Below are 85,390 nucleotides of genomic sequence, written 5' to 3'. Positions count from 1 at the left end.
GCAGCAAAGTAAATCGAAGCAGGGCAAGGGATTACGTGACATTTACGATTTTTTTAATGCTTAAGAACCTGGCTATGTGCATCAGATAAAGAATGAACAAAGTAAAGAGGCGATTTCAGATTTTCATAAGCTGAGAGTAAAAATCAGGCTCCGGCTTAACCCTAAAGAGGGTCATAAGTACGATCAAAAACTTCTCAGCCTTCTTAGTACGTTTAAAGACTTTATCAATTCAGCTAATAATGTACCGAGTAATATTGACGATAAAATTGAAAGTTTCGAAATAACAATGCAGAAATTGATAAAAAAAGAATGGGACAAGTCAAAAAAGGAAGCGGAAAGCGGTAATCTCGGTGCATCAGACAAAACACATAACCAATCAATGCAGCCGACCGCTAACGCGGCGGCTGATTGAGGCGTTATGCATTAAGGAGTAGCGATGAAGTTTGAAACAGGTGACAGTGTAGACTCCGATCACTGTACTGCATTGACACATGAAATGTTCAGGTGTCATGACGAGTTTCAGCGGTTCACGCACTACGCCACGATCATGGTCATGAAGGGGCGTACCCGTGAAGTGTCTTATAGAGCCTACAACGCGTACTCAAGCTTCGTTCACCATCTCTACGAATTTATCCTAGGTTGCAATGCTAGGGATTCTGGAAACACGAAAATTACCAACAAAAAGGGTGAGGACCGTACACTCATAATAGATAGCTACATCATGCATCACGCACAACGTGTCATGGATCAATATCGTGATGCCATCAAAGATAGTAGGGCCCCAGACTGGGTGAATGATGTTAGCTTCTATGACGTAAAAGTGCCTAAGGAATTTGCAAAAGATTTTCGAGAATACCGAAACAAAGTATGTGGGCATGTCGCCTATGAGCGCTCATCTAAGCTTAGCCTCACGCAGTTCTATGATAGGTACCATAAATATCTTTACTACCTGTACCGAGACTCACTTGGTTGGTGGGGGCCAAAAGCTGGTGAATTTCCAGATTTGAAAGAGATCACCGACTTCTGCGTCTGGATAGAGGAAGAACATGCATAACCAGTGCAGGCACGGCGACGCTCTTTCCATTGCGCCTTCGGCGGCATTGCAAGGGCGCGCGTGCTGCAGGCGTTATGCATCTTGATGACTAATAGAGTCTCTTACTGAACTCGGAATTAGAATGGATCTTCCAAAAAAAGAGTTATTAAAATTTTGTTGGCCCTCTGATTACTCCATCTCAAACCTTGAGAATGGAACGATTTTTTGTCAGCACTACTCGGCTTACAATGATCCCTTTGAATTCTGGAGCAATATCTATGAGGGAATTCCTGACGCTGAAAAGGAACCTGAAAGATTTGCTGCCGCATTGGCGGCGTGGGGTATGTCGGGAACATCCCCCGATGATGAGGACCTGATTGCATATTTTGATGAATGTCAGAACTATCAACCACCGTTCAAAGAAATGAGAAACGAGGTGCGTATCGCGTGTTTTGGCTCCCAACGAGAAAATCTTCTCATGTGGTCACATTACGCCGATGGGCTTCGTGGATTTTGCATCGTGTTCGACGAGGATGCTGTAGTAAAGTCAGAGCCAGAAGCGTATCTACTCGATGTAGAATACACTGACGCGCCTCCTACCGTAGATAGCCTTGTGTATGCCATTGCGCACGATCAAGAGGGGTATCACCAAGTAGCTATTGAGGAAACCGAAACGCGTATTAAACATTTAGGGAAGGCGGATGAAAAAGAGTGGATTCCTATTTACGAAAAGGCTGGGGCAGCAGCGGTCGCAAAAATGCGCGAGATTTGGCAGTACGTCTTTGCAGTTAAACCTTCTGAATGGAGCTATGAGCGTGAGCGACGATTACTGGTGCCCACACGATATTGTGATAAAGAGCCGATAATGCGGTCATTTTCCACCGATGCTATAAAGGAAATTATATTGGGCGAGCGAATGAACGACGATTTTCGAGAAAAGTTACTCGCTGTGCTTAATAAAAATTACCCTGGGGTTCCTATCCGAACGGCTCATAGAGCGCACAATCTTTACACAATTAATATTTGCTAATGAAAATGCGCATAACAAGGCCAAGCAGCATAGCCCCTACGGGGCTGGACCTCGCTACGCTCGGCCGTTGTTGGCAGCGTTAGAGGTCTCTCGGAAATAGAGTATTAATATGGATTTTTTTACTACAACAATCGAATTTATAAAAGACATTAATTGGGCAATATCCCTTTTCTCTGCGATACCTTTAGCTATCGCAGCAAACCTACTTACCCCAAAAGTAGCAAATTGGCTTGGTTCACGATCCGACGAAAAAACTAAATCGCGTATTTCTCAACTTGAAAGCGAGCTGAACGAAATACATGATTTAAGTACAAATCCCACAAAATTGAGCTATCTCAATTTTATAGCCCTATTTAGGGTTTTAGCTTTAATGGCAATGGGCAGCGCGGCAGATTTCCTTGGATTTATCGGTCTTCCATTAGGTGCGGTATTTTACTTATCCGCAATTGTACAGGCCTCAAAGCATGTGCAAATATTGAGGCGCTGCCAGGATTTCGTAAAATATGAAAGTGAAACAACAGGTACTATTGAGCAGTTACTGAAAAAAACCGCTAACAACCAAAGCAAGGCGGACGCATAAATGCGCCGGTTCTGTGGGCGTTAGTGATAGGTTAGCGTGAGTAACAAGATCTTGGAGACGATATGAACCGATGGAAAGAAGCGTTTGATAAACACCCAATACATGAAACTATCACTTGGCTTGATAACGCGGCTAGCTCGAATGTTGAAAACCTTTCTGTAGGAGAGGTTGAAGAGCAACGTCGTCTTAAGAAAATAGTCGATCGGTATCGGTCTGCTTTGGAATCGGTTGATCCCGAAATAGTACCAGTAAATCAGTTGGATTCACTAAATTCTCAGCTACGCCATCAAAATGTTGCAAACCAAATTAATGCCTATATTCAAAATAGGAAAACACCACACTTAGTAGCAATAAATGATCATGTATCCAAACAACTTACCCAATTATCGTTAATCCAATCTCTTTCTGATAGCTCTGAAACGAAAGAAAAAACTTCGTATATAGATAGCGTGGTTGATAGCACAATTAATGGATTAGCAGCTAAAAAAGAGACCATTGAGGCTCAGTTGAAGGATGTGCTCTTGTCAATGGACGAGCAAGATAAGAAGCTCGTAGCACTATCAGAAGAAATTAACAAAAAACAAGCCGAGTTAACACAGCTATCATCAGACTGGCAGAAGCAATTCTCTACTGCTCAGGATTCTAGAGCCCAAGAGTTTAGTAAGTGGAGGGATGATTTCTCTTCCGAAAAAAATAAGGAAGTTAAAGAGATTGTTGGTAACTATAATGTTTTTTTAAAAGAAAGTTCCGAACAACTAAATAGTAAGCTAAATGCGATCATTGAAGACTCAAGTTCAAAACACAAATCCATACTAGACCTTTATGAGCTGACTGCAGGAGATAGTGTAGGGGCGGCATATATTCAAAGTGCGGACAATGAAAAAGAGCAAGCAAATCAATGGAGAAGGGTGTCAGTTGGTTTTATCGTAACTACAGTGCTATGGTTGACGTTTTCATTTTTCTATAATTCAGTTGGGGGAAATAAATATATATCCACTCCTGATGCTGCTGTCTCACAAGATGCTAAAGCCGATCAAGAATCAAATAGTGAAGGTTTAAATTATATTCATCCTGAAATAAATATCTCTGATAGCAATACTTTTCCTTGGCGTACTATGCTCGTTGCATTTTCAATATCTGGCGTTCTGCTATGGGGATCAGCTTACTCCGCACAGCAATCCACCAAGCATAGGAACAGCGAAAAGCGTGCCAGATGGTTTGCGTTGGAGGTAAAAGCTTTTGATCCGTTTATAAGCTCTTTGGAGACGCAACAACAGCAGGAGCTCAAGAGACAATTAGCGGAGCGTATGTTTGGCCAGAATTCAACGTCGGAAGAGGACCCTAAGGTACTAGACGAACATGCTTTGCGCACTGTTACCGATGCTTTTGAGAAGGTGCTGTCAAAGTTCTCGAAATGATCACTAACAAGTGGCTATTGTCGGATGTACCTACGCTACGCTCCGGTACGTCGCAAAACCGGACGTTACATTTCTCTGGAACTGAGATGGTCATGGCTAACCGCCTTCGTGTTGGAAGCTGCCAGCTTTCATGCGGTTGCTCGCTGGTCTTGCCAACAGGCAACTCAGTTGCACCAGGGAGGATGAAGGGATCTGCTCCGCCGACCATCACATGACAGGGACGTCATGTGCTGAGCGCCGCAGGGATGCGGGTTAGCGAGTCGGGGGGAGCGGATTCCTTTGTCCGACCTTGCACGGTAGCCAATCAAAACGATCAAACCCGAGATCCTGACGTGCGTCAGTATGACGACAAAAAGCACCGAATATGGTCTGCCAGCTTTCGCTGGCAGTTCTATTTCTACGGGATAAAAACCATCCTGCTCCGCAGGCCCGCCAGCTAAAGCGGCGGCTACAAAAGACGGGGTGTTCTTTTGCTCATCCTTTCCAATTTTTACTGCTGATCAGCTTGTCGGTGACCTGATTTACTGCCTTTTTGGTGCGTTCTACTATGTCGTCGATTTCGTCTCGTGTGACCACCAGGGGTGGGGCGAAGCCCAGAATGTCGCCGTGGGGCATGGCGCGGGCGATCAGGCCTTGCTCCAGACAGGCGGCGGCTATTTGTGGGCCTACCTTAAGCGCCGGGTCAAAGTGCTGGCGTTCGGCCTTGTTGCTGGAAAACTCCAGCGCGTGCAACAAGCCGATGCCGCGGCTTTCGCCTACCAAAGGATGATCGGCAAAGGTCTCGTTCATGCGTTGCTGCAAATAGGCACCGGTATTGCGGGCGTTTTCGGTAAGGTTCTCGCGGGCGATAATATCCAGGTTACACAAGGCGGCGGCCGCGCCCATAGGGTGGCCGGAATAGGTGTAACCGTGACCGATGGCGCCCCATTCATCCGTGCCTTGCTCCAGCATCTTCCATACCTTATCACCGACGATGACCCCGGATAATGGCTGATAGGCCGAGGTTAAGCCCTTGGCGATGGTCATCAAATCGGGTTTCATATCGTAGTGCAAAGAGCCGAAGTCTGAACCCAGGCGGCCGAAGCCACACACCACTTCATCGGCAATCAACAGAATGTCGTACTTGTCGAGCACCTGCTTGATTTCGGCCCAGTAGCCTTCGGGGGGCGGCACTATGCCACCGGTGCCCAGTACCGGCTCGCCGATCATGGCGGCGACCGTGTCGGGCCCTTCGGCCAGGATCATCTTTTCCAGCTCCTCGGCACAGTAGCGGGAGAATTCACGCTCGCTCATGCCGTGCTCGGGCCGCCGGTAATACACGGGCGCCACCGTGTGCTTGATGCGCTCCAGCGGCAGGTCGAAGTGGGCATGAAAGGCATCCAGTCCGGTGAGGGAACCGGCGGCGATGGTAGAGCCGTGGTAGCCGCGGTCGCGGGAGATGATTTTCTTCTTCTCGGGCAGGCCGCGCACGTTGTTGTAGTACCACACCAGTTTCATCTGGGTTTCGTTGGCATCGCTGCCCGACATGCCGTAATACACCTTGCTCATGCCGGTGGGGGCCATTTTGATGATGCGATCCGACAGCTCGATTAAAGCCTCATTACTGTGGCCGACATAGGTGTGATAGTAGGCCAGCTTTTTTGCCTGCTCGTAAATGGCCTCGGCCATTTCGAGGCGACCATAGCCGATGTTCACACAATAGAGACCGGCAAAGGCGTCTATCAGCTCGGTACCGGTAGAGTCGGTAATGCGAATGCCCTTGGCGCCGGTAATGATGCGGCCCTTTATTTCCCCATGCGCATATTGCTTGAGGTGGGTAGAGGCATGAAACACATTGTTACGGTCTAGTTCGAGTAACTTGTTGGTATCCAGGGTCATGATGCTCTCCTTAACGGAAATGATAACGAGCTGTACGCCATACGCCGTTAGTCAAAAAAGGCGGTGTTGGTCTTTAACTTACGGCGTACAGCGCAAAACGTACGACTGGTTTTATTGAGTGAGACCACCCAGGCAGTAGTATTTTAGCTGGCTGTATTCGTCGAAGCCGTGGCGGCTGCCTTCTCGGCCCAGGCCGGATTGCTTCACGCCGCCAAAGGGTATGCCGTGGCCGGTCATCTTCACCGAGTTCACCGACACCATGCCAAACTCCAGCCCGTGCAGTAGCTGCCAGATGCTGCGAATATCGTGGCCGTACACATAGGCCGCCAGCCCGTATGCGGTGTCGTTGGCCTGCTCGATCAGGGTGGGAATATCGTCGTAGGGCAAAACCCCGGCGACCGGGCAGAAGTTCTCTTCGCGAAACACCTTCATCTGCGGTGTAATATCCGCCAGCAAAGTGGGCATAAAGAAGTTGGCGCCGGGTGCCTGTTGCTGGTTGCCGGCAATCAGTCGCGCACCTTGGGCCAGGGCGTCGTCGACCAAGGCTTGTGCCTTGTCGACCGCCTGGCGAAAGATCAGCGGCCCCATGGTCACGCCTTCATCTAAGCCATTGCCGACCTTTATCTGCGCCATTTCGGTGGCGAAGGCCTGCAAAAATGCCTCGTATTGGGGGTAGGGTACAAAAATGCGGTTGGCGGCCAGACAGTCCTGGCCTGCGGTTTGAAACTTGGCGGCCACCGCCGCCCGGGCGGCATCGGTCATGTCCATGTCGGGCAGCACAATAAAAGGCGCATTGCCGCCCAGCTCCATCGAGCACTTTTTGACGGTGCTGGCCGCTTGTTCCAGCAGCACTTTTCCTACCCGGGTAGAGCCGGTAAACGACAGGGCACGTACCTTGTCGGATTGGCACAGCACACTGCCAATCTGGCTACCCTTGCCGGTGACCACGTTATAGACGCCGGCGGGAAAGCCGGCGCGCTCAGCCAGCTCGGCCAGGGCGAGGGCGGAAAAGGGCGTTTCGCTGGCGGGCTTGATCAGCACGGTGCAGCCCACCGCCAGCGCCGCCGCCGCTTTACGGGTGATCATGGCATGAGGAAAGTTCCAGGGGGTGATCAATGCCGCCACGCCAATCGGCTCACGCATCGTCGCCAGCCGGGCGTTGGGAATGTGGCTGGGAATGGTATCGCCATAGGCGCGACGCGCTTCTTCGGCAAACCAGCGCACAAAAGAGGCGCCATAGTCTATTTCGCCTCTGGCATCCGCCAGCGACTTGCCTTGCTCCAGCACCATCAGGGTGGCCAGATCTTCCTTGTTTTTCAGGATCAGATCGTGCCAGCGCATCAAGGTGGCGGCACGCTCGTCGGCCATCAAGCTGCGCCAGGGGCCAAAGGCGGCATCGGCGGCAGCGATAGCCAGCTCGACTTGCTCTGGTTCCAGCTGGGTGCAATGACCAATCACATCATCGGTGGCGGGATTAAAGACGGTGATATCCTGCTGGCCATGGACCCACTGTCCATTGATGTACGCCAGCTCGCGCACCAGACGGGGATCGGTGAGATACGGCATGATGGCGTCGGTGACTTTGCTGTTCACCACTGGCTGAAGTTGAAGACTCATAAGCGCACCTTTTTATCCATTTGTGGCGAGAGTGACAGGGCGAGTGACCCGCAAGCAGCTGCTTGATCGCTGCCATACCTTGAGTCTAGTGAGTCGGGGCCAGGTTACTTTTTGTAAGTGCACGTAAAGGTGACGATTTTTTCTGTTTGTACGCGATTAACTGAAGGTTTTTTCTGTTGGAGGAAAGCAGCGCCGAGCACCAAGCGCCCGACCGCCACGGATGGCGAGAGTGCCAATATTGCAGGAGCCTTTGTTGGCCCTGTCATGTGATGGTCGGCTGAGGCTATCCCAGTCGCCTCTTTTTAGACTCCGAGTCTTCTGTAGGCACCACTGACAGACAACTCCAGTGTCAGTAGGAGGGCAAAGGGTGTCTGCTCAGCCGACCATCCGCGCCAGGGATGGCGCGGCTGAGCCTACAGGGAGGTATTCACGGCGAGTCGGAGGAGTAGTGCCCTTTGCCCGACCTTCACCATAAAAACAACAAAACTTGGTGACTAAGCGGTGGGTGCCCGATGCCTGGCTTAGTGGTAAAGAGGCAATGTGGCTGCGCGCCAACAGCGGGATGTTATTCAAACCCTCCTGCTAACGCAGGACCGGCAGCTAAAGCGCCGGACTACAGGGGGTTGTGTGTTTTGTAGAGCCAATTTATTGGACCAAGAACAGCGGCACGGCTTTAAAACGGTCGATTGAAATCGACCCTACAGAGGGCGGTGGTTTTGGCTTGGCGCCGGGCGCTGGGCGCAGCTATTAAGGTATCTCGGATATCTTGGGCGTGGTGGTTTGCTTGATGGTTTTGGTGACTATGTAGGTAAAGTATTTGTCTATGCCCAGCTCGGAGGCGAGCCAGCTGTCTACCAGGCGTTGATATTGATCGATGCCATCACACAACACGCGAATAATGTAATCCACGCCGCCGCCGGTGGCATAACAGTCCACCACCTGCTCGCATTCGGTCATGGCGTGCTCGAAGCGTTGCATGCTGCTGGCGCTGTGGCTATTCAGGCTGACTTCAACCAGCACCGAGGTTTGCTTGCCCAGCAGCTGGCTGTTAATGCGCGCGCCATAGCCTTCTATGATGCCGGCCTGTTCCAGGCGTTTTACCCGCTCCCAGCAGGGGCTGACCGAGAGGTTGATGGCCTCGGCCAGCCCCGTTTTGGTGATGCGGCCCTGCTGCTGCAAAATCTGTAAAATCTGAATGTCGTATCGGTCCAGACGCATAGATGGAGTTACCTTTTTACACGCCTACTGTTTTACAAACAGCTGGCGGGGATAGTTGCTGAGGGTTTCAACCCCGGTCTTGGTGATGACGATGCTTTCCGTGGTTTCCATGCCCCAGTCATCCAGCCAGAGGCCGGGCATAAAGTGAAAGGTCATGCCGGGCTTCAACAGGGTTTGGTCGGTGTTACGCAGGCTCATGGTGCGCTCGCCCCAGTCTGGCGGGTAGCTCAGGCCGATAGGGTAGCCACAGCGCGCCCCTTCGCGGTTAAAGCCGTATTCTGCCAGGGTGGCGTTGAGGGCATCGGCAATGTCGGCGCAGCGATTGCCGGGTTTGGCGGCGGCCAGGCCGGCTTCCAGTCCGGCGTTCAGCGCCTCGTCGGCGCGTAAAAAGTCATCGGTGGGCTGGCCCAGATAAATGGTGCGCGACAACACGCAATGATAGCGACGATGACAGCCCGCCAGCTCCAGAAAGGTGCCTTCATTGCGGTTAATCGGTCGCTCGTCCCAGGTGAGGTGCGGGGCCGAGGCATCGGCTCCCGACGGCAGCATGGGCACTATGGCCGGATAATCCCCGTAATGGCCTTCATGGCCGGTCATGGCCACGCGATAGACTTCGGCCACCAGCAGGTTTTTAGGCAGGCCCGGCTCTATGATGTCGAACGCGGCCCGGTGCATGTTTTCGACGATGCGCGCGGCCAGGCGCATATAACGCAGCTCGGTTTCCGACTTGATGGCGCGGCACCAGTTCACCAGGCCGGTGGCATCGAGCAGTTCGGCATCGGGCAGGTTATCCCGCAGCGAAAAATAGGCCTTGGGGCTGAAATAATAGTTATCCATCTCGACCCCGATATTGCCGTAGGCCCAGTCGCGGGGCTTGAGCTCCTGGTTGGCCAGGTATTCCATGGCGTGCAGCAGCGGGTTCATCACATAGTAGTCGGGGTACCAGCTGATGTTTTCTTCCTGCAAGTATACGGTACGTTTGGCACCGTAAGAGTCCATTTGTCGGCCAAACCAGAGCGGCTCGCCCGTCGGGCCAACCACCACCACCTGGGGAGTATAAAACGACCAGCCATCGTAGCCGGTCAGCCATGCCATGTTGGAGGGGTCGTGCAGGATCAGCGTTTGAATATTATGCCGTGCCATGGCGGTTCTCACCTTGCTCAGGCGCTGGCGATACTCTTTGGTAGAGAAACTGGGAAGCTGTTGGGGCATATCACGCCTCGCTCTGGCCGATGTTCGGATCCGAACGCCGGCTATCTGACCAGGTCCGGAATGATTCAATGTGAGAGTCGTGGGTGGTGCTTGGGTTCATGCTCAAGCGGAAACCATTCTTTCTGTCAGCATAGCAACGAACTGGATCTGTGCTGCACAGTCGCTGCTTATCTCGAAATATTTTTCAAAAAAGGCCGTCGATTAGAACGCGGGCTTCAGCCTCGAAATGTAAATGGATGGTGTCTTCTCTGCTTAAATAAAGACTCAATTGACATGATTGCATGCAAAAACCCATTTTTTTGTTCGCTAAGTATCCGTTTGAGGTGGTAATGGGGTTGCGTAACTGTTTTTTAAATGTAAAATCCCGCCCCTAGCAAAACAGCCAGTTTACTTTGCTACCTAAGTAGTTAATGGCAGTTTAATTGTTTGCCCTTATTGAGGAATAGACCATGCAAGGTTCGCTCTCTACCCGTATCTTCGTCGGCTTGTTTGTCGGCCTGGTGATCGGCAGCATGATTCAGTATCTGTTTACTGATGTTGCCTTCTTAAACGACAACATAGTGGGACTGGCTGAAGGGTTGGGAGGCATGTTTGTGTCGCTCATCAAGCTGATGGTAGTCCCCCTGGTGTATATCTCCATTGTGACCGGTATTTGTGAGCTGCGAGACATCGCCAGCTTCGGTCGCCTGGGCAGCAAGACCTTCGGTCTGTATATCATTAACACCATTCTGTCGATTGCCGCCGCCATTCTGGTTGGGGTGATGTTTCAGCCGGGTATGGGTGCGACCCTGCCGCACGGTGCCTCGACGACCGTTGAGCTGGCCACCACGGAAACGCCCGATATTGGCGCCATGCTGATCGGCATAGTTCCCAGCAACCCGGTGCAGGCGTTTGCCTCCGGCGACATGCTGCAGATTATCTTTATGGCCATTATTACCGGCCTGGCCATTCAGGCCATGGGCAGCGCCGCCGCCCCGGCCATGCGTACCTTCCGGGTGGCCAACCAGGTGATGATGAAGCTGGTGGGCCTGGTGATGACCCTGGCCCCTTACGGTGTGTTCGCGCTGATGATCAGTCTGGGCGCCACGCTGGAAGCCAACACCCTGATGTCGGTTGCCGGCTACGTCGGCATGGTGGTACTGGTGCTGACCTTCTGGATTCTGGTGGTTTACCCGCTGGCGGTCTGGCTGACCACGGGCATCAGACCCAAGGCGTTTCGTCAGGCTACCCGCGAGCAGCTGCTGTTTTCCCTGTCTACCGCCAGCTCCAACGCCACCATTCCGGTCACCATGCGTACCCTGACCGAGAAGCTGGGTGTGTCTCGTGCCATTGCCGGTTTTGGTGTACCACTGGGTGCCACCATTAACATGTCTGGTTCGGCCATCTATATCACCCTGGCCGCCATGTTTGCCGCCAACATTTCCGGCACGCCGATCCCGATGGGTGACCTGCTGACCGTGGGTGTGACCGTGCTGCTGATGTCTGTGGGCGTGGGTGGTGTACCCGGTGGTGCCGTGGTGATGGCCGGTGTCTTGCTGCACCAGATGGGCCTGCCGATTGAAGCCATGGCGATTATCATGGCGGTAGACCGCATCAACGATATGTTCTGTACCGCGTCCAACGTGGTGGGTGACACGGCCGTGAATACCATAGTGGCCAAAATGGAAGGTAACCCGCAACCGGTAGAAGAGGCTGGCTCTATGGCCGAGCCGGTAGTGGACAAGCAAAGCTCGTAAGACAAGCACAGCTTCCAAGATAAAAAACCGCCGCAAGGCGGTTTTTTTTATGGGTGCTGCGCTTGCTGGGGGTGAGGAACAGGAAACACCTTGTCGTAAACCAGGTTGTAAACAAAGGCATAGCAGAGGTAGAAGACCGACATCGCCATGCCCATGGTAAAGGCCTGCCACAGGCTGATGCTTAAATACCAGGCGATCATCGGCAAAAACAGGACCAGCAAGCCGCCTTCAAACAGGAACGCATGGAACACCCGGATCAGGGTCGTTTTATGCACAGTGTTGCGCAGTCTCAACAGGGCATGGTCGAACAACAGGTTATAAACATAGTTCCATACCGTTGCGATAACGGAGCCGACTACCGCCATGATACCCATCTCAAACATGTTATAGCCGAACAGGAGCGTGGCGACGGGGGCAAAAATCAGCAGGCCGATAATTTCAAAGCCCAGGGTGTGGCGAATACGATCACCGGTAGTACGCATTGTGACGTCTCTCTCTTTGCTCTGCACGACAGGGGCGCACAGCGTTTTTTAGTGAGCAGAAAACACCTGGGTGCAGCCTGAGCGAGGCTGCACCCATATGTGGTAGCAGGTGGGTTAGTCTATCAGCGGATAGGGCAGGGGCTGCAGAGTCAGGCGACTGTCATCCTGGCCCTTGATTCTGAAGACGGTGTCGGTGTCGATATCCTTGTTGAGCACCGAGGTTAACAGGCAGTCGCCGTCTTGCTGCCATGCGCTGAGCACGGTACCGGCCCGGCGCCAGTTCTCCCCCAGTTGCATTTCAATATCCTGGTTGATGGCAATGGGCTGGTCACAGTTGCCTGCCAGCACGAACATGGCCTTTTTATTGGCGCCACGGTATTTGGCCCGGGCAACGGTTTCCTGGCCCATGTAACAGCCTTTGGTAAAGCTGATGCCGTCCAGCGCCTGCAGGTTAAGCATTTGCGGAATGTAGTCGCCCTGGTGCTCGGCACTCATGTCCGGCAGGCCGGCATGAATCATCAAGCCTTGCCATTCCCGCTCATCCCCCAGCGGCAGCTCGGGTTGAGGGGCCGCCTTGGGCAGCAGTAACAATGCATGCTCGGCGGCAACAGGGATGACGACACCGCCTTGCCACAGGTTGTCGCCATCCAGTTGCTGGCCGAGCCAGTGAGACAGGCCTTCGCCGGCCAGGCCAAAGACCTGCCAGTCGGCGCTCGCGTCTTCGACTTCTGTTTTGGCAAACACGGCGAATTTTTTCAGTTCGGGCAGCTGGCGCTCAACCAGCGACTGGTTAAGCACCAGCACCAGTTGCTCACCCAGGTTGGCCAGCCAGAAACTGGCCCACAGGCGGCCCTTGCTGTCACAGTGGCCCCCCAGGCTGGCATCGCCCGGCTTGAGCTGGTCGAGATCACAAGTCACCTGGCTTTGCAGATACTTGGCACTGTCGGCACCGGTCAAGCGGATAACGGCTCTATCGGTGAGCGGATAAAGTACGGGAGAAGAAGAAAGAGTCAACACGGGTACTCCCCTTGATTACGGTCAATGAATGAAGTGTGACCTTCATGGTAAAGATGGCCAACACATTTGTCAGCACTCATCGGAGCTTATACTATGAGCTTTGTTTTATTTATTGGATACGTACATGCTCAACTCCTCTGATAAACCGCGTCTTGTTTGGGCTTGCCGTCGTGGCATGCTTGAACTGGACGTTATTTTAGGCCCTTTTGTCGAACACGAGTACGACGGATTGAACGACGAGCATAAAGCGGTGTTCCGGCGCCTGCTGGAATGCGACGATCCGGATCTGTTTGCCTGGTTCATGGGGCATCAGCGCTCTAACGACGCCGGGTTTCAGGCCATGGTGGAATACATTCTTGAGCGTAACCAGATTCGCAATCAACGCTAAGCCTTCCCGGTTCCATGCCTGTTATTTACTGGCGGCGGCAAGTCTGTGGTGGCTGCCTGCCAGTTTATTGTTAAGCGCCGACCGGCTGCTCTGGTTTACCCCCGTCTGGCTGCTGGTGTCCCTGTATTTGTGGCACAACAGCCGTCGTTACCGATTGCGGGGGGAATATAACCAGGGCGTGCTGAGCCTGAACGGGCGCAGCGGAGTGTTATCAACAAAAAGCCGGGCGGGTCCCGGCTTTTTGTTATTGATACTGGACGGCGATATCTGGCCACCGTTCTGGCTGTTTCAGGATGCGGTGCCCGATGACGTCTTTCGCCGATTATCCCAGCGAGTATTGCTGGCCGAAGGGACGAAAGACCACAATAAGTGAAGAGTGAAGGGTAAAGGGTGAGGCGTAAAACACCGAACCTGCTGGCACGGCCTTAACGCGGTCACCGGTTTTGGCCTGACTCCTCACCCCTCACCCCTCACGGTATGTTCACGGTTTCAATATCGTGGGTTTCGGGTTGTCTAGCTGTTCGGGATAATCCAGGGTGTAATGCAGGCCGCGAGACTCTTTGCGTTCCATGGCCGAGCGTACGATCAGGTCTGCCACCTGCACCAGGTTGCGCAATTCAAGCAGGTTGTTGCTGACGCGAAAGTTGGCGTAATACTCCTGAATTTCCTGCTGCAGCAAGTCGATACGGCGCTTGGCCCGCTCCAGTCGCTTGTTTGAACGCACTATGCCCACGTAATCCCACATGAATAACCGCAGCTCGTGCCAGTTGTGATGGATCACCACTTCTTCGTCCGAATTGGCGACCTTGCTTTCATCCCATAGCGGCAAGATTGGGGGCTCTGGGGTCTTGGCCAGCTTGTCCAGCATATCCTGCCCTGCAGCCCGGGCAAATACGATACACTCCAGCAAGGAGTTGGAGGCCATGCGGTTGGCGCCATGCAGGCCGGTGTACGATACCTCACCGATGGCATACAGACCTTCGATATCGGTCTGGCCCTGGTCATCGACCATGACGCCGCCACAGGTATAATGAGCGGCAGGCACCACCGGCATGGGCTGGCGCGTAATATCGATACCCACCTTGAGGCAGCGTTCATAAATGGTGGGAAAGTGCTTCAGTATGAAATCGGCATCCTTGTGGCTGATGTCCAGATACATGCACTCGGCCCCCAAGCGCTTCATCTCGTGGTCGATGGCACGGGCGACTATGTCGCGGGGGGCAAGCTCGCCGCGCTCGTCATAATCGGGCATGAAACGGCTGCCGTCGGGGCGCTTGAGCAGGGCACCTTCACCGCGCAGGGCTTCCGATAGCAGGAAGTTGTTATCATCGGGGTGAAACAGGCTGGTGGGATGAAACTGGTTGAATTCCATGTTGGCGACCCGGCAACCTGCCCGCCAGGCCATGGCGATACCATCGCCCGAGCTGACGTCCGGGTTGGAGGTGTACTGATACACCTTGGACGCGCCGCCGGTGGCCAGGGCAATAAAGCGCGCACGAACGGTTTCTACCCGCTCTTTGTTGCGGTTCCAGACGTAGGCACCCAGTACTCGGTTGCCGGGTAATCCCAGCTTGGCACTGGTGATTAAATCCAGCGCATTCACCCGCTCCAGAATATGAATGTTAGGATGTTGCTGTACGCGCTCGTTCAAGGTCAGTTGCACGGCGCGGCCCGTGGCATCGGCGGCGTGAAAAATACGTCTGTGACTGTGGCCCCCTTCCCGGGTGAGGTGGTAGGCAGGGGTGTTCTGGGTCGACTCTTCGGTATCGAAGGGTACGCCCTGGCCGATCAGCCATTGAATGGCGTCGGGCGCCTGGCGGGCGGTATACTCGACCACGGCTTCGTCGCACAAGCCGGCGCCGGCTATCAGGGTATCGGCAACATGGGACTCGATACTGTCGGTTTCATCGAAAACAGCGGCAATACCACCTTGAGCATAGAAGGTCGAGCCTTCTGCAAGAGGGCCTTTGCTAAGCACGTGAACGTTGGCGTGATCGGCCAGTTTCAATGCCAGTGACAGCCCGGCGGCACCACTGCCAATGATGAGTACGTCGCAGAGGTATTCAACGGGATCCTTCATAAAGTATCATTGGCTCAATATGGATAGTTTTTCTATGTTATCCCAAGCTGGCAGGCGACGCAGCTGGAATCATCTTTCTCGAATAAGTTTAGAACTTTTACTCGCACCCACAGTCTATATAGGGTGCGCTTATTACGGGCCGGTGTATTGATACATCGGATTATTCGGAGGTTACGCGGCTCGCATGAGCGATAATTTAACAGACCAGCAGCTGGTTGAACGAGTACAGCGTGGCGATAAAAACGCGTACAACCTGCTGGTAAAAAAATATCAACATAAAGTGGCGAACCTAGTGTCCCGATACGTGTCCAACCCAGGAGACGTACCCGATGTGACACAAGAAGCTTTCATCAAGGCCTATCGTGCCTTGCCCGGATTTCGGGGTGAAAGTGCCTTTTATACCTGGTTATATCGGATCGCGGTCAACACCGCGAAAAACTATCTGGTGGCGTTACGCAGGAGGCCGCCAGGCCGAGATGTAGAAATTGAAGATGCGGAATATTATGACGGTGGCGCCGGGTTAAGGGATCAGGCGACACCAGAACGACTTATGTTATCGGAAGAGATCAAGCGTGCAGTGTTCGAGACCATAGAGACACTGCCGGAAGATCTTAAAACGGCGATAACCTTGCGAGAGCTGGAAGGGATGAGCTACGAGGATATTGCAAACGTGATGGATTGTCCGGTAGGGACTGTCCGTTCTCGAATTTTTCGGGCACGCGAAGCAATCGACAAGCGAGTCCAGCCGTTACTTCAGGGTTGAACGGGGAATACTGTTATGGCACACGTTATGACGAATAGAGAGCAGATTTCGGCACTGGTAGACGGAGAAATCCAGGACAGGGTCCTGCTTGAGCAATTAAGCAACGACCAGGAACTGGCCGATGCCTTTGGCCGCTATCATCTTTACGGTGATGCGTTGCGCAATGAGTTACCCAGCCAGGTGCAGCTGGATTTGAGCGATCGTATTGCGGTGGCTCTGGCCGACGAACCGGCCATGGTGGCCGCACCGGCCTCGACACAGCCCCTTGATGAGGGCAGCAAGACGGCCAAAGGCGATAATGTCGTGCGGCCGCGCTTTGGTCGGATATCGCCCATGCTGCGTTATATAGGGCAGTTTGCGGTGGCGGCATCCGTGTCGGCGGCGGTGATTGTCGGGGTGCAGCAATATGGCCAGAACGACTTGCAGTCGCCGGTGCTGAATACCATTCCCTTGAATGGCAGCGCGGCACCCGTTAGCCTGAACTATCAGGTCGAACCCCGCCAGTCTGCCGGTGAGTCGGCTGTGTTAGAGCAGCAACGTCGTATTCATGAGTTGTTGATGGATCATGAGTTGCAGCAACGACTGCGCCAAAACGAAAGGTAATTGGTCTTGAGAATACAGGGGCTGCGTGCCGTTATCCTGATTATGGCCTGGGTGTTGCCCGGTGTCGTTATAGCTGAGGAAGACTCGGCAGCAGCCGTGTTGCAACGCATGCAACAGGCATATCAGCAACTTAACTTTGAATTGACGTTAATCGAGTTTAGCCAGGGGCAACTCGAACCCAAGCGCCTGACCCGTGGTCACCTGAATGGGCAGGTACTGACCCACCTCACCCATTTGAATGGCCGGCCCCGTGAGTTTGTGCAGCGTGACGATGAAACCAGCTTTTTTGATGCAAGCCACAGTGGCTATACCCTGAAAAATGCCAGCTTGCCCGGGCTCTTCTATCGCCTGCAGCAGGTGCCGCTGTCTCCCATGCTGGAACAGTACGATGCCGTGCTCGCCGGGCGCAGTCGTGTGCTGGGGCGGGTAGCCCAAGTGGTGCGACTGGTACCCAGGGCGAGCGGTTGTTATGGTTATGTGTTGTGGCTGGATCAGGAGAGCGGCTTGCTCGTCAAGCTGGACACCCTGAATAACGACGCCAGCGTGATGGAGCAGAGCATGGGGGTCGCGCTTAAAATCAGCGAACAACCCAGCCCCCTGATGAAGGAACTGAAAACCGTCTCTTTGCCGCCGGCCATGTCGGTGTCCGATGTGTATCCGGTTCCCCAGCAGCCTTTATCCTGGCAGATAGGCTGGTTGCCCGAAGGTTTCCAGTTGCGCTCCCAGGATACCCACAAGCTACCCATTACCGAACAGCCTGTTGATTACCAGATGTTGTCCAATGGTCTGGTCGATGTATCCGTTTACATGGCCAGGGCGGGCAACAACCCGGAGATGCATCAGCAGCTGATCCGACAGGGCGCCACCCATATGTTCAGTTTGGTGAATCCGAATCAGGTTGAAATTACCGTGGTGGGCGCCGTTCCTGCCGATACGGCTCGCCGGATAGCGGAATCGATAGTCCATAACGGTGCGTCTACATCTGCGCCGTAACAGAACAAGAGTCAGCTCATGATTGAAGAGATAGCCACAGTATCGGCGGTCTATGCCGGCGGGGTGGAAGTGGTCTGTTTTAGCAAGTCGGCCTGCGGCCAGTGCAAGCAAAACAGCCAGTGTGGTACCGGCCTGGTGTCCAAGGCGCTGCCGGGCCGCGATCATAGATTCAGAATAGCAACCGACCTGCCGCTGGCGGTGGATCAGCAGGTGCGTATCGGTATTCCCGAGCTCGGCCTGATCAACAGTGCCCTGCTGGTGTACCTGTTACCCTTGCTGTTCGTCCTGGGCGGGGCCTTGCTGGCCAGTACCGGGTTGGGCATGGGCGATGGCGGCACCCTGGCCGGCGCCACCCTGGGAGGTACGTTGGGCTTTTTGCTGGCGTCACGCTGGGCTAAAGGCAATAATCGGTTACAAACAGAGCCCGTTATTATTGCCCCGGTACTACCGGTCACCAATATCGACTAAGGATTGGCCACGGTAGGGCTAATCCAGTAGAATCCTGCCTTTGACTCTTCGCTTTTCAGACTACGGACTCCTTATTGCATCATGAAGCATATTCGTAACTTTTCCGTCATCGCTCACATAGACCATGGCAAGTCCACCCTGTCCGATCGCCTGATCCAGGTGTGTGGTGGTCTATCGGACCGAGAAATGCAACAGCAAGTGCTCGATTCTATGGATCTGGAGCGCGAGCGAGGCATTACCATTAAAGCCCAGAGTGTGACCCTGAACTACCAGGCCAGCGACGGCCAGCAGTACCAGCTCAACTTTATCGATACGCCGGGGCACGTGGATTTTTCTTATGAGGTCTCTCGTTCTCTGGCAGCCTGTGAAGGTGCCTTGCTGGTCGTGGATGCCGGTCAGGGCGTTGAGGCACAGACTCTGGCCAACTGTTACACCGCGCTGGACATGGAACTGGAAGTGGTGCCGGTACTGAACAAAATCGACTTGCCCCAGGCCGAACCCGAGCGGGTGGCCGAAGAAATTGAAGATATTGTCGGTATTGACGCCATGGACGCGGTGCGCTGCTCGGCGAAAACCGGCCTGGGCGTAGACGCCGTGCTGGAAACCATAGTGCGCCAGATCCCGCCTCCGGTCGGCAACCCCGAAGGGCCCTTGCAGGCGCTGATCATCGACTCCTGGTTTGACCCTTACCTGGGCGTGGTCTCGCTGGTGCGGGTCAAGCACGGCAGCCTGAAGAAGAATGACAAGATCAAGGTGATGAGCACCGGCCAGATCTGGGGCGTGGATCGCATTGGTATTTTCACCCCCAAGCAGACCGATACCGATGGCCTGAATTGCGGTGAAGTAGGCTGGGTGGTCTGTGGTATCAAGGAAATCCACGGTGCCCCGGTTGGCGATACCCTGACCCACGCCAAGCACGGTGCCGAAAACCCACTGCCAGGCTTCAAGAAAGTAAAGCCTCAGGTATATGCGGGCCTGTTCCCCATTTCGGCCGATGACTATGAAGCCTTCCGTGATGCGCTCGACAAGTTATCGCTGAACGATGCTTCCCTGTTCTACGAGCCGGAAACATCCAACGCCCTGGGCTTTGGTTTCCGCTGTGGTTTCCTGGGCATGCTGCACATGGAAATCATTCAGGAACGCCTGGAGCGGGAATACGATCTGGACCTGATCACCACGGCACCGACCGTAGTGTATGAAATTGCCCAGACCAACGGCGAAACCATTTACATCGACAGCCCATCCGGCATGCCGGCGCTGAACAGCATTGAAGAGCTGCGTGAGCCGATTGCCGAATGTAATATTCTGGTACCGCAAGAATACCTGGGTAACGTCATTACCTTGTGTATCGAAAAGCGCGGTGTGCAAAAGAATATGGTGTATCACGGCAACCAGGTAGCACTGAGCTACGACATTCCAATGGCGGAAGTGGTGCTCGATTTCTTCGACCGCCTCAAGTCGTGCAGCCGGGGTTATGCCTCGCTGGATTACGGTTTCAGCCGCTTTGAAACCGCCGACATGGTGCGACTGGATGTCATGATCAACGGTGATCGCGTCGATGCCCTGGCCATTATTACCCATAAAGAAAATGCGGTGTATCGTGGCCGTCAGCTGGTAGACAAGATGCGCGAGCTGATTCCGCGTCAGATGTTCGACATTGCCATTCAGGCGTCGATTGGCAGCCAGATTATCTCGCGCAGCACGGTGAAGGCCTTGCGTAAAGACGTAACCGCCAAGTGTTACGGCGGCGACGTCAGCCGGAAGAAAAAGCTGCTGGCCAAGCAGAAAGAAGGTAAAAAGCGCATGAAGTCACTGGGTCGGGTAGACATACCCCAGGATGCCTTCCTCGCCATTCTTCACGTGGGTAAGGATAAGTAATTATGGCAAGTAACTTTGCCCTGATTCTCGTGCTGGTCACTCTGGTGACCGGCATTATCTGGGCCTGTGACAAATGGTTGTGGGCACCCGCCCGGGCGCGCAAGATTGCCGAAGCACAGCGTGCTCATGGCAACAAGGTCGATGCCGCCGTGGTGGCCCGTGCCGCCAAGGTGCCTGGCTGGATTGAGCAGTCACGCTCCATCTTTCCGGTGATCGCCGTGGTCTTGATACTGCGCTCTTTTATTTACGAGCCGTTTCAGATCCCGTCCGGATCCATGATGCCGACCTTGCTGGTAGGGGATTTCATTCTGGTAGAAAAATTTGCCTATGGACTGAAAGAACCGGTGGGCAATACCAGGCTGATTGCGACGGGAAAACCCGATCGGGGTGATGTGGTGGTATTCAAATACCCGGAAGATACCCGTATCGACTACATCAAGCGCGTTATCGGCCTGCCCGGCGATCGAATTGTCTATCAGAACAAGCAGCTGTTTATCAAACCCGCCTGTGAGGGAGACAACTGCCCCGACTTTGCTCCCGTTGAATTGAGCTTTATGCAAAAAGGTGAATTCACCCAGATGGGAAGTGAGCTGGAACGCTACCGTGAAAGCCTGGCCGAGCAGACGCATGATATCTTGCGCAACCCCATGTTACCGGACCGGGTGACCATGTATTACCGCCAGCCGGAGACGGCGCTAAACGAGTGGGTGGTGCCAGAGGGGCATTACTTTACGATGGGCGACAATAGAGACAACAGTACCGATAGCCGGTTCTGGGGGTTTGTGCCTGAAGAGTATCTGGTGGGCAAGGCAGTAGCTATCTGGATTAGCTTTGAATTTGAACGTAACGCCGACAGCTGGTTGCCTGCCTGGGTACCCAGTAATGTCCGCTTCAGCCGCATAGGCGCAATTCATTAATGAAAAAACTGAACATTTTACAAAAGAAACTGGGATACACATTTAAGGACGAATCCATGTTGGTGCGTGCACTCACGCACCGCAGTGCCGGTTCGCGCCATAACGAGCGACTGGAATTTCTGGGTGACTCGCTGCTGAGCATGGTGATAGCCGATGCGCTTTTTCACCGCTTTCCCAAGGTGAACGAAGGGGATATGTCTCGCATGCGCGCCACCCTGGTGCGGGAAAAGACCCTGGCCGAACTGGCTCGGGAATTTGAACTGGGTGAGTACCTTATTCTGGGCCCGGGAGAGCTGAAAAGTGGCGGCTTTCGGCGTGAGTCGATTCTGGCCGATGCGGTAGAGGCACTGATTGGTGCCGTGTATCTGGATGCCGGTATCGAGCGCATGCAAACCATGCTGTTGGCCTGGTACGAAGAGCGTCTGAATGGCATTCAGCCGGGCATAGAGCAAAAAGATCCCAAAACCCGGTTGCAGGAGTTGTTGCAAGGCAAGCGCAAGCCCCTGCCAACTTACACCGTAGTGAATGTGATCGGCGAAGCCCACAATCAAAAATTTACCGTGCATTGCCAGATTGATGGCCTGCCAGAACCGATTATTGGTCTCGGCACCAGCCGCCGCAAGGCCGAGCAATCTGCCGCCGAACATGCCCTGGAAGTATTGCTATGACAGCTGAAGAACAAACTTATTGTGGCTTTATAGCCATTGTTGGCCGCCCGAACGTCGGCAAATCGACCTTGCTTAACCAGTTGCTGGGGCAGAAGGTCAGTATTACCTCACGCAAGCCGCAAACCACCCGTCACCGCATCATGGGCATCGATACCGACGGCGCCTATCAGGCTATTTATGTGGACACCCCCGGGCTGCACATCGAAGAAAAGCGGGCCATCAACCGTTTGATGAACCGCGCCGCGTCCAGCTCGCTGGGCGATGTGGAAATGGTGGTGTTCATGGTGGAAGGCACCAAGTGGACAGACGACGACGAAATGGTGTTGAACAAGCTGCGCCGCATGGACTGCCCCGTGGTGTTGGCGATCAATAAAATTGACAACGTTGACAGCAAAGAAGAGCTGTTGCCGCACATGCAGTGGCTGGCTGCCAAGATGGACTTTGCCGACATAGTGCCGGTGTCGGCAGAAAAGGGCACCAACGTGGACACCATTGCCAAGTTGGCCCGCTCGCGCCTGAGACCATCATTGCACCACTTTCCCGAAGACTATATCACCGACCGTTCGTCGCGTTTTATGGCCGCCGAAATAATCCGTGAAAAGCTGATGCGTTTTATGGGTGAAGAGTTGCCTTATTCGGTCACGGTAGAAATTGAACGCTACCAGGTGGACGAAAAAGGGGTGGTGCACATTAACGGCCTGATACTGGTTGAACGCAGCGGCCAGAAGCGTATGGTGATCGGTAACAAAGGCGAAAAGCTGAAAGTGATCGGTACCGAGTCGCGACTGGATCTGGAGCAGCTGCTCGAACAAAAGGTGTTTCTCGAGTTGTGGGTCAAGGTCAAATCGGGCTGGGCCGATGACGAACGAGCCCTGCGCAGCCTGGGGTATGGTGAAGACTGATGACGGCGCACGCCGCCTTCGTTATTCACAGTCGTCCCTATCGAGAAACCAGCCAGCTGGTGGAGGTATTTACTCGGGAACAGGGACGACAGAGCCTGGTTGCCAAGGGAAGCCGCCAACCACGCTCCCCGCTTAAAGGGCTGTTACAGCCCTTTGTGCCCCTGGCCCTCACCTTTGCCGGCAAGGGCGAGCTAAAAAACCTGCACCGAGCCGAGGCCACGGCACCCGCGATTCGCCTGACGGGCACGGCTCTGTACAGCGGCCTGTATCTCAACGAACTTATTTACTATCTGCTGGAAACCCACACCCCTTTTGACGAGGTGTTTGAGGCCTATCACAAGACGCTGATAAATCTGGCCAATGGCGAAGGAATTGAACCCTGCCTGCGTCATTTCGAGTTTTATATGTTAGATATACTGGGCTACGGCGTGGATTTTACTATTGATGCCGACAGTGGACTGGCCGTTGACCCTGCGGCCTGGTATCAGTATCAGCCGGAGTCCGGTTTTATTCGTCTTGCCCGGGCCGAGCCGGGCGCCTATGCGGGGGATCACCTGTATGCGCTGGCGGAACTCGATTTAACCCGAGCCGAGGTATTGGTATCGGCAAAACGTTTCAGTCGCCAGGCATTGGCGCCTTATTTAGGCGGACGGGTTTTGCGCAGTCGCGCCCTGTTTATCAAAGGAAAGAGAGGAAGTCGCAGTGAGTGAATTATATTTAGGCGTAAATATCGATCATATTGCCACTTTGCGTAATGCCAGAGGTACCAGCTACCCGGATCCCGTGTATGCGGCGGCCATTGCCGAACAGGCCGGCGCCGACGGCATTACCGTGCATCTGCGTGAAGACCGTCGCCATATCGTCGACAGAGATATCGAGATATTGAGTCAGACCATTCAAACCCGCATGAACCTCGAGATGGCGGTGACCGATGAAATGCTCGACATTGCCTGCCGTATCAAGCCGGCGTTTGTGTGTCTGGTGCCGGAAAAGCGTGAAGAAGTCACTACCGAGGGTGGTCTGGATGTGGCCGGGCAGCTCGACAAGGTGGGCGCGGCTGTGGCTCGTTTGACCGAGGCGGGGATCAAGGTGTCTTTGTTTATTGACGCCGACCGCGCGCAAATTGATGCGGCAGTGGCTACCGGTGCCCCTTATATCGAAATACACACCGGCCATTATGCCAATGCAGTCGACGAAGCCGAGCGTTGCGCCGAGCTGAAGCGCATTGCGGCGTCGGCAACCTATGCCCACGACGCCGGCCTGAAGGTGAATGGTGGCCATGGCCTGCATTACCATAACGTGAAGCCGATTGCCGCCATCCCCGAGATGCTGGAACTGAACATCGGCCATGCCATTATCGCCAGAGCAGCCTTCGACGGTCTGGAAAACGCCATCCGCGATATGAAACGCCTGATGAATGAAGCCCGACAAGGCATTTGATCGTGAGGTGTGAGGCGTGAGGAGCTAGCTGTAAAAGCGCACTGCCGAGCACCAAGCTAACAGAAAACGCCGAGCCAACAGGCTCGGCGTTTTCGTGCCCGGTGTATTTCTATGGCGCCTTACGCCTTACGCCTTACGCCTTACGCCTTACGCCTTACGCCTTACGCCTTACGCCTCACGCCTCACGCCTCACCCCTTACCCCTCACGCTTTATAAATACAGCTTCGCTTCTTCTCGTACCTGACCAATGCGCTCTTCCAGCTCCAGCAGCTCGGGCTCCAGATCCTCTATGGTCTGCTTGGCCAGCAGGGCTTTTTCCAGCTCTGCTAGCAGAGACTGCAACTGGGGAGCGCCGCAATAGGCGGTGCCGCCATGCAGCTTGTGCAAGGGCGGATACAGCTGCTGCTCGTCCAGGTTGCCCGACAGGGCGGAATTGAGCAGCGGGCTGAACTCGTCGAAGCTCTGTAACAGCAGCTCGAGCATCTCCTTGGCCAGGGTCACTTTGCCACCCGCCTGGCGGATGGCCAGTGACCAGTCGATTTGCCCCTTGGGCTGGGAGCGGTGGGCGAAGCGTTTGATGATGTTGGCCAAAATGGTTTCATCTATGGGCTTGGCCAGGTAATCATCCATTCCCTGATGCATCAAGCGGTCGCGCTCTCCCTGAATGGCATGGGCCGTGACGGCCACTATGGGGGTGCTGGCGTTAGGCCCCTTGCCGGCGCGAATTTCCTGGGAGGCCTGAATACCGTCGAGCAGGGGCATCTGTATATCCATAAAGATGATGTCGTAGCGGTTCAGGGTGGCCAGGTTCAGCGCCTCCTGACCATTGGAGCAGGTTTCTACCTGGCTGACCTGCTCATTGAGCATGGCGCTAATCAGCTTCAGGTTGGCGGGGTTGTCATCCACGGCCAGCACCCGCAAAGCCTGTTTCTGGGCCGGAGGGGCCAGGGTGATCTGCAACAGCCCTTCATGCTCGACAAGGTCCTGTCCCATCAGCGCCTGGGCCAGCTTCTGATAATGAACCGGCTTGCTCAGGCACAGCTCGGCGCCGGCATTCACCAGCCCGTCTGCCAGCGTCGGATCGGTTGAGCTGAGCAACACCATGACCTTGCGGTCTTGCGCTATTTGCTGGCGAATGGCGTCTTCTATCTGGCTGGGCAGCGCATTGGGGCCAAACCCCAGCAGGGTACAGTCGATGCCGAGGTTGCTACCGGGCTCGTGCAGCACCTGGACCCCCCATTCCCGCAGCAGGGCGGTGGTGGCGCGGCGGCTGAAGTTGTCTTCTTCGAGGTAGAGTACGGTTTTATGACTAAGCTCGCCCAGGGGCAGGGGCTCGGCCAGGGGCAGCGAGGCGCGGTTAAGCTCCAGGGTAAAGCTGAACACGGAGCCGGTACCCAGCTCGGAGTGCAGTTCAATATCACCGGCCATCTGGTGCACCAGCTTCTGAGTGATCACCAGCCCCAGGCCGGTACCGCCGTAGCGACGGGAAATGCTGGAGTCGGCCTGATTGAATGCCTGAAACAGCTGGCGGCGCTGGCTGTCGGAAATACCGATGCCGGTATCCTGCACATGGATGCGCAGCGCGGCCTTGTCGGGCTGCCTTGCGGGGCGAGCATCCACGCGGACGTCCACGTTGCCCTGTTCGGTAAACTTGACGGCGTTGCCCACCAGGTTGGTCAGTACCTGTTGCAGCCGCAAGGGGTCGCCAATCAGGCTGTCATGAACGGCGGCATCGACCCGCAGCGAGAGCTCCAGGCCCTTGTCGTGAGCGCTGGGAGCGAGCAGCGTCATCACCTCCTGCAGGGTATCCCGTAGCGAAAAGGGAATTTGCTCCATTTTCAGCTTGCCCGCTTCCAGTTTGGAGAAGTCGAGAATATCGTTGATGATGCCCAGCAGGTTCTGGGCCGATCGTTCAATGGTTTTCAGATAGTCGAGCTGGTTGGAGGTAAGCCGCGTCTTTTGCAGCTGGCGGGCAAAGCCAATCACGCCATTGAGCGGGGTGCGCAGCTCGTGGGACATATTGGCCAGAAACTCGGTTTTGACCCGGGCCGCTTCCTGGGCGCGTTTTTTCGCCATGTCCAGCTCGATATTCTGAATTTCGATCTGCTCCAGGGTTTCTCGCAGATCCGAGGTCGCCTGATCGATATTCTGCTGCATTTCCTCATGGTATTCGGACAGCGACTTGGCCATGGCATTGATGCCGTTTTTCAGCATTTCCATTTCGCCGGTAAACTCGCCGTGTACTCGGGTGTCGAGCCGGCCTTCGCGAATCTTGTAGACGGCGCTCACCATGTCGGAGATGGGTTGCGAGACGCCGCGGATCAGCCTGACACCAAACAGGCCGCTCAGGCCCACCCCCAGCAACACGATCAGACCGGCAAAAAAGCTGTCTTTATAATGGATCAGCATGGCCGAGTCGTTGGTCAGCTGCATGGCAATATAGCCGATGGGAATGGTCGATACCTCTTCCCAGGAAGAGTCGGTTTGAATATTGTCGGTCAGTACCGGCGTACGCAGAATAATACCGTCTTCACTGTTGGCGACCCGCGTCGAATGGGGAATCGGGGTGTCATCGGGCAAGCGCAGGCGGTTAAAGTCGCGATGATAGTTTGAGGTCACCAGCAGCCTGCCCTGATCATCAAACAGGGCGATGGATTTGACCAAGGGGCTGTTATTGCGATGGATATTACTCAGCAGACGGTTGAGGGATTCGCGGTTGCGGCTGGTCAACGCCAGCTCGCTGGCCAGTGCCATAGGCTCGATCACGTTGACGCCTTGACGGATCAGGGCTTCTTCCAACTGCTGATAGCGGCTCACGGAGAAATAACCGGCCAGAAATATGCCAATGAGCAAGGTGGGTATTATGGTATAAGCGAGTATTCTGGCTCGCAGGCCGTATTTGGTCATAGTGGGCTAATGTGGGACAATACGCGCATCAAATCAACAGATGCTTATGATGACATAGCCGCTTCGAGGGCTCCACGTTTATGGTTCAGTTCTTTAAGGAAAACAAGTCCAAACCTCAGAACCAGCCGTTGTTGGACGTGACTGTTGTCGACTTGAATATGCTGGGAGTCGGCATAGCGCGCCATCAGGGGCGGCCGCTGTTTGTGGCCGGCGCCCTGAAAGGCGAACGGGTTCGGGTGCGACTGCAGGTACAAAACAACAAATACCAGACTGCCAGTCTGGTCAAGGTGCTGACACCCTCCCCAACGCGGCTGAAGCCCTTTTGCCGCTACAGTGCCGAGTGCGGGGGCTGCTCGCTGCAGCACATGCCGGTCGATGAGCAGCGTGCCGTAAAAGCCGAGGCGGTGAGGCGGCTGTTTTCCCGGCAGGGCATTGAACCGCTGCCCGAGCTGGAGTGGCTGGAACAGACTCAGGACCAAGGCTACAGACGCGTGGCGCGACTGGCCATTCGACTGCAGGGCAAGGGGGTGGCGTTGGGCTTTCGGCGCAGCCAGTCCCATCAACTCGTTGAAATTGAACACTGTGGTGTCTTGCGCCCTGTGTTGTCGGCGCTGATCACGCCGTTGCGCCAGTTATTGAACCAGCTGAAAGCCATAAAACAGTTGGGTCACCTCGAGCTTTATGATGCAGCCGAAGGGGTCGCCTTGCTGCTGCGTCATACCGGTACGCTGTCGCCGCGGGATCTGGAATTGCTGTTGTCGTTTGCGCAAAGCAGACATGTGGCGCTGTTTTTACAGGATGATACTGGCCGCCGACCTTTACATGTTCCCTTTTCACTTTATTATCAGATAGATAATATAAAGCTGTCTTTCACGCCCGGCGACTTCATTCAAATTAACGCCGCCCTGAATACGCAAATGGTCAAGCAGGCACAGGCCTGGCTGGCTCCCGAGCCCACACAGCCGATACTGGATCTGTTTTGTGGCATCGGTAACTTCTCCTTGCCGCTGGCGGCGGCGGGCCACCCGGTGATTGGGGTAGAGGGTGTGATGGAAATGGTTGAGCAGGCACGAGGAAACGCCGAAGATAACGGTCTGACCCAGGCCTCTTTTTACCGGGCCGACCTGGCGGCAGACTTTACGCAGGAGCCTTGGGCGCTGCAGGGGTTTGAGCGGGTGTTGCTGGACCCGGGCCGGGCGGGTGCCGAGCTGGTGATGCCTTATTTATGCCAGATGGCGCCCCAGCGCTTACTGTATGTGTCGTGCAATCCCGTCACCCTGGCACGAGACAGTCAGATGCTGCTGGCCGCGGGATACCAGCTGCAGCGGCTTTGTTTGATTGATATGTTTCCCCATACGGCGCATTGCGAAGCAATGGCCTTGTTTGAACTCAGCTAAGGGGTCGTTATGGTTGCAGTACGCAATACTCATCTCACCGTTAACTTCAGCCTGAATGAATGGGCGAGCAGCCTGCCGTTTTCGGCAGACGAGCAGGAACAACTGAAAGCGCTTTATGAGTATTGCCTGCAACTCAAGGTTCCGGTGGAGGCTCTGCCGAGACTGCAGGCGCAAGGGATTGAAATGGTGGGTATTCTGCTGACCCTGAGCATGGATATCGACACCATAAAAGCCGCCTTGCTGTACCCTTTTCTTGAAAGCAGGCACCTGACTCTGGAGCAGGTTGGCAGCGACTTTGGCAGTACCATCAGTCGCCTGCTGCAGGGGGTGGCCGACATGGACGCCATTCGTTCGTTGCAGCATGTGCACGGCGATACCGACTCGGAAGTTCAGGTCGATCGGGTGCGCCGCATGTTGATGGCCATGGTGGAAGATGTGCGCGCCGTGGTGATCAAGCTGGCCGAGCGCATCACCTGCCTGCGTGAAGTCAAAGACACAGACGAAGAAACCCGGGTGCTGGTGGCCAAGGAAATTGCCAATATTTATGCGCCGCTGGCAAACCGACTGGGTATTGGGCAGTTGAAGTGGGAGCTGGAAGATCTCTCGTTTCGCTACCTGCACCCGGATACCTACAAGCGGATTGCCAGGCTGTTGCACGAAAAGCGCCTGGCCCGCGAAGCTTATATCGATGAGTTTGTGCAAGGCTTGAAAGCGTCGCTTGCCGAGGCGGGCGTGACCGCCGAAGTCTATGGCCGACCCAAGCATATCTACAGCATCTGGCGAAAAATGCAGAAGAAAAATCTGGATTTTGACGAGCTGTTCGATGTGCGGGCGGTGCGTGTCGTGACCCAGCACCTGCAAGACTGTTACGGTGCCCTGGGCGTGGTACATACTCAGTGGCGGCATATTCCCCGGGAGTTTGATGATTACGTCGCCAACCCCAAACCCAATGGCTACCAGTCGATTCATACCGTGGTCATTGGTCCTGAAGGCAAGACGGTGGAAATTCAGATCCGTACCGAACAAATGCATCAGGATGCAGAGCTGGGGGTGGCTGCTCACTGGAAATACAAGGAAGGCAGCAGCGGCGGCAGCAAGCAAAGTGGCTTCGAGGATAAAATTGCCTGGTTGAGAAAGCTGTTGGCCTGGCAGGAAGACATGGCCGAAAGTGGCTCTCTGGTGGATGAACTGCGCAGCCAGGTATTCGAAGACAGAGTCTATGTGTTCACTCCCAAGGGGGAAGTGGTCGATATGCCGCTGGGCGCCACGCCGCTCGACTTTGCCTACTACATTCACAGCCAGGTTGGCCATCGCTGCATCGGTGCCAAAATCGACAGCCGCATCGTTCCTTTCACCTATCAGCTGCAAACCGGCGATCAGGTGGAAATCATCACCCAGAAGCAGCCCAATCCCAGTCGCGACTGGATGAATCCGAACCAGGGCTTTTTGCGTACCAGCCGGGCGCGCTCCAAGGTGGCCACCTGGTTCAAGAAGCAGGATCGGGATAAAAATATTCTTGCCGGGCGAGAAGTACTGGAAAAAGAGCTGGAACGACTGGGGCTGAGTTTTTCCCTGCTCAACAAGTCGGTGCTGGAGCGCTTTAACGTGGCGCACCTTGACGACTTGCTGGCGGGCATAGGTGGCGGTGATTTGCGTATTAATCAGCTGCTTAACTTTTTGCAGGCGCAGCATAAAAAGCCCACCAGCGCCGAAGAAGATGAAGCGGTACTGCGCCAGCTGGCGCTCAAGGCTGCCAGAAAAGCACCGGATACCAAGTCTAAAGACCATGTGGTGGTGCAAGGGGTCGGCAACTTGCTGACCAGCATAGCCCGTTGCTGCCAGCCCATCCCCGGTGATGAAATCGTCGGTTTTATTACCCAGGGGCGGGGCATTTCGATTCATCGCAACGACTGTGAGCAATTAAAGGAGTTGCAGAGCCAGCATCCGGAGCGGGTGGTGGACGCGGTGTGGGGTGAAAATAATGCCGGCGGCTATCAGTTGACCTTGCGCGTGGTGGCCAACGATCGCTCGGGCCTGCTGCGAGACATCACCACCATTCTGGCCAACGAAAAGATCAATGTGACCGAGTTCAGCAGCCGGGCCAACCGCAAGCAGCAAACGGCCACCATGGATATGGAGCTGAAAATTTACAATATCGATACCCTCAGCCGCGCCCTGGCCAAAATCAGCCAGCTGCCGGATATCATAGAAGCCAAGCGGCTGTAGTACGCAAGGTGAGGCGTGAGACGTAAGTCGTCAGGGGGAGCCCCCCACGCCTCACCCCTTGCGTCTCCCTCCTCACATTTCTTCGTATCAGGAATTCAGCCATGAAGCAGGAACATTACTCACTGGACGACTTGCTTGCCATTATGGCGGCGTTAAGAGACCCGGAGCAGGGCTGTCCCTGGGATAAAAAGCAGAACTTTGCCAGCATAGTGCCGCACACCCTGGAGGAGGCCTATGAAGTCGCCGACACCATAGACAGAGGGGCGCTGCACGAGTTGCCTGCGGAGTTGGGTGACCTGCTGTTTCAAGTGGTGTTTTATGCCCAGCTGGGCAAAGAGCAGGCGCAATTTGATTTCAATGACGTCGTGCAGGCCATCAGCGAGAAGCTGGTGCGACGCCATCCCCATGTGTTTGGCGAAGCGGCATTGCACAGCGAAGCCCAAATCAAGGCCAATTGGGAAGCAACCAAGGCACAAGAGCGCCGGGCCCTTGATGCCAGCGCCACCAGCGTGCTGGATGATATTCCCCGTAACTTGCCGGCCCTGAGCCGTGCCAACAAAATACAAAAGCGCTGTTCAGCCGTCGGGTTTGACTGGCGCGAACTGCCGCCGGTGATCGACAAGATCCATGAAGAGCTGGACGAAGTCATGGCCGAGCTGGAGGAGGCCGAGCAGGATCAGGAGCGTATTGCCGATGAGTTGGGCGATGTGTTGTTTGCCTGTGTCAACCTGGTGCGCCATCTCAAGCAGGATCCCGAGGCGGTGCTGCGCCGCGCCAACGATAAGTTCGAACGCCGCTTTCGGGCGGTAGAGCAGGCGTTGCACGGCGATGGCAAAGACAGTCGCGCCTGCACGCTGGACGAACTCGACGGCTACTGGCGTCAGGCCAAAATAGAGCAAGGCTAGAACAAGGTGAAGTGTAAAGGGTAAGGGGTAAGGGGTAAGGGGTGAGGGGTAAGGGGTGAGGCGTGAGGGGAACACACTAAAAACACTATGTTGCGCCTCAGGCCTTACCTTTCACTTATCAATCGGCTCAATATTTAACGTGCCCTGCCGATACCCAGTGCAGGAGGAGCGCCCATGAAAGGTCGATACGGATTATTGCTGCTGTGCTTGAGTCTGCCGATGCTGGCCGTCGGACAGACGTCAGCCGCAGTTAAAGGAGCCCCGACTGCGTCACAGCCGTCGCCCGAGAGTGATGAGCTGCGCGCCATCCCCTTGTATGAAGAGCATGAGCTGATCGAGTGGATTAATGGCAATCGCCACCTGCAGCGGGTGCGTGACAGGGATAATTGTCAGCTGGTACAGGATATAGAGGCCAGGGCCGAGGTATTGCGCCTGCCGGCTTACCAGTTTTTGTGGGGCGACATGCTGGCGTGGGGTGTGTGTGTCCCCCAGCAGCCCCGCCGGGGACTGGAGATGATGTGGAAAGCGGCAAACCAGGGCTTGCCAGCGGCGCTGGAGCAGCTGGGCCGTTACTATTATCAAGGCACCCTGGTACAGAAAAACCGGGAGCGGGCGGCGCCCCTGATGCAGGAAGCGGCCAGCCTGGGGCTGGAAAAGGCGCAGCTGACCTGGGTCAACTGGTTGTTGCAGGGCACCGGCAGCCCACTCGATTACCCCCAAGCTTACTTATGGCTTAAAAAAATGGTGATTGCCGATAAAAAACAGTACCAGGAGGTGCAGCGGCTCAGCGCTGCCCTGGCGGCAAGAATGCCGGCGCACAAGGTAAAAGAGTTGAATAATCGGCTGTTGTTTTAAGCTAAGGATGAACAGGCCCCCAGTGTTGGGTGCTGTTAGGTGCAGTTCAGTCAGGCGAATAGCGAGTGATAAGTCAGGCGGTTTACCACCGCAGTTGGCGGCTATATTGACATTTAATGTCACACATCAAGGTACGAATGTGTATTATATATGTGTGTTTTGCCTATTCAGGATATGCCAACATGAAGTTGACTACCTATACCGATTTCGGTCTGAGAACCTTGATGTATCTGGCGACCTTGCCCGAAGGTGAGCTAACGTCTGTGGCTCATGTGTCCGAGGTTTACCAGATATCGCGTAATCATCTGGTCAAGGTGGTGAATCAGCTGGCGCGAGAAGGTTATATTCGCGCGGTGCGTGGCAAGAATGGCGGTATCTGTCTGGCGCGGCCCCAGGCCGACATTAACGTGGGCCAGGTGATCCGCTCGCTTGAAAATAACCTCAACGGCATCGACTGTGGCAGCCCTGCCTGTTACCTGGTGCGGGTGTGTCGGCTGAAAGATGCACTGAAGCTGGCCATGGAGGCCTTCCTGCAGGTGATGGACGGCTATACACTGGCAGATCTCACCGACAACCGGGACGAGCTGATGGTCATCTTCAGCGAGCTGGAGCCCGCAAAAGTCGTCAACCTGAAATAACGCCATAAGACTAAAACAAGCCATAAGCCATAAGCCGTCAGCTGTCAGAAAAACGGCACCTAGCCCTGCGTTGCTGGGTGTTTTGCATTTGATCTGAACTGACAGCTTCTAGCTTACCGCTTACGGCTTGACCAGATAGCTTACCGCTTTGTTTTATCGTTATTGAAAATAATGCGGCAACACTCTGACCAGCTTGACCATGTTGTTTTCCACTTCCAGAATTTCAATCGGATAACCGGCGACGCGCAAGCAGATATTGGCTTCGGGAATGTCTTCCAGATACTCCAGTATTACGCCATTGAGCGAGCGAGGCCCATCACTGGGTAGCTGCCAGCCCAGTTCTTTATTGATATCGCGAATACTGGCCGAACCTTCTACCAGATAAGTGCCGTCCGCCTGGGGTTTGATTTCTTCACTCAGGGTCGGGCTGATGGTGGTGGTAAAGTCCCCGACAATTTCTTCCAGAATATCATCCAGGGTGACCAGACCCTGAATATCCCCGTACTCATCCACGATAAGACCGATACGCTCCTTGTTACGCTGAAATTTCACCAGCTGTACGTTAAGGGGCGTGGCTTCGGGAATATAGTAGAGCTCGCGCAGGGCGCGCATCAGGTTGGACTTGCTGAATTCGTCCTTGGCCAGCAGACGCAGGGCGTCGCGAGCGTGAATAAAGCCCAGGGCATCATCTATGGTATCCCGGTACAGCAAGACCTTGGTATGGGGGCTCTGCATCAGGCGACGACTGATGGTTTTCCAGTCCTGGGTGATATCGATGCCGTAGATTTCGTTACGGGGCACCATGATGTCATCGACGGTCACTTTCTCCAGATCCAGAATCGACACCAGCATGTCCTGGTGACGACGGGGGATCAGGGCGCCGGCCTCATTCACTATGGTGCGCAGCTCTTCCGAGCTGATGGCATTGTCATCCGGGCCGTTGGGGTTGATGCGAAACAGGCTCAACAGGCCATTGGAAATGGCATTAATCATCCAGACTGCCGGATACAGCAGCACCATCAAGGGCTTGAGCAGTAACGAGGCCGGAAAGGCCACCCGTTCCGGGTAGAGGGCGGCCAGGGTCTTGGGCGTTACTTCTGCAAAAATAAGCACCACGACCGTCAAGGCAACCGTGGCAATGGCCACGCCATAATCGCCAAACAGGCGGATGGCGAGCAGGGTGGCAATGGCCGACGCCAGAATGTTGACCAGGTTGTTGCCGATCAGGATCAGGCCGATCAGCCGATCGGGCCGAGCCAGCAGCTTTTCAACCCTGAGGGCTGACTTGTGGTTGTTTTGCGCCATGTGCCGTAACCGGTAACGGTTCAACGACATCATGCCGGTTTCCGAACTGGAAAAAAAAGCAGATACAAAGAGTAAGGCTATCAGGATACCGCCGAGGGTACCCGTGGATATTTCGTCCAAGCAGACCGTCCTGTGTCATAAAACTAATCAATTACTAAGGTGTTGCTCTCGTGCTGTCAAGTCGTTAACCCAACAGCACCTCACGTACGAAACGGCTGCCAAAGTAGGCCAGAGTCAACAGCAGGCTGCCAACCACGCTGCTCCAGATGACCTTGCGGCCTCGCCAGCCAAGGCGGTGGTGTCCCCAGAGTAAACCTACATACACACACCAGGCAAGAATGGTAAGAATGGCCTTGTGGGCTTTGCCGGGGCCGAACATATCCTGCAGGAAGAACAGACCGCTGGAGATGGACAGGGTCAGCAGTATCACACCGGCAAAGATAAGCCGGAACAAGTAGCGCTCTATGGTCATCAGGGGCGGCATGGCCGGCAGGTTGGACAATTTGTGTGCTTTCAGGCGGTTATTGAGAAAACCCAGCAAAATGGCCAGCAAGGAGGCAATGACCAGCAGAGAATAAGACATGAGTCCCAGGCCGATGTGCAGTAGCACTTCGGGCCGGGTTTCCAGGTGCATACTATAGTAGCCGGGCAGCAGTACATCCGCCGCCAGCAAGGTGCCGGCAAAGCCATATACCAGTGGCATCAGTAACCAGATTTTGAAACGGGTCACCAGCAGTGTCATCAGCACACAGATAATCAGGCTGACCAGGGACGCCACATTCAGCATGCTCAGGTTCTGTCCGGGAACCAGTACGACGGTGTCGAATAACCAGAGGCCGTGCAGCAGCATGGCGCACAGCGCAGCCATCAGGCTATAGCGGCGCCGCTCGTTTCGGGGGTTGAGCATGTTATGCACACAGGCGAAGGCCGCCAACAGATAAAATGCCATCGCCAAAACAGCAAGCAATTCCATAATGAATTTAAGCCATTAACCGGTGAAATTAGAAGAATTGTCAGTATACCCTTAACACAAAGCATATCGCCAGCCAGCCTGCTTAAGTTCGGCGGATAACTTGGGTATACTAGAAGCAATTATCGCCAACTGCGGGCTACATCATGTTTGAAAATCTTACCGAAAGGCTGTCACGCACCCTGAAGAATATCAGTGGCCGCGGTCGTCTAACCGAAGACAATATCAAAGAAACCCTGCGTGAAGTGCGTATGGCATTGCTGGAAGCCGACGTTGCATTGCCGGTGGTACGTGAATTCGTGAACCGGGTAAAAGAACGGGCGGTGGGCCAGGAGGTTTCCAAGTCGTTAAGTCCGGGCCAGGCTTTCATTAAAATAGTGAATGCCGAGCTGGTCGCCGTCATGGGCGAGGCCAACGAGGAACTCAAGCTGTCGGTCACGCCGCCGGCGGTGATCCTGATGGCGGGTTTGCAAGGGGCGGGTAAAACCACCTCTGTGGGCAAGCTGGCCAAATACCTGAAAGAGCGCCACAAGAAAAAAGTACTGGTGGTGAGTGCCGACGTCTATCGTCCGGCGGCCATCAAGCAGCTGGAAACCCTGGCCGCCGATCTGGGGGTCGAATGCTTCCCCAGCAACATCGAGCAAAAGCCGGTAGAGATCGGCCGCAATGCGCTTGATTACGGGCGCAAGCAATTCTTCGATGTCTTGCTGGTGGATACCGCCGGGCGTTTGCACGTCGATGAAGAAATGATGGATGAAATCCAGCAGCTGCATCAGGCCATCGATCCGGTTGAAACCCTGTTTGTGGTTGATGCCATGACGGGGCAGGATGCGGCCAATACCGCCAAGGCCTTCAGTGAAGCGCTGCCGTTGACCGGTGTGATATTAACCAAGGCCGACGGTGATGCCCGTGGCGGTGCCGCGCTGTCGGTGCGTCATATTACTGGCAAGCCGATTAAATTTATCGGTATGGGCGAAAAAGTTGATGCGCTGGAGCCGTTCCATCCCGAGCGTATCGCGTCGCGTATTCTGGGCATGGGGGACATGCTGTCCCTGATCGACCAGATGGAGCGCTCGGTTGATAAAGACAAAGCCACCGAAATGGCGCAGAAGCTGAAAAAAGGCAAGGGCTTCGATCTGGAAGACTTTCGCGATCAGCTGGCGCAAATGCGCAACATGGGCGGCATGATGAGCCTGATGGATAAGTTGCCGGGCATGAGTCAGTTACCCGACAACGTGAAAGATCAGGTGAACGACAAGCTGACGGTACGCATGGAGGCCATTATCAGCTCCATGACACCCAAAGAGCGCCGTCATCCGGATTTAATCAAGGGCTCGCGCAAGCGCCGTATTGCCCTGGGTGCCGGCACCGAAGTGCAGGAAGTCAACAAGTTGCTCAAGCAATTTACCCAGATGCAGAAGATGATGAAAAAGATGTCTGGCAAGGGCGGCATGCGCAAGATGATGAGTCAGATGAAAGGCATGATGGGCCCGGGTGGTATGGGCGGCATGGGTGGCGGCGGTGGACGGGGCCCCTTCTAGGTGACTCGCCTGAAATACCACGGCTGCGGCGATGGCGTTCCTGGCCGGTAATGGGTCTCGACCCAAGCGGATGGACGTCCGAATATCGGTGGTGAGAAGATACCAATTTGGTTGCATTGTCATCGTATTGGAGTACAATTGCGCAGCTTATTTTAAGCCAAGGTTCGCACTGTCTGCGGACCTTGTTTGTTTCAGTATATAGAGGACGATATGGTAACCATTCGTTTACAACGTGGTGGCGCAAAAAAGCGTCCGTTCTACCAGGTAGTTGTTGCAGATAGCCGTTATGCTCGCGATGGCCGTTTCATCGAGAAAGTCGGTTTCTTCAACCCGATTGCTTCTGGCCAAGCAGAAAAACTGCGTTTGGACCTTGAGCGCATCAACCACTGGGTTGGCCAAGGCGCTACCGTTTCCGAGCGTGTAGCCAAATTGGTAAAAGACGCAGCCAAAGCAGCGGCTTAAGTCTTGTTAAAGGTAGGGAATTAAAGTGAGCGAACCTGTAGTTGTAGGCCAACTGGGCGCCGTTTACGGCATTAAAGGTTGGTTGAAGGTCAACTCCTTTACCGACCAACCAGAAGGCATTTTCGATTATCGGCCCTGGCTGATGAAAGACGGTAGCGGCTGGCGTGAAATACAGGTAACTGCATGGAAACGTCATGGCAAGGGTCTGATTTGCAAACTGATTGATATCGATCAGCGCGAACAGGCACAACTGCTTACCGGCACCGACATTGCGGTGAGTGCAGCGTCTTTTGCCGCATTACCCGAAAATGAATTCTACTGGCGCGATCTTATCGGTTGTCGGGTGAAGAACACCAAAGGTTATGATTTTGGCCTGGTGACTCAGCTGATGGAAACCGGTTCTAACGATGTGCTGGTAGTAAAAGCGAATGCCAACGATGCTTTTGGTCAACGCGAGCGGTTAATCCCCTTTGTGGATGATCAGGTAATAAAGTCTGTGAATATTGCAGACAGCATCATAGAAATTGATTGGGAACCGGATTTTTAACTCGGGTCACATTGCACGGAGAAAATCATGTGGATAGGGGTTGTTAGCCTCTTCCCGGAGATGTTCCGGGCAGTATCTGACTATGGAGTAACCGGGCGGGCCGTAAAAGATGGTCTGCTGACCTTTGAATGCTGGAATCCACGGGATTTCACCCGGGACAAACACCGCACTGTCGATGACAGGCCCTATGGGGGCGGACCCGGGATGCTGATGATGGTGCAGCCACTGCGTGATGCCATAGCGGCGGCGCGGCAAGCGGCGGGTGAGGGAGCTAAAGTGATTTATCTTTCTCCTCAGGGTCGCAAGCTGGATCAACAAGGCGTAACCGAACTGGTCACCAACAAGAAATTGATTTTGGTCGCCGGGCGGTATGAAGGTGTGGACGAGCGTGTTATTCAGGCCGATGTCGACGAAGAGTGGTCGGTCGGGGATTATGTGCTCAGTGGTGGTGAGTTGCCGGCCATGGTGCTGGTGGATGCGGTGGCCCGTTTGGTGCCTGGCGTCCTGGGTGACATGGCGAGTGCCGAGCAAGACTCCTTTACCGAAGGCTTGTTGGATCATCCTCACTACACGCGCCCTGAACAACTGGAGGGGATGGCCGTTCCCAAAGTGTTGTTGAGTGGCAACCACGCCGAAGTGGCCAGTTGGAGAATGCAGCAGTCGTTGGGTCGTACCTGGTTAAGAAGACCGGAACTCTTGAATAACCTAGCTCTGACTGACGTGCAAGAGCAGCTTCTTGCCCAATTCATTCGTGAACATCGCGAATCTGAACAGTAGAGTTTTCAGTTTACCCTAGGTAAGGAAATATCATGAGCAACATTATTAAGCAGCTTGAAGACGAACAATTGCGTACCGATATCCCTGAGTTCAGCCCAGGTGATACCGTACGTGTACAAGTACGCGTTGCCGAAGGCGGCAAAGAGCGTCTGCAGGCATACGAAGGCGTTGTTATCGCTATGCGTAACCGTGGCCTGCACTCTGCATTCACCGTACGTAAGATTTCCAACGGTGAAGGCGTTGAGCGTACTTTCCAGACTCACAGCCCGTTGATCGGCAGCGTAGAACTGAAGCGTCGTGGCGCCGTGCGTCGCTCTAAGCTTTACTATCTGCGTGATCGTGCCGGTAAGTCTGCTCGTATTAAAGAGCGTCTTACTCCGCGCGGCAGCAAGTAATAAGCCGACCGGTTGTGTCAAAAGGCCCGCATTTGCGGGCCTTTTTGTTATGTGCCGGTGAGAGTGATACCAAACTGAGTTAGTAACTGGTCTATTTAGCTGCTCTGGAAAGGCCGAACGAAGGGTCTACTCCACCGACACGCTGCAAGCACCTCCCTGTGGCGCTCAAACACATGACCTCCTTGTCATGTGATGGTCGGTGGAGTAGATCCCTTCATCCGCCCCCAGCTGCGGAGTTGCCTGTAGGTGCTATCTACAGACCACTCAGTGCTTGTGGAGAGGCAACAGAGTTCGGCTCCCACGACCGTGAAATGACAGGGATGTCATTTCCCGAGCCCCCAGGGATGGGTTTATGGCGTGTCGTGGGAGTTGACTCTGTTTCCTCTGGTACTCAGCTTTAAAATAGATCATGTTTTTACTTAGATTGGTATGAGGCGTGAGGTGTGAGGCGAACACAAAGCGGGAAGCCTGACGGGGTATGGCGGACGTACAAGGCAAACATCGCTCTTCTCTGTTAAAGGCGGGATCCCGATCTCCGTCAGGATGACGGCTTGGGTGTAAGATAGGTACCGAACCTGGTTCTTTACTGATAGCGTAAGGCGTACGGTGTGATACGCGTCACTTGGTGCTGAGATAAGGAGTTTGAATGCCTGTTACGGTATGGGGTCTGGCGGTGGCTCAGGCGTTATTGATGTCGGGTAATATTTTACTGGTTTCCATCTCTGCATTGGTGGGCCAAGAGCTGGCCGTGCATCCGGCGCTGATCACCTTGCCCATTGCCTGCCAGTTTATAGGCTTGATCACCGCCACCTTGCCGGCGGCACACCTGATGCAAAAGCTGGGGCGAAAAACGGGGTTCGTGCTGGGCAACCTGATTGGCCTGCTGGGCACCTGGGTGGCATTGCAGGGACTGGTTGACAGCAGCCTGGTTGTCTTTGCATTCGGCACCTTTCTCATTGGTATTGCCATTGGTGTGGGGCAGCAATATCGCTTTGCCGCCCTCGAAGCCTGTGCCGTGGACCAGCATTCGCGGGCCATCAGCATGGTGATGGCCGGTGGCGTGCTGGCCGCCATTATCGGCCCCAACCTGGCGATACTCTCCCAGGACTGGCATGCCGCCAGCCCGTATGCCGGGGCATTTTATGGCCTGTTTGCCCTGTACCTGCTGGCACTGTTATTAATCGTGCTGCTGCCCCTGCCCAAGCCTACTACCAGCCCTGTTCAGGCCAGGATCAGAAGCTATCACGAGTTGTTTCGCCAGCCTTTGCTGCTGGCAGCGGTGGCGTCGGGCATGATCGGTTATGGCATCATGGTGCTGATCATGACCGCGACGCCGCTGGCCATGAATCAGGATCAACACGACTTCAACGCCACCGCCTATGTGATCCAGTGGCATGTGCTGGGCATGTTTATCCCTTCCTTTTTTACCGGCAGCCTGATCCGGCGCTATACCACGCGCAGGGTGATTTTATGGGGCTGTGCCGCCTTGTTGTTCAGCGTGGCGGTTAACTTGTCCGGGCAGGGATTCTGGCATTATTGGTGGGGCTTGCTGCTGTTGGGCGTAGGCTGGAACTTTACCTTTATTGGCGCCACCCACTTACTGACCTTTAGTTATCAGCCAGCCGAAAAAGCCAAGGTGCAGGGCATCAACGAGTTTCTGGTGTTCACGGCGGCGGCCCTGGGCAGCCTGTTCGCCGGCCAGGGGCTGGTGATGCTGGGCTGGATATGGCTCAACCTGTTTGCGATTCCCTGGATCCTGGTGGTGGGCATGTTGATTTGGCGACTCAATGAACAAGCGCCAGGTACGGCGGTCAGCGAACAGCTATAAAAATCCCGTAAAGGGTGAGGGGGAAAGGGTTAAGTGAACCCCTCACCCCTCACAGCAGTTAAAGCATAAAATGCCGGGCCAGCAGGGCGGCGGTAAATTGCGTCTTCAGATAAAACCCCCGCGGCAGCGTCATGATCGGCTGCCCCTGGTCGCCAATGGCCTCGGTTAACGCGCGACTGTTGGCGGCCTTGGGCCGTAGCTGCAAGACCTGACCGTGCCGAGCACTGATGCTCTGTACCTGCCCCAGGCTGATCAGCTCCATGATCTCTTCCCAGTCCTGGCGTAGCAACTGCTCTTGTTCTGCGCTGGGCCGCCATAATAAAGGCTGGCCTATCATTCTGTGGCCCGGAGCCAGCTTGCGCTCGCCAATAATGGGTATCCACAGCACGCAGGATAACTTGTTGCGAACATTCGAGTCTTGCCAGCGCAGGCCGCTAATACCGGTGAGAGGGGCCACGCTCACAAAGGTGGTTTCCAGTGGCTTGCCCCGGTGATCGACCGGAATGGTTTTGAGCTCTACGCCGAGCTCGGGAAAGTCCTGCTCGGGCTTGGATCCGGCACTGGCACCTAAGGCCAGCTCCAGTAGCTGGCCGATCCAGCCCTTGTCACGTCTCAGGTTCGGCGGCGTGGCCACCGCCAGTCTGTCTGCCAGCTCACCCAATGACAAACCGGCCAGTTGTTCGGCACGATTCAGCAAGCTGTGAAGGGAAGCAGGATGATTGTTCGGGATGTTCAAAATATCATTATTCTCCAGCAGGCATGAGTACAGACCAGAGTGGCAGTAACTTGTGTAAGGTATTGATTATAAAGAGTTATAAGTTTGGCACGTTACTGGTGTTTTTATCATCGGCATCATATACCGGTTTTACCCGTCTATAAACAGGCTGTTCTACCTGCTTATCCACAGAATTTCTGGATAACGGGTGATAACAGCAACTTCACTATTTTAACCGCCATCAAATACGAATAAATGGCATTTTTTTCTTGCTCTGGGCGCTTTGTTTATCTTTGATTTGTGGATAACTTGATTGTGGTTGTTTTTTGTACAGTGGAACTTGCTAACAATGGAGTCATTTTTATACGGGCTGTGAAAAGATCCAGCAAGATCCTTTTTTGTGACTTTAAGTTGTTGATTATAAAGCGTTGTGTTTTTATTTCTAAGAGCACTTTACGGTGTCCTCACGAGTGATTATAAGATAAGATCTCAAGCTATACAGCCTTTATCACAAGCTTATCCACACAATTTGGGGGCAAGCGGAAGAGTAGGAATTCTTTTTCTGTTCATAACTATTGACAAAAACACAAGTTATTCAACATGGCTGTGCCGGTTCAGGCCAGCAGCTTCATTTGCCGGGAATAGGGGAATATGGAACAATCCTGTTTATGTTATTTTTTTAGTCTGGTGATTGCGTGATAGATGGTGACGGTTTTCGTCCCAATGTAGGCATAGTGCTCTGCAGTCGCAAAGGCCAGGTACTATGGGCCAGACGCTACGGGCAACATTCTTGGCAATTTCCCCAGGGGGGAGTGGACGACGGCGAAACACCGGAACAGTCCATGTACCGAGAGCTGTATGAAGAAATCGGGCTCAGGCCCGAGCATGTAACCTTGCTGGCGGTGACTCGTCATTGGCTGAAGTACAAGCTACCCAAGCGTTTGGTGCGCTGGGACAGTAACCCGGTTTGCATTGGGCAGAAGCAGAAGTGGTTCTTGCTGCGGCTGGAATCCGAAGATGAAGCACATATCGAGTTTGGCTGTCACGGTCAGCCCGAATTCGATGATTGGCGCTGGGTCAGCTATTGGTACCCGGTGCGACAGGTGGTTTCTTTCAAACGGGAAGTCTATCGACGAGTATTAAAAGAGTTTGCCCCCATTGTGATGGCAGAGCAGGGGCGACGAGACAGTCGAAAGCGGCACCGATAAGTACCCAGACAGGAGTAGGCGGCAGTGTTAAAGGAATTGCGGGAAATCGTTCAACAGGTAACGGCCAGCTCTGACCTTAATGACGCCATGAATGAATTGGTGCGTCAAACGCGCCATGCCATGCAGGTGGACTGCTGCTCTATTTATTTGCGCCAGCAGCACAGACAGAACTACCTGCTGGCGGCCACCGACGGTTTGGCTGCCAGCGCCGTGGGCCGTGCAAAAATCCCCTTGGGCGAGGGCATAGTGGGGCTGGTCGGCGATAAGGAAGAGCTGATAAACCTGGCCGACGCCCGATCTCACCCCAAATTCAAATACATTCCCGAAGCCCGTGAAGACGCCTTTATCTCTTTTCTGGGCGCGCCCATTATTCACCAGCGAACCACCCTGGGGGTGCTGGTCGTCCAGCAAAAGCAGGAACGGCTGTTTGAAGAAGGGGAGGAGTCTTTTCTGGTGACCCTGGCGTCTCAGCTGGCGACCGTGATTGCCCATGCAGAAGCGAAAGGCAACTTGCGCTCGCCCAACTGGCATGGCGCATTACGGGGGCTGGCGGGCTCTCCCGGGGTGGCCATTGGCCGGGCCTGGGTCTGGCGGCCCAGAGTCACCTTCGATCAGGTGAAAGAACGAAAGTCGGACGATGCCCAGCTGCAGCACGCGCGGCTGGATAAAGTACTGATCCAGGTAGAGAACGAGCTCAATGGCATGGCACTGCGCTTTCAGGAGTCCCAGGCGAGCGAGTCGATGGCGGTCTTCGAGGTCTATCAGTACATTCTCAAGGATCCGGTATTTATCAACCAGATCCGGAACGAAATTAATCAGGGCTGGATTGCCGGTAGCGCGGTAAAGCGGGTCTGTGAGCGGCAAATAGCCCAGTTTGGCGTGATGACGGATCCTTACCTGCGCGAACGGGCGGCGGATATCCGTGATCTGGGGCAGCGGCTGCTGACGCGGCTGATCCATGAAGACGAGGGCATGCTGACGCTGGCCCTCGACAAGCCGATTATTCTGGTGGCGGATGAAATCAGCGCCACCCTGATTGCCGAAATCCCCCCGAGCAAGCTAAAGGGCATCGTATCGGCAAAAGGCTCGATTAACTCTCATGCCGCCATTCTGGCTCGCTCCATGGGCATTCCTGCGGTTATGGGCATCGACCATAACTTTGAATTGCTGGAAGACAGAACCCTGATCGTCGATGGCTATAACGGGGATCTGCTGGTGGAGCCTGTGCCATCGGTATTGCGGGAATATCGCAGACTGATCGCCCAGGAAGAGCAAATGGACGAGCTGTTTGCCACAACCCGCCATGAAAAAGCCGTCACCCTGGACGGCATTCAGGTTTCCTTGTTGCTGAATGCCGGTCTGAGTGCCGACAGCGATGTCAGCAGCAACGATACGGTGGACGGCATAGGGCTGTTTCGTACCGAAATTCCCTTCATGATGCACGACCGTTTTCCGTCGGAGCAGGAGCAGGTGATTAGCTATCGCCGTGTCATGGCCAGCTATGTGGGAAAATCGGTATGCATGCGCACCCTGGATGTGGGGGGAGACAAGCAGCTGCCGTACTTCCCCATCGTTGAAGAAAACCCCTTTCTTGGCTGGCGGGGCATTCGCCTGACCCTGGATCACCCGGAAATTTTCCTGGTGCAGTTAAAGGCGATGCTGCGGGCCAGCCAGGGGCTGGATAATCTGTCCATCATGTTGCCCATGGTAACCAATCTGGATGAAGTGCGGGTGGCGCGGCGCATGCTGGATCGCGCCTGGCGCGAAGTATCAGACGAAACCGCGGAACAAAAAGGGGAAATCCGTTACCCCAGCCTGGGCGTGATGATAGAAGTGCCGTCGCTGCTGTATCTGCTCCCGGATCTGGCGCCCCTGGTGGACTTCTGGTCGGTGGGCTCCAATGACCTGACCCAGTATCTGCTGGCGGTGGATCGCAATAACGGCCGCGTGGCCAACATTTATGATGCCTTTCATCCGGCGGTATTACGCGCCTTGCAGCTGATATTTGACGAGGCCGAGCGTTACGGCAAGCCGGTGTCTATTTGCGGTGAACTGGCCGGTGATCCCATAGGGGTGCTGGTGCTGCTGGCCATGGGGTACCGCCGCTTTAGCATGAATAACAGCAATATCATGCGCATCAAGTACATAGTGCGACAGTCTCGTTTTGATGAGCTGCAAAAGCTGTTGCAGGAAGTACTCAATCAGCAGCAGGTGGGTCTCATCAAAGACTTGTTTGGCCGCTATCTTGAAGAGCGCGGCCTGGGCGGCCTGCTACGGGGTCCCAAGCCATTAGGCAGTAGTCAGCCGTAAGGCATCAGCTGTCGGATCAAGAAAAACACTCTCTCTTGCAGGGGCGACTTCAATCGACCAGCAGGGGGAGCGAGCCTTAAAAAGGTCGAATAAATTCGACGTCCCACCTGGTCCCTCCTTCACGCGACGGCGTAAAGCCGCTGGTATTTATTCCTGTCAAATTGCACAATAGCCACATTTTGTTGTTTGTGGAGAAATGCATGTCTGAGAGCCACTGGGTGTTCCCGGGTTTCGACCCCGTCGCCATACAAATAGGCCCGCTTGCGGTGCACTGGTATGGCTTGATGTATTTGCTGGGCTTCTTGTTTGCCTGGTTGATGGCGAATCGTCGCGCGGCACAACCCGGTTCAGGCTGGACGCGTGATCAGGTCTCAGACGTGTTGTTTTATGGCTTTCTTGGCGTGATCGTCGGGGGCCGCGTCGGTTATGTGTTCTTCTATCAGTTTGATGCTTTTCTGGATGATCCTGTCTACCTCATCAAAATCTGGACCGGCGGCATGTCGTTTCATGGTGGCTTGATCGGGGTGATTACCGCGCTGTGGCTGTACGCCCGCAAGCAGGGGAAAACATTTTTTGCCGTATCAGACTTTATTGCTCCCCTGATCCCGTTTGGTCTGGGGGCCGGTCGCATTGGCAACTTTCTCAATGGTGAGTTGTGGGGGCGGGTCACGGAGGTGCCCTGGGGCATTATCTTTCCCGCGGCGGGCATGCTGCCGCGACATCCTTCCCAGCTGTATCAGTTTGCGCTGGAAGGGGTGGCCTTGCTGATTATTCTGAATCTGGCCTGGCGTGCGCGTCCGCCTCGTGGCGTGGTGTCCGGCCTGTTTTTGCTGTGCTACGGCCTGTTTCGCTTCCTGGTTGAATTTGTACGAGAACCGGATGCCCAGCTCGGACTCTACCTCGACTTGTTCAGCATGGGGCAATTATTATCCCTGCCCATGATGCTGGCCGGCACTATTATGATATGGGCCGCCTACGGTCGCCCCCACTGGTTTGGTAATGGAGAAAAAACAGTATGAAAGCCTATCTGGATCTAATGCAGCACCTGCTGGATAACGGCGCGGCCAAAGAAGACAGAACCGGCACCGGTACCCTGTCGGTGTTTGGCCATCAAATGCGCTTCGATCTGGCCGAAGGCTTTCCGCTGATCACCACGAAAAAGTGCCATTTAAAATCGATAATTCACGAGCTGCTGTGGTTTTTGAATGGCGACACCAATATCGGCTATCTCAAGCAGCACGGGGTACGCATCTGGGACGAATGGGCCAACGAAAACGGCGATCTGGGCCCTGTCTATGGCCATCAGTGGCGCAGCTGGCAGGGGGCCGACGGCACCACCATCGATCAAATCAGTCAGGCGCTGAACACCATTAAAACCAACCCCGACAGCCGCCGTATTATTGTCTCGGCCTGGAACGTGGGTGAGCTTGAGCAAATGGCGCTGGCCCCTTGCCATGCGCTGTTTCAGTTTTATGTGGTGAACGGCAAGTTGTCCTGCCAGCTATATCAGCGCAGCTGCGATGTGTTTTTGGGCTTGCCCTTCAATATTGCCAGTTATGCGCTGCTGACCCATATGCTGGCCCAGCAGGCGGGGCTGGAAGTCGGGGACTTTGTGTGGACGGGGGGCGATGTGCATCTGTACAGCAACCATTTGGAGCAGGCACGACTACAATTAACCCGAGAGCCACTCCCGCTGCCACGTCTCCATTTGGCTCGCAAACCCGACTCGTTATTTGATTATGCCTTTGAGGACTTTGTACTGGAAAACTATCAGGCCCATCCTCATATCAAGGCCCCCGTTGCGGTCTGACTACCACATGATGGGTTGCATGACCGATGATTTGGTGTTGTATTTCATCCTGGTTGCGGAAGATGGCGTATAGTTTGATTTAAAACTCGGGTTTACCGAGGCATTAGGCAAAGCAATCGACTACTCGCGTGCAAATCGGCTGATTATGCTCGATGATTGGTTGTTGATGAGAAGGAGTCTCTATCTATGACCTATGTACTCAAACGGTTTATGGCAATGGAATCTGCCGGTGGCATTCTGCTGATGGTGGCGGCCATGATCGCCATGCTGATGGCCAATACCGGTTTGTCCGAAATCTATCAGGGTGTGCTTGATACTCAAATCCAGCTGCGTATCAGCAGCCTGGATTTAGATAAAACACTGGCTCATTGGGTCAATGATGGCCTGATGGCGGTATTTTTCCTGCTGATTGGCCTCGAAGTAAAACGAGAGCTGGTATCGGGTACCCTCTCCAGCCGGGAAAAAGCCATTTTTCCCGCGTTGGCCGCGGTGGGCGGCATGGTGTTTCCTGCCCTGTGGTTTTTGTTGCTCAACCAGGGAGAGGAAATAAACCAGAATGGCTGGGCCATTCCCACCGCCACCGATATTGCCTTTGCCCTGGGGGTCATGGCCTTGCTGGGTAAGCGGGTTCCTCTCAGCCTCAAGGTATTTCTGCTGGCCCTGGCCATTATCGATGACCTGGGCGCCATCATCATCATAGCGCTGTTTTACAACCACGGTATGTCGATCCCGGCCTTGTCGGTGGCTGCCCTGGGCATTGGTGGCCTGTTCTGGCTTAACCGGGCACAGGTGAATAATCTGGTGCCGTATCTGATTCTCGGCTGGATAGTCTGGGCTGCGGTACTCAAGTCGGGGGTACACGCCACCCTGGCCGGGGTGATTCTGGGGTTTCTGATCCCCATGTATGGTCGCACTTTTTCGCCGTCCAGAGAGCTGGAACATTTCCTTCATCCCTGGTGTGCCTTTTTTATTCTTCCCCTGTTTGCTTTTGTGAACGCCGGGGTGTCGTTACAGGGGTTATCGCTGTCCGATTTGTCATCGGCCGTGCCGATGGGGGTCATGGCAGGCTTGCTGCTGGGTAAGCCGATGGGCATTTTCCTGACCTGTTGGGTGGCGGTCAGGATCGGCATTGCCCAGTTGCCGACGGGGGTATGCATGCGCCAGATCTTTGCCGTCTCCATGCTGTGCGGCATCGGATTTACCATGTCCATCCTGATTTCTTCGCTGGCCTTTGCCCATCATGCCGAGCTTGCCAACCTGTCGCGGCTGGGCATTCTGATGGGCTCGACCCTGGCGGCAACCCTGGGATATACCCTGTTGCACCGGATCCTGCCCCAACATCAGGTCAAGCCTGCCTTGCAGCTGTAGCCGCATCGTTACTCGTCCAATCCGGCGGCTGGGTATTCAAACCCAGCCGCTTTTATTATGATTGGGCCACACTGCTCTGGAGATGGCTTTTGTCACACCTAAATTACAATCACCTGTATTACTTCTGGATGACCCAGAAGAAGGGCTCGGTTACCAAGGCGGCCGAGGCGTTGTTTTTGACGCCACAAACCGTCACCGGGCAAATTCGTCAGCTCGAGCAGCGCCTGGGCGGCAAGCTCTTCAAGCGTAAAGGCCGGCAGCTGGAGGCCAGCGAGCTGGGCCGCCTGGTGTTTAAGTACGCGGACCGCATGTTCAGCCTGTCTTACGAAATGCTGGATATAGTGCATTATCGCAAGGAAGATCACTTGATCTTCGACGTGGGGGTCGCGGATGCCTTGTCCAAGCGTTTGGCCAGCCGGGTCTTGATGTCGGTGATCCCCAACGACGGCTCCATCCATTTGCGTTGTTACGAGTCGACCCACGAAATGCTGCTGGAGCAACTGAGCGAACACAAGCTGGACATGATCCTCTCTGACTGTCCGGTTGATTCGGCCCAGCATGCGGGCTTGTTGTCGAAGAAGCTGGGTGAGTGTGACATGGGCTTCTATTGTCGAGAGCCGTTACCTACCAAGCCCTTCCCCGAGTGCCTTGAAGAGCGCCGGCTGCTGATACCGGGGCGTCGCACCGCCATGGGACGTCAGTTACGACACTGGCTGGAGGTGCAGGGGTTAAAGCCCCCGATTCTGGGTGAGTTTGACGATGCCGCCCTGATGAAGGCATTTGGCTTTTTCAACCAGGGGATTTTTGTGGCGCCGGCAATTTATCGCGATGCCATTTTACAGCATCAGCCGGTCATCGAGATTGGTCGGGTCGAAGAGCTGAAAGAAGAATACTACGTTATTTTTGCCGAACGAATGATACAGCACCCGGCTGTCAAGCGATTGTGTGAAGGGGACTTTACTTCGCTGTTCTCCGGGCTGGATGATTTTTCCAGCGGTGTGCCTCCTGTAACCTTCGACGGGGAATTTAGTTAATCATCTGGAAGTGGATATCATGATGGAATTCAACATGGAAGCGATGGAAGCCAGCGCGGCGCAAGCCGTCAAGCTGCTCAAGGCGCTGGCTAATGAGCGACGATTATTTATATTGTGCCATTTGCTCGACAAGGAGTTGTCGGTCGGCGAGATGAATCAGCACCTGGGGTTAAGCCAGTCTGCCTTGTCACAACATTTGGCGTTGTTGCGTAACGACGACCTGGTGCAAACGCGCAAAGAGGCGCAAACCGTATACTACTCGCTGAAAAGTGATGAAGTACGAGAAATGATCACCCTGCTGCACAAGCTTTACTGTCGTGAGGGGTGAAGAGAAAAGAGCGAGAGGTGAGGGGAAAGGAACGCCTCGCGCTAAAATCCAGGCAATAAAAAACCGGCAAAAAGCCGGTTTTTTTGACGCTTGAATCAAGACTCTAACTTACAGAGCTTTAATCTTCGCGTTCAGGCGGCTCTTGTGACGAGCTGCTTTATTTTTGTGGATCAGACCTTTAGTGGCCATACGATCCAGCAGAGGCTGGGCAGCGTCAAACGCTTTTTGTGCGTTTTCTTTGTCGCCGCTAGCAATAGCTGCAATTACTTTTTTCACGTAGGTGCGAACCATAGAACGACGGCTGGCATTGTGCTTACGGCGTTTCTCAGATTGAAGCGCGCGTTTCTTAGCAGACTTGATATTAGCCAAGGTAAAACTCCTAAAACTGTCTTAGCGAGTGTTAATAAAAGGCCGAGGAATATGCCTTTATCACCGCAAATTGTCAATTGCTTTGTGCAAATAAACACCGCCCTGTGGTCAGATACAGGGCCGAGGGTTAAACTGTCGGCCGGATTCTACCAGCATTCCCCTACATTCAGCAATTTTCTTACGCGAGGTTTTCATTTTGAGCAAGGCACTTTTGCGATCAGGCCTGATTGTGTCCACCATGACACTGATATCTCGGGTGCTGGGCTTGGTACGAGATGTGGTGATCGCCAACTTGTTAGGTGCCGGTGCCTCGGCCGACGTGTTCTTTTTTGCCAACCGGATCCCCAACTTTTTACGACGCTTGTTTGCCGAAGGCGCCTTCAACCAGGCCTTTGTGCCCGTGATGACCGAATACAAGCAAACGCGCAGTTTTAAAGACACCCAGGACTTGCTGGCGGCGGTATCCGGCACCCTGGGCATGATAGTGACAGTGGTCACCCTCGTCGGCATGGTGGGCTCAGGCGTGGTGACCGCGCTATTCGGTATGGGCTGGTTTTTGGAGTGGATTAACGACGGGCCCGAAGCCTATAAATTTGAACTGGCCTCCCTGCTGCTTAAAGTGACTTTCCCCTATCTGTGGTTTATCAGCTTTACCGCCATGGCCGGCGCCATTTTAAATACCTTCGGCAAGTTTGCGGTCTCGTCTTTTACGCCTGTGTTTCTTAACCTGGCCCTGATTGGTGCGGCAGTGTGGTTGTCGCCGAATATGGAACAACCCGAATTGGGTCTGGCGATCGGCGTCTTTCTGGGCGGCTTGTTGCAGTTTCTGTTTCAGTTTCCTTTCTTGTGGCGCTTGCGAATGCTGGTTCGTCCCAGCTGGGCCTGGCATCACCCGGGCGTGGTAAAGATTCGCACCTTGATGATACCGGCCTTGTTCGGTGTCTCGGTCAGCCAGGTCAACCTGTTGTTCGACACCATGCTGGCGTCATTTTTAGCCACCGGATCCATCAGTTATTTATATTATTCCGATCGCCTGCTGGAGTTTCCACTCGGTCTGTTTGGCATCGCCATTGCCACCGTGATCCTGCCCGCGCTGTCCAGCCGCCATGTCGACCAGTCGCCAGAGGGGTTTTCCGCCACCATGGACTGGGGGGTGCGTATGGTGCTGCTGATGGGCTTTCCTGCCATGCTGGGCTTGATTGTGTTGAGTGAGCCCATGCTGCGCGTGCTGTTCATGCGCGGTGAGTTTGGTGTCACCGAGGTGACTGCGGCCAGCAAGAGCCTGATTGCCTATGGCGTGGGCCTGCAGGCCTTTATGCTGATCAAGGTGCTGGCCCCCGGCTACTATGCGCGTCAGGACACCAAAACGCCGGTGCGTTTTGGTATTATCGCCATGGTGGCCAACATGGTGTTTAACGCCGCACTGATTTTTCCGCTCGGCTATGTAGGACTGGCGCTGGCAACCGCCCTGTCTGGTATTCTGAATGCCGGCTTGCTGGGGTGGGGCCTGAGCCGTCGTGATGTGTATCATCCCAGCCGGCAAACCCTGGGGTTTGCCGCCAAGGTGGCGCTGTCGGGTATCGGCATGGCGGCCTTGTTGTGGTGGCTATCACCTTCCCTTGAGGTATGGGCCGAGTGGGGGTTGCTGACCAGTACTTTGCACCTGCTGGGCTATATTGTAGCCGGCGCCCTGTGTTACGGTGCCTTGCTGCTGATCAGCGGTGTGCGTATGAAGCATTTTAAAACCGCTTTGCGGGGCTGATCCTGACGGCTGGCTGAGGTATAATCCACCAATTTGCAGCTAAGACCGGTATCGGAGTCTATGGAGCTTATTCGCGGCATTCACAACATCAAACCATGGCATCACGGCTGTGTGCTGACCATTGGTAATTTTGATGGTGTGCACCTGGGGCACCAGGCTGTATTACGCCGCCTGACGGAACAGGCCCGACGACTCAAGGTTCCGGCCTGTGTCATGATCTTTGAACCTCAACCCAGAGAGCTGTTTACCGGTGCCGAGGCGCCTCCCCGGTTGACCCGACTGCGTGAGAAATACCAGCAGCTGGCTCGGCTGGGCATCGACCGTTTACTCTGTGTGCGTTTTAACGCCGAGTTTGCCGCGCAAAGCCCGGATCACTTCATTCGCGGCTTGCTGGTAGAGCAGCTGGGCGTGCGCTTTCTGGTGGTGGGCGACGACTTTCGTTTTGGTCAGAACCGGGACGGCGATTTTGAGTTGCTGACCCGCTCCGGCCGCGCCTTCGATTTTGACGTGGTCAGCACGCAGAGCTGGCGCATGAACAGCCAGCGGGTGAGCAGTACCTTGATCCGTGATGCGCTGATGAATGATCGGCTGGCCGATGCGGCCAAGATGTTGGGGCGCCCCTACAGCTTGTGCGGTCGGGTGGCCCACGGTGCCAAGCTGGGGCGCACCATTGGTTTCCCCACCGCCAATGTGGCACTCAAACGTCAGGTTTGTCCGGTATCGGGTGTGTATGCGGTCGATTTCTGGCTCGACGGCCAACGCTACCCCGGGGTAGCGAACGTGGGCAACAAGCCCACCGTTAATGGCACCCAGGCCTTATTAGAAGTTCATCTGTTTGATTTTTCCGGTGATATATACGGCAAGCAGGTGGAAGTAGAGCTCCGCCATAAATTGCGGAACGAACAAAAATTCGCTTCCTTTGCGCTGTTAAAGGAGCAAATTCAACGCGATGCCGTTAATGCCCGCCATTGGTTTGGGCTGGCGGTATCAGAACCGAACGGAATGTAGGATTCATGAGCGACTATAAAAATACCCTGAATTTGCCCGAAACGGAGTTTCCCATGCGCGGTAACCTGGCCCAACGTGAGCCAGAAATGCTGAAACGCTGGATTGAGCAGGATTTGTATGGCGCCGTACGTCAGGCTAAAGCAGGCAAAAAACCATTTATCCTGCACGATGGCCCTCCTTACGCCAATGGCAGTATTCATATTGGTCACTCGGTCAACAAGATCCTGAAAGACGTGATCGTCAAGTCCAAGGGCTTGCTGGGTTACGACTCGCCCTACATTCCCGGCTGGGATTGCCACGGCCTGCCCATAGAGCTGAAAGTAGAAGCCAAAGTCGGCAAGCCGGGCGTGAAAGTGTCGGCTGCCGAGTTTCGCGAGGCCTGCCGCGCCTATGCCAAAGAGCAAATCGAAGCACAGAAAACCGACTTTATCCGTCTGGGTGTGCTGGGTGACTGGGAAAACCCCTACCTCACCATGAACTTCGATACCGAAGCCAACATCATTCGCTCCCTGGGCAAGATTATCGACAACGGTCATCTGCACAAGGGATCCAAGCCGGTGCACTGGTGTACCGATTGTGGCTCGGCGCTGGCCGAAGCGGAAGTGGAATACGAAGACAAACGCTCGCCCGCCATCGATGTCCGCTTCAAGGCGATAGATGAAGCCGATGTGGCGGCCAGTTTTGACTGTGCAGCAGGCCACACCGGCCAGGGCCCGATATCGGTAGTCATCTGGACCACCACCCCCTGGACCTTGCCAGCCAACCGCGCCGTGGCGCTGCATGGCGAGCTGAGCTATGCGCTGGTTCAGGTGGAAGGGGAGCAGCCCGAGCGACTGATCCTGGCCGCCGATCTGGTGAAAGACGTGATGGACCGTGCCGGTATCAGCCATTACCACAACCTGGGTTACTGTGAGGGTACCAAGCTTGAGCTGAAACGCTTCCAGCATCCGTTTTATGACTTTGAGGTCCCCGTGATTCTGGGTGAGCACGTCACCACCGACTCCGGTACCGGTGCCGTGCATACCGCCCCCGGCCACGGTCAGGAAGATTTCGTGGTCGGTCAGCAGTACGGCCTGGAGATCGCCAACCCTGTGGGTGGCAACGGCGTGTATCTGCCCGATACCGAACTGTTTGCCGGCCAGCATGTATTCAAGGCCAACGATGCCGTGGTCGAGGTGCTGAAAGCGCGTGGCGCCCTGTTGCATCATCAGGCCATCATGCACTCTTACCCACATTGCTGGCGCCACAAGACGCCCATTATCTTCCGTGCTACTCCACAGTGGTTTATCAGCATGGATCAGGCCGGCTTGCGCAGCCAGGCACTGGCGGAAATCAAGAAGGTACAGTGGGTGCCCGAGTGGGGCCAGAACCGCATCGAGGCCATGGTAGAAAATCGCCCGGACTGGTGTATTTCTCGCCAGCGTACCTGGGGTGTGCCCATTGCCTTGTTCGTGCACAAAGAAACCCAGGCGCTGCATCCGCGTGCCACCGAGCTGATGGAAGAAGTGGCCAAGCGCGTCGAGCTGGCCGGCATTCAGGCCTGGTGGGATCTGGATCCGGCCGAGCTGCTGGGGGATGAAGCGGACAGTTACGAAAAAGTGCTGGATACCCTGGATGTGTGGTTCGACTCCGGTTCGACCCACTCCTCCGTGGTTGACGTGCGTGGCGAGTTTCAGGGCCACCCGGCCGACATGTATCTGGAAGGGTCGGATCAGCACCGTGGCTGGTTTATGTCCTCGCTGATGATCTCCACCGCCATGAAAGGGCATGCCCCTTATCGGCAGGTGCTGACTCACGGCTTTACCGTGGATGGCAATGGCCGCAAGATGTCCAAGTCCATCGGTAACGTGGTCAGCCCACAGCAGGTGATGAACAAGCTGGGCGCCGATATTCTGCGGTTATGGGTCACCAGCACCGATTATTCGGGCGAAATGACGGTTTCCGACGAAATCCTCAAGCGCAGTGCCGATGCCTATCGTCGTATTCGTAACACGGCGCGCTTCTTGCTGGCCAACCTGAACGGCTTCAACCCGGAAACCGACATGGTTGCCCCCGACGACATGGTGATGATCGACCGCTGGGCCGTGGGTCGCGCTCAGGCCATTCAGCAGGAAATCACCACCGCCTTCGATGAGTACAACTTCCATCTGGTGACCCAGAAGCTGATGCAGTTCTGCTCGATAGAAATGGGCTCTTTCTATCTGGACGTGATCAAGGATCGCCAGTACACCGCCAAGGCGGACGGCCTGGCTCGCCGTTCTTGTCAGACGGCCCTGTATCATATTGCAGAAGCCCTGGTACGCTGGATGGCGCCCATCATGAGCTTTACCGCCGATGAAATCTGGAACCTGCTTCCCGGCAAGCGCGCCCAGTTTGTGTTCACCGAAGAGTTTTACGACGGTCTGTTTGGTCTGGCCGAAGGCGAACAGCTGCATGATGGTTACTGGGCCGAGTTGCTCCAGGTCCGCCAGGCAGTCAACAAGGCGCTGGAAGCCGCACGTAAAGACAAGATCATCGGTGCCGCGCTGGAAGCGGAAATTACCCTGTTCGTGGAAGATGAGCTGGCCACCAAGCTGAACATGCTGGGCGACGAGTTGCGCTTCGTGATGCTGACCTCCAAGGTGCAGGTGCAGCCGCTGGCCAATGCCGGTGATGCCGCGGATACCGAGCTGGCAGGCCTGAAAATCACGGTCGCCAAGAGCGACGCCGAGAAGTGTGGTCGCTGCTGGCACCATGTGGACGACGTTAGCCCAGAGCAGGATGGTATCTGTGGTCGCTGTGTGACCAACGTCTCCGGAGACGGCGAAGCCCGTCAGTTTGCTTAATGACGATGCTGCGAGAAACCGGCTTGCGCTGGTGGTGGTTGGCCCTGGTGGCCATCCTCCTGGACCAGGTAAGCAAGTGGCTGACCGTGACTTATCTGGACTTTGGTTATCCCGGGGTGGAGATCACCCCGTTCTTTAACCTGGTGCATGTCTATAACCCGGGAGCGGCCTTTAGCTTTCTGGCGGATCAAGGTGGCTGGCAGCGGTGGTTTTTTGCCGGCCTGGCCACGGCGGTGACCGTGCTGCTGAGTGTCTGGATGGCAAAACTGCCCAAGGCCGCCCGCTGGTTGCCTGCGGCTTATGCGCTGGTGATTGGTGGTGCCATCGGTAATGTTATCGATCGCTTGCTGCTGGGGCATGTAGTTGATTTTCTGGATTTTTATGTCAATAACTGGCATTGGCCGGCGTTTAACCTGGCCGACAGTTTTATTTTTATTGGCGCCGCCATGATCATTATCGATAGCTTCAAGAAGGACAAAGCCAATGACTAAGCAAATAGGTCCACAGAGCGAAGTGCTGTTTCACTTCACCATCAAGCTGGCAGATGGCTCGGTAGCCGACAGCACCCAGTTGCACGGCAAACCGGCCAAGCTGAAGATGGGTGATGGCAGCCTGACGCCGAACTTCGAAGCCTGCTTGCTTGGTCTGAACGAAGGCGACAGCCACCGTTTCGAGTTGGGGCCTGATGATGCCTTTGGACCGGTTAATCCCAATAATATTCATCACATGGAGCGCAGCCGCTTTGCTGCGGACATGACGCTGGAAGAGGGGGCCATAGTGGCCTTTACTCAACCCAATGGAACCGAAATACCCGGCATAGTACGTGATGTGGCCGGCGAGTCGGTTACCGTCGATTTCAACCACCCCTTGGCTGGCCAGCAGGTCACCTTTGAGGTGGAAATACTGGCCGTCGAGCAACTGGCTGTTGAAAAATAAGGAGCCTGAGGTGGAAATCTTACTTGCCAACCCGCGTGGTTTTTGTGCCGGTGTCGACCGTGCCATCAGCATAGTGCAAAGTGCACTCGAAAAATTCGAGGCGCCCATCTATGTGCGTCACGAAGTGGTACACAACCGTTATGTGGTTAATAAACTCAAAAACGCCGGGGCGGTATTTGTAGAAGAGCTGGATCAGGTGCCAGACGATAACATAGTGATCTTCTCGGCTCACGGCGTGTCCAAGGCGGTACGCGAAGAAGCCAAGCGTCGTGGTTTGAAAGTGTTTGATGCCACTTGTCCGCTGGTGACCAAGGTACACATGGAAGTACACAGGGCCAGCAGAAAAGGCATTGAAACCATTCTGATTGGTCATGCAGGTCATCCGGAAGTGGAAGGCACCATGGGGCAGTATGAAAGCGACACCGGCGGCATGTACCTGGTTGAAAACCCGGCGGATGTGGCCACCTTGCAGGTCAAACACCCCGATAACCTGGCTTTTGTCACCCAGACTACCCTGAGTGTGGATGAAACCTCGGATGTGATTGATGCCTTGCGCGTGCGTTTCCCGACCATAGAAGGGCCGCGTAAGGATGACATTTGTTATGCCACACAAAACCGCCAGGATGCGGTGCGCGAACTGGCCGCCAAAGTGGATGTAATGCTGGTGGTGGGGTCGAAAAACTCCTCCAACTCCAATCGGTTACGCGAGCTGGCGGAAAAAATCGGCACTCGGGCCTATCTGATTGACTGCGTGGAAATGATCGATGCCAGCTGGATTGAAAATACGGCTCGAATCGGTGTAACAGCCGGCGCATCGGCACCGGAAATACTGGTGCAGGAAGTGATCGACCATTTGAAATCCCTGGGCGGCACGACTGTTACCGAGCACCCGGGGCGAGAAGAAAACATCGTGTTTGAAGTACCGGCCGAGCTGAAGATAAAGCAGGTGTCTTAGGAAATAGCAGGAAGCTTGAAGCTGAAAGCTGGAAGCCGGAAGAAAACAAGTTACACACTCCAAAACAGCGCCCGCATTCGGCGCTGTTTTTGTCTTTTGTAGGGTCGATTTCAATCGACCAAAAGCCATAGCACGGCTCAAAACCGGTCGAATGAATTCGGCCCTACCAAACCCGCCGTCATCCTGACACACGTCAGGATCTCCTTTAGCGTGGCGCTGCGCTTTTAGTTCCAGCATGGGGCGGGGGTTTTGGTGTTGTTGCGATCCAGGGTGAGGGTATGACATGGGGTGTCGCCGGCCTGGTCCTGCCGTTGTGCAGAGTCGGGTTTGGCGTTGGCTTCCAACATGTAATCGGTAGCACTGGCCGCCGTCACCCTGAACTCGTACTGGGGATGGCTCGGCAAGAAGTGAGCCGCTTCATCCTGACTGGCATAGGATGGATGAGAAATACGCCATTCTTCCTGTTGCAGCTGCATGCTGTACAGGGCTTGAATGGCCTCGATACGCTTGTTTTTCAAAAAGTAACGAGGAAAGTTAGGGTAGACGATGGCGGCCAATATCGCGACGATCGCCACCGCCACCAGCAGCTCTATCAGGGTAAAGCCATGGGCTCTTCTCATTTTCACCACCTTGTCGAACTCACCGCCATAGGCCAAGCTTAGTCGCAAGCGACAACATTGCTTTGCTCTTGGAACGGCAGGGAGGCTCAGGTGAGATGGGAACAGCTGGGGCTAACACTTATCGAATTACTGGTAGGCGTGGCCGTGGTGGCTGTTTTGCTGACGCTTGCGGTTCCCCACTTTCGTACACTGAGTCAACAACAGACGGTGCGCAGTGCCGGCATGGCGCTGTATGCCGACCTGCAGCTGGCTCGCAGCGAAGCCATCAAGCGTAATAAAGACGTGACCGTATGCTTTAGCGGTTCGGGCACACCCGATTGGCGCTATCACATCAAGGAGCTGGCTCTGGCGTCCGATTGTGAGAGCAGCGTCAATCACGACATTGGTGTGGCCGACAGCCAAGCTTATCCTGCCGTTATACTCACCGCTTCTTACCCCCGCCATTACCTTGTTTTCAAGCCCAGAAGAAACAGCCTGGTCTCGGGCAATATCACGCTTGCTGACGGTGATCGCAGCATCAGGGTGATCACCTGGAACAACGGCATAATTCGCACCTGCTCCGACAGCCAACTATCGGGAGTGCCGCCATGTTGAATCGTAATCTTGGCTTTTCGGTGGTTGAGTTACTGACTGCCATGGTGGCGGGCTTGGTGGTACTGGCCGGCGCCTTGTCTTTGTTTGACTCTGTGTTGATGGCGGGGAATACCAGCCTGTTGCTGTCGCGGCTGAGTCAGGAAGTGCAAGGCATCGGCGATATGATGAGCCGTGATATTCAAAAGGCCGGCTATCACCCCGAGGCGGCAGCCGATGTGGCGCTCAACAGATCAGCCTCGGCGGCCCACTATGGTTTTTCCATGACCGAAGATTTGTATACCGAGCCGAGTGCGACCGGTCTGCACTGTATTCGCATTAAATACTGGGACGCCTCCTTGCCCTCGGACAGGCGCTCCGTAGTGCGGATTTACAGCCATAACCGCCACACCCAGCAACTCAAGGTGCACACTACGAATAAGGCGGTCGACACCAAGTCGTTAAGTGAGCTGTGTGGCAAAGGCAGCAGGCTGGTTTCGAGTGATGAAATCAAAGTAGCAGAGCTGCTGTTTACCCTGGCCCCCGGCAGCCAGACTGCCGATGTCCCCAGTTTGAACCTGACGATGAAAGCCTATCACGTCGGTCGGCCCGATCTGACCATGAGCCTGCAGCGGCATATTTATCTCAGAAATCAGCGGGGGGCACCATGAAGGGAGCCAGGGGATTCACCACGCTGACCATCACCCTGATGCTGGTGTCCATATTGATGACGGTATCGCTGTTCACTGGCAAGGTGTTACTGGCGGATCGTCGGATCACCCTGAACGAAATCGAATATCGGGTGGCGCATGCGGCGGCCGAGCAAGGGCTGGCGGAGGCGATGGCGATACTGAAGCAGACGCCCGCCACCAGTACCTGGTCGGGCGCGATATCCCATGCCGTCGCCGAGGTGAATTATCAGGTGACCATGACGCCGGATGCCAGCCTGGCGGGGGTGATCCACCTGGAGTCTGTGGCCACCCTGCCCAGTGGCGGTGAAAGCCGGGTCAGGGCCGCAGTGGCCAGACGCTCGATACTTAATCCAGAGAATTCCGGCCCGGCAGCCCCTCTGATACTGGCCGGCCCCAGCAATGAGCTCAACGGTCGTATCTCACTGGTAGCCTACCCGGACGGCGGGGGCCCGGGAGTGCCTCTTTCCCTGTGGTCCAGGGGGCCTTTGACGGTAAGTGGCCAGCTACAAAGCTGCAATCTGGTGGACTTTGAGCATGCTGGTAATAACTGCACGCTTGAGTTGAGTCATAAAAGCAGCGCCAGTGAAGAGATTAACGACGATATGGTGATCCATGACGACGGCTTTCCGGATGACTTGCTGGCGTATGTATTGGGTTATGGCCAGGAGCAGTGGTCCAGCATAGCCGCCATGGCAACCCGGACAGTCTCCGGTTGCGACGAGGTAGACAGGGCGGGCTTTTTCATCGTCACCGGCGGCGGTGACTGTGAGTTGGAGCAGGTCACCAGCTCTGCTCAGGCACCGGTAATATTGCTCGCCAAAGACATTTCCGTGAGCGCACAGATGAATACCCGGTTTTATGGCTTGCTGCTGTTGTTTGATAGCGACACCAGCAACAGCAGCCCCATGCTAGCACGGCTTGCGCAAGGCACTCAGATCTTTGGCGGTGTGCTGAGCAACCTGAAAGGGAGTCAGCTACAGGGTGATTTTGCCATTATTTATCACCAGGGGGTGCAATGCCTGCTCAGCAACTGTGACCAAAGTAGCCGCTCGCCCTTTGTGAGCCTGAACCGGATTCCCGGCAGCTGGACTGACGATTAACCGTATATTCAAACCCTGAAAGCGAAAGATCATTTTGCCACGGAATCCACGGAAACCAAGGACGAAGAGTGTTAAAAGCGATAAAGGGTGGAGAGTCTCGGCCTGCGGTTGCTCTTCACGCTTCACTCTGCACAAGCAGTTATTGGTTAGCTGATCGCTGACGGCTTACGGCTTTCAGCTACCCGGAGGGTTAGGTATGAAACGCCAGCTGGGCTTTGGTTTGATTGAAGTGATGATCGCCTTCGTGATCGTGGCAGTGACTGCCGGATCCTTATTGCAGTTAAGCAAGCATTATCTGGAGTACAGCCGGGACGGACGCAGTCGAGAGATCGCCTTGCGGTTGCTGGAGTCCAAACTGGATGAGCTGAGGCACGAGCAGTTCGTTGCGGGCTATCAGGCCGTCGGCTTGGGCAATGAAGCACGCACCGTGGCGAATACCAGCTTCCAGCTGGACTGGGTGGTGGATCAGCGAGATTGGGATACCGAGCAGGGCAAGTGGCGGTCGTCAGCGGCCAGCGATTCGCAGGGTGATAAAAAAGACCTGATGGTGACGGTCGCCTGGCAAGATGATAGAGGAGAGGAGAAGAGTGTGACCCTGAGCTCGGCCATAGTGCCAATATTGCCCATTTATGCCGGCCCGTTCGGTGAGCGGGATCCTGCCCTGGGTGCCGGTGTCGGTGGGCCCAGGATAAAATAGAGCCATCAGCCGTAAGTACTTCTCTTAGTTACCATTATTTGTTGATATTAGTGTGGTTTGTCAGGCAGAGGGCACTACTCCTCCGACTCGCCGTGAATACTTCCCTGTAGGCTCCGCCGCGCCATCCCTGGCGCGGAGGGTCGGCGGAGCAGATACCCTCTGCCTTCCCGTCAGCAGAGGAGTTGCTTGTTAGCGCTATCAACAGACACTCCGTATCATCTAAAGAGGCAATCCTACTTCCTCTGTGCACTGTTTACGTGCTGACAGAGTTGTAACTAAGAGACAGGCCATAAGTGTTCGGCTCCAGAATAACAGCAATGTCAGACACTGCTTTATTGCTGGGCGCTGCTGCTAGGCGCGGTAAAATTCTGTTTGGCTGGCTGTTGCGGTTAACTTTTATTACTATGCGGATATCACCGTTTTTAAGCGAATTCATCCATGTCCTCACAACTGACTCTGGCGCTGGCCCAGTTAAACATGACGGTCGGTGCCATTGAAGCCAATACCCATACCATGTTGGCGGCTCTGACCGATGCCGAAAACCAAGGTGCCGACCTGGTGCTGTTTCCCGAACTGGCCGTTACCGGCTATCCACCGGAAGATTTGCTGCTGCGTGACGATCTGTATGTGCGCGTAGAGGCCGCACTGGAGAAACTGGCCGACGCCAGCACCCATACCGCCCTGATCGTAGGGCACCCCTGGCGCCAGGGCGGGCAGTGTTATAATGCCGCTTCTTTTTATTATCAGGGAAAACTCCTGGGCCGTTATTTCAAACAGCACTTGCCCAACTATGGGGTGTTTGACGAGCAGCGTTATTTTAGTGCCGGCGAACATGCCTGTGTGGTTGAGTTTAAGGGCCACCAGCTGGGGCTGCTGATTTGCGAAGATGTCTGGCAAGCCGGCCCGGCCGCCACCACCAAGGCGGCGGGGGCCGACGTATTGCTGAGCCTGAATGCCTCACCTTATCACCAGGGTAAAGCCTGGATCCGCAAAGAGCTGCTGGCCAAGCGCTGTCGCGAGAATGCCTTGCCCCTGGTGTACCTGAATCTGGTAGGCGGGCAGGACGAACTGATATTTGACGGCCGCTCCAAGGTGTTCAACGCCGCGGGTGAGTTGACTCAAAGCCTGGCGGCCTTTACGTCCGAGCTGGCGCTGGTACAGTTAGATCTTAAATCACCCCGCGAGGGCCAAATACAGGCGCCGCTGGAGCCCTTGGCCGAGGTGTACCAGGCCCTGGTGCTGGCCACCCGTGATTACGTGAACAAAAATGGCTTCGATGGCGCCGTGATCGGGCTGTCCGGCGGGATAGACTCGGCACTAACGCTGGCCATTGCCGTGGATGCACTCGGCAAGGAAAAGGTGCAGGCGGTGATGATGCCGTTTCGTTATACGGCTTCCATCAGCGTGGCCGACGCAGAAGAAGAAGCCAGCTTGCTGGATATCGAATACGACTGCGTATCTATCGAACCTATGTTTGATGCCTTTATGCAGCAGCTGACGCCCCTGTTTGCCGATCAGGAAAAAACTGCCGGCGATACCACAGAAGAAAACCTGCAGGCGCGTGCCCGGGGCATGTTATTGATGGCGCTGTCTAATAAGCGACGTCGCCTGGTGCTGACGACCGGTAATAAAAGCGAAATTGCCGTTGGCTATTGCACCCTGTACGGCGACATGGTGGGTGGCTTCGCTCCCCTTAAAGACGTGCCTAAAACGCTGGTGTTCGAGTTATCACGTTACCGTAATACCCTGGGCTATGTGATCCCCCAGCGGGTGATTGACCGGCCACCGTCTGCCGAGCTGGCACCGGATCAGCTCGACCAGGACAATCTGCCGCCGTATGATGTACTGGATGCCATTCTTGACGCCTATGTGGAGCAAGATAAATCCCTCGGCGATATACTGGCGGCAGGGTTTGATGAAGCTGATGTGCGACGCGTCATCAAGCTGGTCGATATCAATGAATATAAACGCCGGCAAAGTGCCATCGGGCCGCGCGTCACGCCGCGTAACTTTGGCAAAGACCGCCGTTATCCTGTGACTTCGGGTTTTGGCAAAATAAATTGGTAAGGAGCCACCGATGAAGAAAATTGAAGCCATTATCAAGCCCTTTAAACTGGATGATGTACGTGAAGCGCTGGCCGAACGTGGCATTACCGGCATGACGGTCTCGGAAGTAAAAGGGTTTGGCCGCCAGAAAGGACACACCGAACTCTACCGGGGTGCCGAATACATGGTGGACTTCCTGCCCAAGGTCAAACTGGAACTGGTGGTGCAGGATGATCTGGTTGAGTCCTGCATTGAAGCCATTGAAACCACGGCACGCACCGGCAAAATCGGTGATGGTAAAATTTTCGTGCTGGGTGTGGAGCAGGTGATCCGCATACGCACCGGCGAACAAAACGAAGAGGCAGTTTAGTGTCGAACAGGCGCTAAAAACGTTAAAGTGACAAGGGGCCAAGGCTTTATCTGCTGAATTACCTTGGCCATTGCCCTTTTCTTTGTCACAATCTCCGTGATATCTAAATAGAGGAATAACCTATGCCACTGCTGGACAGTTTTACCGTTGATCATACCCGTATGGAAGCACCGGCGGTGCGAGTTGCCAAAACCATGGCCACGCCTCACGATGACACTATCACGGTCTTTGATTTACGCTTCTGTCTGCCGAACCAGGAAATCCTGTCTGAAAAGGGCATCCATACTCTGGAGCACCTGTTCGCAGGCTTCATGCGTGATCATCTAAACAGTGATGGCATTGAGATTATCGATCTGTCGCCCATGGGCTGTCGTACCGGCTTTTACATGAGCCTGATCGGCGCACCGGGCGAGCAGCAAGTGGCGGATGCCTGGCAGGCCGCCATGCAGGATGTGCTTAAGGTTGAAAACCAGTCGCAGATCCCCGAGCTAAACGAGTATCAGTGCGGCACTTACGTGATGCATTCGCTGGATGAAGCCAAGGCCATCGCCCGTAATATTATTGAACGCGGCATAGGCGTGAACAGTAATCAGGCGCTGGCGCTGCCAGAAGAGATGCTAAAATCTCTGTAATGCACAGCCGCTTCTCGTTGTGACAAAGCGCCCGGTTTAAGCAAGCACTGGCTTAACCGGGCGCTTTGTCACTTGTTATTCCTATCATTAGGGTCTGTTAACCTTTCGAGATAATGTTTGCAGCCGTTGGTGGCGGGGCGATACAAGGCAGAACTTGTGCCAGCTGGCCACTTTCTATCAACAAGCGATAACGCAATAGCAAGGCGCCACAAGCGCCACCCTTCGGGTTTGGCCCGGCGCGTATTATCGAATGAAATTTAACCGCGAAAGGTCAACAGACCCTGTATATACTTCCCTTATTCCAGTGCTCAAATGGATTACTTTATGTCAGAACAACAAGACCCTTTCCTTAACCGGGAAGCCGAAAAATACGAAAACCCCATTCCCAGCCGTGAATATATTCTCGAGCTGGTCAAAACCAAGCAGGGCCCCATCTCCCGTGACGAGATCTTTGCCGAACTCAAGCTGGAAGGTGAAGAACAAGCCGAAGCCTTGCGTCGCCGACTGCGCGCCATGGAAAGAGACGGTCAGTTGGTGTTCACCCGCAACAAGTGTTATGCCCTGCCAGAAAAACTTAACCTGATCAAAGGCCGCGTGATTGGCCACAGAGAAGGCTTTGGCTTTTTACGCCCCGAAGACGGTGGCGATGACCTGTTCCTGTCCCAGCGCGAAATGGACGCCCTGATGCACGGTGATCAGGCGCTGGTACAGCCGCTGCGTTTCGACTCCAAGGGGCGACGCGAGGCGCGCGTGGTACGCTTGCTGGAGTCGCGTGATCTGGAAGTGGTCGGCCGTTACTTCGTTGAAAACGGGGTGAGCTACGTGGTGCCCGATGACAGCCGCATCGCCCAGGATATTCTGATCCCCCAGGGTGAGACCATGGGTGCCCGTATGGGGCAGGTGGTGGTGATCCACATCAGCCAGCGTCCGACCAAGCGTCTGACCGGGGTGGGCAAGGTGGTTGAGGTGCTGGGTGAAACCATGGACCCGGGCATGGAAATTGATATTGCCCTGCGCACTCACGGTATCCCCCATGTGTGGCCAGAAGCGGTGAAGCAGGAAATTGCCAAGCTGACCGAGGAAGTGCCGGAAGCCGCCAAGGAAGGGCGTCGCGATCTGCGTGACCTGCCTTTGGTTACCATAGATGGCGAAGATGCTCGCGACTTTGATGATGCGGTGCATTGTCAGCCCAATGCGGCCGGTGGCTGGCACTTGTGGGTAGCCATTGCCGACGTGTCTTACTATGTCCGCCCCGGTACGGCACTGGATACCGAAGCCTATTTACGTGGTAACTCGGTTTACTTCCCCGAGCAGGTGATCCCCATGCTGCCGGAAGTGCTTTCCAACGGCCTGTGCTCGCTCAACCCGCAGGTGGACCGCCTGTGTATGGTGGCGGAGATGAACATTTCTGCCAGCGGCAAGCTGTCTGATTTCAAATTCTACGAAGCCGTGATGAACTCTCATGCACGCCTGACCTATACCAAGGTGGCGGCCATGATAGACGGCGATGAAGTGCTGCGTGAGCGTTATGCGCCGCTGGTACCGCATCTTGAAGCCTTGAATGACATGTATCATGCCATGAAGTCGGCTCGCCATCAGCGTGGTGCGGTTGAATTTGAAAGCGAAGAAACCCGTTTTATCTTCAACGCCCAGCGCAAGATTGAAAGCATAGTGCCAGTGGTGCGCAACGACGCCCATAAAATCATCGAAGAATGTATGATTGCGGCCAACGTGGCGGCGGCGCGCTTTATTGAAAAGCAGGATGCCCATGCCTTGTTCCGCGTACACGACAAGCCCGGTGAAGAAAAGCTGACCGGCTTTCGCAGCTTTCTGGCCGAGTTGGGTCTGGAGCTGAAAGGCGGCCTGGAGCCAGAGCCGGCGGATTACGCCTTGCTGGCCGAGCAAATCAAGGACAGACCCGATGCCGGTTTGATTCAGACCATGCTGCTGCGTTCGATGAAGCAGGCGATCTACCAGGCTGACAACATGGGCCACTTTGGTCTGGCACTGAAGTCGTATGCGCACTTTACCTCGCCGATACGTCGTTACCCCGACCTGGTGTTACACCGTGCCATCAAGGCGCAGATCAGCAAGATGCAGGGCGACGGCGGCAGCAAGACGGGCGGCGTGCCTTATCAATACGACGAAGTGGCGCCCATGGGCGATCATTGTTCGCAAACGGAGCGCCGTGCCGACGACGCCACCCGAGACGTGGCCGACTGGCTCAAGTGCGAGTACATGCTGGACCATGTAGGTAGCGAGTTTACCGGCACCATCGCCAACGTGACCGGGTTCGGTTTCTTTGTGCGCCTGGATGAGATCCACATTGACGGCCTGGTGCATATTTCCAGCCTGCAAAATGATTATTATCAGTTTGATCCGGCGCGTCAGACCCTGATTGGCGAAAACTTCCGTCGTCGCTATCGTCTGGGCGATAAGATCAAGGTCAAGGTGATGGCCGTTAATCTGGATGACAGAAAGATTGACTTTGAAACCGTAGAAGAGGCGCTGCCAGCCGGAGCCAAAAGCGGCAAGGGTGCCAAGAACTCGAGATCGCGTCAGCGCGCCAAGCCAAAAAGAAGCAACAAGCCCAAAGGCGAAGCCAAGGCTGCATCAACAGCCAACAAAGGCGACGGCAAGCCCAAGGGCGGCAAAAAACGCCATTAATAGTGAGGGTCAGTTGACCTGAACAAAGATGGGGGGTAGCGGGTAGAGAGTGATCTCTAATCTCTATCCCCGCTTTTATTTTAAATTTCGAGTCATATCTATGAGCAATGAATTAATTTTTGGTATCCACGCCCTCGATGCACTGCTGGACACACACCCCGAACAGATACTGGAAGTCTGGTTGCTGAAAGGGCGCGACGACGAGCGTTTAAACGGCCTTCAGGCCCGTTTGTTGGCCGTGGGGGTCAAGGCCCAGCCAGCGAGTCGCTCGGCGCTGGATAACAAGGCCAAGGGTGGCCAGCATCAGGGCGTGGTTGCCAAGGTCAAGGCGCAGCCTGTTCTGAACGAGGCGGATCTGGACCAGCTGTTGACAGCACAGCCCAATCCCTTGTTGTTGGTACTCGACGGCGTCACCGACCCTCACAACCTGGGTGCCTGCTTGCGAACCGCCGATGCGGCCGGCGTGCATGGCGTTATCGTCCCCAAAGACAAGTCGGCAAGCCTGGGGCCTGTGGTGCGCAAGGTAGCCTGTGGTGCCGCCGAAGTGGTGCCCTTGTTTCAGGTGACCAACCTGTCCCGTACCTTGCGCCTGTTGCAAGACAAGGGGGTCTGGGTGGTGGGTACGGCAGGCGAGGCCGATCACAGCCTGTATCAAGCCAAGCTCAGTGGTGCCCTGGCATTGGTGATGGGCTCCGAAGACAAAGGCATGCGCCGTTTAACCCGTGAACACTGTGACGAGTTGGTCAGCATCCCCATGGGCGGCTCGGTATCCAGCCTGAACGTCTCGGTTGCCACCGGTGTGTGTTTGTTTGAAATGGTCCGCCAACGCGGGTAAGTGAAGGTGAGGGGTGAGACGTAAGGGGTGAGGCGGAAACACCGAATAGCCTCGCGTCCTGCCCTTCACTCTGTTCGTATTACCTCACGTCTTACTCCTCACACCTCACTCATTATTGAGGAATAAACATGCAACGGATAATGGTTCGTATGGCGGCCGACCGACAAATGCTGGCTATCTTGTTGCTGGTGCTGGGCAACCTGATCATCTCCTTCGGTGATGTACTGGTCAAGTTGATGGGCCAGACCACCGCCACGCCTTTTCAATACGTGGCGTTGCGCTTTTTGCTGACGGCCTTGCTGCTGCTGCCATTCTGGTTACGCTTGCCGAGCGAGAAAAAAGGCTGGCGGGAATGGAAAATTCATTTGCTGCGTGGCCATTTGCTGTTGATGGGCTCGGCCTGTGTGTTTATCTCTCTGATATATTTACCCCTGGCCACGGCCAATGCGGTGTTTTACGCCGCCCCCCTGATGACGCTGCCGCTGGCTGCCCTGCTCAGCAAAGAGCGAGTGCGCCTGGTGACCTACGGGGTGAGCGTGCTGGGCTTTGGCGGCATCCTGATTGTGCTTAATCCGGCCGAGTGGCATTGGGCGGGCTGGATTGCACTCTTGACCGCGTTTTCGATGGCCGCCAGCAATGTGTTGGTGCGTCGCTTGCCGCAAGGACGCTCGGTGCTGGCAACGCTGTTTTTAACGCAAGCCTTGGCGGTTCCTGTCAGCTTTGCGCTGGCGGTGCCCGGTTGGCAGCCGTTAACGTCGGATTTCTGGCTGCTGTTGGTTGCCGCCAGCCTGGTGGGCATCGTCTATCAGGGGATTTGTATTCTGGCTTACGCCATGGCCGATGCCAGCAAGATTGCCGCCAGTGAATACTCGGGCCTTATCTTCGTCACTATTATGGGCATGGTGCTGTTTGCCGAGTTTCCCGCCCTTAACGTCTACCTGGGCGCCGCCGTGGTAATCATGGCCATCGGCCTGCAACGAAAATTACGTTAACTCAGGGTGAAGAGTGAATCGATAGGGGAGCCCCTCACGCCTTCCTTTTCACCCCTCGCGGAATATATACGCTTTTCTTTGCGTTGGTTATCCTTTATACTCCGCCACCTTAAAATCAGTCGTTTCTACCTATAAGTTCCTTGCCTCCGATGGTGTGACTGAGCCCACGAAGAGGCTATAACCCGTAAGGAGCAATCCATGCGTCATTACGAAATCGTATTTATGGTTCACCCTGATCAGAGTGAACAGGTTCCTGGCATGATTGAGCGCTACACTGGCGCCATCACTACTTCTGGTGGTCAAATTCACCGCCTGGAAGACTGGGGCCGTCGTCAGCTGGCTTACCCGATCAACAAACTGCACAAAGCTCACTATGTTCTGATGAACGTAGAAGCTGACCAGTCTGTTATCGACGAGCTGGAAAGCAACTTCCGCTTCAACGATGCGGTGCTGCGTAACATGATTATGCGCACCAAGCAGGCCGTCACCGAGCCTTCTGAAATGGCCAAAGCCAAAGAAGAACGCCCATCACGTCGTGACGACGCCGCTCCTCGTGCAGAAGCTTCTGCCGAGTAATCCACGTTTTAGCTGAGGAATAGAATCATGGCACGTTTTTTCCGTCGTCGTAAGTTCTGCCGTTTCACCGCTGACGGTGTAACCGAGATTGATTACAAAGACATCGCAACCCTGAAAAACTACGTCACCGAGTCCGGTAAAATTGTACCGAGCCGCATCACTGGTACCCGCGCCAAGTTCCAGCGTCAGCTGGCTCGTGCGATCAAACGCGCTCGTTACCTGGCCCTGCTGCCTTACACCGATCTGCATCAGTAAGCAGCGGCCTAACTCGCTAATATTATAGAGGAAAGGTAATGCAAGTTATTCTGCTTGATAAAATCGCCAAGCTAGGCGGCCTGGGCGACCAGGTAACCGTTAAGTCCGGTTATGCTCGTAACTTTTTGCTGCCACAAGGCAAAGCTGTTCTGGCCACCAAAGACAACGTAGCGACCTTTGAAGCTCGCCGCGCTGAACTGGAAGCCAAACTGGCTGAGCAACTGGCTGCTGCCCAGGCGCGTGCCGACCAGCTGTCTGGTCTGGAAAGCGTTGAAATCGCATCCAAGTCTGGTGACGAAGGCAAACTGTTCGGCTCTATCGGTGCCCGTGACATTGCTGACGCCATCACCGCTGCCGGTGTTGAAGTTGCCAAGAGCGAAGTTCGTCTGACTGACGGCGTTCTGCGCAACGTAGGCGAGTATGAAGTGGGTGTGCAGCTGCACGCCGACGTTAAAGCAGCCGTTACTATCAAGGTTGTTGCTGCCTAAATCAGGCCGCTCGTTAAAAAAGCCCGCGCTTGTCGCGGGTTTTTTATTGTCTGCAATAAGGCTACAGTGAGAGAAAGTCTTACGGAGGTCAGCAATGGCAGATTGGATCACTGGTAAAGTCACGGCCCGAACCCAATGGTCGGATACTCTTTTCTCTCTGGTTGTTAATGCCGATGTGGCGCCATTCAAAGCCGGTCAGTTCACCAAGCTGGCCTGGCATGGTGAAGACAAGAAAGTGGCCCGCGCCTATTCCTACGTTAATGCCCCCGGGCAAGAGTGCGAATTTTACCTGGTCACCATTCCCGAAGGACAGCTGACGCCTCATCTGGCCGAGCTTGAGGTGGGAGACGAGCTGTTGATACAAAGGACGGCGACCGGGTTTTTAACCCTGGACGAAGTGCCTGCCGGACGAGACTTGTGGCTGATGGGCACCGGCACCGGGGTAGGGCCCTTTGTGTCTTTGCTGGCCGAGGGCAGCTGCTGGCAGCAGTTTGACAATATAGTGCTGGTGCACGGGGTGCGTTTTGGCGAAGAGCTGGGCTACCGTGAGCGCATTGGCGAATTAACTCAGGGTAGGTTGAACTTTCATTATGTTCCCTTTGTCTCACGAGAGCAGATTGCAGGCACCGAGCCCGGCCGCATTACCCATGCCATTGCCAATGGCAGCCTGGAGCAGAGAGTCGGCTTGACCTTCACTCCGGAGTACAGCCGCGTTATGTTGTGTGGCAACCCGCAAATGGTGCGTGATACGCTGAGTGAGCTCAAGCTCAAGGGGCTGCAAAAGCACCTGCGCCGCAAGCCTGGGCAGATCCTGATGGAGAACTACTGGTAACCCCGTGAGGGGAGAGCGGTAAATGATTAGGCGTGAGTAGTAACACCTCACTCCTTACGCCTGATGGTATTAACGGGTTAACACCATCATCAGGCTGAGAAAGGCAGCCAGTCCCCAGCCCAGGCCAATAATCCAGTAAAATACCCGGGCCCCCTGCTTAACAGGGATCTGGTTATAGAGTAAAAACAGATACCAGAGCAGGCCCGGTATTAAAGGCAACAAGAACAATCGGGTCATGACGACAAGCCTTCTACGAATGATGACAGAATAAAAATGCTACGCCTATCAATGCACTGTAACAAGATTGGGCTAATTATGATCCCGGGTCAATAGAGGCCATACTATAGCGTACGCCGAGTCGAATCGAGTGCGGGCTACGGCAGTTGAATAACGACGCGAGCCGAGTCTCGCTTATTGTGAATGGAAAGGAGTGCCACATGAAGCAATTGGTTATTAAGGCGTTTGGTGATGCAAATCAGCTGGTATTGGCTGAGGCTTCAAGCCCTGCGTTGGCAACCAATGAAATACGCGTAAAAATGCATTACGCCGGCGTGAACCCGGTGGATGCCAAAACACGAGCCGGGTTGGGTTGGGGAGCCGAAGCCATCAAGGATCGTCTACCCTGGTCGCCAGGGTTCGAGGTGATGGGCACAGTGCTGGAAGCCGGATCCGAGGTCAACATTCATCAGGTGGGCGATCGGGTATTTGGTTTACTGTCTGGGGCAGGCTATAGCAAACAGCTGGTCGTGCCGGCCAATAGCCTGTTACGAGTGCCTAAAGACGTGAGTGACGAAATGGCAGCCGGTCTGTCACTGGCGGGCCTGACAGCCTGGCAGGGGCTGACCGAGCACGGTCTGTTGAATGCTGGCGAGCGAGTATTGATTTCTGCCGCCGCCGGTGGGGTGGGTCACCTGGCGGTGCAGCTGGCCAAAGATCTGGGTGCGACCGTGGTGGCCCTGGCGTCGCCTGGTAATCATGACTTCCTGCATGGTCTGGGTGCCGATGAAATCGTTGATTATCGAGATGACCAACAGCTGGCGGCCCTGGCTCCGGTTGATTTGCTGCTGGATCTGATGGGTGGCGCTTCTGGCCGGGCCCTGCTGTCGTACGTAAAACCCAATGGGCGGGTCGTTACCGTACCGACCATTACCGCCGAAGAGGTGATTGCCGCAGCCGAGGCGAAGGGATTAAAAGCCACCGGCATGCTCAAGCACATCGATAACCAGCAACTGGCCTCACTGGTCAGGGCCGTGGCCGAACAGCGGTTACGAGTGGAAGTCAGCCGGGTTTATCCCCTGGCCGAAGGCGCCGACGCCCATCGCCAGATTGAAACCGGCCATACCCGCGGCAAGATTTTGCTGCAAGGCTAATTCTGTAACATAAGGAAACCCCATGAAGTTTTGGTCTCTGTTATTGCTGTTGTGTCCCATGCTGGTGGCTGCCGCTCCCCAGCTGGTGCAGGAGGTCGAGCAGTCGGAAGACGGCCTGGTGATCCCTTATCAGATGTATCGGTTGGATAACGGGCTGACAGTGCTGCTGAATACCGACCAGTCTGATCCCGTGGTGCATGTAGAAATGACCTACCACGTTGGCTCGGCGCGAGAAGAGCCGGAGCAAACCGGTTTTGCCCATTTTTTTGAGCACATGATGTTTCAAGGCTCAAAGCATGTGGCCGATCAGGAGCACTTTCGCCTGATCAACGAAGCCGGTGGCACCATGAATGGCACCACCAACCAGGACAGAACCAATTACTTTCAGACCGTGCCCGCCAACCACCTTGAAAAGGTGCTGTGGCTGGAAGCGGATCGCATGGGGTTTCTGCTGGAAGCGGTCAGCCAGCGCAAATTTGAAATACAGCGCGATACGGTAAAAAACGAACGTGGCCAGCGCATGGACAATCAGCCCTATGGGTTGGTGGGCGAGCGCATGGGGGAGCTGTTGTATCCCCGGGATCATCCCTATAGCTGGCAGCCCATTGGCTATGTTGAAGATCTGGATCGCGTCAATGTTGAGCACCTCAAGGCGTTTTTCAAGCGCTGGTATGGCCCCAATAATGCCACCCTGGTGATCAGTGGCGATTTTGACACCCAGCAAACCCTGGATTGGGTAGAGAAGTACTTTGGCCCCATTCCTGCCGGCCCCGAGGTGAGTTCGGCCACGCCACAGCCGGCCAGGCTCGAAAAAGATCGCTATCAAACCCTGGTCGACTCGCGCATTCGCATGCCGATGCTGTATTTGACCTACCCGACCGTGTGGCTGGGCCACCAGGATGAAGCGGCCCTCGATGTGCTGGCCAACGTGCTGGGAGGCGGCAAAAGCTCGCTCCTGTATCAAGAGCTGGTGGAAACAGGCAAGGCCGTGAGTGCCGGTGCCAATCATTATTGTGCAGAGCTGGCCTGTACCCTGAGCGTCTGGCTGTACAGCAACCCCTCCGAAGACGGCGCTTTGGCGCCGCTGAAGGCAGAGGTAGACCGCATTATTGCCGAGCTGGCCGAGCGGGGCATCAAAAAAGAAGACGTAGACAAGGCGGTCACCGAGTTGCGTGCCGATCTTGTGCTGGGACTGGACAGCACCAAGGGCAAGGCGCGGCAATTGGCGCTGGGCCAGGTACTGAAGGACGATCCCCTGTATGTCATCAACGCCTGGCGTCAGCTGGCCAGCACCACGCCAGAGCAGGTGACGGCTGTCTATCAACAATATCTGCAAGGTAAACCCGTGGCGGCATTAAGCGTGGTGCCGACGGACAAGAACCAGTGGCAAGCGGCCAGCCCGAACTATGTGACGCCTGAGCGTGTTCTGCCGGCGAAGGATGAGCAAAAGGTGGCCAACCTGCCGGATCGCCAGGTGAAAGATGACTTCGATCGCAGCAAGATGCCTGAAGCCGCTGCGCCTGTTCACATCAAGGCGCCTTCACTGTGGCAAGACACCCTGGGCGAAAACATTCGGCTGCAAGGCATAGTCAACGACGAAATTCCCGCGGTGTCCGTCATTCTGGCCTTTCCTGGCGGCCAGCGCACCGAACGGCCGGGTGAGATCGGGCTGGCCAGCCTGACTGCAGCCATGATGAATCAGGGCACTCAACGCCTGACCTCAGGTGAATTCAGTGAGGCATTGGAAAGACTCGGCGCCAGGGTGAGTGTGAGCAACGGTTTTTATACCAATTTGATAAATATCACCACCATGACGGACACCCTGCCGCAAACTCTGGAGCTGGTTGAAGAGTTACTGTTCAAGCCCGGCTTTCGTGAGCAGGACTTTAAACAGGTGAAAACCCGGGTATTGGAGTCCATGGCGCAAAGCCGGCATCAGCCTTCCTGGCTGGCGCAGCAGACCTTTCGCCAGCTAATGTATGGCGATACCCGCATGGGGTTGCCGGATGAAGGGCTGCCCGAGCAGGTGGCCGCCATTACATTGGAGCAGGTGCGAGACTATTATGAGCGCTACTATAATCCGGCCCATGGCCACGTGCTGGTTGCCGGCGATATAGAGCCGGCCCAGGCGAAAAAGGCGTTTTCCTTTTTAACCCACTGGCAAGGCGACGCTCCTCAAATACCGGAGGTGGAAGAACGACCCCAGCCGGCCAAGCCCGGTATTTATATCGTGGATGTGCCAGACGCGGTGCAGTCGGTGTTACGAGTGGGGCGCCGGGCGCTGCCTATCGATGCCACCGGACCGTTTTTTCATGCCAATTTGATGAACTTCAACCTGGGTGGCAACTTCAATAGCCGTATTAACCAGAATCTGCGTGAAGACAAGGGCTTTACCTACGGCGCCAGCTCTTATTTTACCGGAAACCGTAATGCCGGGGTGTTTCTGGTGGCCACCGATGTGCGTGGCGATGTCACCGCCGAGGCCATCAAGAATATACTGCATGAATTCGAGCGCTTTAAAAAAGAAGGTCCGAGTGAAGCCGAGCTGGCGTATTTACGCAGCAGCTATTCCCAGCAGGATGCACTGGCTTATGAAACCCTGAGTAACAAGGCGGGTTTCTTGCTACAGCTGGCGATGATGGAGCTTTCGCCCGATTATCTTGAACAGCAACAAAAAATTGTGAGCGACGTCAATGCCAAGGCCTTGACTGAGCTTGCCAGTCAGTGGCTTGATCCCAGTGACATGGTCATAGTGGTCGTGGGTGATAAAGCCAAGCTTGAAAAGTCACTCACCGAACTCCATTTACCATTACACGACTTTGCCATTGAGTAACGAGGCCAGCCTCTCGTCTGGTTGCCGCATCAGGGCAGCCAGACGCAAACAGGTAACTAATAATGACTAATACGACACTAACACTGGCCGAACGAATTCAAGCCTGGCATCAACCCGAATCGCTTCCTGCCATCAAGGGGATCCGTCGCGGTATAGAGCGCGAAAGTTTGCGTATTCAACCCGATGGCCACCTGGCACAAACCGGGCACCCCAAGGCGCTGGGCTCTGCCTTGACCCACGGCAGTATCACCACCGATTTTTCCGAGTCGCAAATGGAGTTTATTACCCCCGTCTCCGACTCGGTGGATATTCTGCTGGCGCAACTGGGGGATATTCACGGTTACGTGATGCGCCACCTGGGGGGAGAGCAGCTGTGGCCGCTCAGCATGCCGTGTCTGTTGAAAGGCGGAGACGAGCACATTCCGCTGGCGCAATATGGCTCATCAAACGTGGGTCGTATGAAAACCCTCTACCGCCAGGGGCTGCATCATAGATACGGCAGCCGCATGCAGGTGATTTCGGGCGTACACTTTAACTTCTCCATGCCGGACAGCTTCTGGAGCGAATGGCATCGCCAGGAAGGTAATAACGACTTCTTGCAGGATTTTGTCTCCGAAAAATACCTGGGGCTGATCCGTAACGTCTACCGCTTTGGTTGGCTGATCCCCTATTTGTTTGGTGCCTCACCCGCCTTGTGCGGTTCCTTTCTTAACGGCACCGAACACAAGCTGCCCTTCGAGCGCTTAGGGAAAGGTACTCTCTATCTGCCGTATGCCACGTCACTGCGGCTCTCGGACTTGGGCTACACCAATAATGCCCAGGCGGATCTTGATATTTCCCTGACCAGCCTGGATCAATACGTGACCTCGCTGCGCAAGGCCATTGGCTCTCATGCCCCCGAATTTGCCAAAATTGGCGTCAAGGTGGATGGCGAGTATCGCCAGTTGAATGACAATGTGCTGCAAATAGAAAACGAACTCTATGCCCCCATCCGACCCAAGCGCACTGCCGAAAGCGGTGAAAAGCCCTCGGACGCGCTAAGCACCCGGGGTATCGAGTATATCGAGTTGCGATCCGTTGACGTGAATCCCTTCTCGGCGGTGGGTATAGATGCCGCACAAATTCGCTTCCTCGATACTTTCTTGCTCTGGTGCTTACTGAAGCCGTCTGCGCCGTTAAGCGATGAAGAAAATGATCTGAACAGACGCAACTTCAACAAGGCGGTGCTGGAAGGGCGCAAACCCGGCCTCGAGCTGGAAGTGTTTGGCGACAGCCCCACCACGCTGCAGGCATTGGGCGAGCGTCACTTTGGCGAGCTAAAAGAGATCGCCGATCTGCTGGATGCGTGTTGTGGCAAGGGGTGCTACAGCAAGGCCCATCAGCAGCACCTGGCGGCCATACAGGATCCTAATGTAACGCTGTCGGCCAAACTGCTCGAACAGCTGAAGCAAAGGGATCAAGATGTATTGACGTTTGGTCTGGCTCTTTCCAAGGAGTATCACGAGCAGCTGCAGCAAAGCCGGCCACGTTATTGGGAAGACAGCTACTTTGACGAAGAGGGTAGCCGCTCGGTTGCTCGCCAACGCAAGGTAGAGCAGTCTGACCGCATCAACTTCGATGAATTTCTACAAGGCTATTTCGCTAAAACCTAACAATATGTGAAGCGTAAAGGGTGAGGGGGACAAGCTACACCCTCGCCACCCATTACCACCAGACGTATGTGTTGTAGGCGAACACTCGTTCTCGCGTTCCGTCGCAGGCGAAAATCATTAACAAATCACTCGCAGCGGAACCTACGAAAAATAGAGTTCAGCTCTGCAAGGTGATTAATTAACAAGAGCTAGCCCAGGCTTATCCTTTGTAGGCGAACGCTTGCTCTCGCATTTCGTCGCAGACGAAAATCCTTAGTTTCTGTTCAGAGCACCAATTGATGAATCAACAAAGCCCGCCAGCGGCCAAGCCTACGGTAGAGCCCGCGCCCTTGCGTGAAAACGAAGATTATTACATCGAGAACGGCTTTTGGGTGTTTACCGAGCAGTATCACCTCAACCGTGGCTATTGTTGTGGATCCGGCTGCCGACATTGCCCTTATAAGTAAAGTGAGGCGTAAATGGTGAGGGGGGAGGAGTAAGGAAAGCCTTGACCTGCAAGTTCGGTGTTTGCTTGTTCGCCTCACATCTTACGCTTCACTCCTCAACTTCTCTAAGTAAGGAGAATAAAATGCGTGTGGTGTGTATGGTGCCATCCTGGACCGAAACCTTGCTGGTCTGTGGGGTGAATGTAGTGGGACGCACCCGTTACTGTATTCACCCTGCAGACCTGGTGGCAGATATTGCAGTGGTGGGCGGCACCAAGGATGTGCAGTGGGATAAAGTAGCCGATCTGGCGCCGGATCTGGTGATTTTCGATAAAGAAGAAAATACCAAGGCCATGGCCGACAGCTGTCCTTTTCCTTACTTTGCCACCGAGGTGACCTCGGTGCAGGGCATGCCACAGGTACTGCGCTTGTTGGCTCAGCAACTGAATAACAATGGCCTGATCGCGCTCGCAGCACGTTATCAGGCGGTGTTGAGTCGTCCTGTGGTTTGCGCGCCAGACGCACTGCCTTTATTGACACATCAAGATGCCGCACCCAAATCTGTACTCACCAATGACAGACCCTGGCTGTACCTGATTTGGCGCAAGCCTTATATGACGGTCGGCCGTCATACCTTTATTTTTTCGGTGTTCGCCCACCTGGGCCTGGCCGACAAGCTGGTCGCTCTGGAGCCCAACTATCCCGAGCTCAGCCTCGATGCGATTCGAGCGCTTAACCCCGTCTTGCTGTGCTCCACCGAGCCCTATCCCTTTGCCAAGCAGTTGGCGGCTACGCAAAACGAGTTGCAGCAGGATGCGTTGCTGATCGACGGTGAGCCCATGTGCTGGTACGGCATCCGCTGCCTGCGTTATTTGGAATCGGTCTTACAATAACAAACTGATGAGTGAAATAATGGCGACAGCAATAAAAAAGCCCTGATATATCAGGGCTTTTTTAAGTGAGAGTACGTGCTGGTAATCAGCGATTAACCCGCCGAATAGTTGGCGCGTAATACCGCCTCGGCGTTGTTGGCCATGTCGGTCAGGCCTAAGGTGCGGTAGGCCTCGGCCATGATTTTCAGCGCCGGTTGCAGGGTGTCGGTGTCGGGGTAAGACTCCACCACCTGTTTGGCGCGGTTGGCGGCGGCCAGCCAGGCGCCGCGTTTCATGTAAAACTGCGCCACGGCCAGGTCGTATTTGGCCAGGCGGTTCTTCAGGCTTATCATGCGCGCCCGGGCATCGGCGGCATAGACGCTGTCCGGGTACTGGCGCAGCAGCTGGCGAAAATCGGCAAACGCCTGGCGAGCATAGGCCGGGTCACGATCGGTTCTGTCTATATTCAGCAGTTCCTGAAAAAAGTTGTGGTCGGTGGCCATATTGGTCAAACCGCGCATATACTGGGCATAATCCACGCTGGGATGATTAGGATTCAGGCGAATAAAGCGATCTATGTTGGCCAGCGCGCGCGCGGTGTCGTCTTGTTTGTAATAGGCATAAATCAAGTCAAGCTGTACCTGGTTAGAGTAAGCCCCAAACGGATAACGAGAGTCCATGGCTTCCAGTAGCTCGGCGGCACGGATAAAGTTACCGGCCTGCAAGCGGGCTTGTGCGTCCTGATAGAGCACTTCGGGCGGCTCGTCCGGTACATCGTCTTTCTTGGTACTGGAGCAGCCGGTGGCAGTCAGTGCCAGAGCAAGAGTCAAAGTGAGCCATACGCTTCGTTGTTTAGCCATGTAAAGAGTCCATTTTTGCGATTTAAGAGCCAAGTTAGCGGAAACTGATTAAGCTCAGCGTCAAGAACCGTTAGAATACCCAATTAAACATCATTTGGTAACCAGTCGTCGTTATGAGCCAGCAAATTGAATTAAGCGGCACCGTCGCCGATCACCAGTACGGTCAACGTTTGGATCAGACGTTGGCAGAAATGTTCCCGGATTATTCCCGTACGCGGATAAAAACCTGGATCCAGCTGGATCAGGTGCGGTTGGATGGCGAGGTGGCCAACAAGCCACGAGGAAAAGTGCAATCGGGCCAGCAGGTAGTTATTCATGCCGAGCTGGAAGACGATGTGCGCTTCGATCCCGAAGACATCCCCCTGAACATTGTCTATGAAGACGATGACATCATGGTCATCAACAAACCCGCGGGCCTGGTGGTGCATCCGGGTGCCGGCACCCCGGGCGGCACCTTGCTGAACGGGCTCTTGCATTACTGCCCCAGCATTGCCGAAGTGCCTCGGGCCGGCATAGTGCACCGGCTCGACAAGGACACCACCGGATTAATGGTGGTGGCCAAAACCATACCCGCGCAAACGCACCTGGTCACGGCCTTGCAAGGCCGCGAAATCACTCGCGAATACGAAGCGGTGGCCATAGGGCACATGACCGCCGGTGGCACAGTAGACGCCAATATTGGTCGCCACCCCACTCAACGTATTCAAATGGCGGTGGTGCCTTCTGGCAAGCCCGCCGTGACCCATTACCGGGTGATGGAAAAGTTTCGCGCTCACACCCGTCTGCGGCTACGTCTGGAAAGCGGCCGTACCCATCAAATCCGGGTGCACATGGCACACTTGCAGCATCCGCTGGTGGGTGATCCGGTATACGGTGGTCGTCTCAAGCCACCGCGCAGTGCCGAGCCCGAACTGCTGGCTTTTTTGCGTGAGTTCAAGCGCCAGGCCCTGCATGCGGTGTTATTGCGCCTGGAGCACCCCATCACGGGTGAAATGATGCAGTGGCAGGCGCCATTACCCGATGACTTTGTTGCCTTGATCGAGCTGTTAAAAGCCGATACGGCGGCACATCCGGATGATCTGGTATGGACCTGATCCTGCCCGACTGGCCGGCACCGGCCAGTGTGTTTTCGGCACAAAGCACGCGCGGCGGCGGCGTGAGCCCCGCGCCCTTTGCCAGCTTGAACCTGGGCGCCCATGTTGGCGATAACCCCGCGAATGTAGAGGCGAATAGAGCACGGCTTGCGGCGTGTTTAAGCCTGCCCAGTGCGCCTGTGTGGCTGGAACAAGTGCATGGTACCCGAGTGCTGACCTTGCCCGACGAGACCGGCAACCTGACCGCCGATGCGGTCGTCAGCCGAACGCCAGGCCAGGTCTGCAGCATTATGACGGCCGATTGTCTGCCGGTGTTGTTCTGCGATCAGGCAGGCAGCGTTGTGGCGGCGGCTCATGCGGGGTGGCGGGGGCTGGCGGCCGGTATACTGGAAGCCACCCTGCAGGCCATGGCAGTGGACCCGGCAACCGTGCTGGTGTGGTTGGGGCCGGCCATAGGCCCGGGCGCATTTGAAGTGGGGGGCGAAGTGCGGGCCGCGTTTATTACGCACTCGTCGCTTGCCGAACACGCCTTTATGCCTGTGGGCAACCCGCAAGATGATAAGTGGCTGGCGGATATCTATCAGCTGGCGCGCTTGCGACTGATAGCTGCCGGCGTCCGGCAGTTTTACGGTGGTGATTATTGCACCCATACCGATGCTGCACGTTTCTTCTCTTATCGGCGCGATCAAGCCACCGGCCGCCAGGCCAGCCTGATTTGGCTGGAGTGAATGAAAGCACCGAGAGCAAAGACTTTTTCGCCACGGAATCCACGGAACCCACGGATGAAGAGCAATAACAGCAGTAAAGAGTGATGAATGATGAGTAAAGGGTAAGCGAAAACCAACAGCTCTTACTTACTCTGATGTTGGTGTTCCTTTTCTTGCTTCACCGGTGTGTTCAGCTCTGGCCAAGTAAAAATTCGTTCTTGGTTTTAACCTTCATTTTTCCGTGGGGTCTGTGGATTCCGTGGCAAAAATGATCTTGGGTTTATTCTTGAATGTCGTTCCCTTCACTCATTACCCATCACTCTTTACTCGTCACCCTTCAAGACCTTTCTTTCCCCCTTAAAGCTTGAAATTTCGCCATTCCCCCCCATCTTTATTATCAGTAAACACTTGGTTTTTTCCCGCCCACGGCGGGTTGTTGGAGGAGGGTTCTAATGCGACTCGATCGTCTTACCAGTAAATTTCAGCTGGCCCTGCAAGATGCTCAATCGATGGCAGTGGGGCGAGACCATGCCTATATAGAGCCGGCACATTTATTAGTAGCCATGCTCAATCAGGAAGGGGGTACCTTGCGGCCCTTGCTGACGACCTCCGGCGTGGACGGCAATACACTGCGTGTCGAGCTGGATAAGTCCCTCGACCGCTTGCCCAAAGTCAGCGGCGGAGACATGGATGTGCAAGTCTCGCCGGTGCTGGCGCGCCTGCTCAATCAATGTGACAAACTGGCGCAGCAGCGCAAAGACGCTTATATCTCGTCCGAGCTGTTCTTGCTGGCGGCGCTGGATGAAAAAGGCGAGCTGGGTGACTTGCTCAAGCGAGTCGGCTTGACCAAGGAAAACCTGAACAGCGCCATTGAAAACGTGCGCGGCGGGCAAAAGGTGGACGACCCGAACGCCGAAGAAAACCGCCAGGCGTTGGAAAAATACACCATAGATCTCACCGAACGGGCCGAACAGGGCAAGCTGGATCCGGTGATCGGCCGTGATGATGAAATTCGCCGTACCATTCAGGTGCTGCAGCGGCGTACCAAAAACAACCCCGTGCTGATTGGTGAACCCGGGGTAGGTAAAACCGCCATTGCCGAAGGGCTGGCCCAGCGCATAATTAACAGTGAAGTGCCGGAAGGGTTGAAAGGCAAGCGGGTACTCTCGCTGGATATGGGGGCCCTGATTGCCGGTGCCAAATATCGCGGTGAATTTGAAGAGCGCCTTAAAGCGCTGCTCAATGAGCTGGCCAAAGAAGAAGGCCAGGTGATCCTCTTTATTGACGAATTGCACACCATGGTCGGCGCCGGTAAGGGCGAAGGGGCCATGGATGCGGGTAACATGCTTAAACCGGCGCTGGCGCGGGGTGAGTTGCATTGCGTGGGCGCCACCACCCTCGACGAATATCGTCAATACATAGAAAAAGACGCGGCACTTGAGCGACGCTTCCAAAAGGTACTCATCAACGAGCCCTCGGTGGAAGACACCATTGCGATATTACGCGGGTTAAAAGAGCGTTACGAGCTGCACCATCATGTGCAAATTACCGATCCGGCCATAGTGGCGGCGGCAGTCTTGTCCCACCGTTATATTGCCGATCGACAGCTGCCCGACAAGGCCATCGACTTGATTGACGAAGCGGCCTCGAGCATTCGCTTGCAGATCGACTCCAAGCCCGAGCCTCTGGACAAGCTGGACAGACGCATTATTCAGTTGAAGCTGGAAGAACAGGCGCTGTCTAAAGAGGACGATGAAGGCAGCCTGAAGCGCCTGCAGCTGATCCGTGACGAGCTAAAAGAAAAAGAAGGCGAATACGCAAATCTGGAAGAAGTCTGGCTCGCGGAAAAAGCCGCCATGGCCGGCACCCAGCACATCAAGTCGGAATTGGAGCAAGTGCGTCGCGAGCTGGAAGTCGCCCGCCGTGCCGGCGACCTGGGGCGGATGTCGGAGCTGCAATACGGCCGCATTCCCGAGCTGGAAAAGCAGCTGGAGTTGGCCGGGCAGGCGGAAATAAAAGAGCAGCATCTGCTGAAGAACCGCGTGACCGACGAAGAAATTGCCGATGTCCTGTCGCGCTGGACCGGTATTCCGGTTGCCAAAATGCTCGAAGGTGAAAAAGACAAGCTGCTGCGCATGGAAGACAGCCTGCACGAGCAGGTGATAGGACAAAACGAAGCGGTAGACTCGGTGTCCAACGCCATTCGCCGTAGTCGGGCCGGCCTGGCGGATCCCAACCGGCCCGTGGGCTCCTTCTTGTTCATGGGGCCGACCGGTGTCGGTAAAACCGAGCTCTGCAAGGCGTTGGCCGATTTTCTGTTCGACAGTCGCGATGCCATGGTGCGTATCGATATGTCGGAATTTATGGAAAAACACTCGGTATCGCGCCTGGTGGGCGCGCCTCCGGGCTATGTGGGTTACGAAGAGGGCGGTTACCTGACCGAAGCGGTACGCCGCAAACCTTATTCGGTGATCCTGCTCGATGAAGTGGAAAAGGCACACCCGGATGTGTTCAACATCTTGCTGCAGGTGCTGGATGACGGCCGGCTGACCGATGGTCAGGGACGCACCGTTGATTTTCGTAATACGGTGGTGATCATGACCTCGAATATCGGCTCGGATCTGATCCAGGAGCACAGCACCGAAAAGGCTTATGATGACATGAAGGAAATGCTGATGGGTGTGTTGAGCCATCAGTTCCGTCCCGAGTTCATTAACCGCATCGACGACATAGTGGTCTTCCACCCATTGGCCGAAGAGCAGATAAAATCCATTGCTCGCATTCAGCTTAAAGGCTTGATGGCTCGGCTGGAAGATAAAGGCTATGAGGTGACGGTCACCGAGCAGTTGTTGGAGAAACTGACCCATGCCGGCTTCGATCCCCTGTTTGGTGCGCGACCACTGAAACGGGCCATTCAGCAGAAGATCGAAAACCCGCTGGCACAAGCCATGCTGTCCGGTAAGGTGATCCCCGGCAAACCGCTGGAGCTGGATGCCGACAAGGATGGGCTGATATTTAATCAAGAAACGTGAGACGTGAAGAGTAAAAGAAAGCTTTAAGCGGTAAGCGTTCAGCTGGAAGCAAAACACCGAACTCAAGGGTTCGGTGTTTTTTTTTACTTATAGCTTCTAGCTTACCGCTGCCAGCTTGGTTTACCCCGGATGCCCATCGGCTCGGGGTTGTGTCAGCATCGGCCAATATACCCAGCAAAAAATTCCGTACGCCGCAATCCAGCATGCCGCACTGCTGTAATAAGCGGATAGCGTCATGCCCGGCGCTATCATGGGCAGCAAACCACGCAATATTGCCGCCAGTATGATCAAGGCGAAGGCGATCACCACGGCGCGAGTGATCTCCAGCGTACGGCCAGAGTGACCCAGCGAGACCCGCGCTATCATGCCCAAAATCACAGTGCCCAGCGCGCCGGCGGTTAACCAATGACTGGCCAAAGACACACTAATGCCCATTTGTAACAAGGCGGCTGCCAGGGCCAGCAAGCCTAACGGAATAAACGCATACCCCAGATGCAACACCCAGAGTAAGGGCACAGACACCGTCAGCTTGCCATTCCAACGTGACAGACGGAGCAAGTGGGCAATTGCGGCCACGGCGAGTATGAGAGCGAGCAACGCATTGGTAGCAGGGAGACGCGGTAACAGCAGCCAGGTGAATACCGACAGCCAGATGGAAATTAAACTCAGTTTTTCCAGCCACGGCAAAGGCTCAACTTTATCGGTATGAGTGGCGCGGGCCGTAAAAAACGGGATCACACGACCACCCATTACCGTGATCAGGGCGCCGAGTGCCAGCACCATGGTAATAAAAACACGCTCACTCAGCTGCCAGTTGCCACTTGCGGCGGCGTAATAGCTCAGTGCATTCAATAAGGTGAACAACAAAAACAAGGGCACAAAGAACAGATTTCGCCATTGTTTTATCTGCAGTACCGGGCGAGCCAGCATGCCGGCTACTAGCGGTAGCCATATTAAATCCAGCACCATGACCAAAGGGTTGAGCTCACCACGCAGTGGCATCAGCAAGCGGGGTAATAGCCATAACACAGATACTATCGCCAACGGCCAGCTCTTGATCCCGGGAATACCGGTCCAGGTTTGCATTGCCGTCATGACAAAGCCCGCGACAATCGCCAGAGCAAAGCCAAACAACATTTCGTGAGCATGCCACCAGATAGGGTTTTGTACCCCAGGCAAGGCTGCTACGCCAAACAGTGTGAGTCCCCATAACAACATCGCCAGGGCCGAGAACAGGGCACCCCCCAAAAAGAACACCCGAAAGCCCAGCCGGAACAAGGGCCATATTTTGTTCTCTTTATTTGCATCCAGTATTTGCATCTGCCACCACCTTTAATGGTATTTAATATGCATATTATATGGTGGGTTCAGATAAACAAACCGATCTGGATCAAAATAAGCGAAGAGGATGTGAAGAGGGACGGACGAGTGAAGAGTTAAGAGTAATGGGTAAAGGGAACGAAATTTAAGA

Annotated in this window: 80 protein-coding genes; 64 read left to right on the top strand and 16 right to left on the bottom strand. The window is 54.9% G+C overall.

Annotated features, from left to right (window positions below):
* Window positions 1-76 precede the first annotated feature (76 nt).
* From ACN0VL_RS07395 to ACN0VL_RS07375, 5 genes are all read left to right on the top strand, one after another.
* Complete coding sequence (locus ACN0VL_RS07395) at window positions 77-412, top strand: hypothetical protein (RefSeq protein WP_417615996.1); 336 nt, start codon at window positions 77-79, stop codon at window positions 410-412.
* Window positions 413-436: 24 nt separating this feature from the next.
* Window positions 437-1,054, top strand: coding sequence for a hypothetical protein (locus ACN0VL_RS07390; protein WP_417615994.1), 618 nt, complete (start codon window positions 437-439; stop codon window positions 1,052-1,054).
* A gap of 121 nt (window positions 1,055-1,175) precedes the next feature.
* Window positions 1,176-2,063, top strand: coding sequence for a DUF2971 domain-containing protein (locus ACN0VL_RS07385; protein ID WP_417615992.1), 888 nt, complete (start codon window positions 1,176-1,178; stop codon window positions 2,061-2,063).
* Between the two features lie 109 nt (window positions 2,064-2,172).
* Window positions 2,173-2,643, top strand: coding sequence for a hypothetical protein (locus ACN0VL_RS07380; protein ID WP_417615990.1), 471 nt, complete (start codon window positions 2,173-2,175; stop codon window positions 2,641-2,643).
* Window positions 2,644-2,705: 62 nt separating this feature from the next.
* Window positions 2,706-4,061 carry a hypothetical protein gene (locus ACN0VL_RS07375; protein ID WP_417615988.1) on the top strand — a complete coding sequence of 452 codons (1,356 nt, stop codon included), beginning with the start codon at window positions 2,706-2,708 and terminating at the stop codon, window positions 4,059-4,061.
* A gap of 474 nt (window positions 4,062-4,535) precedes the next feature.
* Here the strand turns inward: ACN0VL_RS07375 and ACN0VL_RS07370 are convergent, their stop codons facing one another.
* From ACN0VL_RS07370 to ACN0VL_RS07355, 4 genes are all read right to left on the bottom strand, one after another.
* Complete coding sequence (locus tag ACN0VL_RS07370; protein WP_417615986.1) at window positions 4,536-5,939, bottom strand: aspartate aminotransferase family protein; 1,404 nt, start codon at window positions 5,937-5,939, stop codon at window positions 4,536-4,538.
* 111 nt (window positions 5,940-6,050) lie between these two features.
* Entirely contained in the window at window positions 6,051-7,556 is a 1,506-nt protein-coding gene (locus ACN0VL_RS07365) for an NAD-dependent succinate-semialdehyde dehydrogenase (RefSeq protein ID WP_417615985.1), read from the bottom strand.
* Window positions 7,557-8,303: 747 nt separating this feature from the next.
* The gene (locus ACN0VL_RS07360) at window positions 8,304-8,774 is read right to left on the bottom strand and encodes an Lrp/AsnC family transcriptional regulator (RefSeq protein WP_417615983.1); all 471 of its coding nucleotides are present in this window, start codon (window positions 8,772-8,774) and stop codon (window positions 8,304-8,306) included.
* A 24-nt stretch (window positions 8,775-8,798) separates the two neighbouring features.
* Window positions 8,799-9,986, bottom strand: a complete 1,188-nt coding sequence (locus tag ACN0VL_RS07355; protein ID WP_417615981.1) for a M24 family metallopeptidase — start codon at window positions 9,984-9,986, stop codon at window positions 8,799-8,801.
* Between the two features lie 449 nt (window positions 9,987-10,435).
* Between ACN0VL_RS07355 and ACN0VL_RS07350 the strand changes: the two genes are divergently transcribed.
* The gene (locus ACN0VL_RS07350; protein WP_417615979.1) at window positions 10,436-11,722 is read left to right on the top strand and encodes a dicarboxylate/amino acid:cation symporter; all 1,287 of its coding nucleotides are present in this window, start codon (window positions 10,436-10,438) and stop codon (window positions 11,720-11,722) included.
* 47 nt (window positions 11,723-11,769) lie between these two features.
* Here the strand turns inward: ACN0VL_RS07350 and ACN0VL_RS07345 are convergent, their stop codons facing one another.
* Both ACN0VL_RS07345 and ACN0VL_RS07340 read right to left on the bottom strand, forming a co-directional pair.
* A complete protein-coding gene (locus tag ACN0VL_RS07345) occupies window positions 11,770-12,204 on the bottom strand; it encodes a PACE efflux transporter (RefSeq protein ID WP_417615977.1) in 435 nt (144 codons plus the stop codon).
* Window positions 12,205-12,318: 114 nt separating this feature from the next.
* On the bottom strand, window positions 12,319-13,221 hold the full coding sequence (locus ACN0VL_RS07340; protein WP_417615975.1) for a YgfZ/GcvT domain-containing protein: 903 nt from the start codon (window positions 13,219-13,221) through the stop codon (window positions 12,319-12,321).
* A 124-nt stretch (window positions 13,222-13,345) separates the two neighbouring features.
* Here ACN0VL_RS07340 and ACN0VL_RS07335 point away from each other — a divergent pair, with 124 nt between their 5' ends.
* Together ACN0VL_RS07335 and ACN0VL_RS07330 are read left to right on the top strand one after the other, a co-directional pair.
* Complete coding sequence (locus ACN0VL_RS07335; RefSeq protein WP_417615973.1) at window positions 13,346-13,609, top strand: succinate dehydrogenase assembly factor 2; 264 nt, start codon at window positions 13,346-13,348, stop codon at window positions 13,607-13,609.
* Entirely contained in the window at window positions 13,578-13,982 is a 405-nt protein-coding gene (locus ACN0VL_RS07330) for a hypothetical protein (protein ID WP_417615971.1), read from the top strand. The genes ACN0VL_RS07335 and ACN0VL_RS07330 overlap by 32 nt, the downstream gene beginning before the upstream one ends.
* A 108-nt stretch (window positions 13,983-14,090) precedes the next feature.
* Here the strand turns inward: ACN0VL_RS07330 and nadB are convergent, their stop codons facing one another.
* Entirely contained in the window at window positions 14,091-15,689 is a 1,599-nt protein-coding gene (gene nadB / locus ACN0VL_RS07325; RefSeq protein ID WP_417615969.1) for an L-aspartate oxidase, read from the bottom strand.
* A gap of 184 nt (window positions 15,690-15,873) precedes the next feature.
* Here nadB and rpoE point away from each other — a divergent pair, with 184 nt between their 5' ends.
* The 10 genes from rpoE to pdxJ all read left to right on the top strand — a co-directional run bounded on the left by rpoE (window position 15,874) and on the right by pdxJ (window position 24,321).
* Window positions 15,874-16,452, top strand: coding sequence for an RNA polymerase sigma factor RpoE (gene rpoE / locus ACN0VL_RS07320; RefSeq protein ID WP_417615967.1), 579 nt, complete (start codon window positions 15,874-15,876; stop codon window positions 16,450-16,452).
* 27 nt (window positions 16,453-16,479) lie between these two features.
* Window positions 16,480-17,055 carry a sigma-E factor negative regulatory protein gene (locus ACN0VL_RS07315; RefSeq protein ID WP_417616002.1) on the top strand — a complete coding sequence of 192 codons (576 nt, stop codon included), beginning with the start codon at window positions 16,480-16,482 and terminating at the stop codon, window positions 17,053-17,055.
* On the top strand, window positions 17,056-18,048 hold the full coding sequence (locus ACN0VL_RS07310; protein WP_417615965.1) for a MucB/RseB C-terminal domain-containing protein: 993 nt from the start codon (window positions 17,056-17,058) through the stop codon (window positions 18,046-18,048).
* An 18-nt stretch (window positions 18,049-18,066) separates the two neighbouring features.
* Entirely contained in the window at window positions 18,067-18,516 is a 450-nt protein-coding gene (locus tag ACN0VL_RS07305) for a SoxR reducing system RseC family protein (RefSeq protein ID WP_417615963.1), read from the top strand.
* Between the two features lie 81 nt (window positions 18,517-18,597).
* Window positions 18,598-20,394 (top strand): translation elongation factor 4, encoded by a 1,797-nt coding sequence (gene lepA / locus ACN0VL_RS07300; protein WP_417615961.1) that lies wholly within the window; start codon window positions 18,598-18,600, stop codon window positions 20,392-20,394.
* 2 nt (window positions 20,395-20,396) lie between these two features.
* Window positions 20,397-21,311: a signal peptidase I gene (lepB, locus tag ACN0VL_RS07295; RefSeq protein ID WP_417615959.1), complete on the top strand. Its 915-nt coding sequence runs from the start codon at window positions 20,397-20,399 to the stop codon at window positions 21,309-21,311.
* Window positions 21,311-21,979 carry a ribonuclease III gene (gene rnc / locus ACN0VL_RS07290; RefSeq protein ID WP_417615957.1) on the top strand — a complete coding sequence of 223 codons (669 nt, stop codon included), beginning with the start codon at window positions 21,311-21,313 and terminating at the stop codon, window positions 21,977-21,979. The genes lepB and rnc overlap by 1 nt, the downstream gene beginning before the upstream one ends.
* Window positions 21,976-22,881: a GTPase Era gene (gene era / locus ACN0VL_RS07285; RefSeq protein WP_417615955.1), complete on the top strand. Its 906-nt coding sequence runs from the start codon at window positions 21,976-21,978 to the stop codon at window positions 22,879-22,881. The genes rnc and era overlap by 4 nt, the downstream gene beginning before the upstream one ends.
* Complete coding sequence (recO, locus tag ACN0VL_RS07280) at window positions 22,881-23,591, top strand: DNA repair protein RecO (RefSeq protein ID WP_417615953.1); 711 nt, start codon at window positions 22,881-22,883, stop codon at window positions 23,589-23,591. The genes era and recO overlap by 1 nt, the downstream gene beginning before the upstream one ends.
* A complete protein-coding gene (gene pdxJ / locus ACN0VL_RS07275) occupies window positions 23,584-24,321 on the top strand; it encodes a pyridoxine 5'-phosphate synthase (RefSeq protein ID WP_417615951.1) in 738 nt (245 codons plus the stop codon). Before recO ends, pdxJ begins: the two co-directional genes overlap by 8 nt.
* 210 nt (window positions 24,322-24,531) lie before the next feature.
* Here pdxJ and barA read toward each other — a convergent pair whose 3' ends face one another.
* A complete protein-coding gene (barA, locus tag ACN0VL_RS07270) occupies window positions 24,532-27,228 on the bottom strand; it encodes a two-component sensor histidine kinase BarA (RefSeq protein WP_417615949.1) in 2,697 nt (898 codons plus the stop codon).
* An 80-nt stretch (window positions 27,229-27,308) separates the two neighbouring features.
* Here barA and rlmD point away from each other — a divergent pair, with 80 nt between their 5' ends.
* The 5 genes from rlmD to ACN0VL_RS07245 all read left to right on the top strand — a co-directional run bounded on the left by rlmD (window position 27,309) and on the right by ACN0VL_RS07245 (window position 33,249).
* The gene (gene rlmD / locus ACN0VL_RS07265; RefSeq protein ID WP_417615947.1) at window positions 27,309-28,625 is read left to right on the top strand and encodes a 23S rRNA (uracil(1939)-C(5))-methyltransferase RlmD; all 1,317 of its coding nucleotides are present in this window, start codon (window positions 27,309-27,311) and stop codon (window positions 28,623-28,625) included.
* A 9-nt stretch (window positions 28,626-28,634) separates the two neighbouring features.
* Window positions 28,635-30,851: a GTP diphosphokinase gene (gene relA, locus ACN0VL_RS07260; protein ID WP_417615945.1), complete on the top strand. Its 2,217-nt coding sequence runs from the start codon at window positions 28,635-28,637 to the stop codon at window positions 30,849-30,851.
* Window positions 30,852-30,952: 101 nt separating this feature from the next.
* Window positions 30,953-31,756, top strand: coding sequence for a nucleoside triphosphate pyrophosphohydrolase (mazG, locus tag ACN0VL_RS07255; RefSeq protein ID WP_417615943.1), 804 nt, complete (start codon window positions 30,953-30,955; stop codon window positions 31,754-31,756).
* Between the two features lie 219 nt (window positions 31,757-31,975).
* Complete coding sequence (locus tag ACN0VL_RS07250) at window positions 31,976-32,611, top strand: tetratricopeptide repeat protein (RefSeq protein WP_417616000.1); 636 nt, start codon at window positions 31,976-31,978, stop codon at window positions 32,609-32,611.
* A gap of 182 nt (window positions 32,612-32,793) precedes the next feature.
* Window positions 32,794-33,249, top strand: a complete 456-nt coding sequence (locus ACN0VL_RS07245; RefSeq protein ID WP_417615941.1) for an Rrf2 family transcriptional regulator — start codon at window positions 32,794-32,796, stop codon at window positions 33,247-33,249.
* A gap of 159 nt (window positions 33,250-33,408) precedes the next feature.
* Here ACN0VL_RS07245 and ACN0VL_RS07240 read toward each other — a convergent pair whose 3' ends face one another.
* Together ACN0VL_RS07240 and ACN0VL_RS07235 are read right to left on the bottom strand one after the other, a co-directional pair.
* The gene (locus ACN0VL_RS07240) at window positions 33,409-34,674 is read right to left on the bottom strand and encodes an HlyC/CorC family transporter (protein WP_417615939.1); all 1,266 of its coding nucleotides are present in this window, start codon (window positions 34,672-34,674) and stop codon (window positions 33,409-33,411) included.
* Window positions 34,675-34,738: 64 nt separating this feature from the next.
* Entirely contained in the window at window positions 34,739-35,527 is a 789-nt protein-coding gene (locus tag ACN0VL_RS07235; RefSeq protein ID WP_417615938.1) for a cytochrome C assembly family protein, read from the bottom strand.
* Window positions 35,528-35,670: 143 nt separating this feature from the next.
* Here ACN0VL_RS07235 and ffh point away from each other — a divergent pair, with 143 nt between their 5' ends.
* The 6 genes from ffh to ACN0VL_RS07205 all read left to right on the top strand — a co-directional run bounded on the left by ffh (window position 35,671) and on the right by ACN0VL_RS07205 (window position 41,074).
* Window positions 35,671-37,065 (top strand): signal recognition particle protein, encoded by a 1,395-nt coding sequence (gene ffh / locus ACN0VL_RS07230; protein ID WP_417615936.1) that lies wholly within the window; start codon window positions 35,671-35,673, stop codon window positions 37,063-37,065.
* A gap of 210 nt (window positions 37,066-37,275) precedes the next feature.
* Complete coding sequence (rpsP, locus tag ACN0VL_RS07225; protein WP_188628620.1) at window positions 37,276-37,527, top strand: 30S ribosomal protein S16; 252 nt, start codon at window positions 37,276-37,278, stop codon at window positions 37,525-37,527.
* A 25-nt stretch (window positions 37,528-37,552) separates the two neighbouring features.
* Window positions 37,553-38,074 carry a ribosome maturation factor RimM gene (rimM, locus tag ACN0VL_RS07220; RefSeq protein WP_417615934.1) on the top strand — a complete coding sequence of 174 codons (522 nt, stop codon included), beginning with the start codon at window positions 37,553-37,555 and terminating at the stop codon, window positions 38,072-38,074.
* A 27-nt stretch (window positions 38,075-38,101) separates the two neighbouring features.
* Window positions 38,102-38,851, top strand: coding sequence for a tRNA (guanosine(37)-N1)-methyltransferase TrmD (gene trmD / locus ACN0VL_RS07215; protein WP_417615932.1), 750 nt, complete (start codon window positions 38,102-38,104; stop codon window positions 38,849-38,851).
* A gap of 32 nt (window positions 38,852-38,883) precedes the next feature.
* Complete coding sequence (gene rplS / locus ACN0VL_RS07210) at window positions 38,884-39,246, top strand: 50S ribosomal protein L19 (protein ID WP_417615931.1); 363 nt, start codon at window positions 38,884-38,886, stop codon at window positions 39,244-39,246.
* A 646-nt stretch (window positions 39,247-39,892) separates the two neighbouring features.
* On the top strand, window positions 39,893-41,074 hold the full coding sequence (locus tag ACN0VL_RS07205) for an MFS transporter (RefSeq protein WP_417615929.1): 1,182 nt from the start codon (window positions 39,893-39,895) through the stop codon (window positions 41,072-41,074).
* A 58-nt stretch (window positions 41,075-41,132) separates the two neighbouring features.
* On the opposite strand, the gene mutH is transcribed toward ACN0VL_RS07205, so the two are convergent.
* On the bottom strand, window positions 41,133-41,804 hold the full coding sequence (mutH, locus tag ACN0VL_RS07200) for a DNA mismatch repair endonuclease MutH (RefSeq protein WP_417615998.1): 672 nt from the start codon (window positions 41,802-41,804) through the stop codon (window positions 41,133-41,135).
* Between the two features lie 680 nt (window positions 41,805-42,484).
* Here mutH and rppH point away from each other — a divergent pair.
* The 7 genes from rppH (at window position 42,485) to ACN0VL_RS07165 (ending at window position 49,847) form a co-directional block, all read left to right on the top strand.
* Window positions 42,485-42,997, top strand: coding sequence for an RNA pyrophosphohydrolase (rppH, locus tag ACN0VL_RS07195; RefSeq protein ID WP_417615927.1), 513 nt, complete (start codon window positions 42,485-42,487; stop codon window positions 42,995-42,997).
* A 24-nt stretch (window positions 42,998-43,021) separates the two neighbouring features.
* Window positions 43,022-45,307 (top strand): phosphoenolpyruvate--protein phosphotransferase, encoded by a 2,286-nt coding sequence (gene ptsP, locus ACN0VL_RS07190; protein WP_417615925.1) that lies wholly within the window; start codon window positions 43,022-43,024, stop codon window positions 45,305-45,307.
* Window positions 45,308-45,507: 200 nt separating this feature from the next.
* Window positions 45,508-46,326: a prolipoprotein diacylglyceryl transferase gene (gene lgt / locus ACN0VL_RS07185; protein WP_417615923.1), complete on the top strand. Its 819-nt coding sequence runs from the start codon at window positions 45,508-45,510 to the stop codon at window positions 46,324-46,326.
* Window positions 46,323-47,117, top strand: coding sequence for a thymidylate synthase (thyA, locus tag ACN0VL_RS07180; protein ID WP_417615921.1), 795 nt, complete (start codon window positions 46,323-46,325; stop codon window positions 47,115-47,117). The genes lgt and thyA overlap by 4 nt, the downstream gene beginning before the upstream one ends.
* A gap of 186 nt (window positions 47,118-47,303) precedes the next feature.
* The gene (nhaA, locus tag ACN0VL_RS07175; protein WP_417615920.1) at window positions 47,304-48,485 is read left to right on the top strand and encodes a Na+/H+ antiporter NhaA; all 1,182 of its coding nucleotides are present in this window, start codon (window positions 47,304-47,306) and stop codon (window positions 48,483-48,485) included.
* A gap of 89 nt (window positions 48,486-48,574) precedes the next feature.
* Entirely contained in the window at window positions 48,575-49,519 is a 945-nt protein-coding gene (gene nhaR, locus ACN0VL_RS07170) for a transcriptional activator NhaR (protein WP_417615918.1), read from the top strand.
* A 19-nt stretch (window positions 49,520-49,538) separates the two neighbouring features.
* Complete coding sequence (locus ACN0VL_RS07165; RefSeq protein ID WP_417615916.1) at window positions 49,539-49,847, top strand: ArsR/SmtB family transcription factor; 309 nt, start codon at window positions 49,539-49,541, stop codon at window positions 49,845-49,847.
* 108 nt (window positions 49,848-49,955) lie between these two features.
* Here ACN0VL_RS07165 and rpsT read toward each other — a convergent pair whose 3' ends face one another.
* Window positions 49,956-50,216, bottom strand: a complete 261-nt coding sequence (gene rpsT, locus ACN0VL_RS07160; protein ID WP_417615914.1) for a 30S ribosomal protein S20 — start codon at window positions 50,214-50,216, stop codon at window positions 49,956-49,958.
* Between the two features lie 196 nt (window positions 50,217-50,412).
* Here rpsT and murJ point away from each other — a divergent pair, with 196 nt between their 5' ends.
* From murJ to ispH, 6 genes are read left to right on the top strand one after another with little or no spacing between them, the layout of a single operon-like run.
* Window positions 50,413-51,978: a murein biosynthesis integral membrane protein MurJ gene (murJ, locus tag ACN0VL_RS07155; protein WP_417615912.1), complete on the top strand. Its 1,566-nt coding sequence runs from the start codon at window positions 50,413-50,415 to the stop codon at window positions 51,976-51,978.
* Between the two features lie 60 nt (window positions 51,979-52,038).
* Window positions 52,039-52,986: a bifunctional riboflavin kinase/FAD synthetase gene (gene ribF, locus ACN0VL_RS07150; RefSeq protein WP_417615910.1), complete on the top strand. Its 948-nt coding sequence runs from the start codon at window positions 52,039-52,041 to the stop codon at window positions 52,984-52,986.
* Between the two features lie 5 nt (window positions 52,987-52,991).
* A complete protein-coding gene (gene ileS / locus ACN0VL_RS07145) occupies window positions 52,992-55,811 on the top strand; it encodes an isoleucine--tRNA ligase (protein WP_417615908.1) in 2,820 nt (939 codons plus the stop codon).
* Window positions 55,811-56,302, top strand: coding sequence for a signal peptidase II (lspA, locus tag ACN0VL_RS07140; RefSeq protein WP_417615906.1), 492 nt, complete (start codon window positions 55,811-55,813; stop codon window positions 56,300-56,302). Before ileS ends, lspA begins: the two co-directional genes overlap by 1 nt.
* Window positions 56,295-56,747 carry an FKBP-type peptidyl-prolyl cis-trans isomerase gene (gene fkpB / locus ACN0VL_RS07135; RefSeq protein WP_417615904.1) on the top strand — a complete coding sequence of 151 codons (453 nt, stop codon included), beginning with the start codon at window positions 56,295-56,297 and terminating at the stop codon, window positions 56,745-56,747. Before lspA ends, fkpB begins: the two co-directional genes overlap by 8 nt.
* A gap of 10 nt (window positions 56,748-56,757) precedes the next feature.
* Window positions 56,758-57,702: a 4-hydroxy-3-methylbut-2-enyl diphosphate reductase gene (gene ispH, locus ACN0VL_RS07130; protein WP_417615902.1), complete on the top strand. Its 945-nt coding sequence runs from the start codon at window positions 56,758-56,760 to the stop codon at window positions 57,700-57,702.
* A gap of 224 nt (window positions 57,703-57,926) precedes the next feature.
* Here the strand turns inward: ispH and ACN0VL_RS07125 are convergent, their stop codons facing one another.
* Window positions 57,927-58,322 carry a type IV pilin protein gene (locus ACN0VL_RS07125; protein ID WP_417615900.1) on the bottom strand — a complete coding sequence of 132 codons (396 nt, stop codon included), beginning with the start codon at window positions 58,320-58,322 and terminating at the stop codon, window positions 57,927-57,929.
* A 90-nt stretch (window positions 58,323-58,412) separates the two neighbouring features.
* Here ACN0VL_RS07125 and ACN0VL_RS07120 point away from each other — a divergent pair, with 90 nt between their 5' ends.
* From ACN0VL_RS07120 to ACN0VL_RS07055, 14 genes are all read left to right on the top strand, one after another.
* Window positions 58,413-58,916 carry a GspH/FimT family protein gene (locus tag ACN0VL_RS07120; RefSeq protein ID WP_417615898.1) on the top strand — a complete coding sequence of 168 codons (504 nt, stop codon included), beginning with the start codon at window positions 58,413-58,415 and terminating at the stop codon, window positions 58,914-58,916.
* Window positions 58,910-59,563: a PilW family protein gene (locus tag ACN0VL_RS07115; protein ID WP_417615896.1), complete on the top strand. Its 654-nt coding sequence runs from the start codon at window positions 58,910-58,912 to the stop codon at window positions 59,561-59,563. Before ACN0VL_RS07120 ends, ACN0VL_RS07115 begins: the two co-directional genes overlap by 7 nt.
* Complete coding sequence (locus tag ACN0VL_RS07110) at window positions 59,560-60,684, top strand: pilus assembly PilX N-terminal domain-containing protein (protein WP_417615895.1); 1,125 nt, start codon at window positions 59,560-59,562, stop codon at window positions 60,682-60,684. Before ACN0VL_RS07115 ends, ACN0VL_RS07110 begins: the two co-directional genes overlap by 4 nt.
* Window positions 60,685-60,880: 196 nt before the next feature.
* Window positions 60,881-61,381 carry a type IV pilus modification PilV family protein gene (locus ACN0VL_RS07105; RefSeq protein WP_417615893.1) on the top strand — a complete coding sequence of 167 codons (501 nt, stop codon included), beginning with the start codon at window positions 60,881-60,883 and terminating at the stop codon, window positions 61,379-61,381.
* A 438-nt stretch (window positions 61,382-61,819) separates the two neighbouring features.
* Window positions 61,820-63,448 carry an NAD+ synthase gene (locus ACN0VL_RS07100; protein WP_417615892.1) on the top strand — a complete coding sequence of 543 codons (1,629 nt, stop codon included), beginning with the start codon at window positions 61,820-61,822 and terminating at the stop codon, window positions 63,446-63,448.
* A gap of 10 nt (window positions 63,449-63,458) precedes the next feature.
* Window positions 63,459-63,797, top strand: coding sequence for a nitrogen regulatory protein P-II (gene glnB, locus ACN0VL_RS07095; RefSeq protein ID WP_417615890.1), 339 nt, complete (start codon window positions 63,459-63,461; stop codon window positions 63,795-63,797).
* Window positions 63,798-63,919: 122 nt separating this feature from the next.
* A complete protein-coding gene (luxS, locus tag ACN0VL_RS07090; protein ID WP_417615888.1) occupies window positions 63,920-64,429 on the top strand; it encodes an S-ribosylhomocysteine lyase in 510 nt (169 codons plus the stop codon).
* Between the two features lie 324 nt (window positions 64,430-64,753).
* Window positions 64,754-67,096, top strand: coding sequence for a ribonuclease R (rnr, locus tag ACN0VL_RS07085; protein WP_417615886.1), 2,343 nt, complete (start codon window positions 64,754-64,756; stop codon window positions 67,094-67,096).
* A 100-nt stretch (window positions 67,097-67,196) separates the two neighbouring features.
* Window positions 67,197-67,931, top strand: coding sequence for a 23S rRNA (guanosine(2251)-2'-O)-methyltransferase RlmB (rlmB, locus tag ACN0VL_RS07080; protein ID WP_417615885.1), 735 nt, complete (start codon window positions 67,197-67,199; stop codon window positions 67,929-67,931).
* A 128-nt stretch (window positions 67,932-68,059) separates the two neighbouring features.
* Entirely contained in the window at window positions 68,060-68,923 is an 864-nt protein-coding gene (locus ACN0VL_RS07075) for a DMT family transporter (protein WP_417615883.1), read from the top strand.
* Window positions 68,924-69,121: 198 nt separating this feature from the next.
* A complete protein-coding gene (rpsF, locus tag ACN0VL_RS07070; RefSeq protein ID WP_417615881.1) occupies window positions 69,122-69,499 on the top strand; it encodes a 30S ribosomal protein S6 in 378 nt (125 codons plus the stop codon).
* 27 nt (window positions 69,500-69,526) lie between these two features.
* On the top strand, window positions 69,527-69,754 hold the full coding sequence (gene rpsR / locus ACN0VL_RS07065) for a 30S ribosomal protein S18 (RefSeq protein ID WP_417615879.1): 228 nt from the start codon (window positions 69,527-69,529) through the stop codon (window positions 69,752-69,754).
* Between the two features lie 38 nt (window positions 69,755-69,792).
* Entirely contained in the window at window positions 69,793-70,242 is a 450-nt protein-coding gene (rplI, locus tag ACN0VL_RS07060) for a 50S ribosomal protein L9 (RefSeq protein ID WP_417615877.1), read from the top strand.
* A 94-nt stretch (window positions 70,243-70,336) separates the two neighbouring features.
* Entirely contained in the window at window positions 70,337-71,074 is a 738-nt protein-coding gene (locus tag ACN0VL_RS07055; RefSeq protein ID WP_417615875.1) for a ferredoxin--NADP reductase, read from the top strand.
* Between the two features lie 69 nt (window positions 71,075-71,143).
* Here ACN0VL_RS07055 and ACN0VL_RS07050 read toward each other — a convergent pair whose 3' ends face one another.
* On the bottom strand, window positions 71,144-71,311 hold the full coding sequence (locus ACN0VL_RS07050; RefSeq protein ID WP_417615873.1) for a hypothetical protein: 168 nt from the start codon (window positions 71,309-71,311) through the stop codon (window positions 71,144-71,146).
* Window positions 71,312-71,511: 200 nt separating this feature from the next.
* On the opposite strand from ACN0VL_RS07050, the gene ACN0VL_RS07045 reads away from it, so the two are divergent.
* From ACN0VL_RS07045 to ACN0VL_RS07025, 5 genes are all read left to right on the top strand, one after another.
* Entirely contained in the window at window positions 71,512-72,444 is a 933-nt protein-coding gene (locus ACN0VL_RS07045; RefSeq protein WP_417615871.1) for an NADP-dependent oxidoreductase, read from the top strand.
* 22 nt (window positions 72,445-72,466) lie between these two features.
* Window positions 72,467-75,277 (top strand): M16 family metallopeptidase, encoded by a 2,811-nt coding sequence (locus ACN0VL_RS07040; protein ID WP_417615870.1) that lies wholly within the window; start codon window positions 72,467-72,469, stop codon window positions 75,275-75,277.
* A 62-nt stretch (window positions 75,278-75,339) separates the two neighbouring features.
* The gene (gshA, locus tag ACN0VL_RS07035; RefSeq protein ID WP_417615868.1) at window positions 75,340-76,929 is read left to right on the top strand and encodes a glutamate--cysteine ligase; all 1,590 of its coding nucleotides are present in this window, start codon (window positions 75,340-75,342) and stop codon (window positions 76,927-76,929) included.
* Between the two features lie 278 nt (window positions 76,930-77,207).
* Window positions 77,208-77,375, top strand: coding sequence for a DUF5522 domain-containing protein (locus ACN0VL_RS07030; RefSeq protein ID WP_417615866.1), 168 nt, complete (start codon window positions 77,208-77,210; stop codon window positions 77,373-77,375).
* Between the two features lie 122 nt (window positions 77,376-77,497).
* The gene (locus ACN0VL_RS07025) at window positions 77,498-78,247 is read left to right on the top strand and encodes a helical backbone metal receptor (protein ID WP_417615864.1); all 750 of its coding nucleotides are present in this window, start codon (window positions 77,498-77,500) and stop codon (window positions 78,245-78,247) included.
* A 92-nt stretch (window positions 78,248-78,339) separates the two neighbouring features.
* On the opposite strand, the gene ACN0VL_RS07020 is transcribed toward ACN0VL_RS07025, so the two are convergent.
* Window positions 78,340-79,086 (bottom strand): outer membrane protein assembly factor BamD, encoded by a 747-nt coding sequence (locus ACN0VL_RS07020; protein WP_417615863.1) that lies wholly within the window; start codon window positions 79,084-79,086, stop codon window positions 78,340-78,342.
* 113 nt (window positions 79,087-79,199) lie between these two features.
* Here ACN0VL_RS07020 and rluD point away from each other — a divergent pair, with 113 nt between their 5' ends.
* From rluD to clpB, 3 genes are all read left to right on the top strand, one after another.
* Window positions 79,200-80,180 (top strand): 23S rRNA pseudouridine(1911/1915/1917) synthase RluD, encoded by a 981-nt coding sequence (rluD, locus tag ACN0VL_RS07015; RefSeq protein ID WP_417615861.1) that lies wholly within the window; start codon window positions 79,200-79,202, stop codon window positions 80,178-80,180.
* Complete coding sequence (gene pgeF, locus ACN0VL_RS07010) at window positions 80,171-80,908, top strand: peptidoglycan editing factor PgeF (RefSeq protein WP_417615859.1); 738 nt, start codon at window positions 80,171-80,173, stop codon at window positions 80,906-80,908. Before rluD ends, pgeF begins: the two co-directional genes overlap by 10 nt.
* A gap of 431 nt (window positions 80,909-81,339) precedes the next feature.
* On the top strand, window positions 81,340-83,919 hold the full coding sequence (clpB, locus tag ACN0VL_RS07005; protein WP_417615857.1) for an ATP-dependent chaperone ClpB: 2,580 nt from the start codon (window positions 81,340-81,342) through the stop codon (window positions 83,917-83,919).
* A 120-nt stretch (window positions 83,920-84,039) separates the two neighbouring features.
* Here the strand turns inward: clpB and ACN0VL_RS07000 are convergent, their stop codons facing one another.
* Window positions 84,040-85,239 (bottom strand): NnrS family protein, encoded by a 1,200-nt coding sequence (locus ACN0VL_RS07000; RefSeq protein ID WP_417615856.1) that lies wholly within the window; start codon window positions 85,237-85,239, stop codon window positions 84,040-84,042.
* Between the last annotated feature and the right edge of the window lie 151 nt (window positions 85,240-85,390).

The sequence above is a fragment of the Oceanisphaera sp. genome, assembly GCF_048268965.1.
Classification (GTDB): Bacteria; Pseudomonadota; Gammaproteobacteria; order Enterobacterales; family Aeromonadaceae; genus Oceanimonas.
Note: the sequence above shows the minus strand (reverse complement) of the source record. Positions and strands in the feature narration are given on the sequence as shown.

Excerpts from the sequence above, each read along its gene's own strand:
- ACN0VL_RS07390 (WP_417615994.1), top strand. The coding sequence starts at position 437 with ATGAAGTTTGAAACAGGTGACAGTGTAGACTCCGATCACTGTACTGCA.
- ACN0VL_RS07385 (WP_417615992.1), top strand. The coding sequence starts at position 1,176 with ATGGATCTTCCAAAAAAAGAGTTATTAAAATTTTGTTGGCCCTCTGAT.
- ACN0VL_RS07380 (WP_417615990.1), top strand. The coding sequence starts at position 2,173 with ATGGATTTTTTTACTACAACAATCGAATTTATAAAAGACATTAATTGG.
- ACN0VL_RS07375 (WP_417615988.1), top strand. The coding sequence starts at position 2,706 with ATGAACCGATGGAAAGAAGCGTTTGATAAACACCCAATACATGAAACT.
- ACN0VL_RS07370 (WP_417615986.1), bottom strand. The coding sequence starts at position 5,939 with ATGACCCTGGATACCAACAAGTTACTCGAACTAGACCGTAACAATGTG.
- ACN0VL_RS07365 (WP_417615985.1), bottom strand. The coding sequence starts at position 7,556 with ATGAGTCTTCAACTTCAGCCAGTGGTGAACAGCAAAGTCACCGACGCC.
- ACN0VL_RS07360 (WP_417615983.1), bottom strand. The coding sequence starts at position 8,774 with ATGCGTCTGGACCGATACGACATTCAGATTTTACAGATTTTGCAGCAG.
- ACN0VL_RS07355 (WP_417615981.1), bottom strand. The coding sequence starts at position 9,986 with ATGCCCCAACAGCTTCCCAGTTTCTCTACCAAAGAGTATCGCCAGCGC.
- ACN0VL_RS07350 (WP_417615979.1), top strand. The coding sequence starts at position 10,436 with ATGCAAGGTTCGCTCTCTACCCGTATCTTCGTCGGCTTGTTTGTCGGC.
- ACN0VL_RS07345 (WP_417615977.1), bottom strand. The coding sequence starts at position 12,204 with ATGCGTACTACCGGTGATCGTATTCGCCACACCCTGGGCTTTGAAATT.
- ACN0VL_RS07335 (WP_417615973.1), top strand. The coding sequence starts at position 13,346 with ATGCTCAACTCCTCTGATAAACCGCGTCTTGTTTGGGCTTGCCGTCGT.
- nadB (WP_417615969.1), bottom strand. The coding sequence starts at position 15,689 with ATGAAGGATCCCGTTGAATACCTCTGCGACGTACTCATCATTGGCAGT.
- rpoE (WP_417615967.1), top strand. The coding sequence starts at position 15,874 with ATGAGCGATAATTTAACAGACCAGCAGCTGGTTGAACGAGTACAGCGT.
- ACN0VL_RS07315 (WP_417616002.1), top strand. The coding sequence starts at position 16,480 with ATGACGAATAGAGAGCAGATTTCGGCACTGGTAGACGGAGAAATCCAG.
- ACN0VL_RS07305 (WP_417615963.1), top strand. The coding sequence starts at position 18,067 with ATGATTGAAGAGATAGCCACAGTATCGGCGGTCTATGCCGGCGGGGTG.
- lepA (WP_417615961.1), top strand. The coding sequence starts at position 18,598 with ATGAAGCATATTCGTAACTTTTCCGTCATCGCTCACATAGACCATGGC.
- lepB (WP_417615959.1), top strand. The coding sequence starts at position 20,397 with ATGGCAAGTAACTTTGCCCTGATTCTCGTGCTGGTCACTCTGGTGACC.
- rnc (WP_417615957.1), top strand. The coding sequence starts at position 21,311 with ATGAAAAAACTGAACATTTTACAAAAGAAACTGGGATACACATTTAAG.
- era (WP_417615955.1), top strand. The coding sequence starts at position 21,976 with ATGACAGCTGAAGAACAAACTTATTGTGGCTTTATAGCCATTGTTGGC.
- recO (WP_417615953.1), top strand. The coding sequence starts at position 22,881 with ATGACGGCGCACGCCGCCTTCGTTATTCACAGTCGTCCCTATCGAGAA.
- barA (WP_417615949.1), bottom strand. The coding sequence starts at position 27,228 with ATGACCAAATACGGCCTGCGAGCCAGAATACTCGCTTATACCATAATA.
- rlmD (WP_417615947.1), top strand. The coding sequence starts at position 27,309 with ATGGTTCAGTTCTTTAAGGAAAACAAGTCCAAACCTCAGAACCAGCCG.
- relA (WP_417615945.1), top strand. The coding sequence starts at position 28,635 with ATGGTTGCAGTACGCAATACTCATCTCACCGTTAACTTCAGCCTGAAT.
- mazG (WP_417615943.1), top strand. The coding sequence starts at position 30,953 with ATGAAGCAGGAACATTACTCACTGGACGACTTGCTTGCCATTATGGCG.
- ACN0VL_RS07250 (WP_417616000.1), top strand. The coding sequence starts at position 31,976 with ATGCTGGCCGTCGGACAGACGTCAGCCGCAGTTAAAGGAGCCCCGACT.
- ACN0VL_RS07245 (WP_417615941.1), top strand. The coding sequence starts at position 32,794 with ATGAAGTTGACTACCTATACCGATTTCGGTCTGAGAACCTTGATGTAT.
- ACN0VL_RS07235 (WP_417615938.1), bottom strand. The coding sequence starts at position 35,527 with ATGGAATTGCTTGCTGTTTTGGCGATGGCATTTTATCTGTTGGCGGCC.
- ffh (WP_417615936.1), top strand. The coding sequence starts at position 35,671 with ATGTTTGAAAATCTTACCGAAAGGCTGTCACGCACCCTGAAGAATATC.
- rpsP (WP_188628620.1), top strand. The coding sequence starts at position 37,276 with ATGGTAACCATTCGTTTACAACGTGGTGGCGCAAAAAAGCGTCCGTTC.
- trmD (WP_417615932.1), top strand. The coding sequence starts at position 38,102 with ATGTGGATAGGGGTTGTTAGCCTCTTCCCGGAGATGTTCCGGGCAGTA.
- rplS (WP_417615931.1), top strand. The coding sequence starts at position 38,884 with ATGAGCAACATTATTAAGCAGCTTGAAGACGAACAATTGCGTACCGAT.
- ACN0VL_RS07205 (WP_417615929.1), top strand. The coding sequence starts at position 39,893 with ATGCCTGTTACGGTATGGGGTCTGGCGGTGGCTCAGGCGTTATTGATG.
- lgt (WP_417615923.1), top strand. The coding sequence starts at position 45,508 with ATGTCTGAGAGCCACTGGGTGTTCCCGGGTTTCGACCCCGTCGCCATA.
- thyA (WP_417615921.1), top strand. The coding sequence starts at position 46,323 with ATGAAAGCCTATCTGGATCTAATGCAGCACCTGCTGGATAACGGCGCG.
- nhaA (WP_417615920.1), top strand. The coding sequence starts at position 47,304 with ATGACCTATGTACTCAAACGGTTTATGGCAATGGAATCTGCCGGTGGC.
- ACN0VL_RS07165 (WP_417615916.1), top strand. The coding sequence starts at position 49,539 with ATGATGGAATTCAACATGGAAGCGATGGAAGCCAGCGCGGCGCAAGCC.
- ribF (WP_417615910.1), top strand. The coding sequence starts at position 52,039 with ATGGAGCTTATTCGCGGCATTCACAACATCAAACCATGGCATCACGGC.
- ileS (WP_417615908.1), top strand. The coding sequence starts at position 52,992 with ATGAGCGACTATAAAAATACCCTGAATTTGCCCGAAACGGAGTTTCCC.
- lspA (WP_417615906.1), top strand. The coding sequence starts at position 55,811 with ATGACGATGCTGCGAGAAACCGGCTTGCGCTGGTGGTGGTTGGCCCTG.
- fkpB (WP_417615904.1), top strand. The coding sequence starts at position 56,295 with ATGACTAAGCAAATAGGTCCACAGAGCGAAGTGCTGTTTCACTTCACC.
- ACN0VL_RS07125 (WP_417615900.1), bottom strand. The coding sequence starts at position 58,322 with ATGAGAAGAGCCCATGGCTTTACCCTGATAGAGCTGCTGGTGGCGGTG.
- ACN0VL_RS07115 (WP_417615896.1), top strand. The coding sequence starts at position 58,910 with ATGTTGAATCGTAATCTTGGCTTTTCGGTGGTTGAGTTACTGACTGCC.
- ACN0VL_RS07110 (WP_417615895.1), top strand. The coding sequence starts at position 59,560 with ATGAAGGGAGCCAGGGGATTCACCACGCTGACCATCACCCTGATGCTG.
- ACN0VL_RS07105 (WP_417615893.1), top strand. The coding sequence starts at position 60,881 with ATGAAACGCCAGCTGGGCTTTGGTTTGATTGAAGTGATGATCGCCTTC.
- ACN0VL_RS07100 (WP_417615892.1), top strand. The coding sequence starts at position 61,820 with ATGTCCTCACAACTGACTCTGGCGCTGGCCCAGTTAAACATGACGGTC.
- glnB (WP_417615890.1), top strand. The coding sequence starts at position 63,459 with ATGAAGAAAATTGAAGCCATTATCAAGCCCTTTAAACTGGATGATGTA.
- luxS (WP_417615888.1), top strand. The coding sequence starts at position 63,920 with ATGCCACTGCTGGACAGTTTTACCGTTGATCATACCCGTATGGAAGCA.
- rnr (WP_417615886.1), top strand. The coding sequence starts at position 64,754 with ATGTCAGAACAACAAGACCCTTTCCTTAACCGGGAAGCCGAAAAATAC.
- rlmB (WP_417615885.1), top strand. The coding sequence starts at position 67,197 with ATGAGCAATGAATTAATTTTTGGTATCCACGCCCTCGATGCACTGCTG.
- ACN0VL_RS07075 (WP_417615883.1), top strand. The coding sequence starts at position 68,060 with ATGCAACGGATAATGGTTCGTATGGCGGCCGACCGACAAATGCTGGCT.
- rpsF (WP_417615881.1), top strand. The coding sequence starts at position 69,122 with ATGCGTCATTACGAAATCGTATTTATGGTTCACCCTGATCAGAGTGAA.
- rpsR (WP_417615879.1), top strand. The coding sequence starts at position 69,527 with ATGGCACGTTTTTTCCGTCGTCGTAAGTTCTGCCGTTTCACCGCTGAC.
- rplI (WP_417615877.1), top strand. The coding sequence starts at position 69,793 with ATGCAAGTTATTCTGCTTGATAAAATCGCCAAGCTAGGCGGCCTGGGC.
- ACN0VL_RS07055 (WP_417615875.1), top strand. The coding sequence starts at position 70,337 with ATGGCAGATTGGATCACTGGTAAAGTCACGGCCCGAACCCAATGGTCG.
- ACN0VL_RS07050 (WP_417615873.1), bottom strand. The coding sequence starts at position 71,311 with ATGACCCGATTGTTCTTGTTGCCTTTAATACCGGGCCTGCTCTGGTAT.
- ACN0VL_RS07045 (WP_417615871.1), top strand. The coding sequence starts at position 71,512 with ATGAAGCAATTGGTTATTAAGGCGTTTGGTGATGCAAATCAGCTGGTA.
- ACN0VL_RS07040 (WP_417615870.1), top strand. The coding sequence starts at position 72,467 with ATGAAGTTTTGGTCTCTGTTATTGCTGTTGTGTCCCATGCTGGTGGCT.
- gshA (WP_417615868.1), top strand. The coding sequence starts at position 75,340 with ATGACTAATACGACACTAACACTGGCCGAACGAATTCAAGCCTGGCAT.
- ACN0VL_RS07030 (WP_417615866.1), top strand. The coding sequence starts at position 77,208 with ATGAATCAACAAAGCCCGCCAGCGGCCAAGCCTACGGTAGAGCCCGCG.
- ACN0VL_RS07025 (WP_417615864.1), top strand. The coding sequence starts at position 77,498 with ATGCGTGTGGTGTGTATGGTGCCATCCTGGACCGAAACCTTGCTGGTC.
- ACN0VL_RS07020 (WP_417615863.1), bottom strand. The coding sequence starts at position 79,086 with ATGGCTAAACAACGAAGCGTATGGCTCACTTTGACTCTTGCTCTGGCA.
- rluD (WP_417615861.1), top strand. The coding sequence starts at position 79,200 with ATGAGCCAGCAAATTGAATTAAGCGGCACCGTCGCCGATCACCAGTAC.
- pgeF (WP_417615859.1), top strand. The coding sequence starts at position 80,171 with ATGGACCTGATCCTGCCCGACTGGCCGGCACCGGCCAGTGTGTTTTCG.
- clpB (WP_417615857.1), top strand. The coding sequence starts at position 81,340 with ATGCGACTCGATCGTCTTACCAGTAAATTTCAGCTGGCCCTGCAAGAT.
- ACN0VL_RS07000 (WP_417615856.1), bottom strand. The coding sequence starts at position 85,239 with ATGCAAATACTGGATGCAAATAAAGAGAACAAAATATGGCCCTTGTTC.